Here is a 112,229-nt window from a genome sequence, read left to right on the forward strand (position 1 = left end):
TCCAGGACGGTCTCGGGATTGATCTCGCCGTCGTAAGATGCATCGACATCATACTGCACCAGCGAGAAATTGCCGTGGCGGAACAGATAGGTGCCGGTCGATGAAGCGTCGCCGACGCCGCGCCATTTGTTCATCGAGGTGATCGTCTTGGTCTTGTCGTCATATTCGGAATTGACCAGTTGGTCGTCGGTCTGGAAGCCGATGATGTCGATGCCCTCGACCTTGCCTTCGCTGTTGTTGTTCTCGTAACGGATGTCGAGTTCCGGCGCGGCGAACTGCAACTGCCGGACGCCGGACACATCGTCATAGATGTAATAGACCGCGCTTTCATTGTAGGCGGCCATCGAGCAGAAGAAGCGGAAGAGCCGCGTCTCGCGCTCCGGCTCGTCGGCTCCGGCGTCCTTGTCCTTGTAATGGATCGAGTAGGCGTCCGGCTCGCCGGCCGGCTTGCCTTCCGGGTTCTCCTTGTCGCACTGCTCGCCATAGGCGGCGAGGAACGACTTCCTGGCCTGTTCCAGCGCCTCGTCCTTCTTGGGCGGCGGCGGGCCGTCGCCGCAGCTTGTCGGCACGGCATCCTGGAAATCCGAAGTCGACGGCTTCAGGGCGCCCTTGTCGATAAAGATCGGCTGGAACGGCGGTTCCTGGATCTGCGCGTTGACCTGGCGAAGCGTGTAGCAGCCGGCAAAGATCTTGGCTTCGCCCTTCTTGTCGGTGGCCTGGATGGCGACAGGGACGCTGTAGTAGATGCTGCCGGCAGCACCTTCGTCCGATACCGCGCCGGTCTTGACCTCGACCGTGTCGGTGCTGTCGTAGCCTTTAATGAAGGCGTCGAAATCTTTTGCCGGCTTGGTGTCGCCGAAATAACCCCAGGCGCGGGCGAATTCATGCCGGTTGATCGCGCTGTAGAGCGAGCGGACAACGGCCTCGGCACTGGACCGGTCGTCGATATAAGGGGCTTCGGCTGCAAGCGCCGACCGGCCGATGCCCGCAAGGGAGAACAAGGCAGTCGCTGCGATAATGGCAGGTCTCATCGGGAATCTCCGCTCGATAACGAAAATACTACCACCGCGATTGCGGCGAGGCGGTGACGGGGGCGCAGGGCTGCTTGAAGAATCGAGCCGGGAAGCGCTAGCTCACGGCCCGCGGCGCTGACGCCGCCTGGGGAGATAACTCACGTGACCATATCCATGTACGATATTTCGGTGGCCGTCTTTTCGGCCCGGCTGAAGGCGCTGGCCAGCGTGCTGTCACTGGCCGAACAGAACGCCGCCGACCGCAAGATCGACCCGCAGGTGTTTCTGACCGCGAGGCTGGCGCCCGACATGTTCGCGCTGACCCGGCAGGTGCAGATCGCCACCGATCATGCCAAGGGCGCGCCCTCGCGGCTCGCCGGCCGCGAAGTGCCGAAATACGAGGACAACGAGTCCAGTTTCACAGAGCTGCACGCCCGAATCGCCAAGACGCTCGATCATCTGGCGACATTCTCGGCCGCCGATCTGGACGGGTCGGAGGAGCGGACGATCGAATTGAGGCTTGCCGGACGCGAGGTCTCGATGGCCGGACTGCAATATCTGCTCGACGCAGCCATGCCGAACTTCTACTTCCACATCACCACGGCATACGACATCCTGCGGCACAATGGCGTGCCGCTGGGCAAGTCGATTTTCCTGGGACGCTGAACACGGAGAGGTTTCCCGGCGCGGCCGAGAACCCTCTTTTCATCGTTGAATCAGCGTATCGACATCTCGCGGGCGATACGCGGAAAGTCGGCCGGCTTGATGCCGATATCGGCGCGGTCGGCGTTGCTCATCGCGTTCAGCAGCGCGAGCGCCGATCGGTAACGCTGTTGTTCCTGCGGCCGCGGCCGCGCGAACATTTCGGTGAAGAACCCCATATTCCAGCCCCTTGTTTGTCCTCCACACGCCGAGAGTATAGGTGATTTGTTACAATTGTGCATTGCAGCAAGTGCATGGCAGCCATGCCTGGTGAATTTTTTCCGCCAAAATCGCTTCTCTTCTGAAACTTTTGCGGAAACTCGACCGTACGCCACGGTCCTGGCCCCCAGGCGGGCTTTTCCTCGCCACTCTGGCGACCTGCCGGTCTGTATCAAATGCAGCGCCGCTTTGATCTTTCCGGCCGGCGTCTGCAGCTGCAACACCCGCAATCGTTCATGTTGTCGGCATTCATTTTTAACGACAGCGATCTATGGTCGACGGCAACAATGAATGCCGTTGCGACAGGAGGAGGCTGAGATCGGCACCGGGAACAAGCTGGATTTCGCTTCGTTGCTCGACGACCTCATCATCGCTTCCGAGAAGGGCGAAGACGGGGGCGCCCGGCCCTCTATTCCATTCGACTATCTGTCGGTGGCGGACGAGCTTCACTCCGGCCGCATCAAGGTCGCCGGCGAAAGCGTTGCCGCCGAGTACCGCGAAGCGGGCGCCGACCTTGCCGCCGAGTTCGCCGCGCTTCTCGACCAGGCCAAGCTGGCTCTCGCTGAGGAAGAGGATCGCCCTGAGGAAGAGCTGGCGCCGATCGACCCTGAATCGATTGCCGGCGAGCTCGGCCTCGATCGCCCTGCGAAGGATACCGATTTCGGCCGCATTCGACGCAACTTCGCCTTCGCCAACCATCCGGACCGTGTCGCCCCGCATCTGCGTCAGCGCGCCATGATCCGCATGCAAGTGGCCAACATGCTGATCGACGAGGCCAAGCGGCGCGCGCTGGCCCCGGCACGACGCTAACCGGTTTCCGAATTCACGCAAAAGTCGCCAGGACCGGCTTGGAGAAAATCCGGCCTATGCCTTATGCTTGAATTCCTCCCCGCGCAACCGCGCGCCACCTCCCGCCGGAGACATTTCATGCAAAAACGCCGCCTCGGTCGGACAGACCTCCTTGTTTCGCAAATCTGCCTCGGTTCGATGACCTGGGGCCAGCAGAACACAGAGGCCGAAGGCCATGCCCAGATGGATCTGGCCTTCTCGCGCGGCGTGAATTTCATCGACACCGCCGAGCTTTACCCGATCCCGCCCAAAGCCGAGACGCAAGGGTGGACCGAGAGGATCATCGGCAGTTGGATGAAGACCAGGGGCAACCGCGACAAGGTCATCATCGCCTCGAAAGTGGTCGGCCGCACGGCCAACGCCTGGTTTCGCGGCGGCCGGCCATCGAAGCTTGTGCGCGCCGACATTTTCGATGCGGTCGAGAAGTCGCTCGCCAAGCTCCGCACCGATTACATCGATCTCTACCAGATTCATTGGCCGGACCGGGACATTCCCTGGGGTTCGAACCCGACGCGGGTCGGGGCGGTAGCGCGGCGGGCCGATGCTGTCGGAGCGCCGGCGGACGAGACGCCGATCGCCGAGACGCTAGCTGTCTTCGAGGAACTGGTGAAGGCGGGAAAAATCCGCCATTTAGGCCTGTCGAACGAAAGCTCGTGGGGCGTCATGCGTTTCCTGGCCGAGTCCGACAAGGGCGTCGGCCCGCGCGTCGCCTCGCTGCAGAACGCCTACAATCTCGTCAACCGCACCTTCGAGGTGAACCTGGCCGAAGTCTGCCAACGCGAAGAGATCGCGTTTCTACCTTATTCTCCGCTGGCGCAGGGCTACCTCACCGGCAAATATGATCACGGCGCGCGGCCGCAAGGCTCTCGCACGCAGCTCTTCAATCGCGGCCAGCGCTACGAGACGCCGAATGCGGCGGAAGTGCTGCTCCAATACAGTGAGCTGGCGCGCTCTTTCGGCATGGAGCCGGCGCTCTTCGCCAACGCCTATGTGACGAGCCGGCCTTTTGTGACCGCGAATATCGTCGGCGCCACCAGCGTCGCGCAGCTCGACATGGCGCTGTCTTCGGTCGAGGTCCGCTGGACGGAGGAGATGCAGAAGGCGGTCGATGCCATCCACCAGCGCGTCGGCAACCCTTGCCCGTGACTGGAAATCATTGAGAAGGACGGAGCGATGGAGGCGATGGCAGATTTTCCGATCGAGCTCGTGCGCGGACGGTTTCCAGCACTTTCGCTGACCGACAAGGGCCGCCGTCGCATCTATCTCGACAATCCCGCCGGAACCCAGGTGCCGCAGGCGGTGGCGGATGCGGTCTCGCGCTGCCTGCTAACGACAAACGCCAACCTCGGCGGCTTCTTCGAAACGACGGTCGCGGCGCAGCAGGTGGTCGATGATGCGCATGCGGCGATGGCCGATTTTCTCGGTGCGGCAAGCGTCGAGGAAATCATCATCGGCGCCAATATGACGACGCTGACCTACCACATGTCGCGCACACTCGGCCGGACGATGAAGCCGGGCGACGAGATCATCCTCACCCGCATGGACCACGAGGGCAATGTCTCGCCCTGGCTGCAGCTTGCAGAGGATCTCGGCCTTGTCGTGCGTTTCCTGCCCTTCGACGACAAGAGCTGGCAGGTCGAGGAAGCGCGGCTGAAGGCGCTGCTTTCGGAAAGGACGCGGCTTGTGGCGCTGAACTATGCCTCGAACCTCACCGGCTCGATCAACCGCGTGAGCGAGCTGACGGCACTCGCCAAGCAGGCCGGGGCGCTGGTCTATGTCGACGCGGTGCAATTCGCGCCGCACGGGCTGATCGACGTTCAGGCGCTGGGCTGCGATTTCCTGGTCTGCTCGGCCTATAAATTCTTCGGGCCGCATATGGGTATATTGTGGGGCTGCCGCGACGTCATCGATGCGCTGAAACCCTACAAATGCCGCTGCTCGTCCAACCACCTGCCGGAAAGATTCGAGCTCGGCACGCCGCAGATCGAGCTGATGGCTGGGTTGACCGCAGCGGTCGACTACTTCGCCGATCTCGGCGCCGCAGCCGGCGAGGGCGGTTCGCGGCGGCAGCGGATAGCGAGAGCCTTCGAAGTGTCGATCGCTTACGAGAACGCGCTCGCCCGGCAGTTGATCGAGGGCTTGTCGGACATCGAGGGGCTGACTATCCGCGGCATTACCGACCCGGAACGCTTCGGCGATCGCGTGCCGACAATTTCCTTCACGGTAGAGGGCATCGCGCCGGAAACGATCGTGCGACAGATGAATGCCGAGAACATCTTCCTGTGGTCCGGCCACAACTATGCATGGGAGATCGTCCACCAACTCGGCATTCCGCCGGAGCAGGGCGTCGTGCGCATCGGCATCGCGCATTACAACACGGCCGCAGAGATCGACGAGACGCTGGAAAGCGTACATCGCGTCATTGCAATGCTGAGGCAGCAGCGCGCCTGAACTATCCTTTCTTCCCGCCAAAGCCGGTCAGGAAAGCGGTGAGGTTGTCGCCGAGCGCATCGCAGAGGTAGCCGCCCTCCTGGATGATGACCGTCGGCAGGCCAAGGCCGGCGATCGCCTCGCCGATGCGCGCGAAGCCGGGCGTCGTCACCGAAAGGCCTCCGAACGGATCGCCTTCGAATGCGTCGAGGCCGAGCGCGACAACCAGCGCTTCCGGCGCGAAGGCACGGATGCGCCGGAAGGCTGTTTTCAGCCCTTCCAGAAAGGCCGCGTCGCCGGATTTGCGCGGCAGCGGCAGGTTGAGGTTGTAGCCGAGGCCCGCCCCTTCGCCGCGCTCGTCGGCATGGCCCCAGAAGAAGGGGTAGAAGCGCACCGGATCGGCATGCAGCGAGACGGTCAGAACATCCGGCCGGGCGTAAAAGATTCCCTGCGTGCCGTTGCCGTGATGCAGGTCGACATCGAGTATGGCGACGCGTCCCGCGTCCTTTCTCAGCACCTGCGCGGCGACCGCCGAATTGTTGATGAAGCAGAAGCCGCCCGCCACGTCGGCAAAGGCGTGATGGCCAGGCGGGCGGCAGAGCGCGTAAGCCGCCGTCGCGCCGGTCATCACGGCTTCGGCGGCTTCCACTGCGCTCCAGGCGCTCCAGAGCGCACTGTTCCAGGTCTCTACCGAGATCGGGCAGGCGGTGTCGGCCATATGATAGCCGGCCTGGCCGACCGCCGAGGCCGGGTAGGAGCCGCCGCGGCCGATTGGATGGATGTTCGGGATGACCTCCGCCGAGGCGCCTTCGATGCGTTGCCAGCGCGCGAAGATGTGCTCGAGAAAGTCGAGATATTCGGGCGTATGCACGGCGGCGATCGGCCCAAGGCCATGGTCCTTCGGCCGCTCGATCGTCACACCGGCCGATCTTGCGCCGGCTAGCAATCTCTCGACCCGTTCCGGCTTTTCCGGATTGGGCTGCGGCGCGCCGCTGGAAAGGAAGGCCCTAGGGTCATGGTGCTTCTGTTCCTCGGCATAGAAGGCTTTCATCGTTCGTCCTCCGGCGCGTCGGCAAAGGCAAAAAAGGCCTCGCCGACAATCTTGTGCACCTGCTCGTAGCTCGACCGGCCGATACCGAGCTTTTCATAGAAGGTCTTGGCGGTTTCGTTATCGGTGTCGACGGAGAGCCTGAGATAGACGCCGCCTGCAGCGCGACACTCCTTGGCCACGCGCCGCAACAGCTTCTCACCGATGCGGCGGCCGCGAAAGCGGTCCTCGACATAGAGGTCCTGCACAAAGACCCCGGGCCGGCCCATCCAGGTCGAAAAGATCGGAAAGTGCAGGCAGAGCCCGGCAAACTCGCCGTCGACCTCGGCGATCAAGGTCGAAAAGGCGGGCTTTGCGCCGAAGCCGTAGCGGCGGAGGTCATCCGGTGTCGAGGTGATCTCTTGATGCGCGCCGATGTGGGTACCGAGGCGCAGCAAGGCGGCATGGATGGTTTCGGCATCCTGGATTTGGCCGGGGCGGAGGATAATTGTGCTCACGACAAGTATGGCGCCCGGGCACCCCCCTCTGTCCCGCCGGACATCTCCCCCGCAACGGGGGAGATCAGCAGGTGCACCGACGGCGCGGTTCCTGCAACGTCGGCGATTGGCGAAAGCGACAGGGACATCGGATCTCTCCCCTTGCGGGGGAGATGGCCGGCAGGCCAGAGGCGGGTGCGAAGGATCGCGAACATCTCAGGACGTCTCAAAGCGCCATTTCACCCTCAGCCTGCCACCGGCAGGTCGAGTTCTTCCGCCAGCGCCTCGAGCGAGTCGCCGATGATTGCGATCATCTCGCCGATCTGCTCGCGCGTGATGATCATCGGCGGCGCCACCATGAAATTGTCGCCGTCGACGCCCCCCTTGACCTTGCGGCCATAGATGATCAGGCCGCGCGCATAGGCGTGGTCGAGCAGGCGCTGCGTTGCCTTTTTCGCCGGCGCGATCGGCGTCAGCGCCTCCGGATCGGCGACCATCTCGGCGCCGAGCAGCAAGCCCTTGCCGCGCACGTCGGCGATGAAAGGGAAACGCTTCTGCAACGCCTTCAACTCTGCGATCAGCACATCGCCCATGGTCGCGGCGTTGGCGATGAGATCGAGCCGGTCCATTTCGCTCAGCACCGCAAGGCCGGCCGCACAGGCAAGCGGATTGCCGGCGTAGGTGTGGCCGTGCTGGAAGCCGCCCGAGGCGAGCAGCGGCTCGACGAGCCGCATGGGAGCCGCCAGCGCGCCGAGCGGCGCATAGCCGGAGCCCAGCCCTTTTGACAGCGCGACGATGTCCGGCTTGCAGTTCCAATGGTCGCCGCCCAAAAATTTACCGGTGCGGCCGGCACCGCTCATCACCTCGTCATGGATGAGCAGGATGCCGTAGCGGTCGCATATCTCGCGGATGCGCGCATAGTAGCTGTCGGGCGCGACAAGGGCTGCCGTTGCCGCGCCGCCGACGGGCTCCATGATGAAGGCGAGCACGCTTTCCGGGCCCTCGGCCTGTATCTTGTCTTCGAGCATGTCGGCATAACGGATGCCGCGCTGCTCCATCGAGAGGTTGTCGCGATCGCGCCAGGCAGCCGGCGCCGGCACCGTCGGCATCACCCGCATCAACGGCGTAAAAGTCTCGGCAAGCGCGTCGTCGCCGGTGATGGCGAGCGAACCCAGCGTGCCACCGTGATAGGACGGGAAGCGGGTGATCACCTTCCAGCGCTTCGGCTGCCCGGTGGCGACCGCCCATTGCCGGGCGAGTTTGATGCAGGATTCGGTCGCTTCCGAGCCGCCCGAGACGAAGAAGATGCGGTCCATGCCTTCGGGCAGCTTGTGAGCCAGTGCCCGCGCCAGTTCTTCCGCCGGTTCGTTCTCGAAATGAAGCCGATAGGCGAAGGTGGTCTTGTCCATCTGCCGCTTCATGGCGTCGAGCACGTTGCGGTTGGAATGGCCGATATTGGCGACCATCGGTCCGCTTGAACCGTCGATGAAGCGGCGGCCGTCCTTGGTCCAGAAATAGATGCCCTCGGCGCGGTCGACGAGTGGCCGGCGCAGGCTGGAGAGATAGAACAAATGCGACGGCGGCCGCGCTTCGGCTTCAGGCGAGGGCTGCACTTCCGGTGTCGGCATGTCAGGACTTTCCGAGATAGCGGTCGAGAACATTCTTGGTGACGCGTTCGACCATCGCGTCCTGCCTTAGCAGGCCGGCGACCCATTCGCAGCTTCCGGCGTGGAAGACTTCGCCCTTGCCGCGCGGGAAATTGACGATCATGCCGTTGCCGCGCTTGACCTTATCGAGATTGGCGTCGCTGGCCTCGCCGAACAAAGTCTCGGCGGTGAAGCGGCCGTCCTCGTCGGTGAGGAACTGGTCTTCGATCGGAATGTCGGCGCTTTCCTCGACCTGACTCGCTAGGCCGACGGCCAGCACCTGCAAGCCGTCCGGCGCGCCGCTCTCTTCAGTCGGGTACGGCAGGCCGCCGCGTATTTCGAAATCGAGCCCGTCGACCTCATAGCCATAGACATGGCTATCGGCGCCAAGCAGGTCGCCATAATAGATGCCGGTGCCGGCGAAGGCCCAGTGCTCGGGGCGGTAGACCGGGAAGCCGCGCACACCGCGCGGCACGCAGCCGCCCCAGCCGGCATAGACGCCACGCGTCGCGTTGAGGCCGAAGGTAGCGCTGCCCGGACGGCCGATCTCCGGCGCTTCCCAGGAATTGGTGGCGCGGGTGATGTCGCCGCCGCGATAGGCCGGGTCTTCGGCCCGCGCCCGGTATTTGTAGCAAACCTGGCGTCGGCCCTCGTCCTCCAGCCTGGTCTGCCACATGAAATTGCCGGCGAAGCGCGCCGCGTGGCCACCGCGCTCGACATAAGCGTCCACCGCGTCGCGCATCTCCCAGGTCCAGTATTCGTCGTGGCCGACGAAGACGACGCAATCATAGCCGTCGAGGATTTCCGGCGAGAAGTGCAGCTCGTACTGGCTGGCGAGGTCGACCTGATATCCGGCGCGTTCGGCAAAGCGGAAGAAATGGCTGTCGTAGCTTGCCCAGCCGGAAGACGCGTATTTCTTCGAATGTCCCGTGGCAAAGGCCCATTCCATATGCGGATAACGCGGCACGGTCTTCGGCGGCACAGCGACTTCCAGGGGCACGCGCGGTGCATCCTTGGGCAGCACGACGAAGCCGCGGCACCAAGGGCGCTGCGTGGAGACCATCGTGGCATATCGGTCGCGGTTCGGGCCGGTGATGCCCTGATAGTGGTTGGAGCCGCCCCAGGTGTTATAGGCGAGCCAGGTGCCGGTCGCGGCGATCTGCAGCAGGCGACCAGGCTTGCGGCCGGGCAGGGGCGCGACGATGAAGAGGTGGTGGCTCTCGATCGGCGTGCCGTCCGGCCCTTCAGCCGAAAGCCTGACACGGTAAGCTCCCGACGGCCAGTCATCGCCGATGCGGAATTCGAACGAGGCTTCCCAGCCGCAGCCGTCGACCGAACATTGCTCGGGCGTTTCCTGCCAGCGCGCCGACAGTCCCGACCCATCGAAGACCTTGGTTTCATCGCCGCCGTCGCGGACGATGACAATCCTGAATTGCGGGGCCGTCGAGCTGACGAAAATCGTCACCGTCTCGCCCGGACGATAGGAAAAGCGGTCGCTGTAGCACCAGATCTCGCCGCTCGAGCCATCCATGCCGGGCCACTCGTAATAATGCCCGCGCACCGCCTCCCGGCGCTGCTCGGGCGTCAGTCCGAAATCGGGAAAGTCGGCGGGCCGTTGCGTCATGGAAAAACCGAAACCAAGAGGTCGCCATTGAGACCGTAGGACGGCCAAGCGTCAAATGGAAACGATCGGGCCAGCAGGCGCTTGGCCTTATCCGGCAAACGGCTTATTTGATCTTCAGGCGATGTTTGAACGCCGGGAGCCAAGATGCTGCGCGTGCAAAGGGTCAAGGTCGACGACATCTATGTGCCGATGGCGAGGCGCAAGACGCTGCATCCGGAGACGGTGCGCCATCTTGCCGAGGATATCCTCGAGAACGGCATGAAGACCCCGATCCAGGTGCGCCACGACGGCAAGCGCCATGTCCTGATCGAGGGGCTGCACCGGCTGGAAGCCGCCAAATGGCTCGGCGAAACCGAGATCGACGCCTATCTCGTCCAGGCGCGCCGCCACTGACGCCATTCCCTATCGGTTGCCGTGTCGGCCCCTGCATCACCGTGAGCGATCGCGTCCTATCAATGCTTTTTAATTGACGCTGCGATGTTCGCCGCTACCGTGCCGGCCTTCCTGTCAATCGGGTACTTGGAAATGGCGAAATACCAGGGCGGATGCCTGTGCGGCGCAGTGCGCGATCGCGCCGAGGCCGAACCAATCAACGAGCGCGTCTGCCATTGCCGGCTGTGCCAGAAGGCGATCGGCGCCGCCTTCAATGCGCGGCTCCTGTTTCGCATCGATGATGTCACGATCGAGGGGCCGGTGGCGACGGTCAATTCCTCGCCGGACCTCAAGCGTGGCTTCTGCCCGGCTTGCGGCACGACGATCTTTTTCGCGACGTGACTCCAGGGGCATTCTCGGCGTCACATCCGGCTCGCTCGACGATCCGTCCGCGTTCAAGCCCGACATGCATTTCTGGACCGCTTCGAAGCAGCCTTGGGTGCGGCTGGATGACGGCCTGCCGCAATATGAGGGGGCACCGCCGGCATAGAGTTTTCCGTTCTCCCACAACAATGGGAGAAGGAAGAATGCCTGCACAAAAATTTCATCTTCGATTCACGAGATAGCCGGCAAAGCGTCATTGGCGGGCCATCATTGGCTGCCTATCTAAAGCGCCACGCGGGAAGGCATCGAGGAGGCGACGGATGAGCGAGAGCAGCAACCCCCTGGACGAGCTTTTGAACGACCCGATGATCCAACTCGTGATGGAGCGAGACCGCGTGCGCCCGGCCGAGCTTCGCCTGCTCTTGGAAAAGGCTCGCGACAGGGCTGCCGACGATTCCCGCTTCGACCAGCCGGTGCTGCCGCCGGCGCATATCGTGGCCAGAAGCTGCCTGAAGCAATGGCTGTACCGCTAAAGCGCGTCGCGCCGAACTGACGCGCTTTAGATCTTTCCGATCAGCTCGAATACGCCGGCAAATAGCTGTAATGACTGCGGAGATAGGCGATTTTGTAGCCGAGCCGGGCGTAGTTGCGGTAGGCCGGACCGTCGCGTTCGGGGCGCGGCGCCTCGATGTCGGCGACGAACAGTCTTGCGCCGGCGGCTATGCCGTCGCGGACCAGCCTTTCGCCAAGCATGGCGTCGAGGTCGAAGCTCGGCTCCATGATGCCAGGCACCGGGGCGTCGATCCCGCTCCAGGCGGCGCCATCCGAGATGAACATTGAACGCACGGCAGCCACGGCGCCATCGCGTTTCAGCATGTAGTGACGCCAACCCTCGCGGCCGACCAGCGCCATGAGCCAGGGCGAGGTGGGCAGCCTGTACTTCGCATCGATGAAGGAGGCCCATTCGGGAGCGGTCTTGGACGTAACCTCTTCGACCGACAGATCGTCTGCCGGGAACAGCGGCTCGGCAGGCAGCGGCGTTGCGTCGCGAAAAATTCGTTCCCAGCCGCTCTGATGCTGGAGCCCGCGCGCTTCCAGCCAGCAGCGCAGCCGGGAAGGCTCGGTGTGCGGGCTTGTGCAGAACCACGGCCGCAAGATGCCGGCAGCGCGGTAATGCGCCAGCAGCGAATCGAGCTGATCTTCCGTGGCCGGGCCGTCGACGCCGATGTTCTTCACGCAGTTGAAATGGATGAACGGGATCGTCGTGCAGGTGGTCCAGACGAGGTCGCCGTCGCGGGCGAGCGACAAGCCGTGCCGCGCGGCGAATTCCGTGGGCGCGGCATCGTAGAGATCGAGCCAGGCATTGACCTCTGCGCGCTCGATGGCGCGGCTCAAATCACGCGAGACCTCCTCGATCCCGATTTCCGGATGGTGCGACACCGGCGGGACGACCGGCTGCAGTTCCGAGAGGGCGGCAGTCGACATGCTAGTCCTCCTCCGATCTGCCTTACAGTGTAAGATTAGCGCATGATAATATGGAAGCGCCTGTTGTCAAGCAGGATAAGCGGCACCTTACAAATCCGTGAATTGGCTTCGCCGTACCATGAGGCTAAGCCTGCCCTTGAGGGGCTTTGCGCATAACAATTCATTTTTCGCCGGGGAAAGGACAGGGATGACGGACGTCTGCACGCAGGGATTGGACACCGGCTTTGTCAGCCTGGGCTACGCCAAGGTGGCGTTTCTCGGCATCGTGCAAGGCATCACCGAACTGCTGCCGATCTCTTCGACGGCGCATATGCGCGTCGTGCCCGCCGTGCTTGGCTGGCAGGACCCGGGCTCGGCCTTTTCTGCGGCTATGCAACTCGCGGCCCTTGCCGCGGTGATCAGCTATTTCTGGAGCGACGTCAGGGAAGTCGCGGTGGGGTCGCTGGCGGCGCTCACGCGCCGCGACTATGCCAACCGCTATTTCCGCCTGGCGATCGGCATCGTGCTTGCCACCGTTCCGATCGTCATCGCCGGCCTCGCGCTATCCAGCGTGCTCAATGCCTGCAACTCGCCGTTGCGCGGGCTGGCCGTGATCGGCTGGGCCTGCATCGCCATGGCCGTGCTGCTTGCGCTGTCGGAAATCTATGCCCGCCACAGGCTGACCCTGGACAAGGTGTCCGTGCTCGACGCCTTGCTCGTCGGCGTGGCCCAGGTCGGCGCGCTCATTCCCGGCGTGTCGCGCTCGGGATCGACGCTGACGGCGGCGCTGGGTCTTGGCTATGCCCGCCCGGAGGCGGCGCGGCTTTCCTTCCTGCTCGGCCTGCCGGCCATCGCGTTGGCAGGCCTGAAGGAGCTTTGGGAACTGCACAAGATTCACCTCGGCGCTTATGGCTGGTCGGTCCTGGCGGTCGGCCTCGTCGTCGCTTCGATTTCCGCCTTCTTCGCCATATGGGGACTGATGCGCGTGCTCGAGCGCTTTTCCGCCTGGCCCTTCGTCATCTATCGCGGCCTGCTCGGCGTCGTGCTGCTGATCGGCGTCGCCGTCGGCTGGCTGAGCTAGAGGCTTTCACCGAATCCGCTATACCGGCACCTGAACCTTGCTTCGGGTGCGCTATGGACATTGCAACGCTGCTGCAATCGCTGCCGTTGCTGGCAGCGCTGGTGAAATCGGCGGTGCCGGCAGTAGTCGGTGCGGGCCTGGGGCTCAGCCAATGGGTCGCAGCGCTGCCGCCGTGCCGCAATCACACCTTCGAGACCGCGACCTATCTCGTCTGCGAGACGGACCCGAAGCATTACTCGATCGAGCTGTTCTGGAAGGATCCCGACGGCAAGCTCTACCAGTCGCTGCACAATCTTCGAAGCGCGCAGCAGGCGGCCGGACGCACCATGCTCTTCGGCATCAATGCCGGCATGTACCATCCCAATCTCGCGCCTGTCGGTCTCTATGTCGAGCGCGGGCAGCAGATCGCGTCGGCGAAGACCGGGGCCGGCTCCGGCAATTTCTCGATGCAGCCCAACGGCGTCTTCTATCTTAGCGACGGCAAGGCCGGCGTTCGCGCGACGAAGGATTATCTGAAGCGTTCCCCGAAGGTGGACTATGCCACCCAGTCCGGGCCGATGCTGGTGATCGACGGAAAGCTGCATCCGAAATTCCAGGCCGACAGCCCTTCGCGAAAAATCCGCGATGGCGTCGGCGTGCGTGGCGACGGCGTCGTCGTCTTCGCCATCTCGAACGACGTGGTGACTTTCCACGAATTCGCGCGCCTGTTCCGCGACGAGCTCGACTGTCCCAACGCGCTCTTCCTCGACGGGTCGATCTCCAGCCTCTATGCGCCGGCTATTGGCCGCAACGACGATTTCTGGAATCTCGGGCCGATGATCGGCGTGTTCAGGCGCTGAGCAATTCGAGGAAAACCGAGAAGCGGTGTGCCGTTCGGAAATTGCGTGGAAACAAAGGCGGAGCTTTTATTGTCGGCTTGCCTGGCGAATCGCCCCGCCGAACCAAAGGTAAATTTTGATTCAAACTTTGTTGGTAATTTCTCATTAGGAATGGGGCTTCCGGCGGCGCTGTTTCGGCCCTCGGTCTGTTTTGTTTTGCGTACAGGTCAAGATGCGGATTTTTGGCGTCGTCAGTTTCGTGCTTGCAGGGCTTTGCCTTGCCGGCTGCTCGTCTACCTCGGGCGTTGATGCCTTGCAGATGCCGTCGAACGAGACGACCAGTTCGGTCGTGCGGCCGAGCGCGCCGGTAACGAAGGCAGTGAAGACCGCCGACGCTGCGATGACGGTGGAGACCGTTTCCATGGCGGGCGCCGCGCGCATCAGGCCGCCGGCGTCGCTGCCTGGCGACCAGAATGCTCGTGTTGACGAGGACAACGCGCGTCCAGGGGGCGAGAACTCGCGTCTTGACGTCGAGAATTCGCGTCCCTTTGGCTTGGCCGAGGAAGAGACGGTGGCATTCCCGGCGCCGGACCTGCCGGATACGGTCGAGCCTCCGGTCGAGGCCGCAGCACTCGTCTCGCCGCCGAAGCGGCTGTCCCGCGCAGCGCCCGCGATGCTGGCTGGCCCTGTTACCCGCTATGCCTTTCGCGATGCCAAGCCGATCAATTTCGGCCGCGCCTCGCCCAGGCACCTTGCCGTCCATGGCGTCGACGTGTCGCGCTGGCAGGGCAATATCAACTGGCAAAAGCTGCGCGCCCAGGGCGCCAACTTCGCCTACATCAAGGCGACCGACGGCGGCGACCATCTCGATCCGATGTTCATGAAAAACTGGCGCGGCGCCGATGCCGCCGGGCTGAAGCGCGGCGCCTATCATTTCTTCTACTGGTGCCGCACCGCCGGCGAGCAGGCCGACTGGTTCATCCGCAACGTGCCGCGAGTCCAGGGCGCGCTGCCGCCGGTCATCGATGTCGAGTGGAACGGCGAGTCCTCCTGCAAGCGCCGGCCTTCGCGCCAGAAGGTGCTGGAGAAGATGCAGGTGTTCATGGACAAGCTGGAGCGCCACTACGGCCAGCGGCCCATCATCTACACGTCGCCGGATTTTTATCGCGACAATCTGCGTGGTGCATTTCTCGACTATCCGTTCTGGCTGCGCGCGGTGGCCGCCCATCCGTCAAAGGTCTATCCGGGCCGCAACTGGCTGTTCTGGCAATATTCGGGCTCCGGCCTGTCGCATGGCGTGAGCGGCCGCATCGACCTCAATGTCTTCCACGGCGACGAGCGGCAGTGGCGCAGGTGGCTGGGCGGCGGCGAGGTGGTAGCCGACGCGAATTGAGGCCGTATGCTTCACCCGGCGCGGGGCGGCGATCGACGGTAATTTCAGGATTTCTCTAACCATCGACTCACCGTCTCCCTTAGCGGCGCGGCAACGGCCTTCCGGTAACGTGTTCGTGATCGCGTCTTGGAGGGGTCTATGCGCAAACTGATTGTCACTGCCGCTGTGGTGGCCGCCGTCGGCTACGGATTTTTCAATTCGCACCTGCGCAGCAATACGCCCAACGCCAATGTGGTCGCCTATTCAACCACCGACGAGGCGATGCAGGGCGCTAAGGCCAAGGGCCACTCGACGCTACCCCGCTTCCATGAGTTGATGGCCGCCCGCACGCCTGGCACCTATACGGTCAAGTTCCCGCTGACCCAGAACGGCGCCACCGAGCATATCTGGATGCAGCTTGTGGCTTTCAGCGACGGCCGCTTCGTCGGATTGCTGGCCGACAAGCCGGTCAACGGCAACCAATACAAGATGGGCGACCGCATGACGGTTGACGAGGCCGATGTCGAGGACTGGATGATCCGCAACGGCGGCGACGTCTATGGCGGCTACACGGTGCGCCAAGCGCTGGCCGACATGCCGAAGGAACAGGCGGCGAAATACGGGATCACGTTCAAGGATTGACGGGCGGCGCTCCCTTCTCCCCACAAGAGCGGAGGAGAGGCCGTCCATCGGGCTTTCGTCGTCCTCGGGCTTGACCCGAGGACCCATGCCGTGACCATTGCCGTAGGGCGCAGCGTGCAGAATTCTGAAACGCCGCAGCGCCTTGATGTAACGGCATGGATTCTAGGGTCTGCGCTGCGTCGCTTCGCTCCTTGCTCCGCCCTAGAATGACGAAGCCGAAGGGCATCGCCCGTCACGCCTCGTTGATCATCGCCTCGATGTTGTAACCGTCGGGATCAAGCACGAAGCAGGCGTAGTAGTTCGCCGCGTAGTCCGGACGCGGCCCGGGCGCGCCATTGTCCGCGGCACCTGCCTCCAACGCCGCCCTATAGAACGCATCGACCTCCGCCTTGCCCTTCACCCGGAAAGCGACATGAAGATGGGTGAGCGGCGGCTTCTCGCCGGTGCTCTGGATCTCGAACAGGCAGCCATTGCCGACATCGAAGGCCCAGAACACGCCTTCCTTGCCGAAAGCGAGGCTGTAGCCCAAGGGCGCAAAAGCCTTTTCGTAGAAGAGCTTGCTCTGTTCGAGGTCGCACATTTCGATGGTGATGTGGTCGATCATGGAAGGCCTTGGACAATCAGGCCAGTGCGGCCGGCCACGATGACGCGGCCGGCTTTGATCTATATTGGCGATGGCTGCATTTGGTTGCAACCAGATACCAGCCATCGGCCTCCAACTTGCGAATAACTTCGCTGACTGTCAGCCTTGGCGGCATCGGGCCTCAGCTGCACCCGCTCGTCGAACCACACGTGTCGCACTTCTCGCAGGTGCCGTTCCGCACCATGGTGAAGTTGTGGCACTCCGAACATTCGTTGCCGGTGTAACCCTGGATCAAGGACTGCTGGCGACGGGTGGCGGCTAGCTTCTTGGCCTCGGCGGCCTCGTTGGCGGCGGCGTCGGTGAAGAACGCCTCGGCGCCGCCGGCGGCCTCGGCTTCCTCTTCCACCATCTCCTCGGCCAGTTCCCTGGCGCGCTCCTCATAGTCGCGCTTGTAGGCAAGGGCCTCGTCGCTTGCAGGCTTCAACGCCAGCACGTTGGAGCCGGCGAAGGCGGTGGGCGCTGCGCGGGCAGGGGCCGTCGTCGGGGCTGAGCCGCCAAAACCCTTGGGGTCTGAACCGGCAGCCGACACCAGCTTCACCGGCGAGGCACCGCGATAGAGGCCCTTGGAGAACGGCGTCGCCTTGCCTTCGGTGATGCCGCGGCCGAGCGCCGTCTTGTCGAAGTCCGACTGATCGACATGCGCGAGGTCGTGGCGGCCGAGATAGGAGACGGCAAGCTCGCGGAACACGTAGTCGAGGATCGACGTCGCGTTCTTGATCGCGTCGTTGCCCTGCACCATGCCGGCCGGCTCGAACTTGGTGAAGGTGAAGGCCTCGACATATTCGTCGAGCGGCACGCCATATTGCAGGCCGAGCGAGATGGCGATGGCGAAGTTGTTCATCATGGCGCGGAAGGCAGCACCTTCCTTGTGCATGTCGATGAAGATCTCGCCGAGGCGGCCGTCGTCGAACTCGCCGGTCCTGAGATACACCTTGTGGCCGCCGACGACCGCCTTCTGCGTGTAGCCCTTGCGGCGGTTCGGCAGCTTCTCGCGGTCGCGGTAGAGACGCTCGATGACGCGCTCGACGATCTTTTCCGTCACCTGCACGGCGCGCTGCGCGGCGGGCGCCGCAATCAGCTGCTCGACCGCCTCCTCCTCGTCCTCCTCGCCGTCGGCGAGCAGCGAGGCATTGAGCGGCTGCGACAGCTTCGAGCCGTCGCGATAGAGCGCGTTGGCCTTCAGCGCCAGCTTCCAGGACAGCATGTAGGCGTTCTTGGCGTCCTCGACCGTCGCCTCGTTCGGCATGTTGATGGTCTTGGAGATGGCGCCCGAGATGAAGGGCTGCGCCGCGGCCATCATCAGGATGTGGCTCTGGATCGACAGCGAGCGCTTGCCGATCTTGCCGCAGGGGCTGGCGCAGTCGAACACCGGCAGGTGCTCGGCCTTGAGGAACGGCGCCCCTTCGAGCGTCATCGCACCGCAGACATGGATGTTGGCCGCGTCGATGTCCTTCTTGGAGAAGCCCAGCGCCGGCAGCATCTCGAAGGAAAAGTCGGAAAGCTGCTCGTCGGTGAAGCCGAGCGTCTCTTTCACCCAATCGGCGCCGAGCGTCCACTGGTTGAACACGAACTTGATGTCGAAGGCCGACTTCAGCGCCGCATTCAGCGCCGCGATCTTCTCATCGGTGAAGCCCTTGGCCTTCAGCGAAGACGGGTTGATGCCGGGCGCCTGGTTGAGGTTGCCATGGCCGACGGCATAGGCCTCGATCTCGGCGATCTGGCTTTCGGAGTAGCCGAGCGTGCGTAGCGCTTCCGGCACCGCGCGGTTGATGATCTTGAAGTAGCCGCCGCCGGCGAGCTTCTTGAACTTCACCAGCGCGAAGTCGGGCTCGATGCCGGTGGTGTCGCAGTCCATGACCAGGCCGATCGTGCCGGTCGGCGCGATGACGGTCGCCTGCGCGTTGCGATAGCCATGCTCCTCGCCGAGCTCGATGGCGCGGTCCCAGGCGGCGCGGGCATGCTCGGCCAGCGCCTGCTGCTTCAGGTCGGAGGCGACCAGCGGCACCGGATTGACGGCGAGCTTCTCGTAGCCGTCCTTGTCGCCATAGGCGGCGCGGCGGTGGTTGCGCATGACGCGCAGCATGTTCTGGGCGTTGCGGTCATAGTCCGGGAAGGCGCCGAGCTCGGAGGCCATTTCGGCCGAGGTCGCATAGGCGGTTCCGGTCATGATGGCGGTGAGCGCGGCGCAGATCGCGCGGCCCTCGTCGGAGTCGTAGGGAATGCCGGACGTCATCAACAGGCCGCCGATATTGGCGTAGCCGAGGCCGAGCGTGCGGTAGTCGTAGGAGAGCTTGGCGATCTCCTTGGACGGGAACTGCGCCATCATCACCGAGATCTCGAGCACGACGGTCCACAGCCGAACGGTGTGCTCGTAAGCGGCGATGTCGATCGTACCGTCTTCCTTGCGGTAGGGCAGGAGGTTGATCGAGGCGAGATTGCAGGCCGTGTCGTCGAGGAACATGTATTCCGAGCATGGGTTGGAGGCCCGGATCGCACCGGCGGAGGCGCAGGTGTGCCAGTCGTTCATCGTCGTGTTGAAATGCAGGCCGGGATCGGCGGACGCCCACGCGGCATAACCGATCTTTTCCCACAGATCCCGCGCCTTCAGCGTCTTCAGCACCTTGCCATCCTTGCGGGCGGTGAGCTGCCAGTCGCCGTCGGCCTCGACGGCGCGCAGGAAATTGTCCTTCAGCGACACCGAGTTGTTGGAGTTCTGGCCGGAAACGGTGAGATAGGCGTCAGAGTCCCAGTCGGTGTCGTAGGTCTTGAACGACATCGAGGTGTAGCCCTGGCGGGCGAACTGGATGACGCGATAGATGTAGTTCTCCGGCACGGCGTCCTTCTTGGCCGCCTTGATCTCGCGCTTCAGCGCGGTGTTGAGGGCCGGGTCGAAGCAGTCGTCGCCATTGCCTTCGCAATTGACGCAGGCCTTCATGATCGCTTCGAGGTGCTTCTTGACGATCTTCGAGCCGGTTACCAGCGAGGCGACCTTCTGCTCCTCATTGACCTTCCAGTCGATGAAGTCCTCGATGTCGGGATGGTCGGCGTCGACGATGACCATCTTGGCGGCGCGGCGCGTGGTGCCGCCCGACTTGATGGCGCCCGCCGCGCGATCGCCGATCTTGAGGAAGCTCATCAGGCCGGACGAGCGGCCGCCGCCGGACAGCTTCTCGCCTTCGCCGCGCAGCATCGAGAAGTTCGAGCCGGTGCCGGAGCCGTATTTGAACAGGCGCGCCTCACGCACCCACAGGTCCATGATGCCGCCCTCGTTGACGAGGTCGTCCTGAACGCTCTGGATGAAGCAGGCATGCGGCTGCGGATGCTCGTAAGCCGACTTCGACTTGGTCAGCTTGCCGGTGAAGGGGTCGACATAGAAGTGACCCTGGCTCGGCCCGTCGATGCCATAGGCCCAGTGCAGGCCGGTGTTGAACCATTGCGGCGAGTTCGGCGCCACGCGCTGAGTGGCCAGCATATAGGCAAGCTCGTCGCGGAAAGCGCGGGCATCTTCTTCGGACTTGAAGTAGCCGCCCTTCCAGCCCCAATAGGTCCAGGTGCCGGACAGCCGGTCGAAGACCTGGCGGGCATCGGTTTCCGAACCATAGCGCTCGGCCTCGGGGAACTTGGCGAGTTCGGCCTCGTCGGCAACCGAACGCCACAGGAAGGAGGGGACGTCGTTCTCCTCGACCTTCTTCAGGCGCGCCGGGACGCCGGCCTTGCGGAAATATTTTTGGGCCAGGATGTCGGCCGCGACCTGGCTGAACTGCGCCGGCACATCGATGTTGTCGAGGCGGAACACCACCGAGCCGTCGGGATTCTTGATCTCCGACAGGGCCTTGCGGAATTCGATCTCCGCGTAAGCTGCCCCTTCTTGACCTGCTTGGTCTGGCTTGGTGAAGCGACGCTCGATGCGCATTGGTCCGGTCCCTTTTGTCTACATATAGCGCTTTTCCCCAGGGATTGCTGCCCCGCCAGGCGAAAAGCACGGTCCGCCGTTTGCCGGCATCGCAGGCGACGCCGGCATTCTCCTCGTCGCGGGCAACACCGTGCAGACAAGCAAACGCCCTTCCAGGCGCTCACCCAGGCTGCAGGCCGACCCACGGGTCCCTCAAAACTGAAACTTTTGTCGATTCCCTCGGAAGAGGGAGGTTCACACTATCTAGGGTCGAGCCTGCCTGCAAACACTAAATATAGTGTTAACAGATCATTTTTTCCAGCCCGACAATTCTCCCTTTCGCCCCACCCAAGCCCCATCATTCCCAACGCTTCCGCCGGCCTCGTGAACGGGCGGAAATGTGGGCAAAACGCACAAAATCCGGGAAAAAAGACCGGCCTCTGAACTCTCCGGTCACGCCCGCAACAGGAGCGCATGGCCTATAAAAAGCGACTCGTTCTGACCCGTCAAGGATTCGTTTTTGTAGCTTTTGTGACCCCAACATGTTGTGTGTCACATATGTGGATAACGGGGACAGAAAGGCGCATCGAAAAGCCTTTATTTGGCGGGTCCTTGCGGACGGCTCGCCGGGTTGCCCGGGGCCGGGCCCGACGGGCGGCTTTTCATTTTAGCTGGCTTGGACTATCTGTTGCCCTGCGCGGGGGCGTGTCTTGTCAAGCCTGGAAGCATTCGCTACGCCCCGCTCATGACAGTTACCGTTCGTTTCGCCCCGTCGCCGACCGGCCGCATCCACATCGGCAATGCCCGCACCGCGCTGTTCAACTGGCTCTTCGCCATGAACAACAAGGGCCGCTACATCCAGCGCTTCGACGATACAGACGTTGCCCGTTCGACGCAGGAATTCGCCGATTCAATTCTCTATGACCTGCATTGGCTCGGCATTTTTCCCGACGTTACCGAATACCAGTCGCGTCGCTTTGAAGTCTATGACGCCGCGGTGGAGCGGCTGAAGGCGGCGCGCGTGCTTTATGCCTGCTACGAAACGCCGGAGGAGCTCGACCTGCGCCGCAAGGTGCGCCGCACGCGCGGCCTGCCGCCGGTCTATGGCCGCGAGGCGTTGACGCTGACGCCGGAGCAGGTGGCCGAATACGAATCCGACGGGCGCCGGCCGCACTGGCGCTTTCTTTTGCCGAACTTCACCGGCGACCCGCTGCAGCCGGAACGGACCGAGGTGCACTGGAACGACCTTGTGCGCGGCGAGGAGACCGTCGATCTCGCCTCACTGTCGGACCCGGTCCTGGTGCGTGAGGACGGCACTTATCTCTACACACTGCCTTCGGTGGTCGACGACATCGAGATGGGCGTCACCCATGTCATACGCGGCGACGACCACGTCACCAACACCGGCGTGCAGATCGCCTTGTTCCAGGCGCTGGGCGCTGAGCCGCCGGTGTTCGGGCACCACAATCTCTTGACCACCGTGTCGGGTGAGGGGCTGTCGAAGCGCACGGGCGCGCTGTCGATAGAAAGCCTGCGCGAGGAGGGCATCGAGCCGATGGCTGTCGCCTCGCTTGCCGTGCTCGTCGGCACATCGGAGAATGTCGCTGCAGCGCACGATCTCAACGAGCTCGCCAGCCATTTCGACCCGGCCGCGACATCCAAGTCTGCCGCCAAGTTCGATCCCGACGAGCTTTTTGTGCTCAATCGCACGCTGATGCACCAAATGCCGTTCGAGGAGGCGCGCGACCGGCTGATTGTGCTTGGCATTTCCGGCGACAGGGCCGAGCCCTTCTGGCTCGCCGTGCGCGGCAATATCGACCGTTTGTCCGACGCGGTCGCCTGGTGGCGCATCCTGAGCGACGGGCCGCAGGAGCCGGCGGAATTTTCCGGCGAGGACCGTGATTTCCTCCACCAGGCGTTCGACCTGTTGCCGGAAGAGCCTTGGAACGGCACGGTCTGGAAGGATTGGACCGGCAAGATCAAGGAAGCGACGGGCCGCAAGGGCAAGCCGCTGTTCATGCCGCTGCGGCTTGCCCTTACCGGGCGGTCTTCGGGGCCGGAGCTTGCAGATCTATTGCCGCTGATGGGTCGGGAAGGAACGCTGGCCCGACGACCCTGACCTTGCGCTGTTCCGGCGGCAGGGCCGAAACCGGTGACGCCGGCACCTTGGCGGTCAGCTGCTTGATAGCCGCGCGGTCGAGCCCGCCTGCAGCGTTGGCGAGCGTTTCGGGATCGGCGCCAGCATCGAGCTTGGCCGCCGGCACGAGGGTCGTCGCCCCGCTGTCTGGCTGCGGCTGCTCCGGATTGGGCGGATTGCCGCCTATGATCGAGAAGTTTTCGGCCTGGGCGTTGCAGCCGCATTGCGGCGGCCGCGAGTAGTTTGCCTGCTTGTAGAGATAGGCCGTCGGCAGCTCGCTGTAGGGACGGCCGGTCGCCGAGGACGTCATGTTGCCGGCGTCATCGTCCATGCCGCGCGTGTAGAAGACCTGCATCTCGGTGCCGGGGCAGCTCGATTCGCAATTCTTCTGATCGCGCTCGAAATCGCCAAGAGAGGCGGCGTTCGACATCGGGAAGAAATAGCCGTCGCAGGTGCGCACGCAGACGGTGCGGAACTCGCCGTTCATTCTCGGCAGGTCCATGCCGTCGGGTTGGTTGATCACCCGGCGGATGTTGCGCGCGCCGGGATCGTCTGGCGGAAGCGCTTCAGGCGTGTCGAGCGTATCGATCTCCTCGTCGCCACGGCCGAAGAGCTGCTCGAACAGATTGCCGCCACCATTGTTGCGGGCGGCGTCCTGGATCGGGGCGCGAGGCGGCTCGACTTCATCATCGCGGCAGCCATTGGCGTCGAGCGCCGCAAGAATGCGGCTGCGGTCGCGCCGCGTGCCGCCGCCGGCCAGCCGCTGGCGCTTGGCCTGCAAGATGTCGAGATTGGCGTTCATACGCTCTATCGAGGCATTGATCGCCGCGCATTGGCCGGCATTGCGCGAAAACAGCGCGAAGCCACAATTGGCATCACCGGCGCGGCCGCGCGCCTTGGCCAGCTGCTCGCGCTGGCGGGCGATCGCGTCGTCATATTTGCGGATCAGTCCCGGACCGCCGCCACCGCCGCGCGTGGCTGCAAGCTCCGCTTCGAGCTGGCGGCAGGTGCGAGAAGCGGCCTGCGGCTCCGTCACAGCGACAGCCGACGCCGCCAACACTGCAAGCAGCGCAGCAAGGTGCGTCAGCTTCAACCCCTTCATCCGCCTGGAATCCCGATTGCCTGTGGAAGGCTACCGCGTTCGTGGTTAACTGTTCCCTAGCTTACTAGCCAAACACAATTCCGCTGGCGCGAGCTCGCACAACCCAGAGCTCACCCTCAACTCAGATCGGGGCGAGCGCCTGCGCCTTGTGCGCCGCCTCGACCACCGCCAGTGCCGTCATGTTGACCACGCCGCGCGACGTCACAGAAGGGGTCAGGATGTGCGCGGGCTTGTCGGTGCCGAGCAGGATCGGCCCGACATGCAGCGCGTCCATCATGGCACGCAGCGCCGTCAGCGTGATGTTGGCCGAATCGAGGTTCGGGAACACCAGCAGATTGGCTTCCCCTTTCAGCCGCGAATGCGGGTAGACGCGCTGGCGCAGGTGCTCGGAAAGAGCCGAGTCGGCATGCATCTCGCCGTCGCACTGCAGCTCCGGCGCGATGCGGGCGAGGATGGCGGCGGCCTCGCGCATCTTGAGCGCGCCGGGCGAATCGCGCGAGCCGAAATCCGAATGCGACAGCAATGCTGCCTTCGGCTCGATGCCGAAGCGCTGGATTTCTTCCGCCGCCAGCACCGTCATCTCGGCTATCTCCTCCGCCGTCGGATCGACGGAGACATGGGTGTCGGTGAGGAAGATGATGCCGCGCTGCGAGATCAGCATCGACAGCGTCGAGAGATCGCGGTCCTTGATGCCGGGACGCGGCCCGATGATCAGCGTGACATTGCGCAGATGTCGCTCGAAGCGGCCTTCGAGCCCGCAAATCATCGCATCCGCATCGCCGCGCTTCAACGCAAGGGCGGCGATCACCGTGTTGTTGGTGCGCACCATGGTGCGGGCGGCTTCCGTCGTTATACCGCGGCGGCCGGCGAGTTCGATCAGCAGATCGACATAGTGCCGGTAGCGCGGATCGTCCTCCGGATTGATCAGGCCGAAATCGACGCCCGGCCGGATGCGCAGGCCGTAACGCTTCAGCCTGACTTCCACGACATGCGGACGGCCGATCAGTATCGGCTCGGCGATGCCTTCCTCCAGGACTACCTGTGCCGCCCGCAGCACGCGCTCGTCCTCGCCGTCGGCGTAGATGACGCGCTTGGCGCTGGCGGCCTTGGCCGAGGAGAACACCGGTTTCATCACCAGGCCGGAGCGGAAGACGAAGCGGTTGAGCTTGTCGACATAGGCCGCGAAATCGGAGATCGGCCGCGTCGCCACGCCGGTGTCGCAGGCGGCTCTCGCCACCGCCGGCGCGATGCGCAGGATGAGCCGCGGATCGAAGGGCGAGGGGATCAGGAAGTCCGGGCCGAAGACCGGCGTCTCGCCGGAATAGGCGCGGGCGGCGACGTCCGATGGCTCCTCGCGGGCCAGCGCCGCGATCGCTCTGACCGCGGCCATCTTCATCTCCTCGTTGATGGCGCTCGCCCCGCAATCCAGCGCGCCGCGGAAAATGTAAGGAAAGCAGAGCACGTTATTGACTTGATTGGGAAAATCGGAGCGCCCGGTGCAGATCATGGCGTCGGGCCGTGCCGCGCGCGCCACCTCAGGCATGATCTCCGGCGTCGGGTTGGCGAGCGCCAGGATCAGCGGCTTCGGCGCCATGTGCTGCAGGAGTTCTGGCTTCAGCACGCCTGCGGCGGAGAGGCCGAGAAAGACGTCGGCGCCGGGGATGACATCGGTCAGCGTGCGCGCCTGGGTGTCCTTCACATAAGGGTCTTTCCAGCGGTCCATCTCCTCGACCCGGCCTTTGTAGGCGACGCCGAAACGATCGGTGACCCAGATGTTTTCGACCTTGGCCCCGAGCGAGACCAAAAGGTTGAGGCAGGCGAGCGCTGCAGCGCCCGCGCCGGACGTGACGATCTTGATGTCGGAGATCGATTTGCCGGCGAATTCCAGCCCGTTGAGCACCGCGGCGGCGACGATGATTGCCGTGCCATGCTGGTCGTCATGGAAAACCGGAATGCCCATGCGGGCCTTCAGCCGTTCCTCGACCTCGAAGCATTCAGGCGCCTTGATGTCCTCGAGATTGATGCCGCCGAAGGTCGGCTCGAGCGCGGCCACCGTCTCGACCATGCGCTCGATCTCGGGAGCATCGATCTCGATGTCGAAGACGTCGATGCCGGCGAATTTCTTGAACAGCACCGCCTTGCCTTCCATCACCGGCTTGGAGGCGAGCGGGCCGATATTGCCCAGCCCAAGCACCGCCGAGCCGTTGGAGACAACGCCGACGAGGTTGGCGCGCGCCGTGTAGTCGGCGGCGGCCGCGGGATCGTCCCGGATCTCGAGACAAGGAGCGGCAACGCCCGGCGAATAGGCAAGCGCGAGATCCCGCTGGTTGCCCAGCGGCTTGGTCGCCTGGATCTCGAGCTTTCCCGGGGTGGGGTGCTTGTGAAAGAAGAGCGCGGCCTCATCGAGGTCCGATCGGGCCGTTTTCTTGCTCTCGCCGTCCATTCGCGGCCCTCCTGCGCTTCTTGCTTTCGAGCCTTTTAGCATGCAGCGGCGATTCTTCGCGACGCCAAATGTCGGCCCTGGCATTCACGATGCCGAGGCGAAGATAATCAATCCATTTCAGCCTGTTGGCTCGGAAACTTGCGGCGGATTGACGAAGCTCGTCAGAACGCACTGACGTAGAGGCCGCCGTCGACCGGGATGTTCTGTCCAGTGAGATAGCCGGCATGAACCGAGCACAGGAAGGTGCAGATCTGGCCGAACTCTTCCGGCGTGCCGAGGCGCTTTGCCGGTACGTCGGCGCTGATGCGGGCCTTGCGCGCGGCGGCCGCTGCCGGGTCTTCCGGCGTGCCGGCTTCATGCGGGCCACGCAACCGGTCGGTGTCGAGCTTGCCGGGCAACAGGCTGTTGATGGTGACGTTTCGGTCGATGACCGTGCGGGCCACGCCGGCAAGGAACGAGGTCAGGCCGGCGCGGGCGCCCGACGACAGGTCGAGGCCCGGGATCGGCACATAGACCGACAGCGATGTGATGTTGACGATGCGGCCGAAGCCGCGTTTGGCCATACCGTCGATGACCGCCTGGATCAGCTCGATCGGCGTCACCATGTTCTGCGTCACGCCTTCGAGGATTTTCGCGCGGTCGAGCTCGCGGAAATCGCGAAGCGGCGGGCCGCCATTGTTGTTGACCAGGATGTCGGGGGCGGGGCAGGCGGCAAGCAATGCCTTCTGCACTTCCGGCTTCGAGACGTCGCCGGCGATCTCGATCACCTCGACACCGAATTTTTCGCGGATTTCCTGCGCCGTCTTCGCCAACAGCTCGGCGTTGCGGCCGTTGATGACAAGGTCGACGCCGGCTTCGGCCAGCGCAATCGCGCAGCCGCGCCCCAGTCCCTTGCTCGAGGCGCAGACGATGGCCTTCTTGCCGCGAATGCCGAGATCCATGGTGATTTCTCCTTTTTCGAGGGCGGCAAGCTAGCGCCTAGGCTGGACCAACCGCAACCGTCATACGGTTGTTGCATGAATCGAGGCATAGCACGCCAAAGAAAGGTGGAAATCGCGATGTCCGGTCCAGAGCCCCGCACTTTTCGCACCATGTTCATTTCCGACGTGCATCTCGGCTCGAAGGCGGCCAAGGCCGATTTCCTGATCGATTTCCTGCGCCACCATGACGCCGATACCATCTACCTGGTCGGCGACATCGTTGACGGCTGGCGCCTGCGGCGCAGCTGGCATTGGCCGCAGAGCCATAACGACGTGGTGCAGAAGTTGCTGCGCAAGGCGCGCAAGGGCGCCTCGATCACCTACATCGCCGGCAACCACGACGAATTCGCCCGCCAGTTCCAGGGCGTGCATTTCGGCGGCATCGTCGTTGCCGACCGCGCCATTCATGAGACCGCCGACGGCAGGCGGCTTCTCGTCATCCATGGCGACCAGTTCGACACTGTGGTGCACAATCGGCGCTGGCTCGCTTACCTCGGCGACTACGCCTATGACACGGCAATGCTGGTCAATCGCCTCGTGACGAGACTGCGCCACCTGCTCGGCCTGCCTTACTGGTCGTTCTCTTCCTGGGCGAAGGTCAAGGTGAAGAAGGCGGTGAACTTCATCGGATCGTTCCAGACGGTGCTCTCCGAGGAAGCGCGGCGCTCGCATGTCGACGGCGTGATCTGCGGCCACATCCATCACGCCGCGATCGAAAGCTATGGCGACGTGCAATACATCAACACCGGGGACTGGGTGGAAAGCTGCACCGCGGTGGTCGAGCATTTCGACGGCCGCATGGAGATCCTGACCTGGGCGCATGTGCTGCCCGAAGTTGCGGCCGGCAAGGACGCGCCGGTGCTCGATCTCATAGATCTCAAGGGCAGGGCGGTCAAGGCTGCCTGAGCGCCTTTCCGGCTCCGAGGTTCCTTGTCTTTCAACAGCTTTGGCCAGATCGACTGGTCCAGGCGGTTCCGCCGCGCCTTGCCGCGTGATAGGGATCGAAACGCGTTGCGGGTCGTGGAATGCAGCGTAATTGGATCGATTCATGCCGCTGCCGCCGCTTTCGCCTGAGCAACTCGTCAAGCCAGCCCATTTCGAACTGCGCATGAGCCTGATCTTCGCGACATTGTTCGTGTCGCAGGGGACGCATCTGCCCTATTTTCCGCTCTGGCTGGAGGCGAAAGGCTTCCACGCCGAACAGATCGCAGTCATCCTGGCCGCGCCGATGTTCCTGCGCGTCGTGACGACGCCGATGCTCACCGCGTTTGCCGACCGGGCGAAGGACCGCGCCAATGTCTATATCGCGCTGGTCGCGGCGACGATGATCATTTCGGCCGGCTATTTCCTGCCGGCCACCTATGCGGGCATGCTGGCCATCTCGCTGTTGCTTTCGATCCCTTGGACGCCGCATTCGCCGATGGCCGATTCGCTGGCTCTGTCGGGCGTCCGCCGCTTCGGCTCCAACTACACCGCCATGCGCAAATGGGGTTCGATCTCCTATTTCTGCGCCAATATAGTCGGCGGCTTCATCCTGGCGGCCACCGGCCCGCAAGCAGTTCCGGCGATCATCTTTGTGGCCCTTGCCGCAGCGCTTGTCGCGGGTTTGTGGGCGCCGCGGATGGGCAAGCCTCGCAAGGCGTCGCCATTATCGGCGACCGACATTCAGCATTCGGCGCCAAGCCTCTTCAACGCCTATTTCCTCTATTTCACGCTGGGTGTCGGCATCATCACCGCCAGCCACGCCTTTCTTTACGGCTTCGTGTCGATCTACTGGAAGTCGATCGGCATCAGCGATTCCGTCGTCGGCCTGCTGTGGGCCTGGGGCGTGGTTGCCGAGGTCTGCATGTTCTTGTTCTTCAACCGCATTTTCGCCTCCGTTTCCGTCGTCAGGGTGATGGTGATCGCCGGCATCGGCTCGATCCTGCGATGGGTCGCCTTTCCGCTGGTCTGGCCGCTGGGCCTCGGCGTCGTCGGCTTCTTCGGCGTCCAGACGCTGCATGCGGTTTCGGTGGCGATGGTGCTGATCGGCCTGCAGAAGATGATCGGCGAAACGGTTTCCGAAGAGCGCACGGGCGCCGCGCAAGGCATCGCCTATTTCTTCAACGGCTTCTTCATGGCCGCGGTCACGCTGGTCTCCGGCCCGCTCTACGATCATCTTGGCGTCGACGGGTTCCTGGCGATGATCCCGATCGCGATCATCGGCCTCGCGCTGATCGGGCTTGCCGCGCGGTCAGCCCCACAGCGCCGGCTGAGGCGGTGAGACCAGCGAGCCCTGGTAGACGAGACCCGGTTCGCGGTCGTGCGCCAAGAGCAGCGGCCCGTCGAGGTCGACGAAATCGGCGCCTTGAGCCAAGAGCACTGCCGGCGCCATGGCGAGCGACGTGCCGACCATGCAGCCGACCATGATGCCGAAACCCAACTCGCGGGCACGGTCGCGAAGGATCAGCGCTTCGGTCATTCCACCAGTTTTGTCGAGCTTGATGTTGACGACGTCATAAAGGCCGACCAGCGCTTCGAGGTTCTTCGCCTCGTGCACGCTTTCGTCGGCGCAGATCGGCACGGGATGCGCGATTTCGCGCAAGATGCCATCACGGCCGGCCGGCAGCGGCTGCTCGATCAGCACTATGCCGTGCTCGGCTGCGAATGCGAGATTCTCGACGATGTTGTTATCGGTCCAGCCCTCGTTGGCATCGAGTATGATGCGGCTTTGCGGGGCGGCTTGCGTCACGGCGCGAATCCTTGCCGCGTCGTTGTCGCCGCCGATCTTGACCTTGAGCAGCGGCCGCGAGGCAGCGGCGCGGGCCTGCGCCGCCATCGCCTCAGGTTCGGCGAGCGACAGCGTGTAGGCGGTTTCGAGCGCCTTAGGCGAAACGACCCCGATCGCGTCCGCCACCGGCCTGGCGCCCAGCTTGGCTTCGAGATCCCACAAGGCGCAGTCGATGGCATTGCGGGCCGCTCCGGCCGGCATGGCCGCGAGCAAGGCGGTGCGGCCGATGCCGTCGATGATCTGGCCGCGCATCGCCTCGATTGCGGCGCGCACGCCTTCCATCGTCTCGCCGTAGCGCCTGTAGGGCACGCATTCGCCGCGCCCGACATGTCCGTTGTCGGCGATCGTCACGGTGATGACTTCGGCCTCGGTTTTCGATCCGCGCGATATGGTGAAGGTGCCCGCGATGGGGAATCGCTCCGCCTCGACCGAAATGACACGCGCCATATTTTTCTTCTCCGGCTGTGCGACCCGGTCTCCCGGCAAATCGACACGCCAGTCCCGTCACGTTAAACAGGACGCCATGTTGACCATCCGCAAACGCGACGCAAGCCGCACGCCCGCCGGTGATGCCAATCACCAGCCGCGCATTATCGTCGGCGAGGAAGGCGACGTAATCGGCTGCGCTTTCTCGGGTGTCTGGACGACGCGGACCGTGGCATCGGTCGATGCGGAGATGCGCAAGATCGAAAACCGCAACAGCGCCAAGAAGCTGATGCTCGACCTTTCCCAGATCGAGAAGATGGACACGGCCGGCGCCTGGCTGATCGATCGGCTGGCGAGCGCTTTCGAGAAGAAAGGCGTCGAAGTCCATGTGCAGGGGCAGAGCGAGATCGCCTCAATCCTGCTCGGCGCGGTGGGCGACGCGGTGCGTCGCGAACCCGAATCGGGGCCGGCCGGACCGCCCAACATCATCCTGCGCGCGCTGGAGCTGGTCGGCCGCCGCGTCTACGAGATGCGCGACGATTTTCTGGCCTCGATGAACATCCTCGGCGCCACCATCCGCGGCGCGCAGATGAAGCTCGGCCGCGGCCATGCCGTCAATCCGGCAGCAATCTTCAACCAGATCGACCGCATGGGCGTCGGCGCCATTCCCGTGGTGGTGCTGATGTCGGCCATCGTCGGCGCCATCGTCGCCCAGCAAGGCGCTTATCAGCTCAGCTATTTCGGTGCCGACATTTTCGTCGTCGACCTCGTCGGCGTGCTGATCCTGCGCGAACTTGGCGTGCTGATGACCGCGATCATGCTGGCCGGCCGCTCGGGCAGCGCCATCACCGCCGAGATCGGCTCGATGAAGATGCGCGAGGAGGTCGACGCGCTGAAGGTGATCGGGTTGAACCCGATCGGCGTGCTGGTGTTTCCGCGGCTCGTCGCCTTGGTGATTGCGCTGCCGTGCTTGACGATCATCGCGAATTTCGCCGCGCTCGGCGGCGGCATCATCGCCGCCTGGCTCTATTCCGACATTCCACCGGCGGCATTCATCGATCGGCTGCGGGTCGCCATCGACCTCAGCACCATTTTTGCCGGGCTGATCAAGGCGCCGTTCATGGCCATGATCATCGGCACCATCGCTTCGGTCGAGGGCATGAAGGTCGGCGGCAGCGCCGAATCGCTCGGCCAGCACGTGACCGCGTCGGTGGTGAAGTCGATCTTCGTCGTCATCATCCTCGACGGGCTTTTCGCCATGTTTTACGCATCGATCGGGTTTTGAGATGGCGGTTGCAAGCGGCAACGGGGTCAAGACGGCGCAGAACGCGGACCAGAGCGAGATCGTGCTTTCGGTCCGTGACGTCACCGTTGCCATCGAAGACAAGCTGATCCTCGATAAGCTTTCGCTCGATATCGAGCGCGGCGAGATCCTGGGCTTCGTCGGCGCCTCGGGCGCCGGCAAGTCGGTGTTGCTGCGCACCATCCTCGGGCTTATGCCGAAGCAATCGGGAACCATCAGGCTGTTCGGCGTCGACGTCGACAAGGCAAGCGAGATCGAGCGCCTGCGCATCGACATGCGGCTCGGCGTCCTGTTCCAGCACGGCGCGCTGTTTTCGGCGCTGACAGTGCTGGAAAACGTGCAGGTGCCGATGCGCGAGTATCTCGACCTGCCGAAGAAGCTGATGGACGAGCTCGCCATGCTCAAGGTCGAGCTGGTCGGGCTGCCGCCGGACGCAGCGCAGAAATTCCCTTCCGAGCTGTCGGGCGGCATGATCAAGCGCGCGGCGTTGGCTCGCGCGCTGGCGCTCGATCCGGACATCGTCTTCCTCGACGAGCCGACCTCGGGCCTCGATCCGATCAGCGCGGCCGAATTCGACGAATTGGTCGTCAAGCTGCGCGATACGATGGATTTGACTGTCTACATGGTCACGCACGACCTCGACACGCTGTTCACCGCCTGCGACCACGTGGCGGTGCTCGGTAAGAAGAGGGTGCTGGTCGAAGGCACGATCGACGACATGCTGAAAAGCGAGGAGCCGTGGGTAAAATCCTATTTCCGCGGAAAACGCGCCCGGCAACTTGATCTTGCGGCTCGCGCATAGCCATAAGTGAGGTAATGGAAACCAGAGCCAACTACGTCATTGTCGGCATTTTCACGCTGGCCGCGATCCTCGCGGCCTTCGCCTTCGTCTACTGGACGGCCGCGATCGGCGAGCGTGGCGAGACGACGCTGTTGCGCGTGCGCATCCCGGGCTCGGCTTCGGGCCTTGGCCGCGGCAGCTTCGTGCTGTTCAACGGCGTCAAGGTGGGCGACGTCAAACGGGTCTATATCGATGTCGACAACCCGACCGTCGCCATCGCCGACACCGAGATCGACCGCATGACGCCGATCACCAAGTCGACGCAGGCCGATATCGGGCTCGCCGGCCTCACCGGCCAGGCCAATATCGAGCTGAAAGGCGCCGATCCCAAGGAAGTGAAGCTGCTCGACCAGGCCGAGAAAGAAGGCAGGGTTCCGGAGATCGTCGCCAATCCGTCGGCCGTGACGAACCTGCTGCAGACGGCGCAGAACATCTTCACCCGTGCCGACAAGGTGCTTTCCGAGCTGGAAGGCTTCACCAAGGATGTTCGCGGACCGCTGACGCAGACAGTCAAGAACGTCGAGACCTTCTCCAACGCGCTGGCCAAGAATTCGGACGGCATCGATAAATTCCTGTCCGCCGTGAGCTCGCTTTCGGAGCAATTGCAAAATGTGTCGGGCCGACTCGACAGCACGCTGAAGGCGGCCGAGGGCCTGCTCAATTCGGTCGACAAGGACCGGATCAAGAGCATCGTCGCCAATGTCGACACGGTCACCGCGAACCTCAAGGAAACCAGCGGGCAGTTGGACGGCGTGCTGAAGAACGTCGATGCCGCGGTGGGGTCGGTCAACGACTTCGCCAAGCAGACGCAAGGGACGCTCGCCAAGGTCAACGGCGTTCTCGATGGGATAGATCCGGCGGATGTCCGTACGGCGCTCGCCAACATCCAGAAGGCAAGCGACAGCGCCAACAAGGCGGCCGCCGACATCGCCAAGGTCACCGACAAGATCGCCAACCGCTCCGACGACATCAACGATACGATCAAGAATGCCCGCCAGCTTGCGCAACGCCTCAACGACGCCTCCGTGCGCGTCGACGGAATTCTCGAGAAGGTCGACAAGCTTCTCGGGTCCGGTGAAGCCAATGGCGTAATGGCCGATGCTCGGGCGACGCTGAAGTCCTTCAAGCAGGTTGCCGATACGCTGAACTCTCGGCTGGGCACCATCGTCGACAATCTGTCGCGCTTCTCCGGCCAGGGGCTGCAGGATGTCGAGGCGCTGGTCCAGGCCAGCCGGCGCTCGATCAGCCGAATCGAGGAAGCGGTGACAGATCTCAGCCGCAACCCGCAGCGCATACTGACGGGCGGCGAGGGGGAGGTCCGTCAGTTTGACGGCAGGGCACGGCGTTGACTTCCGCTGCTGCGAACGCCAAGAACATGGATTGCAGCTGTAAGTTGATCGTCAGATCCGGGGACAGTGGGGATCGCGCGTGAAGTCAGTGAGAGGGTTGAAGTCCGTTGCTGCCGCGGCGCTCGTGTTCACGCTTGCAGGCTGCGCGGTACTGGGGGCAGGCCGGCGCCGCTCGACACGTTCGAGCTTTCCGCGCCTTCGCTCGACATGCGGGCCCACAGCCGCCGCCAGATCCTGATCGCCCAACCCTCGGCGTTGAAGGCGCTGGACAGCCAGAACATCGTGATCAGGCCGTCCGACCAGTCGATCCAGTTCCTCAAGGGCGCGCAATGGGCGGACCGCCTGCCGCTGATCGTGCAGGCAAGGCTCGCCGAGACTTTTCAGCGCTCCGGCAGCTTTGCCGGTGTCGGCAAGCCGGGCGAGGGTTTGGCGATCGACTACCAGATCATCGTCGAGGTGCGGTCCTTCGAAGTCCGGGTCAATGGCGGCGAACATGCCGATGTCGAGCTGTTCGTGCGCATCCTCAACGATCGCAATGGCGAGGTGCGCGCCTCGAAGGACTTCACGGCCAGCGCACCGGTCTCGGGCGGCGGAAATGCCGCTTATGTCGGTGCCCTGGACAACGCGTTCGGCCAAGCGGCGAAGGACATCGTCCGCTGGACCGATTCGGTGATCTGAACGAATGCGCGTGCCGGTGCGGTGCCACCCAGGCTACAAACACTCGAAGACGTCTGCCTGCAATTTTTCGGATTTCAACAGATGTTGCAGGGTGTAGGTCAGCGATAGCGCATCGTCGAGCGCGTCGTGTGCCCGCAACGGAGCGTGGTCGACGCCATAATAGTCCGCCAGCTTGTTGCTGGGTGTCCTCGCCAAATCTTCGATCGGCATCCCCGCCGCTAGCAGCAGCTTGACTGCATTGTCGAACCGGTTGGCTGGTATGGAAACGGGAATGCCGGCGACATAACAACTGATCGCGACCATGTTCAGCTCGTCCTTGCCCCAGGACCAAAAGCGCGCACCGTCGGAGAACCGGTCGATGTCGGCAAGAGCTTCTGCCAATCCGACTCCCTCGGTCTCCAGGGTTTCTTCAGTGATGCCGGTGAGCTGGGTGAAAAACGGATCAAGCGCGTATCCCCGGCCGAATCGGTCAATCGGTTGCACATAGGCGCGGTGCGTGCCTAATAGGGGAAACTCCCCCTCAAGTCCGAGCTTTACTGCGCCGACCTGGGCTATGACCGGATCGGGATCATGAGCCGCGCACCAAAATCTGCGTTGCGAGCCTTGGAGGCAAAGAAATTCGCAGTCGAAGATTATCGCTGTCTTCAAGGCCTTCCCGCCAATTCGAAGATGGGACCTGCGTCAAACTGGAAGTGGATTCTAAAATGAAGAAGCGGAGCAATAGCCCCGCTTCAGTGTCTGATATGTGCCCCGCTCAGTGCAGGCGGCCGCTGGCGTGGGCCAGCATCGTGTAGACCTTGCCGGTGTCCGACGTGAGATAGGTTTGCGCCATGATGTTGTCGCGGTCGTTGCGCGACACATCCTTGAGCAGCTTCTCGAAATCGTCGCAGTAGCGGTCGACGGCGGCGCGGAACTCGGCCTCGGCCTGATACTTGCGGCGGATCTCGTCGAAGGTCTGCTGGCCCTTCAGCGTGTAGAGCCGGCGCGTGAACACGTCGCGCTCGCCGCGGCGGTAGCGGTTCCACAGCTCGATCGAGGCGTCATGGTCGATGGCGCGGGCGATGTCGACGGACAGCGAATTGAGCGATTCCATGACATGCAGCGGCGAACGCTGGGCAGGGGTCGCGCGCGGTGCTTCCGCGGGCGTCGGCGGCTTCAGCTCTTCCTCGCGCGAGGCGTTGGTCAGGAGATCGCGCACCCAGCCGCCCTGCTGCGTGCGGCCGTTCGGATCGCGGCGCGGCGCTTCCGCCGGGCGCTCGAGATCGAGGGTGCCGCGCAGCGTCGTCTCGCCGAGCGGTGCCTGCGGCGCCGGCGGGCGGCGCAGCGGCTGCTCGGCGGGGCGGGCGGGTGACTGCGGCGCGGGGCGCAGGGCGCGCGGCTCACCGGTCTCGCTGCTGCCGCTGCGGCCGGATTTCGCAACGATATCCGACAGTTCCTTGAGCGCGTTAATCTGCTCGGCGACGGCGCGGCGGATGGCCGAGGTCGATTCCTTGGCCTCCTCCGGCATCTCGATGACGCCTTTCTTGAGCTCGGCGCGGGTGAGGTCCAGCTCGCTCTTGATGGAGCCCGCAGTGCGCCGCATCTCCTCGGTCGCGTCGGCGAAGCGGCGCGTCGCCGAATCGACGACCTCGGCGATGGCGGTGCGAATCTTCTCCGCCGATTCCATCGTCCGGCCCTCGGCATTCTGCATCGTCTGGCCCACAAGAGTCTCGAAGGAGCGCATGACTTTCTCGAGGTCTTCCGACTTCTTGACCAGACCGACGGCGAGGTCTTCCAGCGACGACTGCCGCTCCAGTGTGTGCTCGAGATTGCTCTGCGCGGAGCTCAGCAGGTCCGAGGCGCTCGACAGCAGGCGGCTGTGCTCGTCGAACTTGGTCGCGATCGAGGCGACCTCGCGCAACGTCGCCGACGACAGATCGGTGAGCCGCGTCGTGTTGGAATCAACGAGGCGCGCCGAGCTGGCAAAGGTCTGGGCCGCCTTCTCGGTGGTCGCCGCGAAGCTCTGCGTGCTGCCGCTCAGGCGCTCCTCGACCTGGCCGAGATTGACGGCCGCCTGGTCGATCAGCTGACTGAGCTGCGCGCTGGAGGTGGTCATGCGGCCGATAAGGTCGGCAACGCTGTCGGCCAGCGTCGAGCGGGCGCCCTCGACCGCCGAGAGCGTCTCCGCGGTACGGTTGGCGAGCGCATTGACGAGGGCCGCGTTTTCGCTGCGCAGCTTCTCGGTCGCCTGTTCGGTGACCTCTTCCATCCTCTTTTGCAGCTCGGAGCCGCCCTGGGCGAAGCGCTCGACCAGCGGACGCGCCGTCTCGTCGAGAATCTTCGACATTTCGGCGGAGCGCGCCGCAAGCATGGTGTTGAGCTCGCGGGTGTTGGCGCCGATGGTCTTTGCCGCCTCGTTGGTGCTCTGGCCGATATGCTGGCCGACCGCGGTGAAGGTTTCCGCAATGACGTTGGCGCGCGAGATGAGCTGCGCCTCGGCGCTGGAGACCTGCTCGTTGAGCTTCTGACCCATCGTTTCGGCGCCATAGGCGAGCCGGTTCTCGACGCTCGCAACCTGCTCCTCGACACGGGCCGCGGCCGCAGCGGCGCTCGAGGCCAGGCGTTCGTCGGCACCGGCGAGCGCCTGCTCGATCTCACGGGCGTGGACGGCGAGTTCCTGGCCGGTCTGGCGGGCACGGTCGGCGACGCGCTGCTCGGTGGCGGCGAATGCGCCGACAATGGTGTCGGCATGTTCGCCGATGGTCGAGGTGCTGCTGGCGATGCGCGACACCAAACGGTTGTCGGCGTCGTCGAAGATGTGGGCAATTTCAGACGCCCGCGACGACAGCGCCTCCGAACCTTCGGCAATGCGCGAGATCAGATGCTGGTCGGCGGCGTCGAAGATGCGGCCGAGATCCGAAGCGCGGGCGGCCAGCGCTTCGGCCGATTCGGTGATGCGCATGCTGAGGCGCTCGTCCGCGCCCTCGAAGTTGCGCAGGATGTCGCCGGCGCGGGCTGCTAGCGACTGCGCCGTTTCGACCGCGCGGGCGACCAGTTTCTGGTCGGCGGCGTCGAAGGTGCCGGCGATCTCGCCGGCGCGGGCGGCGAGCTTGTCGGCGGTTTCCTCGGCACGGGCCATGAGCGCGTTGGACGCGTCATCGGCGCGGGCCATCAGCATACTCGAGGTGTCCTGCGCGCGCTCGTGCAGGCGGCGGTCGGCCTGCTCGAGGGCGTTGGCAATCTCTTCGGCCCTGGCGAGCAGCGCAGCCGAAGTCTGTTCGGCGCGTTCGGCGATCTTGCGATCGGCGTCGCTGAAGGCAGCGCCCGCCTGCTCGTGCAGCGTGCTGGTGATTTCCATCACCTTGTCGCGCAGCGCGCCGGCAACGAAGACTGCGGTCTTTTCGAGGACGCCGCGGACATTGTCGACGCCGGCCGAAAGCGCACGCTCCATGGTGCCGGCGCGTTCTTCGATGACGCCGGTCTGGCGGCTGAAGGCCTGCTCGATCTTCTCGACATCGGCAGCGATCGCCGCCGAGATGTCGCTGCTCTTGGCCGCGATCTGGTCGATATGGCCGGACACCGAACGGTCGACGTCCTTGCGCGCTTCGGCGAGCTTGACGAGGTCATCTTCCAGCGCGCGGGCCAGCATGTCGCGGCCTTCGGACAGCTTGCCGATGTGACCGGCGATGACGCCGTCGATCTCCGAGCGGCTTTCCGCCAGCTTCTGCAGATCGGATTCAAGCGCTCGCTTGAGGATGTCGCGACCTTCGGCGAGCTTTTCCACCTGGCCGGAGACCAGCCCGTCGATGCCGGCGCGGCTCTCGGCGAGCTTGGCGAGGTCGGCCTCGAGGGCGCGCGTGAGGACATCGCGGCCTTCCGCGAGCTTGTCCACCTGGGCGGCAACGAGGCCGTCGATCGAGGCGCGGCTTTCGGCGAGCTTGGCGAGGTCCGCTTCGAGCGCACGCTTGAGGATATCGCGGCCTTCGGCCAGCTTCTCCACCTGGCCAGCGACCAGACCATCGATCGAGGACCGGCTTTCGGCCAGCTTGGCGAGATCGTCCTCCAAGGCCTTGGACAGGGTCGAGCGGTCCTGGACCAGCCTGTCGGCGTGGGTCTGCATGAGGCCGCTGGCATTGGCCATGTCGGCATCCAGGACGCGCGACAGCTCGGCGCGATGGTCGGCGATCTTCTGCGAATGATCGACGATGGCGCTCTGGATGGTGTTGAGGTCCGCTTCCAGCGCGCGTTTGAGGATATCGCGGCCCTCGGCAAGCTTCTCGACCTGGCCGGCCACCAAGCCATCGATGCTGGAACGGCTCTCGGCCAGCTTGGCCAGATCGTCCTCGAGCGACTTCGACAGCACGGCGCGGTCCTGGACGAGCCTGTTCTGGTGATCGGAGATTGCGCCGCCGACGGTCTGCAGGTCGGCCTCCAGGGCCTGCGACAGCTGAGCGCGTTCCTCCTGCACCTTCTCGGAGTGTCCCGCAATGGCACCCCTGATGGTGTTGATGTCGGCTTCCAGGGCGCGCTTCAAGATATCGCGGCCTTCGGCGAGCTTCTCGACCTGGCCGGCGACCAGGCCGTCGATCGAGGCGCGGCTCTCGGCCAACTTGGCGAGATCGGATTCGAGCGTCTGGGACAGCAGGCTGCGGTCCTCGACAAGCCTGCCGGCGTGGCTGTCGATCAGGCTTCGGATTCCGCTCAGGTCGCTCTCCAGCGCGCGGCTGAGTTCACCCCTGTCCTCCGCGAGCTTGGCCGAATGGGTCTCGATCAGGTCCCTTATCCCGGCGATGTCGGTCTCCAGCGCCTTGGCGAGCACGGCGCGGCCCTCGGCGATCTTCTCGACCTGGCCGGCGACCAGGCCGTCGATCGAGGCGCGGCTGTCCGCCAGTTTGCCGAGATCGGCCTCCAGCGCGCGCGCCAGAATGTTGCGGCCCTCGGCCAGCTTGCCGACATGTCCAGCGACCATTTCGTCAATTATGGTGCGGGCTTGCACGAGTTTGCCGGAGTCTTCGTTCAGCGCCTGGGAGAGGCGGTTGCGACTCTCTTGGAGTTGCTCAAGATGGGCGCCGAGCGAGGCGTCGATGGCCGCGTGGGACTCGTTGACCTTGCGCAGGTCCTCTTCCAGCGCGCGAGAGATAAGGCTGCGGCCCTCGGCCAGTTTTTGGACCTGACTGGCCACGGCCTCATCGATGCCGGCGCGACTCTCGGCGAATTTCGCGAGGTCCTCCTGCATAGCGGCGGCCATACGGTTGCTGCTGTCGGAGAGCTTCCGGCTGTGGTCTTCGATGGCTTCGTCAATGCCGGCGCGAGCATCGGCGAGGCGCTGGATGTCGGAGTCGAAGGCGCGCGACACGACATGGCGGGCCGCCTCCATGCGTCCGGCGAAATCCGTGGCGCGGGCTTCGAGCATGGAAGAGGTCGACGAGATGATGTCGGCCATGTCGGCACCGATCTGGGTCTTGCCCTGATCGATCATCGACGACAGCTGGTCCTTGCTCTCGGCGAAGGTGTTGGCGATCTCGCGCGCACGTTCGACCAGAGTTTCGTTGATCTGGCGGGCACGCGCTTCGAGCGCGGCATTGAGCTTCTGGGTGCCGGTGTCGAGTGCTTCGGCGCGGGTCTGGAACTCGCTGATCAGCGCCTGGCCGCGCTCGGCCAGCGTCCGCTCGATGCCGCTGAGGCTTGCTTCGAACTCGGAGTTCAGTGTGCGGGCGGCGGCGCCGAGCAGCGAAACCATGCCGTTGGTGCGATCGTCAAGAAGATCGGTCAGCGAACGGGTAAGGCCGTCCGTGGTGTCGGTCAGCTTGGCGATGCGGGTGTCGAGCAGGCTGGCGAAGGCCTCGCCCGAGGTCGACAGGCGGTCGGTGATCGTGTCGAGCCGGGTTTCCACCGAATCGAAGATCGACAGCGAGCTCTCATTGATGCGATCGATCAGCGTGTCACCCGAATTGTTGATCGTCATCGACAGCTTGGTCGAGGCATTGAGGATCGAATCGCGGATGATATCGCTGGCGGCACCGATCTCGTCGCGCAGCGTCTCGTGCGCGCCGTGGATCGAAGCGCGCACGCGCTCGGCATGGCTAACGACAGCTTCGCGCTCGCTGCCCAGCCCGTCGACCAGCGAGCGGATACGCGCTTCGTTCTCGGAATAGGAGCGCTCGATCTGGTTGACTTCGCTGTGGACGAGGGTTTCGAGCTCGACGGCGCGGGCCAAAGTGCGCTCGATGCCTTCGCCCATGGCGGCGACCTCGCGGCGAACGGCCTGACCGATCATCATGACGCGGTCTTGGGCAAGGTTTTCCGGCTCGGCGAGTCGAAAGGCCACTTCGGTCATGGATTGCGCGGCGATGCGCATTTCCTGCGCGCGCCGGATCATGGCGGCGAAGGCCCAGAACAGGATGACTGGGATGATCGCCGCGACCGCCAGGCCGATCAGCTCGGGGCGGGCGAAGAACTGGTCGAGAGTGCGGATCTGCCAGATGCTCGGCCCGAACAGCAGGTTGGCGAGGCCGCCGGCGCCCGCGATCCAGGCGAGTGAAATGAACGCGATCACCCAGTAAACGGTGCTCGAAGCGCGCCGGTTGAGGCCATGCAGAAGCGTCCGGTAATCCTTTTGGCGATCGTCATTGGCCGGCGTGAAACCGGCAGGAGCCGGCGTAAAACCGTTCGGTTGCGAGGCGCGCGATTCGAGCGGGCGCAGTTCCGCCGGCTTCGGCTGGGGCGCCGCCTTCGCGGCCTGAGGCTCATTTGCCGGCTCGATTCTATGGCTGCGGCCTTCGCGCGCCAGTTCATCCGCGGCCGCCGAAATCTGGGCCTCGAGATCTTCCATCGACGCCGCCATGTCGAGCCCGCCTTCGTCGCCGTTCAGGTCAAGGTCAAGCGCTTTTTCCAGTTCCGCGGCCACGTCGCTCTCGAGAGATTTGGTCGTCGTCGGTTTCTTAGCCATGCCTTCGCTACCCTGTACTAGCTGCCGCGGGACTTATGATTTTGGCCTGATTCTGGCTTGTCTGGTCCCAGACAGGAGGCTGAAAATGGACGTTCGTATCGTAATGACACACACGGGTAAAGAAAACATGCATTCCCGGAGATACGTAAAACTTTAAATATAAGGTTAACGAGAGCGTGATTTGGCTGCCTCCGTGACAACATTTTTCCCCGGCAATCGTTAACCCGTTGGCGACGGGAATCCGCCTATTTTCGGGCCGCCGGCCGCCCTTTCTTGGAGTAGCAGTGCGTATGCGTGGCGAGATTGGTATTGCGTTTTCCATGCCCGGCGGGGACGTGTCGGGGACGGCAGGTTCGCGACCTGTGGATATGGCCCACCTTGCGCGGCAGACGATGGATGATCGCGCGCTCGAACAGGAGGTGCTGGCGCTGTTCGTGCAGCAGGCGCTTTCGGTGCGCGACAAGATCGTCGATGCCGATGCCAAGGAACGGGTGCTCCTTGCACACGGCCTGAAAGGCTCGGCCCGCGGCATCGGCGCCTTTGCCGTCGCCGAATGCGCTGCAGCCATTGAAAAGCAGCCTGAGGATGGTCGCATCCTGAGGAAGCTGGGCGTGCTGATCGATGAAGTGCGGGACTTCCTCGCCGCCATCAGCCGGTAGTCCTCCAGGGAGCACATCCAGAAAAAACGTCATGCGGTGGCGCTTTCGCGCCGCAGTTGACTTGTCCGGCGGAGTGATTATCTCGGCTGCGACTCCTCAGGTGACAAATGGCCAAGCTGACTTACATCGCCAATGACGGTACTCAATTCGACGTGGAGGCCGAGAACGGCTCGACCGTCATGGAAAACGCGATCCGCAACGCGGTGCCCGGCATCGAGGCCGAATGCGGCGGCGCCTGCGCCTGCGCGACCTGTCATGTCTATGTCGACGAGGCCTGGACGGGTGAGGTCGGCGAGCCGGAAGCGATGGAGGAGGACATGCTGGACTTCGCCTACGACGTCCGGCCCAACTCGCGCCTGTCCTGCCAGATCAAGGTGCGCGACGCGCTCGACGGGCTGGTCGTGCGCGTTCCCGAACGGCAGGGCTGAACCAAGTCTCCATTTCCAATTTTGCCGTGGCTGCTTGGCAGCGGGCCAATGCTCATGCACTGTCGCCAGCATTCCCAAAATGGGGCGGAGCTGATGACGGACACGATCAAGACGGACGTACTCATTGTCGGGGCAGGGCCGGTCGGCCTATTCGCCGTGTTCGAACTCGGGCTCTTCGACATGAAGTGCCATCTCATCGACATCCTCGACCGTCCCGGCGGGCAATGCGCCGAACTCTATCCGGAAAAGCCGATCTACGACATTCCCGGCTGGCCGATGATCACTGCGCAGGGTCTGGTCGACAAGCTGCTCGAACAGATCCATCCCTTCAAGCCGGACTTCACTTTCAACCGGATGGTCTCAAGCCTCGAAAAGCTCGAGGACGGCAGCTTCCGCGTCACCACGGACGAGGCTGAGGTGTTCGAAGCCAAGGTGGTGGTGATCGCCGCCGGCGGCGGCTCATTCCAGCCCAAGCGACCGCCCATCCCGGGCATCGAGAGCTACGAAGGCAAGAGCGTGTTCTATTCGGTCCGGCGCATGGAAGATTTCCGCGGCCACGATCTCGTCATCGTCGGAGGCGGCGATTCGGCGCTCGACTGGACGCTCAACCTGCAGCCGATCGCCGAAAGCGTGACACTTGTCCACCGGCGTCCGGAATTCCGGGCTGCGCCCGACAGCGTCAACAAGATGTACGCCATGCAGGAGATGAAAGAGCTGGAATTCCTGGTCGGTCAGGTGAGCGGGCTCGCAGGCGCCGACGGCCAGCTCTCGTCCGCCACCATCAAGGGTGGCCCGGATGGCGACATCGAGGTGCCATGTACGCGCATGCTGCCGTTCTTCGGCCTCACCATGAAACTCGGGCCGATCGCCGAATGGGGGCTGAACCTGCATGAGAACCTCATCCCGGTCGACACCGAGAAATTCCAGACGTCGGTTCCCGGCATCTTCGCCATCGGCGACATCAACTGGTATCCGGGCAAGCTGAAGCTGATCCTCTCAGGTTTCCATGAGGTCGCCCTGATGGCGCAGGCCGCAAAACGCATCGTCAGCCCGGGCGAGCGCATCGTCTTCCAGTACACGACCTCGTCGACCAGCCTGCAAAAGAAGCTCGGCGTCCACGATTGACGTGATCATTCGGCGAGCACGGGCGCTGCGTGCTCGTCCTTGCCGCGCAGCGGCTTTTCCGGCATCAGCGCCAGCGCGATCAATGCAAGAACAAGAGTGATGCCGGCGGTGAGGAAGATCATCACGAACGGCATTGCCGATGTCAGCTCGATATGCGTCTGCGAGCCCTCGGCGGCGAGCGGCAGGCCGTAGCCGAGCGCGACGGCGCCGAGCAGGGCGACGCCAAGCGCGCCGCCCAGTGTGCGCAGGAAGGTCAGGACGCCAGTCGCGACACCGAGATGGGCGCGATCGACCGCATTCTGTACCGAGACGGTGCTGACCGGGAAGGTCGTGCCACTGCCGAGGCCAATGAGGGTCGTCAGGATTTCGACTTCGAGCAGCGACGCGTGTGTCGCAATGGCACTCAGCACCCCGATGCACGCGATCGCCAAACTGACGCCGACCATGGCAATGCGCTTGTAGTGGACGAAGCGCGGGATCATGCGGCCGCTGAAAGTGGCACCGGCAACGGTGCCGAGCAGGAGACCCAGCATGGCGATGCCGGATTCACTGACCGAGAGCCCGACGACCGATTGCAGATAGACCGGCAGGTAAACCGACGCCCCGATATTTGCCGCCTGCAGCAGGAACATCGACAACGTGCCGGCGAGCACGATCCGGTTGCCCAGCACCTCGAGCGAGATCAAAGGCTCACTGGCCCTCAGCAGCCGCAGCGCGAACAACGCCCAGAACGCGGCCGAGCAGGCCACCAGCCCAAGGATTTCCGGCGAGAACCACGGATAGGTGCTGCCACCCCAGTTGAGCGCCAGAAGCAGCAGCGCCGTGGCGATCACCAAGAGCACTGCGCCCAGCCCGTCGATGCGGTGATGTTTTGCCGCGATCGGCAACTTCTTCAGCGGATTGTTGATGATGGCCATCGCCAGGAAGCCGATCGGCAGGTTGATCCAGAAGATCAACGACCAGTGGAGATGCTCTGCGAAGACACCGCCAAGCAGCGGGCCGGCGACGCTGGCCACCGCCCAGGTGCCGGAGATCCATGCGGCGTAGCGGGCCCGCTCGCGTGGCGGCACCAGATCGCCGATGACGGTTTGCGTCAGCGCGAAAAGGCCGCCACCGCCGGCCCCCTGGATCGCCCGGCCGATGACCAGCACCAGCATGTTGGGGGCCAGGGCGCTGACCAGCGATCCCAAAAGAAAGATCAGGATGGCGGCGTAGATGACCGGCCGGCGGCCGTAGACGTCGGAAATCTTGCCGTAGAGCGGCGCCATCGCGGTGGCCGTCAGCAGATAGCCGGTCACGATCCAGGGCAGGTATTCGGCGTGGCCGAGCGCGCGCGCGATGGTCGGCAAGGCAGGCGACACAATGGTCTGGTCAAGCGCCGCCAGAAGCATCGACAAGAGCACGCCGCCGATGATGGCGTTTTTCTCGCTCTCGCTGATCGACGGCGAGGCCGTTGTCCTCATCGTCGTGCGATTGTCGACGGTCTGGTCCATGCGTCACTCTTTCAAGGTCGGTGCGCCGTCGGCAAGAAGCAGCCGGTGCGGGGCGTCCTGCGCCCGTCATTCGTATCTCGGTTTCCAAAGTCCGCCGGACGGCAAACCCGATATATGTCGGTCGATATAGGCCGTTTTCGACCGATGCTCGAAAGTTTTCTGGAATCTGGCACCATTGTTTCGGCGGTGTTGGCTTTCGCCGGCACCACCGGTCAAATGGTCAAGCCGGCGGCAACCGCCCGCTTTGGGTGCGCTGCATCCGGTAGCGCAGGAGCCGGATGATTCGGCTCTCGAAATTGACGCTTTCGACGCGGTCGAACTGCACCTGGGCGCGATCGTGCTTGGCGAGGATGGCGGCCGAGATCTGGGCGGCCTGGGCCTTCGCGGCTTCGCAGGTCCTTTGCGGATAAGTCGCCTTCAGCGCGTCCTCGAGTTCGCGCGCGTGGTTCTTGGCGATCTCGACATGGCGCTCTTCGTGGCGCTTGATGTCGGCCGACAGCGTATCCCAGAACAGCCTGACCTGCGGATCCGCCTTGCGCGGGCGCCGCCATTCCGGGAGGATCACCTTGACCTTCACGGTCACCTGCGCGTTAGCGATCCGGCAGGAATTCGCGGTCTGCGCGTAGCTGACGCGGGTGGTGAAGGCCATCTGCGTTGCGCCCGGATGCCGGGAGCCGGTGCTCTTCACTTCCGGTCCGTTTTTCGTCAGCTGTTTTTCGATGTCGTCCAGCGTGCGGCCGCCGACGCTGAAATAGCTGTAGGTCTTCACCAGATTCGCCGCGGCGGCCGGCGTGGCGGCCAGCGTGAGCATCAGGGCGCAGAGCAGGGAACGGTTCATCATGTTGCCTCTTCACGCACCTTGCTTTACGGCCGTTGCCGGCGCAACGAAATTGATTTCGCGCGGATCACGCATGGTTGATGGACAATGACGACAAGGCGGTGGCAGCTCGCGCATGGACGCCATCTCGACCTCGGCCCCAAGTCGGTCGTGGTCGGCATCCTCAATGTCACGCCGGATAGTTTTTCCGACGGGGGATTGTTCATCGCGCCGGAGAAGGCGATAGCCCAGGCGCGCCGCATGGCGGAAGAGGGCGCGGCCATCATCGACATCGGCGGGGAATCGACGCGGCCCGGTTTTGCCCCGATCAGCGCCGAAGAAGAGCAGACGCGGGTGCTGCCGGTCATCGAGGCGCTCGCGGCATCGGGCGAGGCGCTGATTTCGGTCGACACCTATCGCGAGGACACCGCGCGGCGGGCCGTCGCTGCGGGGGCGCATATCGTCAACGATGTCTGGGGACTGCAGCGCGAGCCCGGCATCGCGAGAGTCGCGGCCGAGACCGGCGCCGGCCTCATCATTATGCATACCGGCCGTGAACGCCAGAAGCTGCCGGACGTGATCGAGGACCAGCTTCTGTTCCTCAGCAAATCGCTGGAGATCGCGCGCGCCAGCAATGTTGCCGAGGACCAGATCGTGCTCGACGCCGGTTTCGGCTTTGCCAAGGAAACGACGGAGGAAAATCTCGATCTGATGGCGCGGTTCTCCGAGCTTCAGGCGCTCGGCTTTCCGCTGATGGCGGGAACGTCGCGAAAGCGTTTTATCGGCGGCGTCACCGGGCGCGAGCCCGCTGAGCGCGCTGTCGGCACGGCGGCCACGAGCATCATTCTGCGGCTCAAGGGAGCCGATCTTTTTCGCGTCCACGATGTCGCAATCAACGTGGATGCGCTGGCGATGGCCGATGCTATGCTGGCGCGAGAAAAACTTTCTCCCGGACGCTGACGATGTATGTCATCCGCATGAAGAACTGCGCCTTCTTTGCCCGGCACGGCGTGCTGGACGAGGAGGAGACGCTCGGTCAGCGTTTTTATGTCGACGCCGAACTCATCGTCGAGCCCAGCCGGCCGCTGGAGGACGATTCGATCGAGGATACCGTCAATTACGGCATCGCCTTCGCGGTCATCGAGAAGATCGTCACCGGGCACCGGCGCTTCCTGATCGAGGCGCTGGCGCTGGAAGTGGCGAAGGCGCTGGCGGCGCGCTTTCCGCAGATCAGGAAAGCGGAAATTACGGTGCGCAAGCCGAACGCCCCGGTTCCGGGCGTGCTCGATCATGTCGAGGTGACAGTTGTCTGGCCCCAATAGCGCCGTCTACCTTAGCCTCGGCGGGAATCTCGGCGATCCGGCGAAATCCATGGCCGCGGCGCTGCGCATGCTGGACGGCGACGACAAGACGCGCGTCACCGCAGTTTCCTCGCTGTACCGGACGCCGCCGTGGGGCAAGCTCGACCAGCCGGATTTTCTTAATGCCTCGGCCGGCATCGAAACCGCGCGCTCGCCACGCGACCTGCTCGATCTCTGCCTGGATGTCGAGAGGCGCCTGAAGCGGGTGCGCGAGGAACGTTGGGGGCCGCGCCTGATCGACATCGACATTCTGGTGTTCGGTGACCGGGTGATCCACGAGACGGGTCTTGAGGTTCCCCACCCGCGCATGCTGGAGCGGGCCTTCGTGCTGGCGCCGCTGGCCGAGATCGCGCCCGATCTTGTGGTCGGCAACAAAAGCGTGTCGGAGCGGCTCGGCGCCGTCGATATTTCGGGGATCGAGCGGCTGCCGTCCGGCCGCGAGTGGTGGCTCGGCTGAGCCGTTTGTTTTCAAGCAATTTTCTGGGCGGAAAACCGCTACACTTCTGGAATTGGTCCGGCTATCAGCCGGAGAAACCGCCGCCCTCGAGAAACGTCTTTTCCTCGGGCGTCGTCTCGCGGCCGAGCATTTTGTTTCGATGCGGGAAGCGCCCGAAGCGCTGGATGATCTCCAGGTGCTCCTTGGCGTATTTGAGATAATCCGGCGCCCTGGCCGCTGTGAGTTCGAGCGAGCGTTCCTGATCCGCGAGCGACTCCGAATGCTCGAAGGGGAGATAGAGGAAGACACGAAGCGCTTCTTCGAGCTCGAGATCCTGACCGGCGGCGATCGCCAGGTCGGCGAAATGCCTGGCCAGCGGATCGGTCGCGTACATATGTCCGGTGCCGCGGAAGCAGTTGCGCGGAAACTGGTCGAGCAGGATCATCAACGCCAGCGATCCTTCGGCATGCTCGCTCCAGGCGTCGCATTCGCGCCGGGCGGCGGCGTGGTGCAGCTCGAGGAAGCAGTCGCGGAAACCCGAGTCGAACGCGTCGTTCTTTTCGAACCAGGCGTCCTCGCCGGCATCGCGCCAGAATTTGGTGACGGCAAGCGCCCGAGGGTCGAGTTCTGCCATGCGTTGCTCCTCAGCTCTTCGTCTCTGCCTTGTTCAGCACGCCGGCCGTCTCTTCGTTCAGCGCCCGGCCGGCGCGGCGCGGCTGCGCGAGCGGGGTCGGGATCGGCGTGCCGATATTGCCTTTGAGAAAGCGCTGGCCGGCGCGGATACCTTCGGCGAGCTGTGTCTCGATGCGAGCTGTGTCGCGGCGGCGAACTTCCTCGATCACCTCGGCTACCTCCTCCGGATCGACGCCCAGCGCTTCCAGGGCCGAGCCGCCGAAGACCAGCGCCGATTCAAAGGTCTCGCGCAACTGATAGTCGACGCCGGCGCGGATGAGTTGCAGCGCGGTGCCGCGGTCGAAGGCACGCGCCAGGATAGTAACCAGCGGGAATTCCGCCTTGATCAATTGCGCGATGCGCACGGCCACGTCCGGTTTGTCGACGCAGATCAGCACGGCGCGCGCGCGGCCAGCGCCCGCCGCACGCAGGATGTCGAGCCGCGTGCCGTCGCCGTAATAGACCTTGAAGCCGAAATCGGCCGCCGCCTGGATCATCTCGACCTCATTGTCGATGATCGAGACGTCGAGGCCGCGCAAAAGCAGCGGCTGGCTGGCGATCTGGCCGAAGCGGCCGAAGCCGATGATCAGCACGCTGCCGGTTAGCCCGTCGGCGATGTCGACGCCTTCCAGCGATTGCTCGTCGCGCGGGGTGAGGTAGCGCAGTGCCAAGATAGCCACGGGCGTCAGCACCATGGAGATGATGACGATTGCGGTCAGCGTGGAATTGGCCTGGCCGTCGATGATGCCGACGACGGCGGCCGAGGAATAGAGCACAAAGGCGAATTCGCCGCCCTGCGCCATGACGACGGCGCGCTCGAGCGCCTCGCGATGGCCGCTCTTGAGCATACGCGCGACCAGATAGATGCCGAGCCCCTTCATGACCATATAGGCGACGACATAAATGGCGACTAGGCGCCAGTTCTGGGCGACGACGCCAAGGTCGAGCGACATGCCGACGGCAAGAAAGAACAGGCCGAGCAGGATGCCGCGAAACGGCTCGATATCGGCTTCGAGCTGGTGGCGGAAGGTCGATTCGGAGAGCAGCACGCCGGCGAGGAACGCACCCATCGCCATCGACAAACCGGAAAGCTGCATGGCTAGCGCCGACCCAAGCACCACCAGCAGGGCGGCGGCCGTCATCACTTCGCGGGCGCGGGCATCGGCCAGGATGCGGAAGAGCGGGTTGAGCAGATAGCGACCGGCCACGACGAGGCCGACGATCGCCGCGATCCCGATCCCCACTTCGGTCAAGCGCTCAGACATGCTGGTCTCCGCGCCCCCCGGCGCCAGGAACGCCACCAGCGCCAGAAGTGGCACGATCATCAGGTCTTCGAGCAGAAGGATCGAGACGATGCGCTGCCCTTTGGGCGCGGCGATCTCGCCGCGCTCCTCGAGCAGTTGCATGACGATCGCGGTCGAGGTCAGCACGAAGCCGGCGCCGGCGACGAAGGATTGCGCGATCGGAAAGCCTCCGGCCAGGCCGACAAGCGTCAACAGAACGGCGCAGACGCCAACCTGCAGCGCGCCGAGACCAAAGATTTCCCGGCGCAGGCCCCAGAGTCGCGACGGCTGCATTTCCAGGCCGATGATGAACAGGAACATGACGACGCCAAGCTCGGCGACGTGAAGGATGGCTTCCGATTCGGAAAAAATGCGGAGGCCGAACGGCCCGATGACCACACCGGCAGCGAGATAGCCGAGGATGGAGCCCAGCCCGATGCGCTTGAAGATCGGCACGGCGATCACGCCGGCAGCGAGCAGCGCCACTACCTGTACGAGATCGCTGCCCGATGCTTCAGCCGCCATGACTACCGTCCTTTCGTTTCAGCACTCCTTGCATGCAGCGGGAGTGCGAGGCAAGGGCAGGGGCCTGGCAGGAAGAGCAGGGGTGTCGGCCCGAAAACGAACGTGTGCCGTCAGGCAAACTCCCGCTGCAGCTTCGTACACAAGTTTACGGAGCCCGGTCGTTGCGCGCCGCCACAATCAAAGGTTAAGGCCGGTAGGCTTTGGCTATGGAGCTTCAGCCATTGGAGGGCAGCGGCGATGGGCCGCTGCCTTTTTTTGAGGAGATGACTGACATGAAGAAGTTTTTGCTCGTTGCCGTTGGCGTTGCGGCGCTGGCCGTTTCGGCCTGTTCGAAGGGACCGGAGTGCACACAGGAGATCGCCGCCAAGAAGGCGCAGGACATGGCTGCCGCGCTTCAGGAAGCAATCACCAAGGATCCGAGCAAGGCGGCTGATCTGACGGCCAAGGTGCAGGCCGTGACGACGAAATATCAGAATGCCACGACGCTGGACGAAGCCTGCAAGGCATATGACGAAGTGACTGCCGCCATCAAGGGTTGAGCCAAGTCAAAACGAAAGAAGGCGGTGGCCATTGGCTGCCGCCTTTTGTCTTCCTCGATCGCCTTTGCTCAGTTCTTCGCGATCGAGCCGACTTCGACCGTGTCGACCCGCTTTAGGCTCATGCCGATGACCGGCACCAGCTGCTTGTCGACGCGCACGGCGACCGTCACGGTCATCGAATTGTCGTCGGGAACGCGCGCCTGCATGACGCCGTTCAACTGATTGCGGTTAATGGTGAAGACGACCTTTTGGGGATCGACGACATTGCCGCCGACAATGTCCATGCCGTTGCCGGTCGAGCCGCCCATGAAAGTGCCTTTGTAGCCATCCCGGCCCCGGCGTTCGACCGTCGCCGACATCTTCTGGGTGAAGACGCCGACCCGGCAGTCGCCGTCCAGCGTCATGCCGACCTTGCCGTCTGGCGTGGAACCGTTGAAATTGCAGGTGAATTTCGTGCCCTTGTATTTGCCGGCGATGATTTCGCCGGGGCCGACCCATTTGCCTTCGACCGAGCGGAAAAACTGCTTGTCAGCCTCTGCTCCAAAGGCCCTTTCGACGAGGCCGAGCGGTACGGCGGCCGCAACCGTTGCGGTCATGACGCAGGACAAGATTACGCTTCTCATTGACAACACCCGGCACGAACGAGTCTGCTGTTGGAACCAGAGTGACCATGAAGAAGATTGGTTAATGCTTCGTCACTGGCGACCGTTTCTGCATTTACCTTACTGCTCGCTTCGGCCATCCTTTCGCGTCGCGAACGAGGTCAATGCCGAGAGGAAATCGCCTAGCCCCGGTCGCTTTACCGCAATGAACGGCAGCGGGCGCGTCGTTTCCATCGCCGCGATGCCAATGCGCGCCGTCATCATGCCGTTGACGACGCCTTCACCAAGCTTTGCCGAGAGCTTCGCGGCAAGGCCGTGGCCGACGATCTGCTGCACGAAACTGTCGCCGACGGCGATCGAGCCGGTCACCGCGAGATGGGCAAGCACACCGCGCGCCAGGCGGAAGAAGCCCAGCGTGCCGGGACGGCCGCCATAAAGTTCCGACAGGCGCCGGATCAACCTGCCGGCTTCGAACACGACATAGGCGACGTCGACCAACGCGCGCGGGCTGACCGCCGTCACTAGCGAGACGCGCTTCGCGGCCTCCAGGATCATCATCTTGGCGCGGGCATCGAGCGGCGACAGAATCTCGGTCTCGGCGAGCCGCACCAGATTGGCGCCATCGATGATCTCGCCTCGCAATTCGGCGAGCGAGCGGCGGCCGGCCGCGGTCTCCGGTTTTGCCGCGACGAAGGCGGAAAGCTCGTCGACCAGAGCGCGCGCGGCCTTGGGGTCGTCGCGCGCCACCGCATCCACGGCCCGTCGCTGTAGTTTCTCGACCTCAGCGAGGCGTGCGATGGCGAGGAACTCGCGGATCAGGACGATCAGCAGCGACAAAAGCGCGATGGCCGCCATGCCGGCCGCCAGCCAGCCCAGCCATTCGGCGCGCGCGAAAAGATCACGGATGAGCTGATCCGTCCACAGGCCCACCGCGAGCGAGACAAGCACGCCGAAAGCTCCGAAAAACAGGCGTGCCAGCAGCGAGCGCCTCCTTGGAGCGGTCGCCGGTGGCGGCGGGGCCTGCTCGATATCCGGCTGGTCGAAAACGTCGATCTCCGAGGGAATGACCACGGCGACATCGGCCCTGGCGGCGCGTGGCCTGCGCACGGGCTGTTCGGCGCCACGCTTCTGCGGCGCCTCGTGCCTTGGCGCGGGCTCGGGCTCGATGCGGAAGGCCGCCGGTTTGCGGGGCGGATTCATGCCAAACGATCTCCGATCAGGAACTGAAGCGCGCGGTCGAGGCGAATATGCGGCAAAGACAGCGTGACGCCTTCGGCCGTCCGCTCGAGCTTCGGCGGACGAAAGCGCACGAAACGGATCGCATTGTTTTCCGCCTGCTGCCCGGAAACGTCGAACACGGGATCGACCTTTTCCGGCAAGTCACCGGGAAATATGGCTGTTTCGGCTTTGCCGTCGAATGTCTCGCCGTTGATCTTCTCGCCTTTCAAGGGCGTGCCGATGATCACCGGCAATGTCTCGCGGCCTTGCTTCACGGTGCCCTCGCGGGTCGAGCGCACCGCCGCCATGGCGACCACATCGACATCGGCGCCGCTGAAATTGGCCCGCGCCACCGCCCGGTCGGCCAGGCGGCGCACGATCGCCTGCAGCCGGTCATGGCTTTCGTGGTGCAACTGGTCGGCTTTGGTCGCCGCCACCAGGATGCGGTCGATGCGCCTCGAAAACAGGTCGGTGACGAAATTGCCCCGCCCGGGTCGGAAGCAGGAGAGGATTTCGGTGACGGCCCGTTCGAGGTCGGCCATGGCGGCCGGGCCGGCGTTGAGCGCCTGCATGGCGTCTATCAGCACGATCTGGCGGTCGAGACGGGTGATATGCTCGCGAAAGAACGGTTTTACGACATGGGTCTTGTAGGCTTCGTAGCGGCGCTCCATCATCGCCTGCAGCGATCCGGGGCGGCGCCGTTCCGACAATTTCATCAGCGGCGCGAAGGTCAGCGCCGGCGAGCCTTCGAGATCGCCCGGCATCAGGAAACGACCCGGCGGCAGCGTCGACAGCGCACGTTCGTCGAGCTTGCAGGCCGTGAGATAGGCGGCGAAGCTTTCGGCGAGACGGCGCGCCGTCATCTCGTCCGCGTCGGCGTCCGGATCGACTGAGGAGGCCAGCTCCTGCCACGCCTGTGACAGGTCGGAGCGGACCGGCAGGGCGGCCAGCTCCACCGCCTCGCGCGAAAAATCGGCGAAAGATTTACCGAGCAGCGGCAGGTCAAGCAGCCATTCGCCGGGATAATCGACGATGTCGATCGACAGCTTTCCGGCCGAAAACAGCCGGTTCCAGCCGGAGGCCGACTCGTATTCGATGGTCAGCCTCAGCTCTGAAATCGCGCGCGTCGAATCCGGCCAGACACGGTCGTCGACCAGGGCCGCGACATGGTCCTCGTACTGGAAGCGCGGGACGGCGTCGTCCGGCTGCTCCTCGAGCAAGGCGCGGGCGATGCGGCCCGATTTTTGCGCTTCGAACAGCGGCAGCCGCCCGCCATGGATAAGGTTATGGACGAGAGCGGAAATGAACACCGTCTTGCCGGCGCGGGAGAGGCCGGTGACGCCCAGTCGCAGGGATGGGGAGAAGAGCCCGGCGGCCCGGCCCGACAACGTGTCGAGCGCAATCCTCGCCTCGTCGGTGAAAGTGGTCAGCGATGATGCCAAATCTGCCTCTGGGTCGCCCGTCAGGGCCCGATATAGGCCTTGGGCAAGGCGTTTGAAATGGTGTCAGAGATCGGCGGGACTGAGAAAGGCCTCGAGATAACCACGGCCTTGGCCTGCTTCACCGAGATTGCCGGGAAAACGCACGACGGCGAGTCCGGAAGTGGGAAAGCCGTGGTTGAGCATGCCTCGCGCGGTCTCATCGCCCGACACCGCCATGGCCAGGTCCTCGGTCATCGGATTGTGGCCGATCACCAGCAATGAGCCGGCCCCGCCGTTCTTACGAATGATTTCGAGGTAACCGGCGGCATCTTCGCTGTAGAGTGTGTCGAAGAACAGCACCCGGCCGGTGTCGGTGCGGCCCGCAAGGCCTTCCAGGGTCTGCCGTGCTCGCTTGGCGTTGGAGCAGAGCGTGACATCCGGCACGTAGTCCCGGGCCCGCATGGCGTCACCCATCGCCTCAGCGTCGGCCATGCCCGATTCGTCGAGCGGACGATCGAAGTCACGAACACCGGGCAGCGCCCATCCGGCTTTGGCATGCCTCAACAGATAAAGTCTGCTCAACCGGCTCCCCCTTTATGTTGAATACGCTGAGCGTTTTGGCGATTAGTCACCAGAACGGTGTCGTGCACAATGGCATAGGACGCGCAACCGCGCCGAATCGCTGATGATTTCGATCCCGACCGTTGAGAAATGGCCGCCGCGAATGCCTGCTGCTGCGAAGACTAACAAATGCGTGAAACTGTTATTGTTTCCGCTTGTGCAGCCCCTTGTCCGCGAATATATAGGCGCCAAATTTGGGGTTGTTGGGTGAGTCGAATGAACGACATCGTTACCGCCGATTACGTACCCTCCGAAGACGAGCCGTTCATGAACGAACGGCAGAAATCATACTTCCGCCAGAAGCTTATCACATGGAAGAATGACATCCTTCGCGAAGCGCGTGAAACACTCGAAATCCTCCAGCAAGAAAACGCCAACCATCCCGACCTAGCCGACCGCGCCTCTTCCGAAACCGACCGAGCCATCGAACTGCGCGCCCGCGATCGCCAGCGCAAGCTGATCTCGAAAATCGACTCCGCGCTGCAGCGGATCGACGAAGGCACCTATGGCTATTGCGAGGAAACCGGCGAGCCGATCGCGCTGAAGCGGCTCGACGCCCGCCCGATCGCGACGCTGTCGATCGAGGCGCAGGAGCGCCACGAACGCCGCGAGAAGGTCTACCGCGACGACTGACGCCGGTTGGGACAGACGCAGGTTTTGCGAAAATGGCCGGATCTTTCCGGCCATCAGACTGCTGACGAACCCCGTCGATTTTCGGCGGGGTTTTGTTTTGCAGATTGATTGCGCTTGGGAAATTGGTGGCGGGAGCGGATGTCAGGAGGCCGCCGACGCAGATTTGGCCTCAGGCGAGGACCGGTTTGGGCTTTGGCCAGAGGCTGATTGCGATCTTTTTCATGTTCTGGGCGGCGGCTGCGATCAGGCACTGGCAGGCGACGCGGGTTCGCCCTCGGAAGCGGGCGTAGCGATGGCCGAACAGCTGCTTGGCATCGGCGAAGGATCGCTCGACCGTCTCCTTGCGACGCCGGTAGATGGCCTTGCCCCAAGCCGTGAGCCGGTTGGCATCGACGCGCTCGCGTTGATCCTGCCAGACATGGCGTGTGATGGTGCGCTCGGCCTTGGCGTTTGAGGTGCAGGAGGCCAGCAGCGGACAGTCGCGGCAGATGGCCGGATCGCTTCTGTAATGACGATACCCGCCGCGATCGGTGCTGGCGTAGGTGAGCAACTGGCCCTGCGGACAACGATAGCCGTCCCGATCCGGTTCATGGACGAAGGCGCTCTTCCTCATCTTGCCGGGCCTTGGCGGGGTCGGGTTGCGATAGCCGATGACGCCCCGGATGTTCCTGTCCTCCAGCCCCTTGGCGATGCCTGGCGTGGCATAGCCGGCATCCAGCCCCGCCGCCGCCACAACGAAGCCGAAGCGCTCCACCTGGCGGTCGAGCCGGCCAAGATAGACGATCGAGTCATGCATGTTGGCCGGCGTGGCGAAGGTATCGGTGATGATGCCGCAACGACCGTCCACCGTGCGGTGATCGAGATAGAAGAAGCCCTTCGGCTTGCCCTCGCGCACCATGTAGCCGGCCTCCGGATCGGCGCGCGAGACCTTGGTCTGCTTGACCGGCGGCTTGCGCTCTTTCTGCTTCAGCGGCTTCTGACCGTGCAGCGCCCGTTCCGTCTCGATGGCGCGGTCGAGCTCGCCCCAGTAGTCGGCACGCGACTTGGCGACCATGGCAAGGTCGTATTTGCCCTTGTTGGCGTTGGCCTTCAGGTGCGTGCTGTCGGTATACAGCACCGTCCCGTCCACCAGCCCCGCAAGGATCGCCTGCTCCACGATGCGGTCGAAGATCGCCTGCGCGATCGTCTCGTCCTGGTAGCGCCGACGACGGTTCTGCGACAGCGTCGAGGCGTCGAACACCTTGTCGGTCAGCTTCAGCCGCAGGAACCAGCGGTAGGCGACATTGACCTCGATCTCGCGCACCAATTGCCGCTCCGAGCGCACTCCGAACAGGTAGCCGATGAACAGCGCCTTGAACATCAAGGTCGGGTCCAGCGGCGGGCGGCCATTGTCGGCGCAGTACAATGGCGCCGTCAGACCGTGGATGAACGAGAAGTCGATCGATCGATCGATCTTGCGCAACAGATGATCGGCCGGAACCAGCTGATCCAACGTCACCATCTCAAGCGCGGTCTGTTCAGGGGCGGGTCGCTTCAACATGACCCAGTGAATCAAAAACCCCGGCAAACGCCAGGGGTTTGTCAGCAGTCTGATGGCCGGATCTTTCCGGCCATTTTCTTTTTTGAGCGGCAATCCTTTGGGGGTCAGCGTTTGTGGCTGGCCAGCTCGCCGAGAAGCTTGGTCATCTCGTCATCGAGCGAGGGCTTCGCCGCCGGCTTGCTTGCCGGTTTGGAATGGGACTCCTCCAACGATGCCTCGAGCTCGTGCATCAGTGTGTCGTCGATCGAGTCGTTGGAGGGCTGCGGCGGGGCCTGCCGGCCAGTGCCATTCGTCCCATACGCAGGGAGCGGCATGACTTTCGCGGCCGGGGGAGGCGGTACCGGCGGCTTTGCCGGAGGGGGCGCCGCGCGCGGGCGCGACACGGGCTCGCTCACGGGAGCCGGCGCCGGTGCGGTCGGCTGCCTGGCCGGGGCGGGTGCGGGCTGAGGCGCCCGCGGGCGCGGCGCGGCGGCCTGCTGCTGGCCGCTGTCTCCGGTCAGCGCCGGACGGCGAGGTGCTGCCAGCCTTATGTCTCGTTCGACCACGACATCAGTCGGGCCGCCGATCAGGATGAGGTGTTCGATATCGTCGCGCCGCACCAGCACCAGCCGGCGGTGGCTGTCGACAGCGGTGGCGTCCATGACGGCGAGCCGTGTCTTGCGATTCCGGCCCCCGGCAACGAAGGTGCCGAAAGTCAGGTTGCGGACTACCTTGATGACGAGCAGGACCACGACCAGCAGAACAAGGGCCGCGAACGTCCATAGAATTGCAGCGACGTAACCCGGCCCCGCTACGCTATCCAGCCACTGCAGCATCGGTGCACCCAATCGCCTTTGAAGTGACGCGACACTAGACCTTAGGGACTAGCCTCCGCAAGGCGACATCACCCATCGTGAACAGTTTGAAACATGAATCGTTGATTTTATCGGACATTTGCCGTCCGGGCCTTTTCCGCTACAGGAGAATGTGATTCAACCGGCCGTTCGCGGGTGTCGGGGCATCGGAATCACGAGCAGGGGGCACATGGCCAAGGAAACGCGCGGCGATTTCTATCCGGTACCGATCGTCGACCAAAACACGCGTCCGGGCGCCATCGCCAGGCTCATCATCTTCATCGTCGTTTTGACCGGCGCGGCGGTCGTTTTTGGGTTGTTCCGCGAGCGCCTCGGCGATCCGTTCCTGCTCGGCATGCTTGGCGTGCTCGCCATGATCGGCGTCGGCTTTCTGTTCGCGACGGCGATCGGCTTCGTGCAGATCGCCCCGCGTTCAACCGGCGACGAGTTGTCCAAAGCGTTCGTCGATTCAATGTCGCAAGGCCTCCTGGTCACCGACACCAAGGGTCGCGTAATCTACGCCAACCGGGCCTATGCCGAGATGACGGGGGCCGCTTCGGCGGCGGACCTCAAGACGGTCGAGGGGCTGCTTTCGGACGTCCCCGAGGCTTCAATGACCATCTACCGGCTGGCGTCCGGCCTGCGCGACGGCCAGGCTGGCGACGGTGAATTTCGCCTGGCGCAGTCGATCAAGCCTGGGGCCGAGCCGGGCGCGCGCTGGTACCGCGTCCGTGCCCGCGCCTTCAATGTGCCGGGCCAGCGGCTGCCGATGCTTGCCTGGCAGATCGCAGACATCTCGCAGGAGCGGGCGGAACAGGAGCGTTTCTTCCTCGACCTGCAAAAGGCGATAGACCATCTCGACCACGCGCCCGCAGGCTTCTTCTCGGCCGACCAGGAAGGCCGCGTTACTTATATCAATGCGACGCTTGCCGAATGGCTAGGCATCGACCTTGCCAGCTTCACCCCGGGCGCGGTCACGCTGCCGGAGATCGTCGCCGGCGACGGCATGGCGCTCGTCCGCTCGGTCAAGGCTGATCCCGGCGCCACGCGCAACGCCGTCATCGACCTTGATCTGACGACAATGAGCGGCCAGGCACTGCCGGTCCGCTTCATGCACCGCGTTTCGGCAAGCCGCGAAGGAGTGAACGGGCCGACGCGCACCATCGTGCTCAACCGCACCCAGGGAGAGGACGCGTCCGCCGACCTGCGCGCCTCGGAGGTGCGCTTCACGCGTTTCTTCAACTCGACGCCGATGGCGATAGCCGGCGTCGATGCCGGCGGGCGCATCCTGCGCACCAATGCGCCGTTCCTGTCGCTGTTTTCGTCCGTCGTCGACCGAGACGCTGTCGACCGGCGCGTGCGTTTCGAAAGCGTGGTGCATGAACGCGACCGGCCGGCCTTCGCTGCCGCCTTCGAGAAGGCGCGGCAGCGGCAGGCCAATATCGAGCCGATCGACTCGTTGCTGCCCGGGCATGAGGAGCGCCACATCCGCTTCTACGTGAATGCCGTCGCCGACGGCGCCGGTAGCGAGGGTGCGGAGGAATCGGCCATCGTCTACGCCGTCGAGACTACCGAGCAGAAGGCGCTCGAGGGCCAGATGGCGCAGAGCCAGAAGATGCAGGCGGTCGGCCAGCTTGCCGGCGGCATCGCGCACGACTTCAACAACGTGCTCACCGCCATCATCATGGCGTCGGACCTCCTGCTCACCAACCACCGGCCGTCGGACCCGTCCTTCCCCGACATCATGAACATCAAGCAGAACGCCAACCGGGCGGCGTCGCTTGTTAGGCAGTTGCTGGCCTTCTCGCGCAAGCAGACCCTGCGGCCGGAAGTTCTCAACCTGACCGATGTGCTTGCCGATCTGCGCATGCTGCTTGCCCGCCTGGTGGGCAACGATATCAGGCTGAAGATCGACCACGGGCGCGATCTGTGGCCGGTCAAGGTCGACATCGGCCAATTCGAGCAGGTGGTGGTTAATCTCGCCGTCAACGCGCGAGATGCGATGCCCACCGGCGGCGATCTTACCGTGCGCACCCGCAACGTCATGGCCGAGGAGTGCAAATCGTTCCCGTATCGCGAGCTTATCCCGGCCGATTATGTGCTGGTCGAGGTCGAGGACACGGGCAGCGGCATCGCGCCGGAGGTGCTGAAGAAGATCTTCGAGCCGTTCTTCACCACAAAGGAGGTCGGCAAGGGAACGGGCCTTGGCCTCTCGATGGTGTATGGCATCATCAAGCAGACCGGCGGCTTCATCTACTGCGATTCCGAAGTCGGCAAGGGCACGGTGTTCCGGATCTTCCTGCCGCGTCACGTGACGGAGGTGAAGAAGGCGAGCGAATCTGCCGACACTGCGGCGGCGGCAGCTCCAGCCAAGCCGGCCGACACTGCGAAGGACCTCTCAGGTTCGGCGACCGTGCTTCTGGTCGAGGACGAGGACGCCGTTCGCATGGGCGGCGTGAGGGCGCTGACTTCGCGCGGCTACACCGTTCACGAGGCTTCCTCCGGCGTCGAGGCGCTGGAGGTCTTCGAGGCACTCGGCGGCAAGGTCGACATCGTCGTGTCCGATGTGGTGATGCCGGAAATGGACGGGCCGACGCTGCTCGGCGAATTGCGCAAGCGCCAGCCGGACATAAAATTCGTCTTCGTTTCCGGCTATGCCGAGGACGCCTTTGCCAAAAACCTGCCGGCCGACGCGCATTTCGGCTTCCTGCCCAAACCATTCTCGCTCAAGCAACTGGCGACGATCGTCAAAGACGTGCTGGAATCTTAAAGCGCATCGGTGAAGCAGATCAGGGGACGCGCTTCAGATCATTGCTTGATGCAGGTCGTTTCCCCAAAAGCGCTGCGCCCTTTTAGACGACATGTCTTAAACAGCTATCGCTTGCACATTGCAGCGAGCCTGCCATGATGGCGATCGGATGGGTCCTGTCATGGGGGTGATAGCGCGTGACGCCGCACATCGAGGCGGGCAGGGGAGATTATGCCGAAACGGTGCTGCTGCCGGGCGACCCCGAGCGCGCGCAGTGGATGGCGCAAACTTTTCTGGAGGCGCCGCGCTGCATCAATCTCCGTCGGGGCGCCCTCGGCTTCACTGGCCGTTTCCGCGGTAAGCCGGTCAGCATCCAGGCAACCGGCATCGGCGTCTCTTCTTTCCTGATCTATGCCCATGAGTTGCTGGACTATCATGGCGTGAAGACGCTGATCCGCACAGGAACATGCGGCGCATTGTCGGACGACGTTCCGCTGCGGGGCTTGGTCGTTTCAAGCGCCGTGCGCGCCGAGGGCCCGATCAGCGGGCAGGTGTTCGGACTTTACCAGCCGGCCGGCCCCGATGAGGCGCTCCATGCGCTGGCGCTGCAGCGGGCCGCCGATCTCGGCATTGCCTGCAGCGCCGGCCTGACCGTCTGCAGCGACATCTTCCATCATCCCGATGGCCGCGCCCGCTTCGACGAGCCCAGGGCGCTCGGCGCGCTGGCGGTCGACATGGAAACCAGCGCGCTCTACCGCATTTCGGCGCAGTTCGGCGCGCGCGCCCTATCGCTGCTGACCGTGGTCGACCACGTCGCCGCCGACGAGCAGACCGAGTATTCCGAACGCCAGGCGCTGTTCACCGACATGACCCGCCTGGCACTGGAAGTCGCGGTCACTGCTTAGGCGGTTTCCGCTTCAACTGCCCCTCGGCTGTCGACCGGCGACCCGCAGATAAAGCGGCAGGTTGTGCGCAGCATCGAAGCGAAGTTCCTTGTTCGATCAATGTTTCGTGCAGGTGGAGGCGGTAAAGGCGCCGTCCTGCTGCTTCATGATGATGTCGAAGGAGGGAGCGCCTGGATCGTCGAGCGTCGCCTGCGTCAGCGAGATCGAGTTGCCGCCGCTCGTATAGCCGCCGAGCGGGCCGAGCCAGCTGATCTCGCCATTGGCGTCCATCTGGTAGTTGTAGGTTCCCGACGTGCCGAAGGTCACTGGACCGCTATAGACATTGCCCTTGATGGTGATGTCGCCGAGATTGATGAAGAGGCCGAGCAGATAGACCTCGCAATGATAGACGCCGTCCGGAAGCTTGCCTTCGGCGAAGTCCGCGCGGGTCTTGCCCACGGCCGACGCAAGAAGCAGCAAGCTCAGAAGAATGCGAATCGGGAAGGCCATGCGGTCGCTCATTTCGGCGGCGACCTTGCCCCATTTTGCCGCTGCCCCGCAACTGGCCGGCGAGTGCCGGTACAGAGACGAGATTAAGCATTGGGCATTTTATGATTTGGGCAAAATCTAGGCAGAGCTGCGCAACGTTTTCTCAAACCCAGGGTGCTTGATCGGCGTCGTTTTATTCGATTGGCAGGCAGTAAGTCTTTGTATTTAACGACTATTTTTCCTGACCCGCGCATGCGTCCGCGTTTGGCACGTCGCTTGCAACCAAGTTTGATGAGATCGATCGTCGGCCATCACCGGTTGACGAGCGGAAGGGTTGCCTTCGAGGGGAAGGCGCTCGACCGGAGCGCGGCGTATGACCGCGCCCGGTCGGGCATCGCATCGTGCCGCAGGGCAGGGAGATTTCTCCGCTGCTCACGGTGCGCGAAAATCTGAAGGCCGGCTTCGCGCCGCTTCGGCGCGGCGACCGCAACATTCCTTCGCATGTCTTCGAGGTGTTTGCGGTGCTGAGGCAGATGCCTTCGCGGCACGGGCGGCGACTTGTGCGGTGACCAGCGGCAGCTCGCCACTCGGGCGGGCGCTGGTGATGCGGCCGAAGCTGCGCACGCCGTCGCCGGTCTCGCGATGCAGAATAGATTCCTCGTGCGGACGCCTAGATCATTGCGGATTATGCACCATTAATGACGCTTCCAAGTAACGGAATGGATCCTTGGGTCTTCGCTCCGGTTCGCGTCGTTACGCGGAAGGATGACGAAGTGTTCGACGGCTCTGGTGTGGCCAATAGCGCATGCTAGTCTTTGCATGGCCTTGGTGAGTCGGGCTCTTTCCGTATCAGTCGAGATGAAGGGGGATGGCGCGGGCTCCGCCCGCAAGGTCCGCGCAAGCAAGCTCGCCTAGCTTTCCCCGCAGTGATTGTCGGTCGATGCGTCCAACAAAAGCTTGCCAGGGGAAGGCGATGGAACGTTTTGTCGAGGACTATCAGAAGCGGCGGCTGACCGAGCGCGTCGATATCATGACGGCGATCAACATCCTGATGTCGCAGGGCTACGACGAGGATGATCTGCTCGGCGAAATAACCAAGGTTTTTTACGTCGACCTCGACGCCTATAACGAAGTAATCGGGCACCATTGACGGCTTGAGCCGCAAGACTTCAACCGTTCCGGAATTGCTCTGAGCTTCAAGCGCAGCGGTGGATGTCGAGCACGCGGCTGCGAGCGAAGACTCCGACATTCCGTAAGGTCAGAGGACGAACACCGACAACAGCAGTATGATGCCGACTGCCATCATCACCAGACCTGGCCAATTCTGAGACAGGCCGAGGAAACGGAGTCCGCGTCGCCGCGGCTCCAGTGTGGGGCCTGGTGTTGCCAGGTTCGGCGCCGGACGGTCCGGCGCTGTAGATGCCGGGTCACTCAGGCGTCCGCGCCTCAAAGTGGCGCCTGCCATGTAGACGACGCCTGCGATGGTAAGCAACGCACCGAGGATGACGGTCAATCTTCCCTCGCTCCTTTCCGACGCTGCGGGATGTGGCGAGCGTTTCGCGAGGTCGCCGTACCGATCTTTCGGCGAGATAACCCTCCGCCGACCTCGCGATCGGCTGGGACAGAACGGTCAACATGGCCGGCAGGTTCCGACAAGCCAACTGCCGACGGCGTGCCGCGCCGGGCAAACTTCCGGCGTTCCAACAAAGAGCCGCGCCAGTTTAGGCCGCCACCCGCTTCATCAGCGCCATTGCACCGAAGGGCGCACGCACCTTGCCCTCGCTTATGAAATAGGCGAACACGTCGCGCGGCTTGACCGGCGCGTCGGTCTTGGGATCGGCGCGCGGCAGGTCGGCCGGCTGCCCGCCTTCCGCCCAGGTCTTGACGCGGCCCGCCCATTCGTCGAGCCCTTTCGGAGTGTAGCAATCGGGATTGTCGTCGCTGCCGGTTTGCAGGCGGGCATAGACGAAATCGCCGGTGACGTCGGCGATCGCCGGATATTTGGCGTGGTCGGCATAGACGATGGCGGCATTGTATTTGCGCGCCAGAGCCGGAAATTCCGGCACGATGAAGGTGTCATGCCGCACTTCGAGCGCATGGCGCAGCGGCACGCCGTCCTGTTTCTCGGGCAGCAGCTTCAGGAAGGCCTCGAGATCGTCGGCATCGAATTTCTTCGTCGGCGCGAACTGCCACAGGATCGGTCCCAGCTTGTCGCCGAGCGCGACAATGCCCGAGCCGAGGAAGCGCATTATCGATTCCCCGGCCTCGCCAAGCACGCGGCGGTTGGTGACGAAGCGGTTGCCCTTGAGCGAAAAGACGAAGCCCTCCGGCGTGTCGTTCGCCCACTTGACGAAGGTCGGCTCCTTGAAGCTGGAATAATAGGTGCCGTTGACCTCGATGCTCGGCACCTGGCGGCTGGCAAAGTGCAACTGCTTGGCCTTGGCGAGCTTCTCCGGATAGAAGGAGGTGTCCCAGGGCTCGAAGGTCCAGCCGCCCATGCCGGAGCGGATCTTTCCTTGGATCATCGTCTTCCTCCTCCGAGTTTTGAATGCGGCTCAGGCTGCTTTGTCGACCGGCTTGGCCATGTCGACCAATATCCATCCTGGCCGGTATGGGTTGGCGCGGCGACCCGTCTCCCGATAGCCGTAAGCCGAATAGAGCGCGATGTTCCGCTCCATGCGCGAATTGGTGTAGAGGCGCACCTCCGGCACGCTCCATGACCGCGCCTGCTCGTCGGCGAAGTCGAGCAGCCTGATGCCGAGCTTCCTGCCCTGGAAGGCCGGCGAAACGGCAACGCTGAAGATCATGGCATGATGGTCGTGCCGCTCGAGGACAAGCAGCCCGGCCAGATCGGAACCATCCTCCAGCAGCCAGACCTCGCCGCGCGCAATACGGGGTGCATAGTCCTCGGTCACCGGGATCGGCGGCGCGCCGAACAGGGCGGTATAGGGGGCGTAGGCGTCCGTGGTTATCGCGACGACAGCTTGGAGATCACCTGCAAGCGCTTGCCTGATCTTCATTTGAGACTGTTCCAAACGCTTGCCGACCCACTCGCTCACTCGGCCGCTTCGCGCTTGCCCCCGGGGCGCCGCTCCAGAAGCTCCTTCAGGAACTGGCCGGTGTAGCTGCGCTTTTCGCGCACGATCGCTTCCGGGGTGCCGGAGGCTACCAGCTCGCCGCCACCGTCGCCGCCCTCGGGGCCGAGGTCGAGCACCCAGTCGGCGGTCTTGATGACTTCGAGATTGTGCTCGATCACCACCACCGTGTTGCCCTGGTCGACCAGCTCATGCAGCACTTCGAGCAGCTTGGCGACGTCGTGGAAATGCAGGCCGGTGGTCGGCTCGTCGAGGATGTAGAGCGTCTTGCCGGTCGCCTTGCGCGACAGTTCCTTGGCCAGCTTGATGCGCTGCGCCTCGCCGCCTGAGAGCGTCGTCGCCTGCTGGCCGATATGGATGTAGCCGAGCCCGACCTGCTTCAGCGTCTCGAGCTTGTCGCGCACGCCGGGCACCGCCGAGAAGAACTCGACGCCTTCCTCCACCGTCATGTCGAGCACGTCGGCGATCGACTTGCCCTTGAACAGCACGTCCAGCGTCTCGCGGTTGTAGCGCTTGCCATGGCAGACGTCGCAGGTGACGTAGACGTCGGGCAGGAAGTGCATCTCGATCTTGATGACGCCGTCGCCCTGGCACGCCTCGCAGCGGCCGCCCTTGACGTTGAAGGAGAAACGGCCCGGCTGATAGCCGCGCGCCTTAGCCTCCGGCAGACCGGCGAACCAATCGCGGATCGGCGTGAAGGCGCCGGTATAGGTGGCGGGGTTGGAGCGCGGCGTGCGGCCAATCGGCGACTGGTCGATATCGATGACCTTGTCGAGGAACTCCAGGCCCTCGATGCGATCATGCTCGGCCGGATGCTCGCGCGAGCCCATGATGCGGCGTGAGGCCGCCTTGAACAGCGTCTCGATCAGGAAGGTCGACTTGCCGCCGCCGGAGACGCCGGTGACGCAAGTGAAAGTGCCGAGCGGGATCTCCGCCGTGACGTTCTTCAAATTGTTGCCGCGCGCGCCGACGACCTTGATACGCCGGTTCTTTTTCGCCTCGCGGCGCACCGCCGGCGTCGCGACCTCGAGCTCGCCCGACAAATACTTGCCGGTGATCGAGGCGGGCGTCGCCATGATCTGCTGCGGCGTGCCTTGCGCGATGATCTCACCGCCATGGATGCCGGCGGTCGGGCCGATATCGACGACATAATCGGCATGCAGGATGGCGTCCTCGTCATGCTCGACGACGATCACCGTGTTGCCGATGTCGCGCAGGTGCTTCAACGTATCGAGCAGGCGCGCGTTGTCGCGCTGGTGCAGACCGATAGACGGCTCGTCCAGCACGTAGAGCACGCCCGTCAAGCCGGAGCCGATCTGCGAAGCCAAACGAATGCGCTGGCTCTCGCCGCCCGACAGCGTGCCGGAATTGCGCGACAACGTCAGATAGTCGAGGCCGACATCGTTCAAGAAACGCAGGCGCTCGCGGATTTCCTTCAGCACCCGGACGGCGATCTCATTCTGCTTTTCGTTGAGCTGCGCCGGCAGATCGGTGAACCACCGGTCGGCCTTGCGGATCGACAGCTCCGTGACCTCGCCGATGTGCCTGCCAGCGATCTTGACCGAGAGCGCTTCCGGCTTCAGCCGGTAGCCGTTGCAGGCGGGGCAGGGGGTGGCCGACATGAAGCGCTCGATCTCCTCGCGCATCCAGGCCGATTCCGTTTCCTTCCAGCGCCGGTCGAGGTTGGGGATGACGCCCTCGAAGGTCTTGGTCGTTTTGTAGGAGCGCAGGCCGTCGTCATACTGGAAGGTGATCTCGCGCTCGCCCGTGCCGTGCAGCACCGCCTGCTGCGCCTCGGCGCTCAGATCCTTGAACTTGTCGCCGAGCTTGAAGCCATAGGCCTTGCCCAAGGCCTCAAGCGTCTGCGCGTAATAGGGCGAGGTCGATTTCGCCCAGGGGCTGATGGCGCCGTCGCGCAGCGAGACATTCTCGTCCGGCACAACGAGGTTGGCGTCGATGGCGCGCCGGCTGCCGAGGCCGTCGCAGGTCGGGCAGGCGCCGAAAGGATTGTTGAAGGAGAACAGCCTGGGCTCGATCTCGGGAATGGTGAAGCCGGACACCGGGCAGGCGAATTTTTCCGAGAACATGATGCGCTCATGCGTCTCGTTCTTCGATTTGTTGACCGAGTCCTCGCCCGTCTGGCTGGCGTCGAGCGGCCGGTCGGCGAACTCGGCCACCGCCAGCCCGTCGGCGAGCTTCAGCGCGGTCTCCATCGAATCCGCAAGCCGCGTAGCCAGATCGCCGCGCACGACGATGCGGTCGACGACCACGTCGATGTCGTGCTTGTATTTCTTGTCCAGCGCCGGCACGTCGGCGATCTCGTAGAAGACGCCGTCGACCTTGACGCGCTGGAACCCCTTCTTCTGCAGCTCCAGAAGTTCCTTGCGGTATTCGCCCTTGCGGCCGCGCACGATCGGCGCCAGTAGGTAGAGACGCGTGCCCTCGTCCAGCGCCAGCACGCGGTCAACCATCTGGCTGACCGTCTGGCTTTCGATCGGCAGGCCGGTGGCCGGCGAATAGGGAATGCCGACGCGGGCGAAGAGCAGGCGCATATAGTCGTAGATTTCGGTGACGGTGCCGACTGTCGAGCGCGGGTTGCGCGACGTCGTCTTCTGTTCGATCGAGATGGCGGGAGACAAGCCGTCGATCTGGTCGACGTCCGGCTTCTGCATCATTTCCAGGAACTGGCGGGCATAAGCCGAAAGGCTTTCGACATAGCGACGCTGACCCTCGGCATAGATGGTGTCGAAGGCGAGCGACGACTTGCCGGATCCCGACAGGCCGGTCATGACGATCAGGCTGTCGCGCGGCAGGTCGAGATCGACGTTCTTGAGATTGTGTTCGCGCGCGCCGCGAATGGAAAGATATTTTGGTCGGCCATCGCCGGTCGCCGCCTCAGGTCTGGAATTTGCTGGATTGGCGGGTTTGTCCCGGCCATCCCCTATGTAGGTAATCTCGTCGCCGCGTCGAGAGACGCCACAATCTCGACCAAAGCGTTTAACCGCCTTTCGCGCGAGCGGGCAAGCGGAAAGAACAAAGGCCGAACACCCTCCTGACAAAGTGCTGTGGAAACAGCGGCTGCAAAAACCGTCGCGACCGATCAGTCGAAGGCATTCGACTTACCTGGACGTAACCTCCGATCACATTTTTCTGTAACCGGCTCTTCAACGGTTGACGTCTCGGACCCATGGGGGCAGTCTCAAAGGCGTCAACGAAGCCGGCCGTCTGTCGATGGCCTCGTCACCCAGAGGTGGCCTGCGAGACGCCGCAGGCTTCAGCGATTTGCGCTTCGGACGACATTGCCACAACGGACCAGGAGCGGAGCATGACGCCACCGGACAGTCCCTTGAGGCTCCACGAAGCGATGGAGCCGCGGCGGGCATAGTGCCAGGGTAGGCGTGAGCGCCACCCGAAAAACGTGACCTGCCGATTCCTACAATCAGAGACCATAGTCGGATCGTCGGCTGAAAGCCGCGTTGCATCCGAAACAGAACGCCGGCAGTCCACTCCCGGCTAAAATTGGGTTTCAGATCCATGAAAGCCCCGTCCACCTGCGGAAGCAGTGGCGGGGCTTGCATTTTGCGAGTCGAAGGTCCGTCGCCGGCGTCCGCAATGCGGGGTAAGCTTCAGTGGTTGGGAGGCCTGATGGCGCCCGTTGCCATGTCGATGGTTATGCTGCCCGAAATCCTGACATCGGTGTCGCCGATCTTGAACGTGCCGTTGCTGCCGGCTGGCAGTGAGTCGTCAGGCTCGGTCTGCGGCGCGGGCTTGGCGATACGGTAGTCGCTGCTCACGCCGGGCAGTTTTTGTGTCGAATTGTCGTCGGCAAAAGCGGCGGTGCCGACCGCAAGCACGCCGGCGACTGCACCAACGGCAAAACCCAGATTCGTCAAGGAACGCGCTCGGATCATGCGCGAACTATAGAGGCGCGCCGAAGGCGAGGCCAGATGCGCCGCAATCAATTTGCCGCGCGGTCAGGCCGCCTTCTTGCGCGTGTCGTAGACATGGTCGACGAGGCCCCAGGCCTTCGCTTCCTCGGCGGTCATGAAATAGTCGCGGTCGAGCGTGCGCTCGACCTCGTCATAGGTCCGGCCGCAATGCTTGGCGTACAGCTCCGTCATGTGGCGCTTGGTGCGCAGGATGTCCTCGGCGTGGCGCTGGATGTCGGAGGCCTGGCCCTGGAAGCCGCCCAGCGGCTGATGCAGCACGATCCTGGTGTTGGGCAGCGCGATGCGCCGACCGGGCGAGCCTGCCATCAACAGGAATGAGCCCATCGAGGCGGCAAAGCCCATGCACACCGTCGACACCGGGCAGGAGATGTACTGCATGGTGTCGTAGATGGCGAAGCCGCTGGTCACCACGCCGCCCGGCGAGTTGATGTAGATCGATATCTCCTTGTCGGGATGGTCCGATTCCAGCGACAGGAGCTGCGCGCAGACCAGCGCCGACACGCCGTCATTGATCTCGCCGTTGATGAAGACGATGCGTTCGCGCAGCAGCCGCGAGAAAATGTCGAAGGCGCGCTCGCCGCGGCTCGACTGCTCGATCACCATCGGCACGAGATTGGCAAAGGCGCTCATCGCAGATCTCCTCGGTTCTTTGGTCAAGCCGCGCGCAGCATCATGCTTGGCGCGTTGGCGGCAGCTGGGCTCTTGCGCGCGTGGAGCGAAATCCCGCAGCCGGCGCCGGAAACGGCGACGACAGGTTGCGCGACCGTCGCGAAACCATCATGGACGATTCTGAGATGCGTGCCGCCGGAAACCGTGCGCGCGAGCGTGAAGGTGACAATGCTTTCGAAGATGGGACCGTCGAATGCCGGTAGCCGGTCGGCAGTGTCCACGCCCGGTCGCTCGCGCCAGGAATAGCGCAGCAGCTTGCCGGGCTCGGCCTCGAGCACTTCGCACTCGATCGGCGCGTTTGGTCCGGCAAAGGCAAAGCGCTCACCGATCGCTGGCTTGATGTCGTTGGGCATCAGCCAAGCGGCGAGCAGTTCCGGCTCGGTGAGCGCCCGCCAGACTTTTTCCGGCGGATCGGCAAGCTCGCATTCGAAGCTGAGCGGCGCGTTGGCCGCTGCTGGGTGTTTGGTAATCGTCATTGGTCCATTTCCTTCAGAACCCTCTTCAAACGCTCGATGCGCTCCGGCCAGAAGGCGCGGTAGCGTTCGATCCAGCCGAGCAAGGGATCGAGCCCTTGAGGGTCGGCGCGGTAATAGGCGTTGCGGCCGGCGCGCCGCTCGATCACCAGTCCGGCGCCGCGCAGCACGGCAAGATGCTGCGAGACGGCCGGCTGCGACACGCTGACGCCGGCGCGCAGCTCGGACACCGTCAATTCGCCGGCCGCGAGCCGCTCGTAGACGGCGCGGCGTGTCGGATCGGCCAGGGCCCGGAAAATCTCTGCTTCGATCATGCGCAAAGCATAAGTCGATACTTATTGGTTTGGCAAGCGCCGTTTTAGGCCGTCCAGCGTCTCACCGGCTCCGCCGCTCCGTCGAAGCTTGCCTCGAAGATTGGCGATGCGAGCACGGCATGGATGTGAAGCGTGCCGGAAGCCACGTTTCGAAAGCCATGTTTGCGGTGCGCGGGAATGATCAGGGACTGCCCGGCGGCAAGCACGGCCCGTCGGTCGTCGACCCACATTTCGGCTTCGCCGGCAATCACCGTCAGTACTTCCTCGACCATATGCGCATGCGTTGGTGCGCCGCTACCCGGTCCGACCCACTGCTCGAATATGCAAAGGCCCGCTGCGCCATTGGCGGCGGCAACATGCATGCGGGTTTCGACCCCGGCGCGCCACGTTTCGCGCGGCTGATCCTCATGCGAAACAACGTTCATTCCGATATCCCCCTTGTTTCCTGCCCAGGAATACTACCTGTTGCTGACATTCCTTGACAGAAACAGCGGTCAAGACTAGAACGAACAGAGAACAAAAACATTGTGGGAAAAGCCAGCCTTCGCGGGCATGGGCGAACCGCAGGCTGTAAGGTGAGCGACTTAACATTTGTTTCGGATGAGCGCGGAGAAGTACGATGGCGGGTAGCGTCAACAAGGTCATTCTGGTCGGCAATCTCGGGGCGGACCCTGAAATCCGCCGCCTGAATTCGGGCGACCCGGTCGTCAACATCCGCATCGCCACGTCCGAAAGCTGGCGCGACAAGAATTCCGGGGAGCGCAAGGAAAAGACGGAGTGGCACAATGTCGTCATCTTCAACGACCAGCTCGCCAAGGTGGCGGAGCAGTATTTGAAGAAGGGCATGAAGGTCTATGTCGAGGGCCAGCTGCAGACGCGCAAATGGCAGGACCAGACCGGCAACGATCGCTACACGACCGAGGTCGTACTGCAGAAATTCCGTGGCGAGCTGCAGATGCTCGACGCGCGCGGCGAAGGCGGCGGCCAGGTCGGCAGTTATGCCGGCGGCAACAGCCGGGGTTCCGATTTCGGCCAGTCGGGTCCGAACGAAGGCTTCAGCCGTGGCGGCGGTGGCGGTTCCAGGGGCGGTGGCGGTGGTTCATCGCGCGAGCTGGATGACGAGATTCCGTTCTGAAGGTCTCGCAATCGTTGTTTGAGGGGAAGGCGCGATGTCGCTTGGATCGTTGCTGACAGCGCCTCCTCCCATTCCATGGCACGCGTTCGCCGCCTTCGCCGCGCTGGCGATAGGCGGGGCGCAACTGGCATTGCCGAAAGGCACGACACGCCACCGCGTCTTGGGCTATGCCTGGGCAGCGCTGATGCTGGTCGTCGCCGTCTCGAGCTTCTGGATCCAGCAGATACGCCTGATCGGGCCGTTCAGCCCGATCCACATCCTGTCGATCCTGGTGGTTGTCACCGCCCCGCTGGCGGTCTGGTATGCGCACACCCATAAAGTGGCCGCGCATCGCAGCGTCATGATCAAGCTCTACCTATTTGCGCTGATCGGCGCCGGCATCTTCACGTTGGTGCCCGGCCGCATCATGCACACGGTCGTATTCGGCCAATAAACAATTTCGAGCGAAAGTGCGCCGCGGTTTTCCGTCCGGAATTGCCTATAGTTGATAGTTGCGGCGATAGTCCGCTTGCAAAGCAGCGTCTAAGGAAGATCATCGTGAAAGCACGCGTCAAATGGGTTGAGGAACGCACCTTTGTCGGCGAGTCCGGCAGCGGTCACAAAGTCGTGCTGGGCACGGCGCGTGGGCCGGAAGGCCGGACGCCAGGGCCGAGCCCAATGGAGCTGGTGCTGATCGGCACCGGCGGCTGCTCGGCCTATGACGTGGTCCATATCCTCGAAAAAGGTCGCGAGGCGGTCGAGGACTGCGTGGTCGAGCTGGACGCGGATCGTGCCGAGACGGAACCGCGCGTCTTCACCCGCATCCACATGCATTTCATCGTCAAGGGTCGCGCGATGTCGCACGACAAGGTGAAAAGGGCGATCGACCTGTCGATCGAGAAATACTGCTCGGCCACCGCGATGATGGCCAAGACGGCGGCCGTCACGCATGATTTCGAGGTGGTCGATACAGCAGTGAAATAAGGCAGTAGGGATGCTGCTCAGGCAGCCATCAGCGCCCTGACGCCGTCGGCGACGAACTGCACCGCAAGCGCCGCCAGGATAACGCCGAGCAGCCTCGTCAGGATCGAGCGGCCGGTCTGGCCGAGGATGCGGTCGATGCGCTCTGCCAGCACGAACACCAGAAAGGTGAGCACAAGACAGATCGCGATGATGCCGACCAGCGCCGCTTGCGCGGCAAAGCCCTCGAAGTGTCCTGACAGCAGCACTGTCGCCGATATCGCGCCGGGACCGGCGATCAGCGGGATCGCCAGCGGAAAGGCGGCGATGTTGTGGATCATGTCCTTGGTGATGGCGACGTCGCCGATCTTCTCCTTGCGGTCCTGACGGCGCTCGAACACCATTTCGAAGGCGATGAAGAAAAGCAGGAAGCCGCCGGCGACGCGGAAGGCCGGCAGCGTGATGCCGAACACCGACAGGATCGACGCGCCGGCGACGGCGAACAACGCCATCACCAGAAAGCCGATCACCGAAGCTCGCACCGAGACTTGCTGGCGCTCGTCCCGGTTCATGCCACGCGTGACGGCGAGGAAGAGCGGTGCCAGCCCGGGCGGATCGATGGTCACCAGGATGGTGACGAAGGCGTTGAACAGGGTGTCGAAGCTCGGCATCGCTGGTCCCCTCCCGCCTGGCGAAGCCCAAGCCCTGCATTCGTAGAGCAAAGCGGGAGCGGTGGGAACAGGACGGGAGGATTTCAGCCGGCTATTCAGCTTTGTTGCAATAAGCCTCGAGCCGGTAGCCGTCAGGGTCGATTACGAAGGCGGCGTAGTAGTTGTCGCCATAGGCGGCGCGCAGGCCGGGCCGGCCATTGTCCTTGCCACCCGCAAGCAAGGCCGCCGCATGGAAAGCGTCGACGCCGGCGCGTGTCGGTGCGGCAAAGCAGAAATGCAGGCCGGAGTCCGCGTCGGCCGGGACCGGCCGGCCGGCCTCATTGACCCAGAGTTCTACGGTCCTGGCGCCGTAGCCGAGCGAGCCGGGTGACTGGCTGAGGCACGAGTAGCCGAGGGGCTCAAAAGCGGCGTCGTAGAAGCGTTTCGAGGCGTCGCAGTCGCGGACGCCGATCGAGATATGGTCAAGCATCCTTTTCTCCATGATTAAGGTGGTTGATCGGTCGGGCTGGAGTCGAGCGCCGCGCCAGGAACTCGACCTCCTTGCGCCAGGTTTTGCCGCCGTCATGCGAACGCTCGCCAAGCCAGCGGAAGGCGTTCTCGGTGATGTGCGAAAAGCTCCAGCGCACCGAGGAGCCGATGCCGTCGGCGCCGATCTGCACGATTGTGTCGCCTTCGGCGCGGCCGAGCTGGCGGCTGTAATACTGGTTGCGCGGATCGCTCCAGAAGATATGCCAGGCGTCCGCGCCGGGGTCGTAGACGCGCAACGTCGTGCCGTAGAAGGTCCATGGCCCGAGAGAGGCTTGCACCCCGGCATTCCGCGCCGGCAGAATCCAGACGTCCTGGACCGCCTTGCCCTCCAGAACCCAGCCGAAATGCACCTCGCCGCGCCCAGTGAGCCTGGTGCCGTCCTCCAGCGTGCGCGTGGCGTCGAAGGTCCAGGCGCCGATGAAGCGGCCGTAGAGTTTGAGCTTTTCGGCGAGATCCGGATTGGGAGCGTCGCTGTGCAGGGCTTCGGCAAAGGGATCGGTCATGGTTGCTGCCTCTTTGTCAGGAGAGGCGAGCAATAGGGGCATGGCGGGGTTCTGGGCTTGGGAAAAATTGCTATTTTTTCGCGATGGCGACGACTGAAAAAAACCTGGCCTCAGGGCATGGCTGGCAGGTATCCGACGTGATCTGCACGGCTCGCGCCGGCGACCGCCCGTTTGAAGAACAGCATCGCGGTTTCTGCGTCGCCGCCGTGACCAGGGGCACGTTCCGCTACCGGACGCGCCAGGGCACGGCAATGCTTGCTCCAGGCGCCATCCTGCTCGGCAATCCGGGCGCCTGCTACGAGTGCGGCCACGAGCACGGCGCGGGCGACCGCTGCCTCTCCTTCCATTTTTCGCCGGCCTATATGGAGCGCGTCGTCGCCGATGTGCCGGGCGCAAGCCGGCTCGGCTTTGCCGACCCACGCCTGCCGCCCTTGCCGGTGCTGGCGCCGTTGCTGGCGCAAGCGGAGGCGGCGCAGCAAACGGGCGACGGCGAGGCGTTCGAGGAACTCGGTCTGCGCATTGCCTGCGCGGTGGTCGGGGCTGCGGCCAATTCGTCCGAGGTTGCCCGGACACCCAGCGCCCGCGACCAGAAACGCGTAGCCGAGGCGGTGCGTTTGATCGAGCTCAACGCCGATCGCCGGCTATCGCTGACCGAACTCGCCGACGGCACGGCGACCAGCCCGTATCATTTCCTGCGCACGTTCCGTCATGTCGCCGGCATGACGCCCTATCAGTTCCTGCTGAGGACCAGGCTGCATCGGGCCGCGGTGCGGCTGTGCGCGTCGAACGAAGCGATCTCGACGATTGCGTTCGATGCCGGCTTCAACGACCTTTCGACCTTCAACCGGAGGTTCCGGCGCGAGATGGGAGAAGCGCCCGGCGCCTACCGCTGCAAACGGGCGGGCAGACGCGGGCATTAGCCAAGGCCGTTCGAGATCGACTTGGCCTGCGAGCTCAAAGTGTGGCTTTGGCCATATCGTCGCAATCAGCGGTATCCATTTGAAATTGCCGCCGAAATTGTCTTTGGAAAAGTGCCGTAGCCATTGGAGTTTCAGCCCGGCTTCCTATATAAGCGGCGAGTGATTCCCGACTGGATTGTGACCTGATTTGACCGACCAGAAGACACCGCGCGGGCCGGAGGGCGGCCCCACCGGCATCGAGCCGATTTCGATCATCGAGGAGATGCAGCGCTCCTATCTCGATTACGCCATGAGTGTGATCGTCAGTCGGGCGCTGCCCGACGTGCGCGACGGCCTGAAGCCGGTGCACCGCCGCATCCTCTATGCCTCGCATGAGAGCGGCTATCACTGGAACCGCAAATATGTGAAGTCGGCGCGCCCGGTCGCCGACGTGATGGGTAAATACCATCCGCATGGCGACGCCTCGATCTATGACGCGCTGGTGCGCATGGCCCAGGATTGGTCGCTGCGCGTGCCGCTGATCGACGGTCAGGGCAATTTCGGCTCGATCGACGGCGACCCGCCGGCGGCGATGCGCTACACCGAGTCCCGGCTGACCAAGGTTGCGCATGAGCTGCTGGAGGACATCGACAAGGAAACCGTCGATTTCCAGGACACCTACGACGCCTCCGCCACCGAGCCCAAGGTGCTGCCGGCCCGCTTCCCGAACCTGCTCGTCAACGGCTCGGGCGGCATCGCCGTCGGCATGGCCACCAACATCCCGCCGCACAATCTGGCCGAAGTCTGCAACGGCGCCATCGCCATCATCGACAATCCGGCGATCGACCTGCCTGCGCTGATGGAGATCGTGCCCGGTCCGGATTTCCCGACCGGCGGCATCGTGCTTGGCCGCTCCGGCATCTACAATGCCTATTCGACGGGCCGCGGCTCGATCGTCATGCGCGGCCGCGTCAACATCGAGGCGCGCGGCAACGACCGTGAATCGATCATCATCACCGAGATTCCCTATCAGGTGAACAAGGCGGCGATGATCGAGAAGATGGCCGAACTCGTGCGCGAGAAGCGCATCGAGGGCATCTCCGACATCCGCGACGAGAGCGACCGCCAGGGCTACCGTGTCGTCGTCGAGCTCAAGCGCGAGGCGGTCGCCGACGTCATTTTGAATCAGCTTTACCGCTTCACGCCGCTGCAGACCTCGTTCGGCGCCAATATGGTCGCGCTGAACGGCGGCAAGCCGGAAGTGCTGACGCTGATCGACATGCTGAAGGCCTTTGTCGGCTTCCGCGAGGAGGTTATCAGCCGGCGCACGAAATATCTTCTGCGCAAGGCGCGCGAGCGCGCCCATGTGCTGGTCGGTCTCGCTATCGCCGTCGCCAACATCGATGAGGTGATCAAGCTGATCCGCACCGCGCCAGATCCGCAGACCGCGCGCGAGCAGTTGATGGAACGGCGCTGGCCATCGCACGACGTCGCTCCGCTGATCCAGCTGATCGATGATCCGCGCCACCGCATCAACGAGGACGGCACCTACAATCTATCCGAAGAGCAGGCCCGCGCCATCCTCGACTTGCGCCTGCAGCGCCTGACCGCGCTCGGCCGCGACGAGATCGCCGACGAGTTGAACAAGATCGGCGCTGAAATCCTTGATTACCTTGACATCTTGTCTTCTCGCGCGCGCATCCAGCAGATCGTCAAGGACGAGCTGATCGCCGTCCGCGACGAGTTCGGCACGCCGCGCCGCACGGAACTCGCCGAGGGCGGGGCGGACATGGAAGACGAAGACCTGATCCAGCGCGAGGACATGGTCGTCACGGTCAGCCATTCCGGCTACATCAAGCGCGTGCCGCTGTCGCTCTACCGGGCGCAGCGTCGCGGCGGCAAGGGCCGCTCCGGCATGTCGACCAAGGAAGAAGATTTCGTCACCCGGCTATTCGTCGCCAACACGCATACGCCAGTGCTGTTCTTCTCCTCGCGCGGTATCGTCTACAAGGAAAAGGTCTGGCGCCTGCCGGTCGGCAACCCACAGTCGCGCGGCAAGGCGCTGATCAACATGCTGCCGCTCGAGCAGGGCGAGCGCATCACCACCATCATGCCGCTGCCGGAGGACGAGACGAGCTGGGGCGAGCTCGACGTGATGTTCGCAACCACGCGCGGCACCGTGCGACGCAACAAGCTGTCCGACTTCGTCCAGGTCAACCGCAACGGCAAGATCGCCATGAAGCTGGAGGAAGAAGGCGACGAAATCCTCGGCGTCGAGACCTGCACGGACAATGACGACGTGCTGCTGACGGCGAATTCCGGCCAGTGCATCCGCTTCTCGGTCTCCGATGTGCGCGTCTTCCAGAGCCGCAATTCCGTCGGCGTGCGCGGCATCGCCATGGCCGAAACCGACCGCGTGATCTCGATGTCGGTGATCGAACATGTAGATGCTTCACCGGCTGAGCGCGCGGCCTATCTGAAGCGTGCGGCATCCGAGCGTCGGCTTGCCGCCGGCGGTGCAGCCGAGGAGGAAGAGATCGCGCTGACCAATGAGGAGATCGGCGAGGAAGCCGAGCTTTCCGACGAGCGCTACGAATTCCTCAAGATGCACGAGCAGCTTGTGCTGACGGTGACCGAATACGGCTACGGCAAGCGTTCCTCGTCCTATGATTTCCGCCTGACGGGTCGCGGCGGCAAGGGCATCCGCGCCACGGATGTCTCGAAAGTGGCCGAGATCGGCCGGCTGGTCGCGACCTTCCCGGTCGGCAACGACGATCAGATCATGCTGGTATCGGATGGCGGGACCGTCATCCGCGTGCCCGTCGATGGCATCCGCTTCGCCAGCCGTGCCACCAAGGGGGTGACCATCTTCAACACCGCCGAAGGTGAGAAGGTGGTGTCGGTCGAGCGGATTTCGGAGCCGCAGTCGGACGAGGAAGCCGAGGAAGCGCCTTCGGGTGAAGCCGACACCGCAGAAGATTCGGGCGAGGGAAATCCCGAATAGCCTTACTGCGCGCCACCGGCCCTTGGCCGGTGCGATCATGGCTGGAAGTCAGCGGCGGTGGTACAGGTTGCGGCCTACGAAGCCATCGAGCCGCTTGGTGTTGGTCTTGATGCGCACCCGCGCCGCTTCCTGGTGCAATCCGAATGCGGTGGCGATCAGCATCACGATGGTCATTGCAGTGGCAAGCATGTAGATCAGCATTTGCGTGTTCTCCTGCGATCACAACGATAAAGATGGTGCTTTGGTTTCATCTCCTGAAGCGGCAAGCTGGTGAATGCTGCGTGAAGCGTTCGTGATTGTCGCATTCGTCTGTCGTTGACGTCCGTGAAAAGGTTCACGATCGGGCGCAGCAATGGGATTTGCCTTTGTCGGAGAGGCTCGCTAGAAGCCTGCCATGACCGAACGCACCGCCCTTTACGCCGGCTCCTTCGACCCGCTGACCAATGGTCACCTCGACGTGTTGAAGGCTTCGCTTGCCGTGGCCGACACCGTCTACGCTGCAATCGGCATTCATCCCGGCAAGACGCCGCTGTTTTCCTTCGAGGAACGCGTGAAGCTGATCGAGGCCGCGACCAAGGCGGAATTCGGCCGCGACAGCAACCGCATCAAGGTCGTCTCGTTCGATGGGCTGGTCATCGACGCCGCCAGGAAGCATGGCGCCTCGATCATCATCCGCGGCCTGCGCGACGGCACCGATCTCGACTATGAGATGCAGATGGCGGGCATGAACGAGACCATGGCGCCGGAGCTGCAGACGGTTTTCCTGCCGGCCAGCCCGTCTGTGCGCACCATTACCGCCACACTTGTCCGCCAGATTGCGTCGATGGGCGGCGACATCCGCCCGTTCGTGCCGGCGGCGGTCGCAGGCGCCCTCACTGCCAAATTCGCGAAATAGTGCATGTCGCCCAAAGGTGGATCCCGGTTTTGGGGCAACGACATGCACCCAAACAAAGACTTTCGGAGAACCTCATGCAGCTGAAAAAGCTTGCTTCGTTGCTTGTCGTGCTTGCCGGCGTTTTGGCGGCGTCCTTGCCGGCCTCGGCAGCCGACAAGGAAAACACCATGATCATCACGCTGAAGGACGGTGACGTGACCGTCGCGCTGCGTCCCGATCTGGCGCCGAAGCATGTGGCGCAGATCAAGAAGCTGGTGCGCGAGGGCGCCTATGACAATGTCGCCTTCCATCGCGTCATCGACGGCTTCATGGCCCAGACCGGCGACGTCAAGTTCGGCAACATGAAGAAGGGTTTTAATCCCGAGGCTGTCGGCACGGGCGGATCCGACCTTCCCGATCTGCCTGCCGAGTTCTCGCAGACCGAGCAATTCACCCGTGGCGTGGTCGGCATGGCCCGCTCACAGGACCCGAACTCGGCCAATTCCCAGTTCTTCATCATGTTCGCGCCCGCGCCGAACCTCGACGGGCAGTACACCATTGTCGGCAAGGTGGAGAGCGGCATGGATCTGGTGGACAAGATCAAGAAGGGCGATGAGGCGGACAACGGCACGGTCAAGGACCCGGACCGCATGATCAAAGTCCGCATCGCTGCCGACAGCAAGTAACTGCTCGATTTTCAAAAGGATTTTCTGACATGGCTGAGATCAAGGACCGCGAGAACGCGCTCATCATGGAAACGACCAAGGGCGAGGTCGTCATCGAAATGTATCCGGACCTTGCGCCCGGTCACGTCGCGCGCATCAAGGAATTGGCGCGCGAGGGCGCCTATGACGGCGTGGTGTTCCACCGTGTCATCGACGGCTTCATGGCGCAGACCGGTGACGTCAAATTCGGCAACTCCTCGAAGCCGACGTTCGCCCCGTCGCGCGCTGGCATGGGCGGCTCCGACAAGCCGGACCTCAAGGCCGAATTCTCCAACGCCAATCACGGCCGCGGCACCTGCTCGATGGCGCGGGCGCAGAACCCGAACTCGGCGAACTCGCAGTTCTTCATCTGCTTTGACGATGCCTCCTTCCTCAATCGCCAGTACACGGTCTGGGGCCAGGTCATCGAAGGCATGGAGAATGTCGACAAGATCAAGCGCGGCGAGCCGGTGCAGGATCCCGACAAGATCGTGTCGCTGAAGGTCGCGGCCGACGTCAAGTAAGGCATAGTACGATGATGGGCGCAGTCTGGTCCCTGCTCGGCATCCTGTCCGGCGCCTTCATCGCCATCCAGGCGCCGATCAACTCGCAATTGGCGCGCGGCCTCGGCCTTCCGGTCGCGGCCGCCGCTTTCTCGTTCCTGTCGGGCGCCGTCGTTCTCGGTATCATCGCGATCGCCGTGGTGAAGCTGCAGGGCCTCTCGCTCGACTGGAAGGCGCCGGCACCCTGGCTGTTCGTCGCCGGCGGCATGCTCGGCGGATTCTACGTCACGCTCTCCACCATTCTTACGCCGCGCATCGGCGCGGCGGCGCTGATGGCCTTCCTGGTCGCCGGCCAACTGATCGCCGGCATGCTGGTCGACCGGGCCGGCTTCCTTGGTGTTGCCGTGCGCGAGGTCTCGCTTGGCCGCGTGGCCGGCGCCGTGCTGCTGCTCGTAGGAGCGCTGCTCATCCGGCTCTACTAATGCGCGTCGATCTTTTCGACTTCGACCTGCCGGAGGAGTGCATTGCGCTGCGCCCGGCGGAGCCGCGCGACAGCGCCAAGCTATTGGTGGTCAAACCGGGCGAAACGCTGCGCGACCGCACCGTCAGCGATCTGCCGTCGCTGCTGAGAGAAGGCGACGTGCTGGTATTCAACGATACCAAGGTCATTCCGGCCCAGCTGAAAGGCATCCGCAAGCGCGGCGAAGCGATGGCGCAGGTCGAGGCCACGCTGCATATGCGGCTCGCGCCGGACCGCTGGCGGGCCTTCATGCGGCCCGGCAAGCGCATCGCCGTCGGCGACCGCATTCATTTCGGCCACGACCAGAATTCCTGCTTTCTCGGCCAGCTCGACGCGACGGTGATCGAGAAAGGCGAGGCGGGCGAGGTGTTGCTCGGCTTCGACCTCTCGGGCGTCTTTCTCGACGAGGCAATGCACGCCGTAGGCCACATCCCATTGCCGCCATACATCGCCTCGAGGCGAGATGACGACGAGCGCGACCGCAGCGACTACCAGACCATCTATGCCAGGGAAGAGGGCGCGGTCGCGGCCCCCACCGCCGGCCTGCATTTCACGCCGGAGCTGTTTGCAGCGCTGGAAGCCAAGGGCATCGAGCGGCGCTTCGTCACGCTGCATGTCGGCGCCGGCACTTTTTTGCCGGTTAAGGCCGACGACACCGCCGACCATAAGATGCACGCGGAAACGGGCTTGGTGAGCCAAGAAACGGCAGACGCGCTCAACGCTGCAAGAGCGCGGGGAGGGCGGCTTGTCGCCGTCGGCACGACCTCGCTGCGCCTTCTGGAAAGTGCTGCGCTTGAGGATGGCAGGATCGAGGCCTGGTCCGGGCCGACCGATATCTTCATCACCCCCGGCTACCGCTTCAAGACAGCTGACATGCTGATGACCAATTTCCATCTGCCGCGCTCGACGCTGTTCATGCTGGTCTCGGCCTTCAGCGGACTGGACGCGATGCGTTCGGCCTATGCGCATGCCATCGAGAGCCGCTACAGGTTCTACTCCTACGGGGACTCCAGCCTGCTTTACCGAGCGGAGACGAGCGATGGACGATGATCTAGAGAGAATGGACCGCGAGGCGCTCATCGCGGAAGTGACAAAGCTGCGCGCCGGTATCCGCGCGCATCGCGATGCGACCGGCCATGATCTCTGCTGGCATCATCCCGACCTCTGGGACCTGCTGCCGGAGAAGACCGAGCCGGCGATCGCCGTGCCGCCGTGGCCGAAATTCATGCGCGGCTGCATCCGCTACCGGCAGTCGCTCGACGAGCAGGCACCCGGCGCCCCGGTGCACGACAAGGAATTCGATGGCTGAGACTTTCTCTTTCAAGCTGCTCGCCACCGACGGCAAGGCGCGTCGAGGCCTCATCAGCATGCCGCGCGGCGAGATCCGCACGCCGGCCTTCATGCCGGTCGGCACCGGCGGCACCGTCAAGGCCATGTATATGGATCAGGTGCGCGGTGTCGGCGCCGACATCATCCTCGGCAATACCTATCATTTGATGCTCAGGCCAGGCGCCGAGCGCGTGGCGAAGCTCGGCGGCCTGCATGAATTCGCGCGCTGGCCGCACCCGATCCTGACCGATAGCGGCGGCTTCCAGGTAATGTCGCTGTCGAAGCTGAGGAAGCTTAGCGAAACGGGCGTCACCTTCCGCTCGCATATCGACGGTGCGCGCTACGAGATGTCGCCGGAGCGGTCGATCGAAATCCAGGGGCTGCTCGATTCCGATATCCAGATGCAGCTCGACGAGTGTACGGCGCTTCCCGCCAAGCCGAAGGAAATCGAGCGCGCCATGGAACTGTCGCTGCGCTGGGCCGAACGCTGCAAGACGGCGTTCGGCGATCAGCCGGGCAAGGCGATGTTCGGCATCGTGCAGGGCGGCGACAGTGCTGTGATGCGCGTGCGTTCGGCGCAGGCGTTGGCGGCGATGGACCTCAAAGGCTATGCCGTCGGTGGGCTGGCGGTCGGCGAGCCGCAGGCGGTGATGCTGGAGATGCTGGACATAACCTGCCCGGAACTGCCGGCCGACAGGCCGCGCTACCTGATGGGTGTCGGCACCCCGGACGACATCTTGAAATCCGTGGCACGCGGCATCGACATGTTCGACTGCGTGATGCCGACGCGTGCCGGCCGCCATGGTCTGGCCTACACGCGCCGCGGCAAGATCAACCTGCGCAACGCCCGCCATGCCGACGATCCGCGTCCGCTGGACGAGGAAAGCGACTGTCCCGCCGCGCGCGACTATTCGCGCGCCTATTTGCATCATCTCGCACGCTCGCAGGAGTCGCTCGGCGCAATGCTGCTCACCTGGAACAACCTGTCCTACTACCAGAAGCTGATGCAGGACATCCGCGCCGCGATCGAGGCAAAAGCCTTCGAGACGCGCGCTGCCGAGATTTCGGAAGGCTGGGCGAGGGGCGATCTGCCGGCGCTATGAGCGCTTTTATGTGCTCACCGAAGTCGCGGCGCGCAGGCTGCAGCCGGTGATCTTAAAGCTGCCGTCGGGCTGCTGTTCGAGCGTGTACACCGCCTCATAGTCCTTGCCGTCGGGCCCGACGATCAGCACCTGCTGGACGATCGAGGCCGGCCCGGTCTGCTCCACCTTGCCGAAGGAATAGTTGTGCGGCCTGCGCACCGGCGCATAGCCGTTGGTCACCATGTTCATGAAGGTGTCGACGGTCGGGAAGATCCGCTTCACATTTGGCGCGGCGAAGCTGTAGGCGGTGGCGCCGTCATCGGCGAGAAAGGCCTTGAGCTGGCTGTCGATGACTGTTTGCGCCGCTTTGATCTCGGCGTCACCGGCGAAGGCCATGGATGCAAGAACCATCGGAACGAGAGCGAGTGCGAACAATACGCGGCGCATGGCCTGCCTCCAGAATTCGCGTGGAACAACTATCATACGCTGGCCGGCGTGCCGTGGTTTCACCGTTTCGCAGATTTCTTGCCTGCATGGATGCCTCCGCTAGGACCTGACCTGAGGTGTTCCCGAACTGTCCTTGGTGGCGTCCCCGTGCCGGTGTGGCATGCCGATCGCGAAGTTGCGGCAAGCGGCCGCCAAGGCGCGTGCAGCCTGATGCTTGAAAGCCCGTCGCCAGTCTGCCACAAGGGCCGCTCATTCGCGAAGACTGGCAGGACCGGAAATGAAGGCATTTTTCGTGCAGATAAAGTGCGATCTGGGCAAAGCCTATGAGGTCGCCAGCGCGCTCGCCGATGCCGAGATCGCCTCCGAAATCTATTCGACCGCCGGCAATTACGACCTGCTCGCAAAATTCTATGTCGACGACGAGGAAGACATCGGGCACTTCATCAATGAACGGGTGCAGATCCTGCCTGGAATCAAGGACACCTTCACCATCGTCACTTTCCGGGCGTTCTGATTTTGCCGTTTGATGCCCGCTCACCGGGCAGGATCTGACCCGGCGTCGCTCCCGCTGCCCTAATCGTAGGCAATTTGCGTAGGACGGCCGCCAGCGCCGCCCAAATCATCGATTGCGCTTGATTTTCTCCAGCCGGGCCAGTGAAATGGCTTCAGAGGGGAGTACGCGATTGGCAGCGTTCGACGAAATGCTTCCGGAAGTCTCCGGATTGAGAAGACCATACCAGGCTTATGATCGCTGGCTGAAGGAACAGGACCCGGCCAGGCTCACCCAGAAAATGGAGGACGCCGAACGCGTCTTCCGCAAGACCGGCATCACCTTCGCCGTCTATGGCGAGCAGGAAGCTTCCGAACGGCTGATCCCCTTCGACATCGTCCCGCGCATCATTTCCGGCCAGGAATGGCGCCGGCTGACGCAGGGCATCGAGCAGCGCGTGCAGGCGCTCAACGCCTTTCTCGACGATATCTACCACCGCCAGGAAATCCTGCGCGCCGGGCGCGTTCCCAAAGAACTGGTGGCGAAGAATGAAGCGTTCCTGCCGGAGATGATCGGTGTGAGACCGCCGGCCGGCGTCTACACCCACATCATCGGCGTCGACATCGTGCGCATCAGCGAGAACGAATTCTACGTGCTTGAGGACAATGCCCGCACGCCGTCGGGCGTCTCCTACATGCTGGAGAACCGCGAGACGATGATGCAGCTCTTCCCGGAGCTGTTCCAGCAGATCAAGGTGCGGCCGGTAGAGAACTATCCGCAACTGCTGCGCCAGTCGCTGGCGGCAGTGCGGCCGCAGAGCGCAAAGGGCGCGCCGACCATCGCGGTGCTGACGCCGGGCAGCTACAACTCCGCCTATTTCGAGCACGCCTTCCTCGCCGACCAGATGGGCGTGCAACTGGTCGAAGGACAGGATCTGCGCGTGGTCGACGGCCATGTCACGATGCGCACCACCGAAGGCTACAAGCAGATCGACGTGCTTTACCGGCGCGTGGACGACGCCTTCCTCGATCCGCTGACCTTCCGGCCGGATTCCGCGCTCGGCGTGCCAGGCATCATGGATGTCTATCGGGCCGGCAACATCACCATCGCTAACGCGCCGGGCACCGGCATCGCCGACGACAAGGCGATCTATTCCTATATGCCCGAGATCGTCGAGTTCTACACAGGCCGCAAGGCGATCCTCGGCAACATCCCGACCTGGCGCTGCTCGGAGCCCGACAGCCTCAAATATGTGCTGGAGCACATCGGCGAGCTTGTCATCAAGGAAGTGCACGGCTCCGGCGGCTACGGCATGCTGGTCGGCCCCGCGGCGACCAAGAAGGAATGCGAGGCGTTCGCCAAGAAGCTGCAGGCCAAACCCGGCAATTACATCGCCCAGCCGACGCTCGCGCTGTCGACATGCCCGATCCTGACCGAGAAGGGGCTGTCGCCGCGCCATGTCGATCTCAGGCCTTATGTGCTGGTTTCGGATCGTATCCAGATCGTCCCGGGCGGCCTGACTCGCGTCGCGCTCAAGGAGGGGTCGCTTGTGGTCAACTCCTCGCAAGGCGGTGGGACGAAGGACACGTGGGTGTTGGATGATTAAAGAGCGAATAGAGAGTAGCGAATAGCGAATAGCGAATAGGGAAAGAGGGGGATCCGACGCAATCAATTCTTACAGAGACCTAATTGTTTGGAAGGTGACCAAACTGACGAAATCGGAAAATGCTGCGATCGATGATCAGGAGCCTTCAACAGAGATCATGAAATCTTTTTTTCGCTACTCGCTACTCACTATTCGCTATTCGCTCGACACCGGAGCAAGCTGACATGCTTCTCGGCCGCACCGCCAACGGTCTCTACTGGATGAACCGCTACATAGAGCGGGCCGAAAACATGGCGCGCCTGGTCGATGCCGGCCTGCGCATGGCGCTGACGCGCACGCAGAACGCGTCGGAGGAATGGAACTCCGTGCTGCTCAGCGCCGGTTCCGACCTGGCCTTCTCGCAGAAATACCAGGACTACACCGTCGCCAACGTCTCTGATTTCCTGCTGCGCGATACTTCGAATCCGTCGAGTACGATGGCCTCGATCGAGACGGCGCGCAACAATGCGCGCATGGTGCGCACAGCGCTGACGCGCGAGACCTGGGAGAGCATCAACGAGGCCTGGATGTCGCTGAAGCGGATGCTGGCACGGCCGATCGACGAGCGCGATCTGCCGACGGTGCTCGACGCGATCAAGCGCGAAACGGCGCTGATCCGCGGCTCGTTCTACGGCACGATGCTGCGCAACGAGATCTTCGACTTCTCGCAGCTCGGCACCTATGTGGAGCGCGCCGACAACACGGCCCGCATCCTCGACGTGAAATATTATGTGCTCTTGCCGTCGATCTCCTGGGTGGGCTCGACACTCGACAATTATCAATGGGAATCGATCTTGCGCTCGGTGTCGGCGCACCGCTCCTACCGGTGGGTGTATGACGCGGACTACAAGCCGACCAACATCGCCGACTATCTGATCCTCAATGTCCGTATGCCGCGCTCGCTGACCTTCTGCTATCGCTTCCTCGGCGAGCATTTGAGATTCCTCGCCGACGACTATGGCGAGCGCCATGCCTGCCACGCCACCGCCGAGAAAATTCAGACGATGCTGAAGAAGGGGTCGATCAAGGATATTTTCGACCACGGCCTGCATGAGTTCCTGGCGGAATTCATTCGTGACAACACTAGGCTGGGGGATGAGATCGCCCTGGACTACCGGTTCTACTGAGCGCTGGAGAGACAGGCGCCATGCGGCTCAAGATCACACACCGGACCGAGTACCGCTACGATGCACCGGTGCAGTACCTGTTGCAGCGACTGCGCCTGATGCCGGTCAGCGGATCGAATCAGACGGTTGCGTCCTGGGTGATCAAGATCGACGGCGCGCGAGAGGAGGTTCGCTTCACGGACCATTTCGGCAATGACACGCGGCTGGTGAGCGCCGAGGGCGGCCAGCACACCATCATAGTCGAGGCGGCGGGCGAGGTGACGACGCGCGACACCGCCGGTGTGTCCGGTGCGCATCATGGTTTCGCGCCGCTCTGGCTGTTCAGCCAGCAAACGCCGCTTACGACCGTCGGCGACGGCATTCGCGACCTGGCCGCGTCGGTCGGGGAGGGGACGGATATCGACAGGCTGCACAAGCTGATGGGCGCGATCCGGGAGCGCGTCGCCTATAAGCCCGGGACGACCAGCGCCGTGACGCCGGCGGAAGAAGCGCTGACGCTCAAGGCCGGTGTCTGCCAGGATCACAGCCACATCTTCACCGCCGTGGCGCGCGTGATGGGCTTCCCCGCGCGCTATATCAGCGGCTATCTGATGATGGATGCCTCGGTCGAGCAGGCGGCAAGCCATGCCTGGGCCGAGGCGCATGTGCCGGGCTTAGGGTGGGTTGCCTTTGATCCCGCCAACGGTATCTCTCCCGACGAACGCTATGTAAGAGTGGCGACGGGTCGGGACTATCGCGATGCCTCGCCTGTGTCGGGAATACTGCTGGGGCAAGCGGAAGAGAAGCTTGCCGTCACCGTCACGGTAGAGCAGTAGTCTCTGCCAAGATTCACCAGAAGAGCGACCATGACCTATTGCGTCGGCCTCAAGATCGATCGTGGACTCGTGTTCATGTCGGACACGCGCACCAATGCCGGCATGGATTCGATTTCGACCTTTAGGAAAATGCATGTCTGGGAAGAGCCTGGCGAGCGCGTCATCGTGCTGATGTCTGCAGGCAATCTTGCCACGACGCAAGCCGTGGTCAGCCTGCTGGACGAGCGCAACAAGGCGGCCGGCGACCGTCACGAGAAGCTGCTCGAGACCCCGTCAATGTACCAGACGGTGCGTCTGGTCGGCGAGACGGTGAAAGAGGTGATCGCACACTCTTCGCCCGCCGGCGATCAGGCGGATTCCTATTTCAACGCCTCCTTCATCCTCGGCGGCCAAATCAAGGGCAGCCAACCCCGGCTGTTCATGATCTATCCCGAGGGCAATTTCATCGAGTCGACCGACGACACGCCATTCTTCCAGATCGGCGAGACCAAATACGGCAAGCCGATCATCATCCGTGCCTATGACCGCACGATGAGCCTGGCCGAGACGGTGAAGCTGCTGTTGGTCTCCTTCGACTCGACGCTGAAGTCGAACCTGTCGGTCGGCCTGCCGCTCGACCTGCTCTTCCTGGAACTGGATGCTTTCAAGGTCGGCCTGAAGAAGCGGATCGGTCATGACGACCAATATTACCGAACCATATCGGATGGCTGGTCCAACGCGCTAAAGGCGGCCTTCGCCAGCCTGCCCGATTTTCCCGGCTAGGGCGTTCGCCTACGAAGCGGATGCCTCATTATATTTAACATGTTAATTAAAAGTCGAAGTGGCGGGCCGATCAAGGTCCGGCAGCTGCTGAGAGGATACATGGACAAGAAAGAATTCCGCGATTGGTCGAGGCGAGCCGCGGATTGGGGCGTGGACTACCGGTCCAGCCTGCGCGATCGTCCGGTGCGGCCGGCGATCGCGCCCGGCGACATATTCAGGAGCATCGAAGAGTCGCCGCCCGAGACGGCCGAGCCGATGGAAAAAATCTTCGCCGATTTCGAAACGAAGATCGTGCCCGGGATGACGCATTGGCAGCATCCGCGCTTCTTCGCCTATTTCCCGGCCAACGCGGCGCCGGTCTCGGTGGTGGCCGAGTATCTCGTCTCGGCGATGGCCGCGCAGTGCATGCTGTGGCAGACCTCGCCGGCGGCGACAGAACTCGAGACGCGCATCGTCGACTGGATGCGCCAAGCGCTGGGCCTGCCCGAAGGATTCTCCGGTGTCATTCAGGATTCGGCTTCGTCGGCGACGCTTGCCGCGGTGCTCACCATGCGCGAGCGGGCGCTTGACTGGCAGGGAAACAGACAAGGTCTCGCCGGCCAGGCGAAGCTGCGTGTCTATTGCTCCAACCAGGTTCACACCTCGATCGACCGAGCGATCTGGGTCGCCGGCATCGGCGAGGAGAATCTCATCCGTATCCCGGTAACCGGTCGTTTTCGCGCGATGGACACGCCGGCGCTCGAGGCGGCAATTGTCGCCGATCGCGAGGCCGGCCTGCTGCCGGCGGGCATTGTCGCCTGCGTCGGCGGCACCAGCACCGGCGGCACCGACGACATCGCTGCCGTAGCGGCCGTGGCGAAGCGGCACGGCCTTTACCTGCACGTCGATGCGGCCTGGGCCGGGTCGGCAATGATCTGCCCGGAGTACCGGCATTTCTGGGCCGGTGTCGAGAGCGCCGATTCCATCGTCTTCAATCCGCACAAATGGCTCGGCGCGCAATTCGACTGCTCGATCCAGTTCGTCAGCCAACCGGAAGACCTTGTGCGCACGCTGGCCATCAAGCCGGACTATCTCAAGACCAGAGGTCATGACGGCATCATCAATTATTCGGAATGGTCGGTGCCGCTTGGCCGCCGCTTCCGTGCGCTGAAACTCTGGTTCCTGCTGCGCGCCCACGGACTGGAAGGATTGCGCAAGATGATCCGAAACCATGTAGCCTGGAGCGAGGGGCTTGCCGCACGCCTGGCCGGGGAAGCGGATTTCGAGCTCGTCACCGAGCCGATGTTGTCGCTGTTCTCGTTCCGCCATCGCGCTCCTCAGGGTGCCGATCCAGACGAGCACAATTTGCGTCTCGTCGATGCCATCAACACGGACGGACGCATCTATTTGACGCAGACGCGCGTCGATGGTCGGGTGGCGATCCGCTTTCAGGCAGGACAGTTCGAGACCACGGCCGGCGATATTGATGCGGCCTTCGATGTCGTCACAGAGATTGCGCGCCGGCTTACCATTGAGGCAACGAACTGATTGCAGACCGGTTTGCCTTTGCGAGAAGGTGAATTTCCTTGGCCGGCTGTCCCTTTCCATCACTTTCGTTTTCCGATATAGACGGAAAAAACGAAAATGAAGGATAGCGGATGTTCCTTTCGCCCCGTCACGCCGAGATCATCCAGATGGCGAAGGACAACGGCCGGGTGCTGGTCGACGATCTGGCGACACATTTCAGCGTGACGCCGCAGACCATCCGCAAGGACCTCAACGATCTCTGTGACCAGCGGCTGCTGACGCGCATCCATGGCGGGGCGCTGTTCCCGTCCGGCATCGAGAACATGGAATACGAGGCGCGGCGCAAAATCGCTGCCGATGAGAAGGAGGCGATCGGCCGCGCGGCGGCCAGGCTCATTCCCGACAACGCCTCGCTGTTCATCAATATAGGCACCACGACGGAAGCTGTCTCAAAGGCGCTTCTCGACCATAACGGGCTTATGGTCATCACCAATAACATCAACGTTGCCAATAGGATGCGGATCTATCCTTCGATCGAGGTGGTGATCGCCGGCGGCGTTGTACGCGGCTCCGACGGCGGCGTCGTGGGTGAGGCCGCGGTGGATTTCATTCGCCAGTTCAAAGTCGACTACGCCGTCATCGGCGCCTCGGCCATCGACCATGACGGCGCGCTGCTCGACTTCGACTTTCGCGAAGTGAAAGTGGCGCAGGCCATCATCGCCAATGCGCGTCATGTGATTCTCGTCTCCGACCGGACAAAATTCGAGCGCACGGCGCCGGTTCGCATTGGTCACCTGTCGCAGGTGAACACCTTCATCACCGACCGTTGCGACATCCCTTCGGTGCGCCGGATTTGCGAGGAAACGGAGGTTCGTTTGATCGAGACAGCGCTCGGATAACGTCTCTTCACGGACATCTCACGCACCGGTGATATTTCGTTTGACATTCGGATCGAGTTCGAAATAATCCCGCCACGGTTTCGCGAAACACAAAAATGGTGCAATGCGAAATCGTGGAGGAACCCTGTGGACGCATCTCCGATCCATGACATTTTTGTCATAGGCGGCGGCATCAATGGCTGCGGCATCGCCCGCGACGCCGTTGGCCGCGGATTTTCCGTATACCTCGCCGAGATGAACGATCTCGCCAGCGGGACTTCCTCCGGCTCGACCAAACTGATCCATGGCGGGTTGCGCTATCTCGAGTTCTACGAATTCCGGCTGGTGCGCGAAGCGCTGATGGAGCGCGAGGTTCTGTGGAAGAACGCGCCGCATATCATCTGGCCGATGCGCTTCGTGCTGCCCTACGCCAAGGGCCTGCGTCCGGCCTGGCTGATCCGGCTCGGCCTTTTCCTTTACGACCATATCGGCGGGCGCAAGCTGCTGCCGGCGACCAAGACGCTGGACATGGCCACCGATCCGGCCGGCAAGCCGCTGAAGCCGCTGTTCCGCAAGGCGTTCGAATATTCGGACGGCTGGGTCAACGATGCCCGCCTCGTGGCGCTCAATGCCCGCGACGCGGCCGACCGCGGCGCCGTCATCCGCACTCGCACCAAGGTGGTCAGCGCGCGCCGCGAGAGCGGGCTGTGGACGATCAAGATCCAGAACGTGCTGACCGGCGAGATCGAGGAAGTCCGCGCGCGTCTTCTCGTCAACGCCGCCGGGCCGTGGGTCGATCAGGTATTGGCAAAAACCGTCGGCCAGAACGATGTGCACAATGTTCGGCTGGTGCAGGGCAGCCACATGGTCATCGGCAAGAAGTTCGACGATCCGCGCGCCTATTTCTTTCAGAACAAGGACGGACGCATCATCTTCGCCATTCCTTACGAAGAAGAGTTCACGCTGATCGGCACCACCGACCGCGACTTTCCCGGCGATCCGCATGAGGTGAAGATCAGCGATACCGAGATCGACTATCTTTGCGCCGCCGCGAGCGAATATTTCGCCCAGCCGGTCAAGCGTTCGGACATCGTCTGGACCTATTCGGCGGTGCGCCCGCTTTATGACGACGGCGCCTCGAAGGCGCAGGAGGCGACGCGCGACTATGTGCTGAAGGCCGATGGCGGGGAGGGTGCTGCCCCCTTGCTCAACGCCTTCGGCGGCAAGATCACCACGTTCCGCCGGCTGGCGGAATCGATGTTGGAGAAGATCGAAGGCTTTCTCGGCAAGCGCGGCAAGCCATGGACCGCCAACGCGCCGCTGCCCGGCGGCGATTTTCCGGCGACCGGGTTCGACGAGCAGGTATCGAGGCTCAAGAACGCCTATCCGTTCCTCGACCAACGGCTGGCACGCAGGTTGACCCGGCTTTACGGCACGCGCGCGGAGAAGCTGCTTGGCCTCGCCAAGTCGAATGCCGATCTCGGCCGCAATTTCGGTGCCGACCTCTACGAAGCCGAGGTGCGCTACCTGGTCGAGAACGAGTGGGCGATCACCGCCGAGGACGTGCTGTGGCGCAGGACCAAACGCGGCCTGCATTTCAGCCGCGAGCAGACGGCGGCATTGGAAGAATTCATGCGCGGGTTGAGCAGCCGCCATGTCGCCGCGGCGGAATGAGGATCGAGCGCTGATGCGCAAGGCCTGGGAGGAGGCGTGATGCTGGAATTGAGGAACGTGACGAAGACGGTCGGCGCGCAGGAGCATATCCGCGACGTGTCGCTGACGCTTCAGCACGGCTCGCTGAATGTCCTGCTCGGGCCGACGCTTTCCGGCAAGACCAGCCTGATGCGGCTGATGGCCGGGCTCGACGCGCCAACTTCCGGCTCGGTCTGGTTCGACGGCAAGGACGTCACCGGACAGCCGGTGCAGAAGCGCAACGTCGCCATGGTCTACCAGCAATTCATCAACTACCCGGCGATGACGGTGTACGAGAACATCGCCTCGCCGCTTCGGGTTGCCGGCATCGAACAGGCCAGGATCGACAAGGAGGTGCGCAACGCTGCGGCACTTCTCAAGCTCACGCCCTATCTCGACCGCACGCCGCTCAACCTCTCGGGCGGCCAGCAGCAGCGCACAGCGCTTGCCCGCGCCATCGTCAAGAACGCCAGCCTGGTGCTGCTCGACGAGCCGCTCGCCAATCTCGACTACAAGCTGCGTGAAGAGTTGCGCGCCGAATTGCCGAAGATTTTCGCCGCGGCGGGCACGATCTTCGTCTATGCCACGACCGAGCCGCACGAGGCGCTTTTGCTCGGCGGCAACACCGCGACGCTTTCGGAAGGTCGCGTCACGCAGTTCGGCCCAACCGTCGAGGTTTTCCGCAAGCCGGTCGACCTGGTGACGGCGCGGACCTTCGCCGACCCTCCGCTCAACACCATTGTGCTCGCCAAGAAGGGATCGGACTTCCTTCTCGAAGGAGGCGTGAAGCTGCCGGTGCCGCCCGAACTGCTCGGCATTCCGGATGCCAGCTACACGATCGGCTTCCAGCCGCACCATTTGTCGCTGGAGCGTCCCAACCCCGGCGCCGTGCCGGTGCGGGCCAAGGTCACCATCACCGAGATCACCGGCTCGGAAAGCTTCGTCCATCTCGACTTCGCCGACGCGCGCTGGGTGATGCTCGCGCACGGCATCCTCGATTTCGAGACCGACGACGAGGTCGAGGTGTTCATCGACCCGCGCCACATCATGGTCTTCGACCAGAACGGCCGCGCGGTGACTGCGTCGAAGCTGGCGGCTTGAGGAGGGAGCGATGGCACGCATCGACGTCAACCACATCCGCCACTCCTACCTGACCAATCCAAAGAAGGATTCGGATTTCGCGCTGAAGGAAGTGCATCACACCTTCGAGGACGGCGGCGCCTATGCGCTGCTCGGGCCGTCCGGCTGCGGCAAGACCACCTTGCTCAACATCATCTCGGGGCTGCTCCATCCCTCGCACGGCCAGCTCCTGTTCAACGGCCGGAACGTGACCAATCTGTCGACGCAGGAGCGCAATATCGCCCAGGTGTTCCAATTCCCGGTCATCTACGACACCATGACCGTCTACGACAATCTGGCCTTTCCGCTGCGCAACCGCCGCGTGCCGGAGGCCGATGTCGACCGCAAGGTGCGCGAGACGCTCGACATGATCGATCTCGCCTCGATGGCGAACCGGAAGGCGCGCCGGCTGACCGCCGACCAGAAGCAGAAGATCTCGCTCGGTCGAGGACTGGTGCGCTCGGACGTCAACGCCATCCTGTTCGACGAGCCGCTCACCGTCATCGATCCGCATATGAAATGGGTGCTGCGTTCGCAGCTGAAGCAGCTGCATCGCCGGTTTGGTTACACCATGGTCTATGTCACGCACGACCAGACCGAAGCGCTGACTTTCGCCGACCGCGTCGTGGTCATGTATGACGGCGAGATCGTGCAGATCGGCACGCCGGCCGAGCTGTTCGAGCGGCCGCGCCACACCTTCGTCGGCTATTTCATCGGTTCGCCGGGCATGAATGTGCTTCCGGTTGCGCTCGAAGGCAGGACGGCGTTGCTAGGCTCGCAGCGCATCGAACTGCCGGGCGCACCCAGGGCCGAAGCCGGTCCCGTCGAGCTCGGCATCCGTCCCGAATATGTCCGGCTCGGCCGCGAGGGCATGGCGGTTTCCGTCAGCAAGGTCGAGGATGTTGGCCGCCACAAGGTGGTTCGCGCCAATCTCGAGGGCAAAGAGATCGCCGCCGTCATCGGCGAGGACGATGAGGTGCCGACCGAACCCAGGGTCCGCTTCGATCCGGCCGGCATCAACATCTATGCCGATTCATGGCGCGTCGAGATGGGGGCGTAGATGGAAAAGACCTGGAACAACAAAGCCTGGTTCCTCGTCCTGCCGGTGTTGGTGCTGGTGGCCTTCTCGGCCGTCATTCCGCTGATGACCGTCGTCAACTATTCGGTGCAGGACACGTTCGGCAACAATGTCTTCTTCTGGGCCGGCACCGAGTGGTTCGAGGAGTTGCTGGCGTCCGACCGCTTCTGGGAAGCGATGGCGCGCAACCTGATCTTCTCCTTCATCATCCTGGCGATCGAGGTGCCGCTCGGCATCTTCATCGCGCTCAACATGCCGAAGAAGGGATGGGGCGTGCCGGTCTGCCTGGTGCTGATGGCGCTGCCGCTGCTCATCCCATGGAACGTCGTCGGCACGATCTGGCAGGTGTTCGGCCGCAACGACATCGGCCTGCTCGGCTACTACGTCAACGCATTCGGCATCGACTACAACTATGTCCAGGATCCGATCGACGCGTGGGTCACCGTCATCATCATGGACGTGTGGCACTGGACGAGCCTGGTCGTGCTGCTCTGCTATGCCGGCCTGGTTTCGATCCCGGACGCCTTCTACCAGGCGGCCAAGATCGACGGCGCCTCGCGCTGGGCGGTGTTCCGCTACATCCAGCTGCCGAAGATGCAGCGGGTGCTGCTGATCGCGGTGCTGCTGCGCTTCATGGACTCCTTCATGATCTATACCGAGCCCTTCGTTGTCACCGGCGGCGGTCCCGGCAATTCGACCACGTTCCTGTCGATCGACCTCGTCAAGATGGCGCTCGGTCAGTTCGATCTCGGTCCGGCGGCGGCCATGTCGCTGGTCTATTTCCTGATCATCCTGTTGTTGTCGTGGGTGTTCTACACCGTGATGACCAACTACGACGCGGAGCGCTGAGATGGCGAGCGCAAACGAGACGACACGCGTAAGCGAAGCGGCGGTCACCGAGGTAGGCAGCACGCTTTCGCAGGACGAGGTGGCGAAGCTGATGCGGCGCCGGGGCGAGGAATCGCGCTGGTGGTGGATTGTGCCGACGCTCTACATCGTCGTGCTGCTGCTGCCGATCTACTGGCTCATCAACATGAGCTTCAAGACCAATGCGGAGATCGTCTCGTCGCTGACGTTGTTCCCGCACAATCCGACGCTGGCAAACTACCGCACCATCTTCACCGATGCGTCCTGGTATTCGGGCTACATCAATTCGATCACCTATGTGGTGATGAACATGGTGATCTCGGTGGCCGTGGCGCTGCCCGCGGCGTACGCCTTCTCGCGCTACCGCTTCCTCGGCGACAAGCACCTGTTCTTCTGGCTGTTGACGAACCGCATGGCGCCGCCGGCGGTGTTCGCCCTGCCGTTCTTCCAGCTCTATTCGGCCTTCGGCCTGATCGACACGCATATCGCGGTGGCGCTGGCGCACTGTCTGTTCAACGTGCCGCTGGCGGTGTGGATCCTGGAAGGCTTCATGTCCGGGGTGCCGAAGGAGATCGACGAGACCGCCTATATCGACGGCTATTCCTTCCCGCGCTTCTTCGTAAAGATCTTCATGCCGCTGATCGCGAGCGGCATCGGTGTCGCCTGCTTCTTCTGCTTCATGTTCTCTTGGGTGGAGCTTTTGATCGCCCGAACGCTGACGACGACCGACGCCAAGCCGATCGCGGCCACCATGACCCGCACCGTCTCGGCCGCCGGCATGGACTGGGGGCTGCTCGCCGCAGCCGGCGTGCTGACGCTGATCCCCGGCGCGCTCGTGATCTGGTTTGTGCGCAACTATATCGCCAAGGGCTTCGCCCTGGGGAGGGTGTGATCGATGAACCTCGACTTCTCCTGGATGGCGTGGACGTTGCCGACGGCGGCTTTCTTCGGAACCGTATTGCTGCTGCTGGTCGGCATGGCGGCCTGGGAATATGCCTCGCCCGGCGGCAATCCGCGCGTCGGGATCCTGCGCTTCGAAACGACGCGCGGCGACCGCCTCTTCCTGTCGCTGCTCGGCAGCGCCTTTATCCATCTCGCTTGGCTGGGTCTCGTTGGACCCAACCTGTGGTGGGCTCTCGCTCTCTCCGTGGTCTACGCGATCGGCGTATTCCGATACGTATAGAGGGGGAAATAGTTGGAGCGGCCGCGTGCCGGCGGCCGCTCCAGATCGCACTTGCAACCTAAGACTGGAGGAAACACATGCGACGGCAAATTTTTACATCAACGACAGCCATTGCACTATTGCTGGGCGTAGGTAACGCCTATGCCGGTATGGACGAGGCAAAAGCCTTTCTCGACAAGGAGATAGGTGATCTGTCGACGCTTTCGCGCGCCGATCAGGAAAAGGAAATGCAGTGGTTCATCGACGCAGCCAAGCCGTTTGCCGGCATGGACATCAAGGTCGTGTCGGAAACCATCGCCACCCATTCCTATGAATCGCAGGTGCTGGCGCCGGCCTTCTCGGCCATCACTGGCATCAAGGTCACCCACGACACGATCCAGGAAGGTGACGTCGTCGAGAAGATCCAGACCCAGATGCAGACCGGTCAGAACCTCTATGACGGCTGGGTCAACGACTCCGACCTGATCGGCACGCACTGGCGCTACCAGCAGGTGCGCAACCTGACCGACTGGATGGAAGGCGACGGCAAGGACGTCACCAATCCGAATCTCGACCTGAAGGACTTCATCGGCACCTCGTTCACGACGGCGCCCGACAAGAAGCTCTATCAACTGCCGGACCAGCAGTTCGCGAACCTCTACTGGTTCCGCTACGACTGGTTCAACGACGAGAAGAACAAGGCCGACTTCAAGGCCAAGTACGGCTACGACCTCGGCGTTCCCGTCAACTGGTCGGCCTATGAGGACATCGCCGCGTTCTTCACCGGCCGCGAAATCGATGGCAAGAAGGTCTACGGCCACATGGACTACGGCAAGAAGGACCCGTCGCTCGGCTGGCGGTTCACCGACGCCTGGCTGTCCATGGCCGGCAACGGCGACAAGGGCATTCCGAACGGCCTGCCGGTCGACGAATGGGGCATCAAGGTCGACGAGAATTCGCGGCCCGTGGGCTCCTGCACCGCGCGCGGCGGCGACACGAATGGTCCGGCTGCCGTCTACTCGATCCAGAAATACCTCGACTGGCTGAAGGCCTACGCTCCGGCCGAAGCGCAGGGCATGACCTTCTCCGAATCCGGCCCGGTTCCGGCGCAGGGTGGGGTGGCCCAGCAGATCTTCTGGTACACCGCTTTCACCGCCTCGATGGTCGACGCCAGCGCCAAGGCGGTGCTGAACGACGACGGCACGCCGAAGTGGCGCATGGCGCCTTCGCCGCATGGTGTCTACTGGAAGGACGGCATGAAGCTCGGCTACCAGGACGTGGGTTCCTGGACGTTGATGAAGTCGACGCCGACCGACCGCGCCAAGGCCGCCTGGCTTTACGCCCAGTTCGTCACCTCGAAGACCGTCGACGTGAAGAAGAGCCATGTCGGCTTGACCTTCATCCGCGAGAGCACGATCCACGACAAGAGCTTCACCGAGCGCGCTCCGAAGCTCGGCGGCCTGATCGAGTTCTACCGCTCGCCGGCCCGCGTCCAGTGGTCGCCGACCGGCACCAACGTGCCTGACTATCCGAAGCTCGCTCAGCTCTGGTGGCAGGCGATCGGCGATGCGTCGTCGGGCGCCAAGACCGCGCAGGAAGCGATGGACTCGCTTTGCGCCGAGCAGGAAAAGGTCATGAGCCGCATCGAAAAGTCGGGCGTCCAGGGCGATATCGGCCCGAAGATGGCCGAAGAGCATGATCTCGAATACTGGAACAAGGACGCGGTCTCGAAGGGCAACCTTGCGCCGCAGTTGAAGATCGAGAACGAAAAGGAAAAGCCGATCACCATCAACTACGACGAGCTGGTGAAGAGCTGGCAGCAGCAGTAACTGCATGACGCAGGCCCGCGAGCCTGTGTAGGAAATGCAGGGGAGGCGGCTTGGCCGTCTCCCCTGTTGCATGAGAAGTGGAGGGACGAAATGAGCGGTTTTGTGCTGGCCATCGACCAGGGAACGACCTCGACCAGGGCGATCGTCTTCGACAGCGAAATGAAAGTCGCCGGCACGGGCCAGCAGGAATTCACGCAGCATTATCCGGCTTCCGGCTGGGTCGAGCATGATCCGGAAGACATTTGGGCAAGCGTGCTCGCGACAGTGAAGGCGGCGCTGAAGGCTGCCGGTTGCGCAGCATCGGATATGGCCGCGATCGGCATCACCAACCAGCGCGAGACGGTGGTCATCTGGGACAAGGCGACGGGAAAACCGATCCACAACGCGATTGTGTGGCAGGACAGACGAACCGCGCCGCTTTGCCAGAAGCTCAAGAAGCAAGGGCTGGAGAAGACGTTCACGAAAAAGACCGGGTTGCTGCTCGATCCCTATTTCTCCGGCACCAAGATCGCCTGGATGCTGGACAAGGTGAAGGGCGCGAGAAAGCGCGCCGAGAAAGGCGAATTGCTCGCCGGCACGATCGACAGTTTTCTCATCTGGCGCCTGACCGGCGGCAAGGTACACGCCACCGATGCCACCAACGCCTCGCGCACGCTGGTCTACAACATCGAGAAGAATGTCTGGGACGACGAGCTGCTGTCCATCCTGAACATACCGGCCGCGGTCCTGCCGCAGGTGAAGGACTGCGCCGATGATTTCGGTGTCACAGAAAAGAGCCTTTTCGGCGCCGAGATGAGGATTCTCGGGGTCGCCGGCGACCAGCACGCAGCGACCATCGGCCAGGCCTGTTTCGAGCCGGGCATGATGAAGTCCACCTACGGCACCGGCTGCTTCGCGCTGCTGAACACCGGCGCCGATCTGGTGCGCTCGAAGAACCGGCTCTTGACCACCATCGCCTATCGGTTGAACGGCAAGACCACCTATGCGCTGGAGGGCTCGATCTTCATTGCGGGTGCCGCCGTGCAATGGCTGCGCGACGGCATCAAGGTGATCGGCAAGGCCGAGCAGAGCGGCGCGCTGGCGGCGACCGCCGATCCGGCGCAACAAGTCTATCTGGTGCCGGCCTTTGTCGGCCTGGGCGCACCGCACTGGGACGCGGATGCCCGCGGCGCGATCTTCGGCCTGACGCGCAATTCAGGCCCGGCCGAGTTCGCGCGCGCGGCGCTCGAATCCGTCGCCTTCCAGACGCGCGACCTGCTCGACGCCATGCGCAAGGATTGGAAGGGCGCTTCCGCCAAGACCGTGCTGCGGGTCGACGGCGGCATGGTCGCATCGGATTGGACCATGCAGAGGTTGGCCGACATCCTCGACGCGCCGGTCGATCGGCCGACCATCCTGGAAACGACCGCGCTGGGTGCCGCCTGGCTTGCCGGATCCAAAGCCGGCGTGTGGCCGAAGGCGAAGGAGTTTGCCAAGACCTGGGCTCTCGATAAGCGCTTCAAGCCGGATATGGACGCCGCCACCCGTTCCGCCAAGCTGAGTGGCTGGCGCGACGCAGTGCGCAGGACGCTGAGTGTGCAATGAGGGGCGCGGGAGACACGGCAAGGCGAGGGGGCATGAAGCATCCGGACTGGTACCCCGCATGGCGTGACGAGGCTTTCGACCAACTGAACGCCAAGAACCATCGTTTGGAGGATGAATTCCGCCTCGGCAGCTGGCAGCGCTACGACTATGACTTAACCACCGGAAAACTGCTTTTTTCGGCAGATGGTGTCGTCAAGGTGGTCGCTCACATACAGATTGCCGGCTCTACAAGCGCCAAGGCGGACAACTGGCTATGGGCTTGGGCAAATTCAAATTTGCCGGGCGACCTTCTCAGCGACGCCAAACTGGTTCGGTCATTCGGCGAGGAGAAGGGCATAGACGAACTGGCGCAGGCTTATGTGCTCGACGTGGCCGATGACCTCGAAGCGCTTGGTTGGGGACTGACCGGTGCCATGGTTCGGATTTGCAACGCGCTCGGAGCCTATCGCTCACCCCGAGGGGAAGGCGGGGGCCTGTACCTGATATTGAAAAGCGTCAACTGGGCCAGCTGAACGAACAGAGAGCCCGTGCCTTGCGGCACGGGCTCGGTCAACGACCCTGGATACTGACTGGAGGCTGTCAGTAGGGCGAAACGCACTGCTGACGCGGGCCGTTGTAGGGCTGGAAAGTGTTGTCCGAGGCGCGATAAGACCGATAACGGTCATAGCACCACTGCACATGCGCATCGCCGCCACGATAGACGCGGTTCTGGCTGTTGATGATGGCGCCGGTAATCAGCGCGCCGGTGGCGAAGGCAGCGAGCGGGAACCAATAATCGCCATGCCGGCGATAGCCGCGGCGATATTCACGGTAGCCGCGATGGCCATTCCAGTAGACGACGCCGTCGCGACGCGAGAAATCGCGGTTGAAGCTGCGGTGTCGTCTCCAATCCCGATACTGCACGGTCTGGACATCCGACCAGAGGCCCTGGGATTGTGGCACATAAGCTGGCTGAGCGTTGACCGGCACCACCTCCGCCGCGATGAACGACGCCGAGAGGGCGGCTGCCATCAGGCCTGATGCGATCCTTTTCATCGATGTACTCCTCGAGGGTTGGTAATCGTCCCTGTGTTGCGAAACGGGTCTGGGTTGCAATGGTTCCCGCTTCCCCATCAACCTGTTGTTATCGTAGGGTTTCTGAAGCAGCCCGGGTCCGGGTGATTGGCGGAGGCACCGAAAGCTTCTCCCGGGCATCTTAACCGCTCCTTTGGAATCCGTTCAAAATCCGCCTTGGAAGCTGGTGTTTTTCCGGTTGACCGGTCGCGGCACTCTCCCTATGTTCCGCGCAATTTCGAGGGCGGCGTTTTGAGCCCGCGGGAGCGCGTAGCTCAGCCGGTAGAGCAACTGACTTTTAATCAGTAGGTCATGGGTTCGAATCCCATCGCGCTCACCAAATTTCCAACCCATTTCAACGAGATAAGCTCTGGCTGCGAAACGGGCAGACCGCTTTGATGCCCCGCGCGTTACCTATGGCTGCCCAATTCGTGATTGGGACCGAGAAAGCCCGGCAGCCGAAACGACCCGACCAGGTGGCATTTGGTCTTCCTGTCTCGTCTTGGGACGGGAATGCTTGGCATTGGCTTTGCACCGCAGACATGGCCGGCGTGATCCCCGGCAACTCGTCGGGCTTGAAGGCCGTTGTTGGGGGCCTCGCCCGGCGAGTTCTTCCCAAAGCGCTTCGATGCCAGCTCGCGTTAAGTTGACGGCATCCTTGGCGCAGCATCCCGCCTAGGCCGCTCAACAGCCTTCCGTGAATTCTGACTGCCAGGTTCCGCAAGATCGCTTGCGGCGAGTCACTCATGCTCGGCATGCGGCTTGCGCGGGCAGGACGGTTGCGCGATGCTGCCGTTGGGGAGTGGTGTCGCAATATCGATTCTGTGGAATCACCACTATGTTCGTTGACTACTATGAGCTGCTCGAGATCAGCCCGAACGCGAATTCGGAAACGATCGAGCGGATATTTCGTTACTTTGCCATGCGCTACCATCCCGACAATCGGGATACCGGCAATGAGTCACGCTTCAGCGAAATCGTAGAGGCCCATAATACGCTCAAGGATCCAGTCAAACGCGCCCAATACGATGTCCAGTATAGAGACCATTTGAGCGTTCGCCGCGAGCTCGCCGAAGAAGCCAGCGATGCCAAAGGGCTTGAACGGGACGTTGTCATCCAGGCCAAGCTGCTGTCGCTTCTCTATGTAAAACGTCGACAGGACGTCAACAATCCTGGCATCGGCGATGAAGAGCTCGAACGCTTGTCGGGCTGCCCGCGAGAACATCTGGAATTTCATCTTTGGTATCTGAAGGCAAAGAGCTGGATAGCAAGGATCGAAAACGGGATGTTCGCGATCACCGTAGACGGCATCGATCGCGCCAATTCAGAGCATCGCCGTGAAACCGTCGCAACCAGGCTGCTGGATCATGCAACTTGACGATGCCCTCTGCCGGCTGATCGGTTGCTTTTACATTCGCGATTGCTTGTGTTCGAATTCCGCCGGGGCCATGGTTGCCCGGCGAGTAGGATCGATCCGGTGTGGGCCGGCCGCGCCATGCCTGGTTCCGTGCAACCGGGCAGGTAGCGTCAGGATGGCGGCCCAAGGGGAGGATAAATTGCCCGAGAAGAAGGTGATTGCCGTCAAAGACTGGACTTGCGCCATGAGTGACGAACTCGGCCGCGTGGCCCTGACCGTCAATCCGACAGACGGTGAGCCGATCCTGGTCTTGCTGACGATCTTTCAGGCGGCAAAGATGGGGCGCGAGCTGCAGTCGCCGAAACGCGTTCAGTTTTCCATCTAACTGGGGATCGACACGTCGGCAAAGGCTGGAGCGGCACCCCAATCTTGTCGCCAGGCGGGGTGGCGGCTAAGCTCGATCCTTCCCGAAGGAGAGCTCGACCATGGCACTTGACCTTTCGGTGGATGCTTCAGCCGCTAAAGCGGCGACGCTGCCTGGCAAATATCTATTTGGCCCGGTCGCCGATTTCCTCATGCTCGGCGGCAGCGCGTTTCTGATCCTGCCCATCCTGTTCCTGGTGCCGCTCGAATATGAAGGCCTCGTCGCTGCAACCATGGTCGTCGTGGCATATCTGGTCAACTACCCCCACTTCGCCCACTCGTACCAGATTTTCTATCGCAATTTCGGGCGCAAGGTGAGGGGCAGCGGATACGAGAAGAGCCTGCAGCTTCGCTACATTTTCGCGGGCATCGTCGTCCCCCTGATCATGGCCGCGTTCTTTGCATATGGCGCGGCAAGGGCGGACACTCAGCTGCTGGGATACGCAGCCAACGCCATGTTCTTCTTCGTCGGTTGGCACTACGTCAAGCAAGGCTACGGCATGCTGATGGTCGACGCCGTCCTGAAGCGTAAATTCTTCGACAATCGTGACAAGAAGGTGCTGCTGGTCAACAGCTATGTCGTGTGGATCCTGGCATGGCTCCAGACGAACACGGCGGTGACCCAAGGGAAATATTACGGCCTGGAATATTACACATTCGCGGTCCCTTCCTGGATAACCAACATTGCCCTGCTAGCGGCCGTCGTCTCGACGGCGGCCACGGTTCTGATGCTGATCAACCGCTGGCACAGAAATGGTCATGCGCTGCCGTATAACGGCATCGTAGCCTATGTCGCGTCGCTCTATCTGTGGATCCTGATTGCGAGGATAAACCCGCTCTGGCTGCTAGTGGTGCCGGCGCTCCACTCGCTGCAGTATCTGGCCGTGGTCTGGCGCTACCAGACGAACGTCGAGCGCGACGTCGCGGATGCCGCACAAAATCCGCAACCGAAGGTACTGTCCTTTCTCGGACCTCTCTACAGGCTTAGAGTTCTGGGATTCATCGTCGGGGGTGGTGCGCTCGGATATCTCGGCTTCTGGCTTATGCCGATGGCGATGACCGCCTTGATCCCCTACGACAAGCAAGTCCTCGGGTCCTCGCTGTTCTTCTTCATCGTGCTGATCTTCATCAACGTGCACCACTATTTTCTGGACAACGTGATGTGGCGCCGCGGCAATCCTGAAGTGTCCAAATATTTGTTCCGCTAACGCTGAAGCCGCAGGTCGGAGCAGCAGCCGGGTTCACGCCACCAGCGACACGTTCCCGCCGGCATGGCGCTCGAGGCGTCCGGCGAGGTCGAGCTCCAACAGCACCATGGCGATCTGCGCGGCGCTCAAGCCTGTGTGGCGGATGATCTCGTCGACCGCGATCGGCGTCGGGCCGAGCGCTTCCAGCACGTCGGCGCGTTCGTCGTCGCCGGGCGGCGGCATTGCCGACAAGTCGGGCGCCTCGGCGAGCGGCATGGTCCTTGGCGGGCGGGTGCCAGCCAGCGGTGCCAGCGCGCCCAGAATGTCGGCCGCTTCGGTGACGAGCGTGGCGCCGTCCTTGAGCAGCGCATTACTGCCGGCGGCACGCGGGTCGAGCGGCGAGCCCGGAACCGCAAAGACCAGTCGGCCCATCTCGCCGGCCAGCCTGGCGCTGATCAGCGAGCCGGAGCGCTGTGCGGCTTCGACCACGACGAGCCCGAGCGCCATGCCGGCGACGAGGCGATTGCGGCGCGGGAAATCCTGCGCTCGCGGCTGCCAGCCGAAGGGCATTTCCGAAACGATGGCGCCGCCGCGCTCGGCGATGTCGTCGCACAGACCGGCATTTTCCGGCGGGTAGGGCACATCGAGGCCGCCGGCCAGCACTCCGACCGTGCCGGTCGAAAGGCTCCCCTGATGCGCCGCGGTGTCGATGCCGCGTGCGAGGCCGGAGACGATGGCGTAGCCGTCGCGACCGAGGTCGGCCGCCAGCAATCTCGCCATCTTGATGCCGGCGAGCGAGGCGTTGCGGGCGCCGACGATCGCCACCGCAGGGAGACGGAACACCGCGCCTTCGCCCTTCACCGCCAACAGTGGCGGCGGGTTGTCCAGGGTCTTCAGCAAAGCGGGATAGTCTGCTTCGCCGATGCCGACGAAGCGGGCGCCGGCGCGCCGGGCCGCTTCCAACTCCGCCTCGGCTTCGCCGGCGGAGGGAATGCGAGCGATGCGGTTGGCGCCGCCCGAGATCATCAGCTCGGGCAGCATTTCGAGCGCGGCTTCGGCCGAGCCGAAGCGGTTGATCAGCTCGCGAAAAGAGGCAGGGCCGACGTTCGGCGTGCGGATCAGGCGAAGCCAGGCAAGCCTCTGCCGCTCGCTAAGGCGCGGGCCGGCGACCGGAGCACTCACCCCTTCGCCCCGATCTTGCCCTCGGTGCCGGCGAGCAGCCGCGAGATGTTGGCGCGGTGCTTGACGAAGACGATCAGGCTCATCAGCGCGAACAGGCCGGCGATCTGAGGCGTGCTGATGAAGTAAAGCGCGATCGGCACGACCACCGTCGCCGCGAGCGCCGCGAGCGAGGAGTAGCGGAACAGGAAGGCCATGGCGAGCCAGACAACGGCGAAGACAACCATGCCCTGCCAGGCAAGCCCGAGCAGCACGCCGAGGTAGGTGGCGACGCCCTTGCCGCCCTTGAATCCTAGCCAGACCGGAAAGAGATGGCCGAGGAAAGCGCCGAAGCCGGCGAGCAGTCCGAAGTCCGGCGAGAAATGTCCGGCGATCAGCACTGCCGCGGTGCCCTTCAGCGCATCGAGCAGCAGCGTCGCAGCGGCGAGCCCCTTGTTGCCGGTGCGCAGCACATTGGTCGCGCCGATGTTGCCTGAACCGATCTGGCGGACATCGCCGAGACCGGCCGCGCGGGTAATCAAAAGCCCGAACGGGATCGAGCCGAGCAGGTATCCGAAGATCAGTGCGAGCCCGTAACCCATTGTCCCCCACCTATTTCAGCCGATCCAGCTGCTTCCGGCTTTGGTCGATTGATGTTCAGGCCGAAAACACTGTGCGGCCCGCTACCATGGTTTGCAAGACTTTGCCCTGAAGGCGCGCGCCTTCGAAACAGGTGTTCTTCGACCGCGAGTGCAGGCCGCTCTCGCTGACGATCCAGGGCTCGTCAAGATCGACCAGCGCAAGATCGGCCGCGGCACCCGGCTTCAGCGTGCCGCCGGGCAGGCCGAACAGTCTTGCCGGCGCGGTGGACAGGGTCTCAACCAGCCTGAGCAGCGGCACATCGCCATTGTGGTAGAGCCGAAGTGTTGCGCCAAGCAGCGTCTCCAGCCCGATCGCCCCGGCGGCGGCATCCGCGAAAGGCAGTCGCTTGGTATCGACATCCTGCGGGTCGTGCGAGGAGACGATGAGATCGATCGTGCCGTCCTTGATCGCCTCGACCATCGCCATCCGGTCGTCCTCGGCGCGCAAGGGCGGGGTGAGCCGGAAGAAGGTGCGGTATTCGCCGACATCGTTCTCATTGAGCGACAGATTGTGGATGGCGACGCCCGCCGTGACATTGGCGCCGTCGGCCTTTGCCCGGCTCACCGCGCCAACCGCCATCGCAGTCGAGATCTTGGCGGCGTGATAGGCGCCGCCGGTCAGCCGCGCCAGCGCCAGGTCCCGCTCCAGCGGGATGAGCTCGGCCTCGCGCGGGATGCCGGAAAGGCCGAGCCAGCTCGCATAAAGGCCCTCGTTCATCACGCCGGCCGAGGCAAGGTCGGCGTCCTGGGTTTCATGCGCGATCACGCCACCGAAATCGCGGGCATAAGTCAGCGCGCGGCGCATGACCATGGCGTTGGCGATCGTGTGTCGACCATCGGTGAAGGCCACGGCGCCGGCTTCGCGCAGCAGGCCGAGCTCGGTCATCTCGCGGCCGTCGAGACCCTTGGTGATTGCCGCCGCTGGGAAGATGTTGACGCTTGCGGTGTCCCTTGCCGTGCGCAGCACGAATTCGACCAGCGCCACATTGTCGATCACCGGATTGGTGTCAGGCATCATGACGATGGAGGTGACGCCGCCGGCTGCCGCAGCGACGCTTGCCGAGGCGATGGTCTCGCGGTGCTCACCGCCGGGTTCGCCGATGAAGACGCGGGCATCGATGAGACCCGGAATAATCGTCTTGCCGGCGCAGTCGATGACGACAGCGCCTTCGGGCGCGCCCTGGTTCAGCGCCGCCTTGCCGGCGGCGACGATCCGGCGGCCGTCGACGATTACCGCACCGATCTCGTCGACACCGCGCGAGGGGTCGACGATGCGGGCCTTGTTGAAGACCGTCACGCTCATGCGCCGCGTCCCTCCTGGTTGCGACGCGGGTCTAACAGCGCTTGCATAACCGCCATGCGCACGGCTACGCCCATCTCGACCTGTTCCTGGATGACGCTCTGCGGCCCGTCGGCGATCTCCGAGGCGATCTCGACGCCGCGGTTCATCGGCCCGGGATGCATGACCAGCGCATCCTCCTTGGCCGCTTTCAGCTTCTCGGCGTCGAGGCCGAAATAGCGGAAATATTCGCGGATCGACGGCACGAAGGCGCCTTCCATGCGCTCGCGCTGCAGGCGCAGCATCATCACGACGTCGGCGCCCTTCAGTCCTTCCGCCATCGAGCGCGACACGATCACGCCCATCCTGTCGATGCCCGCGGGCAGCAGCGTGGAGGGTGCGACCACCCGCACCTGCGCGCCGAGCGCGTTCAAGAGCATGATGTTGGAGCGGGCGACGCGCGAATGCAGAATGTCGCCGCAGATCGCCACGATCAGCTTCGACAGCGGTCCCTTGGCGCGGCGTATGGTCAGCGCGTCGAGCAGCGCCTGCGTCGGGTGCTCATGCGCGCCGTCGCCGGCGTTGACCACCGAGCAGCCGACCTTTTGCGCCAGAAGCGCTGCCGCGCCCGCCGACTGATGGCGGATGATCAGGATATCCGGACGCATGGCGTTGAGCGTCATGGCGGTGTCGATCAGGGTCTCGCCCTTCTTCACCGAAGAGCTCGCCACCGACATGTTCATGACGTCGGCCCCGAGCCGTTTTCCGGCGAGCTCGAAGGACGATTGCGTGCGGGTCGAGGCCTCGTAGAAGAGGTTGATTTGTGTCCGGCCGCGCAGCGTCGAGGTCTTCTTTTCAGATTGCCGCGAGATCGAGACGGCCCGGTCGGCGCGATCGAGCAACAGCTCGATATCAGCGGGGGAAAGATCGCGGATGCCTAGAAGATGGCGGTGAGGGAACAGCGGCAGGGACGAAGCGTCGGTCATCTCAAGGCGCTGCTATAGGGTGCGGTCCGGCCAGCCGCAAGCGCCAGCTTTGGATTGCGCGCGTTCTCCCCGGTATTTTCGTCGCGCGCCTTGCATTGCTTGGCTATAAGGCCCGATGGCTTCGGATTCGCGACCGCGGCCTTGAGATGGTAAGGACCTCTCTGCCAACTGAAGGATTGGGCGTGACCGACGAGGTGATCAACCAGCCGCCGCCACTGACGGGCGGCAACGCATGGCGGGGCGATCCGTTGCTCATCCAGCTTGCCGAGCGTTTTTCCGATTCCGTCCGCAAGGATCTGGACGGGCTCGGCAGGTTCGTCATGACGCAGGAAGCACAGGAACTTGCCCGGCTCGCCAACACCGACACACCGAAGCTCAGGACGCATGACCGCCAGGGCCGACGCGTCGATCTGGTCGAGTTTCATCCCGCTTATCACGCGCTCATGCGACGCTCGGTTGCCGGCGGCCTGCATTCCTCGGTTTGGGAAAACGGCGATGCCGAGATCGGCCGCCGGCATCAGGTGAGGGCGGCGCGCTTCTACCTGACCGCGGAGCTCGAGACCGGACATCTTTGCCCCATCACCATGACCAGCGCTTCGCTGGCGGCGCTGATGGCGAGCCCAAAGCTGTTCCGCGAATGGGCGCCGCGCGTGACAACGCGCAAATACGACCAGAGCCAGAAGCCGCCGGTGCAAAAGACCGGGCTTACCCTCGGCATGGGTATGACCGAGAAACAGGGCGGCACCGACGTGCGCGCCAATGTCACAAAGGCCGAGCGCGCGGGAAACGGCTTCTATCGGCTGACCGGGCATAAATGGTTCATGTCGGCGCCGATGTCCGACGCCTTTCTCGTGCTCGGCCAGGTGCCGGAAGGGCTTTCATGCTTCCTGGTTCCGCGCATTCTGGGCGACGGCTCGGGCAATGGCTTCCGTTTCCAGCGCCTGAAGGACAAGCTCGGCAACCGCTCCAACGCCTCGTCGGAGGTCGAGTTCGCCAATGCCATCGGCGAGATGGTCGGCGAGCCGGGCGCCGGGATCAAGACGATCATGGACATGGTCACGCTGACCAGGCTCGACTGCGCCGTCGCTTCGTCAGCGCTCATGCGCGCCGGGCTGGCCGAAGCCGTCCACCACGTGCGCCATCGCCAGGTGTTCGGCACCAGTCTGGTCGATCAACCGCTGATGCAGCGGGTCCTTGCCGACATGGCGCTCGACGTTGCCGCCGCGACGGCGCTGTCGTTCCGGCTGGCGCGTTCCTTCGACGAGGCGGCGAGCGATCGCGGCGAGGCGGCCTTTGCACGCGCCATGACGCCGGTGGTCAAATACTGGGTATGCAAGATCGCACCGGCCTTGCTTTACGAGGCGATGGAGTGCCTCGGCGGCAACGGCTATGTGGAGGAAGCGCCGCTTGCTCGCTATTACCGTGAGGCTCCGGTCAACGCGATCTGGGAAGGCTCCGGCAACGTCATGGCGCTCGACGTGCTGCGTGTGCTTGGCCGCGCGCCAGGCCTGTTCGAGGAGGTGCTGGCCGGCATCGACCGCGACCTCGGCGCCGGCGGGCGGGGCACCATCAGCGTGCTCAATGCGGCCATGCAGGTGGCTTCGACCGACCAGGGCTCTGCTCGCCTGCTGACCGAACAGCTGGCGCTTTCGGCGGCGGCGGCGGAGCTGCGCCGGCTGGGGGCAGGGCGGATCGCCGACGCCTTCGTCGAAACAAGACTCGGCGGCCAATGGCGCACCACCTACGGCATGCTCGATTCGCGCCATGACGCGCGCATGATCATCGACACGCTTTACCCGCCGCTGAATTGAGCGGCCTGAAAGGCGTTCGATCGCCGGCCTGTGGATTGCCGTTAACCTTAACGAATGGTTTCCGTTGCGGGGAGGCTTCGCGGAGCCCACTCTGTCCACCGGAGTAGGGAAATGTTAACCATGACGATCCCGTGCTCCCAGGCAGGAAGCGCATGCGGCACGTTTTGACATCATTTCTGGCCTTGCATTGGGCGGTTGTCTTCGCCCTGCTGGCCTACATCTGCATGGATGGCAATCGCGGCATCGCGTCGGCGCTCGGCGTGCTTGGCGTCTCGCTGCAAAGAAGCCGTTTCCCGGATCTCGATCATGCTCTCGTCGTGGCGCCGCTCGCGGTCGCTCTGCTGATCGTCGCGCTGCTGTTCTGCTGGGCCTTCGTCGAGACGCTGCTCAACATCGCGACAAGGCCGGATGCGGGCGATACGGTGGTGCGGATAGCCTTCATCTGCGCCTCCTTCCTGCTTTCGGTGATTCTCGTCGGCGGCGCCGCGCAAGGCATCAACGGGCTGTTCATGGTCGTCGCCATCCAGATGACGGCGCTGCTCGCCTCTTATGTCGCGGTGCTCGCCGAGCGACGCTCGGCTCTCGCCGCGATGACCTTGCATGAAGGCGAAGCCCCCCTGGTTTCCCATCGCATGGCAGCGGGCGTCGCGCACAGCTCGCTCCTGTCCCGCATCTCCAGCCGGCCGGAAACCAGACCCGGAGGTCGCCGCTGATGCGCGCCTTGTTCGCATTCTGGGCGGCTCCGCTGGTCCTGTTCTGGGGCTGGTTCTTCCTGTCTCTCAACGACATCAATTTCGGCTACGTGATGCTCAGCCGCCAATTGCACGACCTGGTCTTCCAGCTTTACGGCCAGATGCTCGGCGTCGATCCGGGGATCATCCCCGGTATGGTGGCGCGGGCCTGCGTGTTCGACAGTTTCCTGCTGCTCGGACTGGTGGCATTCCGCCGCCGGCGCCAAATCGCCGAATGGATCAGGCGGCGCCGGGAAGGCCCTGTCAGCCCCGATCAGCTCGGCCGAGCGACTGGAGTCGGTCCAACGCTCCCTGCAGAATAAAGGCCGCCGCCGCCGAATCGATCTTGCCGGCGCGCTTCTTGCGCGAGAAATCCATCTCGATCAGCGTCCGTTCCGCCGCGACCGTCGACAGCCGCTCGTCCCATAGCACGAAGGGCAGGTCGGACAAGGCGGCCATGTTGCGCGCGAAGGCGCGGGACTTCTGGGCGCGCGGACCTTCCGATCCGTCCATGTTGACGGGAAGGCCGAGCACGATCGCGCCGACATTGTCCTTCTCGAGCTGAGCCAGCAACTGGGCGGCATCGAGCGAAAACTTCTTGCGCAGGATGACCGGGCGCGGATGGGCAAAGGACAGGCTTCGGTCCGATACCGCCACGCCGATCGTCTTGTCGCCCAGATCAAGCCCGGCGAGCGTGCGGCCGCCCGCGAGAAGTGCCGGCAATTCCTCAATGCTTATGATGCCCAACGGCTCGTCCTGGTTAGTCGCCGCGCGCCTTTTTGATCGGCCGCGGGACTTTCAATTTGCTTTCGGCGTTCTATCCTTTGGCAACGAGAAAATCGAGGAATCCCTTCATGAAACTGACCTGGTATGGACATTCGGCATTCCGCATCGAGACCAAGGACGCCAACATCCTCATAGACCCGTATCTGGTCGGCAATCCGTCATGGACGGGCGGCTGGGAAAATCCAGCCGAAGGGGTGACGCATGTTCTTCTGACCCATGGCCACAGCGATCATATCAGCGGAGCCGCCGAGGTACTGAACAAGAGCGGCGCCATGCTGGTCGCCAATTTCGAGATCTGCATGTATCTCGTCGGCCAGGGCGTCAGCGATAAGAAGATTAATCCCGGCAATATCGGCGGTACGGTCGATTGCGGTCCCTTCACCGCCACTTTCGTCCAGGCTTTGCACTCCTCTTCGTTCGGCGGACAAGACGGTACCAACACCTATCTCGGCAATCCGGGCGGGCTCGTGCTGCATTTCCCGGAGGACAAGACGCTCTACCACATGGGCGACACCGACATCTTTTCCGATATGGGGCTGATCAACGAATTGCATGAACCGAAGATCGGCATCGTGCCGGTCGGCGATCGCTTCACCATGGCGGCGCGGTGGCTGCCCTAGCCTGCCGCCGCTTTTTCCGCTTCGATACGGTCGTTCCCTGCCAT

Annotated in this window: 107 protein-coding genes, 1 tRNA gene and 4 pseudogenes (2 of these 112 running past the window's edge); 66 read left to right on the forward strand and 46 right to left on the reverse strand. The window is 63.4% G+C overall.

Translation table 11 applies throughout. The features are described from left to right. A protein-coding gene (locus EJ078_RS28440) for a DUF1176 domain-containing protein (protein WP_127216060.1) crosses the window boundary here: on the reverse strand, positions 1 to 1,031 show its 5' portion. It extends 19 nt beyond the left edge of the window; only the first 1,031 of its 1,050 coding nucleotides appear in the window; its start codon is at positions 1,029 to 1,031; its stop codon lies off the left edge, out of view. A gap of 144 nt (positions 1,032 to 1,175) precedes the next feature. Here EJ078_RS28440 and EJ078_RS28445 point away from each other — a divergent pair, with 144 nt between their 5' ends. Then, the gene (locus EJ078_RS28445; protein ID WP_095825283.1) at positions 1,176 to 1,679 is read left to right on the forward strand and encodes a DUF1993 family protein; all 504 of its coding nucleotides are present in this window, start codon (positions 1,176 to 1,178) and stop codon (positions 1,677 to 1,679) included. Between the two features lie 50 nt (positions 1,680 to 1,729). On the opposite strand, the gene EJ078_RS28450 is transcribed toward EJ078_RS28445, so the two are convergent. Then, positions 1,730 to 1,894: a DUF1127 domain-containing protein gene (locus EJ078_RS28450; protein ID WP_082954041.1), complete on the reverse strand. Its 165-nt coding sequence runs from the start codon at positions 1,892 to 1,894 to the stop codon at positions 1,730 to 1,732. A gap of 331 nt (positions 1,895 to 2,225) precedes the next feature. On the opposite strand from EJ078_RS28450, the gene EJ078_RS28455 reads away from it, so the two are divergent. The 3 genes from EJ078_RS28455 to EJ078_RS28465 all read left to right on the forward strand — a co-directional run bounded on the left by EJ078_RS28455 (position 2,226) and on the right by EJ078_RS28465 (position 5,234). Further along, on the forward strand, positions 2,226 to 2,744 hold the full coding sequence (locus EJ078_RS28455) for a hypothetical protein (RefSeq protein WP_164757420.1): 519 nt from the start codon (positions 2,226 to 2,228) through the stop codon (positions 2,742 to 2,744). Between the two features lie 117 nt (positions 2,745 to 2,861). Continuing rightward, complete coding sequence (locus tag EJ078_RS28460; RefSeq protein ID WP_067328473.1) at positions 2,862 to 3,929, forward strand: aldo/keto reductase; 1,068 nt, start codon at positions 2,862 to 2,864, stop codon at positions 3,927 to 3,929. A 36-nt stretch (positions 3,930 to 3,965) separates the two neighbouring features. Beyond that, entirely contained in the window at positions 3,966 to 5,234 is a 1,269-nt protein-coding gene (locus EJ078_RS28465; protein ID WP_127217200.1) for a cysteine desulfurase-like protein, read from the forward strand. Position 5,235: 1 nt separating this feature from the next. Here the strand turns inward: EJ078_RS28465 and EJ078_RS28470 are convergent, their stop codons facing one another. From EJ078_RS28470 to EJ078_RS28485, 4 genes are all read right to left on the reverse strand, one after another. Beyond that, a complete protein-coding gene (locus EJ078_RS28470) occupies positions 5,236 to 6,264 on the reverse strand; it encodes a histone deacetylase family protein (RefSeq protein WP_127403624.1) in 1,029 nt (342 codons plus the stop codon). Next, positions 6,261 to 6,758: a GNAT family N-acetyltransferase gene (locus EJ078_RS28475; RefSeq protein WP_208720968.1), complete on the reverse strand. Its 498-nt coding sequence runs from the start codon at positions 6,756 to 6,758 to the stop codon at positions 6,261 to 6,263. Before EJ078_RS28475 ends, EJ078_RS28470 begins: the two co-directional genes overlap by 4 nt. Positions 6,759 to 6,982: 224 nt before the next feature. Next, the gene (locus tag EJ078_RS28480) at positions 6,983 to 8,365 is read right to left on the reverse strand and encodes an aspartate aminotransferase family protein (protein WP_127248021.1); all 1,383 of its coding nucleotides are present in this window, start codon (positions 8,363 to 8,365) and stop codon (positions 6,983 to 6,985) included. 1 nt (position 8,366) lies between these two features. After that, positions 8,367 to 10,007: a N,N-dimethylformamidase beta subunit family domain-containing protein gene (locus EJ078_RS28485; RefSeq protein WP_127217316.1), complete on the reverse strand. Its 1,641-nt coding sequence runs from the start codon at positions 10,005 to 10,007 to the stop codon at positions 8,367 to 8,369. Positions 10,008 to 10,151: 144 nt separating this feature from the next. Between EJ078_RS28485 and EJ078_RS28490 the strand changes: the two genes are divergently transcribed. From EJ078_RS28490 to EJ078_RS28500, 3 genes and pseudogenes are all read left to right on the forward strand, one after another. Further along, positions 10,152 to 10,400, forward strand: coding sequence for a ParB N-terminal domain-containing protein (locus EJ078_RS28490; RefSeq protein ID WP_095800826.1), 249 nt, complete (start codon positions 10,152 to 10,154; stop codon positions 10,398 to 10,400). Between the two features lie 132 nt (positions 10,401 to 10,532). Continuing rightward, positions 10,533 to 10,929: pseudogene (locus EJ078_RS28495) on the forward strand (GFA family protein). Positions 10,930 to 11,083: 154 nt separating this feature from the next. Then, positions 11,084 to 11,296 carry a hypothetical protein gene (locus EJ078_RS28500; RefSeq protein WP_067328366.1) on the forward strand — a complete coding sequence of 71 codons (213 nt, stop codon included), beginning with the start codon at positions 11,084 to 11,086 and terminating at the stop codon, positions 11,294 to 11,296. A 40-nt stretch (positions 11,297 to 11,336) separates the two neighbouring features. Here the strand turns inward: EJ078_RS28500 and EJ078_RS28505 are convergent, their stop codons facing one another. Continuing rightward, complete coding sequence (locus EJ078_RS28505) at positions 11,337 to 12,248, reverse strand: hypothetical protein (RefSeq protein WP_127217050.1); 912 nt, start codon at positions 12,246 to 12,248, stop codon at positions 11,337 to 11,339. Between the two features lie 187 nt (positions 12,249 to 12,435). Here EJ078_RS28505 and EJ078_RS28510 point away from each other — a divergent pair, with 187 nt between their 5' ends. The 4 genes from EJ078_RS28510 to EJ078_RS28525 all read left to right on the forward strand — a co-directional run bounded on the left by EJ078_RS28510 (position 12,436) and on the right by EJ078_RS28525 (position 16,140). Next, positions 12,436 to 13,308 carry an undecaprenyl-diphosphate phosphatase gene (locus EJ078_RS28510; protein WP_066995237.1) on the forward strand — a complete coding sequence of 291 codons (873 nt, stop codon included), beginning with the start codon at positions 12,436 to 12,438 and terminating at the stop codon, positions 13,306 to 13,308. A gap of 53 nt (positions 13,309 to 13,361) precedes the next feature. Next, on the forward strand, positions 13,362 to 14,147 hold the full coding sequence (locus EJ078_RS28515; RefSeq protein ID WP_095800824.1) for a phosphodiester glycosidase family protein: 786 nt from the start codon (positions 13,362 to 13,364) through the stop codon (positions 14,145 to 14,147). A 211-nt stretch (positions 14,148 to 14,358) separates the two neighbouring features. Continuing rightward, positions 14,359 to 15,519: a GH25 family lysozyme gene (locus tag EJ078_RS28520; RefSeq protein WP_127217051.1), complete on the forward strand. Its 1,161-nt coding sequence runs from the start codon at positions 14,359 to 14,361 to the stop codon at positions 15,517 to 15,519. Between the two features lie 138 nt (positions 15,520 to 15,657). Next, positions 15,658 to 16,140: a DUF2314 domain-containing protein gene (locus EJ078_RS28525; RefSeq protein WP_127217052.1), complete on the forward strand. Its 483-nt coding sequence runs from the start codon at positions 15,658 to 15,660 to the stop codon at positions 16,138 to 16,140. A gap of 232 nt (positions 16,141 to 16,372) precedes the next feature. On the opposite strand, the gene EJ078_RS28530 is transcribed toward EJ078_RS28525, so the two are convergent. Continuing rightward, positions 16,373 to 16,744, reverse strand: a complete 372-nt coding sequence (locus EJ078_RS28530; RefSeq protein ID WP_127403625.1) for a VOC family protein — start codon at positions 16,742 to 16,744, stop codon at positions 16,373 to 16,375. Between the two features lie 160 nt (positions 16,745 to 16,904). After that, a complete protein-coding gene (locus tag EJ078_RS28535; RefSeq protein ID WP_208720969.1) occupies positions 16,905 to 20,696 on the reverse strand; it encodes a vitamin B12-dependent ribonucleotide reductase in 3,792 nt (1,263 codons plus the stop codon). 724 nt (positions 20,697 to 21,420) lie between these two features. On the opposite strand from EJ078_RS28535, the gene gltX reads away from it, so the two are divergent. Continuing rightward, positions 21,421 to 22,794 (forward strand): glutamate--tRNA ligase, encoded by a 1,374-nt coding sequence (gene gltX / locus EJ078_RS28540; protein WP_127217184.1) that lies wholly within the window; start codon positions 21,421 to 21,423, stop codon positions 22,792 to 22,794. Here gltX and EJ078_RS28545 read toward each other — a convergent pair. From EJ078_RS28545 to EJ078_RS28555, 3 genes are all read right to left on the reverse strand, one after another. Beyond that, positions 22,712 to 23,914, reverse strand: a complete 1,203-nt coding sequence (locus tag EJ078_RS28545; RefSeq protein WP_067328384.1) for a DUF2865 domain-containing protein — start codon at positions 23,912 to 23,914, stop codon at positions 22,712 to 22,714. The two genes, gltX and EJ078_RS28545, sit on opposite strands and share 83 nt — an antisense overlap. Before the next feature lie 121 nt (positions 23,915 to 24,035). Next, on the reverse strand, positions 24,036 to 26,357 hold the full coding sequence (locus tag EJ078_RS28550; RefSeq protein WP_067328387.1) for an NADP-dependent malic enzyme: 2,322 nt from the start codon (positions 26,355 to 26,357) through the stop codon (positions 24,036 to 24,038). A gap of 161 nt (positions 26,358 to 26,518) precedes the next feature. After that, positions 26,519 to 27,298, reverse strand: a complete 780-nt coding sequence (locus EJ078_RS28555; protein ID WP_127403627.1) for an SDR family oxidoreductase — start codon at positions 27,296 to 27,298, stop codon at positions 26,519 to 26,521. 117 nt (positions 27,299 to 27,415) lie between these two features. On the opposite strand from EJ078_RS28555, the gene EJ078_RS28560 reads away from it, so the two are divergent. Together EJ078_RS28560 and EJ078_RS28565 are read left to right on the forward strand one after the other, a co-directional pair. Continuing rightward, positions 27,416 to 28,243 (forward strand): UDP-2,3-diacylglucosamine diphosphatase, encoded by an 828-nt coding sequence (locus EJ078_RS28560; protein WP_127217192.1) that lies wholly within the window; start codon positions 27,416 to 27,418, stop codon positions 28,241 to 28,243. Between the two features lie 142 nt (positions 28,244 to 28,385). Further along, entirely contained in the window at positions 28,386 to 29,600 is a 1,215-nt protein-coding gene (locus EJ078_RS28565; RefSeq protein ID WP_127403628.1) for an MFS transporter, read from the forward strand. On the opposite strand, the gene dgcA is transcribed toward EJ078_RS28565, so the two are convergent. Continuing rightward, a complete protein-coding gene (dgcA, locus tag EJ078_RS28570; RefSeq protein WP_127217190.1) occupies positions 29,571 to 30,554 on the reverse strand; it encodes an N-acetyl-D-Glu racemase DgcA in 984 nt (327 codons plus the stop codon). The two genes, EJ078_RS28565 and dgcA, sit on opposite strands and share 30 nt — an antisense overlap. Before the next feature lie 76 nt (positions 30,555 to 30,630). Between dgcA and EJ078_RS28575 the strand changes: the two genes are divergently transcribed. The 4 genes and pseudogenes from EJ078_RS28575 (at position 30,631) to EJ078_RS28590 (ending at position 34,704) form a co-directional block, all read left to right on the forward strand. Further along, complete coding sequence (locus tag EJ078_RS28575; protein WP_067328401.1) at positions 30,631 to 31,818, forward strand: ABC transporter permease; 1,188 nt, start codon at positions 30,631 to 30,633, stop codon at positions 31,816 to 31,818. Between the two features lies 1 nt (position 31,819). Beyond that, on the forward strand, positions 31,820 to 32,638 hold the full coding sequence (locus EJ078_RS28580) for an ABC transporter ATP-binding protein (protein WP_127217087.1): 819 nt from the start codon (positions 31,820 to 31,822) through the stop codon (positions 32,636 to 32,638). Positions 32,639 to 32,652: 14 nt separating this feature from the next. Then, positions 32,653 to 34,026 (forward strand): MlaD family protein, encoded by a 1,374-nt coding sequence (locus tag EJ078_RS28585; RefSeq protein WP_095800813.1) that lies wholly within the window; start codon positions 32,653 to 32,655, stop codon positions 34,024 to 34,026. An 88-nt stretch (positions 34,027 to 34,114) separates the two neighbouring features. Then, positions 34,115 to 34,704 (forward strand): annotated as a pseudogene (locus tag EJ078_RS28590) (ABC-type transport auxiliary lipoprotein family protein). A gap of 33 nt (positions 34,705 to 34,737) precedes the next feature. On the opposite strand, the gene EJ078_RS28595 reads toward EJ078_RS28590, so the two are convergent. Next, a complete protein-coding gene (locus tag EJ078_RS28595; protein WP_067328411.1) occupies positions 34,738 to 35,352 on the reverse strand; it encodes a 3'-5' exonuclease in 615 nt (204 codons plus the stop codon). 106 nt (positions 35,353 to 35,458) lie between these two features. Continuing rightward, positions 35,459 to 41,632, reverse strand: coding sequence for a kinesin (locus EJ078_RS28600; RefSeq protein WP_127847348.1), 6,174 nt, complete (start codon positions 41,630 to 41,632; stop codon positions 35,459 to 35,461). Positions 41,633 to 41,922: 290 nt separating this feature from the next. On the opposite strand from EJ078_RS28600, the gene EJ078_RS28605 reads away from it, so the two are divergent. The 3 genes from EJ078_RS28605 to EJ078_RS28615 all read left to right on the forward strand — a co-directional run bounded on the left by EJ078_RS28605 (position 41,923) and on the right by EJ078_RS28615 (position 43,844). After that, on the forward strand, positions 41,923 to 42,291 hold the full coding sequence (locus EJ078_RS28605) for an Hpt domain-containing protein (protein ID WP_208720970.1): 369 nt from the start codon (positions 41,923 to 41,925) through the stop codon (positions 42,289 to 42,291). A 107-nt stretch (positions 42,292 to 42,398) separates the two neighbouring features. Further along, on the forward strand, positions 42,399 to 42,719 hold the full coding sequence (locus EJ078_RS28610; protein ID WP_066992377.1) for a 2Fe-2S iron-sulfur cluster-binding protein: 321 nt from the start codon (positions 42,399 to 42,401) through the stop codon (positions 42,717 to 42,719). A gap of 93 nt (positions 42,720 to 42,812) precedes the next feature. Continuing rightward, entirely contained in the window at positions 42,813 to 43,844 is a 1,032-nt protein-coding gene (locus EJ078_RS28615) for an NAD(P)/FAD-dependent oxidoreductase (RefSeq protein WP_208720971.1), read from the forward strand. Between the two features lie 5 nt (positions 43,845 to 43,849). Here the strand turns inward: EJ078_RS28615 and EJ078_RS28620 are convergent, their stop codons facing one another. Beyond that, the gene (locus tag EJ078_RS28620; protein ID WP_067319716.1) at positions 43,850 to 45,337 is read right to left on the reverse strand and encodes an MDR family MFS transporter; all 1,488 of its coding nucleotides are present in this window, start codon (positions 45,335 to 45,337) and stop codon (positions 43,850 to 43,852) included. Positions 45,338 to 45,557: 220 nt separating this feature from the next. Continuing rightward, positions 45,558 to 46,178: a DUF922 domain-containing protein gene (locus EJ078_RS28625; RefSeq protein WP_067319718.1), complete on the reverse strand. Its 621-nt coding sequence runs from the start codon at positions 46,176 to 46,178 to the stop codon at positions 45,558 to 45,560. Between the two features lie 84 nt (positions 46,179 to 46,262). Between EJ078_RS28625 and folP the strand changes: the two genes are divergently transcribed. From folP to folK, 3 genes are read left to right on the forward strand one after another with little or no spacing between them, the layout of a single operon-like run. Further along, positions 46,263 to 47,114: a dihydropteroate synthase gene (gene folP / locus EJ078_RS28630; RefSeq protein ID WP_127324935.1), complete on the forward strand. Its 852-nt coding sequence runs from the start codon at positions 46,263 to 46,265 to the stop codon at positions 47,112 to 47,114. 2 nt (positions 47,115 to 47,116) lie between these two features. Further along, entirely contained in the window at positions 47,117 to 47,476 is a 360-nt protein-coding gene (folB, locus tag EJ078_RS28635) for a dihydroneopterin aldolase (protein WP_127216234.1), read from the forward strand. Beyond that, entirely contained in the window at positions 47,460 to 47,972 is a 513-nt protein-coding gene (gene folK, locus EJ078_RS28640; protein WP_127216235.1) for a 2-amino-4-hydroxy-6-hydroxymethyldihydropteridine diphosphokinase, read from the forward strand. The genes folB and folK overlap by 17 nt, the downstream gene beginning before the upstream one ends. A 64-nt stretch (positions 47,973 to 48,036) precedes the next feature. Here the strand turns inward: folK and EJ078_RS28645 are convergent, their stop codons facing one another. Then, positions 48,037 to 48,585 carry a DUF924 family protein gene (locus tag EJ078_RS28645; protein ID WP_127216236.1) on the reverse strand — a complete coding sequence of 183 codons (549 nt, stop codon included), beginning with the start codon at positions 48,583 to 48,585 and terminating at the stop codon, positions 48,037 to 48,039. A 10-nt stretch (positions 48,586 to 48,595) separates the two neighbouring features. Further along, positions 48,596 to 50,431, reverse strand: coding sequence for a monovalent cation:proton antiporter-2 (CPA2) family protein (locus tag EJ078_RS28650; RefSeq protein WP_127216849.1), 1,836 nt, complete (start codon positions 50,429 to 50,431; stop codon positions 48,596 to 48,598). 221 nt (positions 50,432 to 50,652) lie between these two features. Here EJ078_RS28650 and EJ078_RS28655 point away from each other — a divergent pair, with 221 nt between their 5' ends. Beyond that, entirely contained in the window at positions 50,653 to 50,970 is a 318-nt protein-coding gene (locus EJ078_RS28655; RefSeq protein ID WP_245433041.1) for a hypothetical protein, read from the forward strand. Between the two features lie 68 nt (positions 50,971 to 51,038). On the opposite strand, the gene EJ078_RS28660 is transcribed toward EJ078_RS28655, so the two are convergent. The 4 genes from EJ078_RS28660 to EJ078_RS28675 form a co-directional block, all read right to left on the reverse strand. Beyond that, positions 51,039 to 51,566 carry a hypothetical protein gene (locus EJ078_RS28660; RefSeq protein WP_245299552.1) on the reverse strand — a complete coding sequence of 176 codons (528 nt, stop codon included), beginning with the start codon at positions 51,564 to 51,566 and terminating at the stop codon, positions 51,039 to 51,041. Between the two features lie 126 nt (positions 51,567 to 51,692). Beyond that, positions 51,693 to 52,772, reverse strand: a complete 1,080-nt coding sequence (locus EJ078_RS28665) for a TIGR01620 family protein (RefSeq protein ID WP_095825310.1) — start codon at positions 52,770 to 52,772, stop codon at positions 51,693 to 51,695. Further along, positions 52,769 to 54,232 (reverse strand): YcjX family protein, encoded by a 1,464-nt coding sequence (locus EJ078_RS28670; protein WP_095825311.1) that lies wholly within the window; start codon positions 54,230 to 54,232, stop codon positions 52,769 to 52,771. The genes EJ078_RS28665 and EJ078_RS28670 overlap by 4 nt, the downstream gene beginning before the upstream one ends. Positions 54,233 to 54,295: 63 nt before the next feature. Next, a complete protein-coding gene (locus EJ078_RS28675) occupies positions 54,296 to 54,793 on the reverse strand; it encodes a histidine phosphatase family protein (protein ID WP_208720972.1) in 498 nt (165 codons plus the stop codon). A gap of 255 nt (positions 54,794 to 55,048) precedes the next feature. Here EJ078_RS28675 and dksA point away from each other — a divergent pair, with 255 nt between their 5' ends. Next, positions 55,049 to 55,465, forward strand: coding sequence for an RNA polymerase-binding protein DksA (gene dksA, locus EJ078_RS28680; RefSeq protein WP_040972254.1), 417 nt, complete (start codon positions 55,049 to 55,051; stop codon positions 55,463 to 55,465). 169 nt (positions 55,466 to 55,634) lie between these two features. On the opposite strand, the gene EJ078_RS28685 is transcribed toward dksA, so the two are convergent. Continuing rightward, on the reverse strand, positions 55,635 to 57,005 hold the full coding sequence (locus tag EJ078_RS28685) for an IS1182 family transposase (RefSeq protein ID WP_127217539.1): 1,371 nt from the start codon (positions 57,003 to 57,005) through the stop codon (positions 55,635 to 55,637). Between the two features lie 104 nt (positions 57,006 to 57,109). Further along, entirely contained in the window at positions 57,110 to 57,820 is a 711-nt protein-coding gene (locus EJ078_RS28690) for a flagellar biosynthetic protein FliO (RefSeq protein WP_067319739.1), read from the reverse strand. Between the two features lie 208 nt (positions 57,821 to 58,028). Between EJ078_RS28690 and EJ078_RS28695 the strand changes: the two genes are divergently transcribed. Beyond that, complete coding sequence (locus tag EJ078_RS28695; RefSeq protein WP_127217076.1) at positions 58,029 to 60,608, forward strand: PAS domain-containing sensor histidine kinase; 2,580 nt, start codon at positions 58,029 to 58,031, stop codon at positions 60,606 to 60,608. Between the two features lie 176 nt (positions 60,609 to 60,784). Then, the gene (locus EJ078_RS28700; RefSeq protein ID WP_066992426.1) at positions 60,785 to 61,492 is read left to right on the forward strand and encodes a purine-nucleoside phosphorylase; all 708 of its coding nucleotides are present in this window, start codon (positions 60,785 to 60,787) and stop codon (positions 61,490 to 61,492) included. A 96-nt stretch (positions 61,493 to 61,588) separates the two neighbouring features. On the opposite strand, the gene EJ078_RS28705 is transcribed toward EJ078_RS28700, so the two are convergent. After that, the gene (locus EJ078_RS28705) at positions 61,589 to 61,981 is read right to left on the reverse strand and encodes a hypothetical protein (RefSeq protein WP_095800800.1); all 393 of its coding nucleotides are present in this window, start codon (positions 61,979 to 61,981) and stop codon (positions 61,589 to 61,591) included. Between the two features lie 264 nt (positions 61,982 to 62,245). Between EJ078_RS28705 and EJ078_RS30920 the strand changes: the two are divergent. Together EJ078_RS30920 and EJ078_RS28715 are read left to right on the forward strand one after the other, a co-directional pair. Then, positions 62,246 to 62,579, forward strand: a pseudogene (locus EJ078_RS30920) (ATP-binding cassette domain-containing protein); the annotation flags it as partial. A 354-nt stretch (positions 62,580 to 62,933) separates the two neighbouring features. Next, positions 62,934 to 63,110, forward strand: coding sequence for a hypothetical protein (locus EJ078_RS28715; RefSeq protein ID WP_082953673.1), 177 nt, complete (start codon positions 62,934 to 62,936; stop codon positions 63,108 to 63,110). A 108-nt stretch (positions 63,111 to 63,218) separates the two neighbouring features. Here the strand turns inward: EJ078_RS28715 and EJ078_RS30610 are convergent, their stop codons facing one another. The 9 genes from EJ078_RS30610 to EJ078_RS28755 form a co-directional block, all read right to left on the reverse strand. Further along, entirely contained in the window at positions 63,219 to 63,425 is a 207-nt protein-coding gene (locus tag EJ078_RS30610; protein WP_127217534.1) for a hypothetical protein, read from the reverse strand. Positions 63,426 to 63,681: 256 nt separating this feature from the next. Further along, positions 63,682 to 64,485: a DUF72 domain-containing protein gene (locus EJ078_RS28720; protein ID WP_245459001.1), complete on the reverse strand. Its 804-nt coding sequence runs from the start codon at positions 64,483 to 64,485 to the stop codon at positions 63,682 to 63,684. A gap of 30 nt (positions 64,486 to 64,515) precedes the next feature. Continuing rightward, positions 64,516 to 64,980, reverse strand: a complete 465-nt coding sequence (locus tag EJ078_RS28725; RefSeq protein WP_095825316.1) for a GNAT family N-acetyltransferase — start codon at positions 64,978 to 64,980, stop codon at positions 64,516 to 64,518. Between the two features lie 35 nt (positions 64,981 to 65,015). Next, entirely contained in the window at positions 65,016 to 67,913 is a 2,898-nt protein-coding gene (gene uvrA / locus EJ078_RS28730; protein WP_208721685.1) for an excinuclease ABC subunit UvrA, read from the reverse strand. Positions 67,914 to 68,681: 768 nt separating this feature from the next. After that, positions 68,682 to 68,948 carry a hypothetical protein gene (locus EJ078_RS28735; protein WP_245457298.1) on the reverse strand — a complete coding sequence of 89 codons (267 nt, stop codon included), beginning with the start codon at positions 68,946 to 68,948 and terminating at the stop codon, positions 68,682 to 68,684. Between the two features lie 81 nt (positions 68,949 to 69,029). Continuing rightward, entirely contained in the window at positions 69,030 to 69,635 is a 606-nt protein-coding gene (locus EJ078_RS28740) for an ATP-dependent Clp protease proteolytic subunit (RefSeq protein WP_066992448.1), read from the reverse strand. 23 nt (positions 69,636 to 69,658) lie between these two features. Beyond that, on the reverse strand, positions 69,659 to 70,150 hold the full coding sequence (locus EJ078_RS28745; protein WP_127217318.1) for an SRPBCC domain-containing protein: 492 nt from the start codon (positions 70,148 to 70,150) through the stop codon (positions 69,659 to 69,661). Next, the gene (locus EJ078_RS28750) at positions 70,147 to 70,461 is read right to left on the reverse strand and encodes a metalloregulator ArsR/SmtB family transcription factor (protein ID WP_067319753.1); all 315 of its coding nucleotides are present in this window, start codon (positions 70,459 to 70,461) and stop codon (positions 70,147 to 70,149) included. Before EJ078_RS28750 ends, EJ078_RS28745 begins: the two co-directional genes overlap by 4 nt. A gap of 44 nt (positions 70,462 to 70,505) precedes the next feature. Continuing rightward, entirely contained in the window at positions 70,506 to 70,886 is a 381-nt protein-coding gene (locus EJ078_RS28755; RefSeq protein ID WP_245457297.1) for a cupin domain-containing protein, read from the reverse strand. A 194-nt stretch (positions 70,887 to 71,080) separates the two neighbouring features. Here EJ078_RS28755 and EJ078_RS28760 point away from each other — a divergent pair, with 194 nt between their 5' ends. The 3 genes from EJ078_RS28760 (at position 71,081) to EJ078_RS28770 (ending at position 72,559) form a co-directional block, all read left to right on the forward strand. Further along, positions 71,081 to 71,596 (forward strand): single-stranded DNA-binding protein, encoded by a 516-nt coding sequence (locus EJ078_RS28760; RefSeq protein WP_127324940.1) that lies wholly within the window; start codon positions 71,081 to 71,083, stop codon positions 71,594 to 71,596. A gap of 34 nt (positions 71,597 to 71,630) precedes the next feature. Beyond that, positions 71,631 to 72,029: a DUF2306 domain-containing protein gene (locus EJ078_RS28765; RefSeq protein WP_127403924.1), complete on the forward strand. Its 399-nt coding sequence runs from the start codon at positions 71,631 to 71,633 to the stop codon at positions 72,027 to 72,029. Positions 72,030 to 72,133: 104 nt separating this feature from the next. Continuing rightward, positions 72,134 to 72,559 carry an OsmC family protein gene (locus EJ078_RS28770; RefSeq protein ID WP_067319759.1) on the forward strand — a complete coding sequence of 142 codons (426 nt, stop codon included), beginning with the start codon at positions 72,134 to 72,136 and terminating at the stop codon, positions 72,557 to 72,559. 17 nt (positions 72,560 to 72,576) lie between these two features. On the opposite strand, the gene EJ078_RS28775 is transcribed toward EJ078_RS28770, so the two are convergent. The 3 genes from EJ078_RS28775 to EJ078_RS28785 all read right to left on the reverse strand — a co-directional run bounded on the left by EJ078_RS28775 (position 72,577) and on the right by EJ078_RS28785 (position 74,237). Continuing rightward, complete coding sequence (locus tag EJ078_RS28775) at positions 72,577 to 73,206, reverse strand: MarC family protein (RefSeq protein ID WP_066992466.1); 630 nt, start codon at positions 73,204 to 73,206, stop codon at positions 72,577 to 72,579. Positions 73,207 to 73,297: 91 nt separating this feature from the next. Beyond that, on the reverse strand, positions 73,298 to 73,675 hold the full coding sequence (locus EJ078_RS28780; RefSeq protein ID WP_127324938.1) for a VOC family protein: 378 nt from the start codon (positions 73,673 to 73,675) through the stop codon (positions 73,298 to 73,300). Next, complete coding sequence (locus EJ078_RS28785) at positions 73,668 to 74,237, reverse strand: hypothetical protein (protein ID WP_127216436.1); 570 nt, start codon at positions 74,235 to 74,237, stop codon at positions 73,668 to 73,670. The genes EJ078_RS28780 and EJ078_RS28785 overlap by 8 nt, the downstream gene beginning before the upstream one ends. An 83-nt stretch (positions 74,238 to 74,320) precedes the next feature. On the opposite strand from EJ078_RS28785, the gene EJ078_RS28790 reads away from it, so the two are divergent. Both EJ078_RS28790 and gyrA read left to right on the forward strand, forming a co-directional pair. Next, positions 74,321 to 75,157, forward strand: a complete 837-nt coding sequence (locus EJ078_RS28790; RefSeq protein ID WP_127216435.1) for an AraC family transcriptional regulator — start codon at positions 74,321 to 74,323, stop codon at positions 75,155 to 75,157. 187 nt (positions 75,158 to 75,344) lie between these two features. Beyond that, positions 75,345 to 78,140 (forward strand): DNA gyrase subunit A, encoded by a 2,796-nt coding sequence (gyrA, locus tag EJ078_RS28795; protein ID WP_067319763.1) that lies wholly within the window; start codon positions 75,345 to 75,347, stop codon positions 78,138 to 78,140. A gap of 48 nt (positions 78,141 to 78,188) precedes the next feature. On the opposite strand, the gene EJ078_RS28800 is transcribed toward gyrA, so the two are convergent. After that, the gene (locus EJ078_RS28800; RefSeq protein WP_082953674.1) at positions 78,189 to 78,341 is read right to left on the reverse strand and encodes a hypothetical protein; all 153 of its coding nucleotides are present in this window, start codon (positions 78,339 to 78,341) and stop codon (positions 78,189 to 78,191) included. A 193-nt stretch (positions 78,342 to 78,534) separates the two neighbouring features. Here EJ078_RS28800 and coaD point away from each other — a divergent pair, with 193 nt between their 5' ends. From coaD to tgt, 7 genes are all read left to right on the forward strand, one after another. After that, positions 78,535 to 79,035, forward strand: a complete 501-nt coding sequence (gene coaD / locus EJ078_RS28805; RefSeq protein WP_127403923.1) for a pantetheine-phosphate adenylyltransferase — start codon at positions 78,535 to 78,537, stop codon at positions 79,033 to 79,035. A 167-nt stretch (positions 79,036 to 79,202) separates the two neighbouring features. Beyond that, positions 79,203 to 79,700: a peptidylprolyl isomerase gene (locus EJ078_RS28810; RefSeq protein ID WP_245307383.1), complete on the forward strand. Its 498-nt coding sequence runs from the start codon at positions 79,203 to 79,205 to the stop codon at positions 79,698 to 79,700. 29 nt (positions 79,701 to 79,729) lie between these two features. Then, a complete protein-coding gene (locus EJ078_RS28815; protein WP_066992487.1) occupies positions 79,730 to 80,242 on the forward strand; it encodes a peptidylprolyl isomerase in 513 nt (170 codons plus the stop codon). 11 nt (positions 80,243 to 80,253) lie between these two features. Beyond that, positions 80,254 to 80,703: a DMT family transporter gene (locus EJ078_RS28820; RefSeq protein ID WP_066992491.1), complete on the forward strand. Its 450-nt coding sequence runs from the start codon at positions 80,254 to 80,256 to the stop codon at positions 80,701 to 80,703. Continuing rightward, a complete protein-coding gene (gene queA, locus EJ078_RS28825) occupies positions 80,703 to 81,791 on the forward strand; it encodes a tRNA preQ1(34) S-adenosylmethionine ribosyltransferase-isomerase QueA (protein ID WP_127403922.1) in 1,089 nt (362 codons plus the stop codon). Before EJ078_RS28820 ends, queA begins: the two co-directional genes overlap by 1 nt. Next, positions 81,781 to 82,050 carry a hypothetical protein gene (locus EJ078_RS28830; protein ID WP_095780556.1) on the forward strand — a complete coding sequence of 90 codons (270 nt, stop codon included), beginning with the start codon at positions 81,781 to 81,783 and terminating at the stop codon, positions 82,048 to 82,050. The genes queA and EJ078_RS28830 overlap by 11 nt, the downstream gene beginning before the upstream one ends. Beyond that, complete coding sequence (gene tgt / locus EJ078_RS28835) at positions 82,043 to 83,173, forward strand: tRNA guanosine(34) transglycosylase Tgt (protein ID WP_127324529.1); 1,131 nt, start codon at positions 82,043 to 82,045, stop codon at positions 83,171 to 83,173. Before EJ078_RS28830 ends, tgt begins: the two co-directional genes overlap by 8 nt. A 6-nt stretch (positions 83,174 to 83,179) precedes the next feature. On the opposite strand, the gene EJ078_RS28840 is transcribed toward tgt, so the two are convergent. Beyond that, a complete protein-coding gene (locus tag EJ078_RS28840) occupies positions 83,180 to 83,599 on the reverse strand; it encodes a DUF4864 domain-containing protein (RefSeq protein WP_127216942.1) in 420 nt (139 codons plus the stop codon). Between the two features lie 277 nt (positions 83,600 to 83,876). Here EJ078_RS28840 and EJ078_RS28845 point away from each other — a divergent pair, with 277 nt between their 5' ends. The 16 genes from EJ078_RS28845 (at position 83,877) to EJ078_RS28920 (ending at position 100,665) form a co-directional block, all read left to right on the forward strand. Further along, complete coding sequence (locus EJ078_RS28845; protein WP_066992504.1) at positions 83,877 to 84,113, forward strand: Lrp/AsnC ligand binding domain-containing protein; 237 nt, start codon at positions 83,877 to 83,879, stop codon at positions 84,111 to 84,113. A gap of 169 nt (positions 84,114 to 84,282) precedes the next feature. Next, entirely contained in the window at positions 84,283 to 85,695 is a 1,413-nt protein-coding gene (locus EJ078_RS28850; protein WP_066992507.1) for a circularly permuted type 2 ATP-grasp protein, read from the forward strand. 224 nt (positions 85,696 to 85,919) lie between these two features. Continuing rightward, positions 85,920 to 86,861 (forward strand): alpha-E domain-containing protein, encoded by a 942-nt coding sequence (locus tag EJ078_RS28855; protein WP_066992511.1) that lies wholly within the window; start codon positions 85,920 to 85,922, stop codon positions 86,859 to 86,861. Between the two features lie 20 nt (positions 86,862 to 86,881). Next, entirely contained in the window at positions 86,882 to 87,676 is a 795-nt protein-coding gene (locus tag EJ078_RS28860; RefSeq protein WP_127216941.1) for a transglutaminase family protein, read from the forward strand. A 30-nt stretch (positions 87,677 to 87,706) separates the two neighbouring features. Further along, complete coding sequence (locus tag EJ078_RS28865; RefSeq protein WP_066992517.1) at positions 87,707 to 88,438, forward strand: peptidase; 732 nt, start codon at positions 87,707 to 87,709, stop codon at positions 88,436 to 88,438. Between the two features lie 99 nt (positions 88,439 to 88,537). Beyond that, positions 88,538 to 89,965 carry a pyridoxal-dependent decarboxylase gene (locus EJ078_RS28870; protein ID WP_127847351.1) on the forward strand — a complete coding sequence of 476 codons (1,428 nt, stop codon included), beginning with the start codon at positions 88,538 to 88,540 and terminating at the stop codon, positions 89,963 to 89,965. Positions 89,966 to 90,075: 110 nt separating this feature from the next. Next, entirely contained in the window at positions 90,076 to 90,843 is a 768-nt protein-coding gene (locus tag EJ078_RS28875) for a DeoR/GlpR family DNA-binding transcription regulator (RefSeq protein WP_066992523.1), read from the forward strand. Between the two features lie 126 nt (positions 90,844 to 90,969). Further along, positions 90,970 to 92,496, forward strand: coding sequence for a glycerol-3-phosphate dehydrogenase (glpD, locus tag EJ078_RS28880; RefSeq protein ID WP_127403854.1), 1,527 nt, complete (start codon positions 90,970 to 90,972; stop codon positions 92,494 to 92,496). A 39-nt stretch (positions 92,497 to 92,535) separates the two neighbouring features. Further along, the gene (locus EJ078_RS28885) at positions 92,536 to 93,615 is read left to right on the forward strand and encodes an ABC transporter ATP-binding protein (RefSeq protein ID WP_095825324.1); all 1,080 of its coding nucleotides are present in this window, start codon (positions 92,536 to 92,538) and stop codon (positions 93,613 to 93,615) included. 10 nt (positions 93,616 to 93,625) lie between these two features. Then, positions 93,626 to 94,693 carry an ABC transporter ATP-binding protein gene (locus EJ078_RS28890; RefSeq protein ID WP_095827792.1) on the forward strand — a complete coding sequence of 356 codons (1,068 nt, stop codon included), beginning with the start codon at positions 93,626 to 93,628 and terminating at the stop codon, positions 94,691 to 94,693. Further along, complete coding sequence (locus tag EJ078_RS28895; RefSeq protein ID WP_066992534.1) at positions 94,694 to 95,560, forward strand: sugar ABC transporter permease; 867 nt, start codon at positions 94,694 to 94,696, stop codon at positions 95,558 to 95,560. A 1-nt stretch (position 95,561) separates the two neighbouring features. Continuing rightward, entirely contained in the window at positions 95,562 to 96,470 is a 909-nt protein-coding gene (locus EJ078_RS28900) for a carbohydrate ABC transporter permease (RefSeq protein ID WP_066992537.1), read from the forward strand. Between the two features lie 3 nt (positions 96,471 to 96,473). After that, positions 96,474 to 96,761 (forward strand): DUF2160 domain-containing protein, encoded by a 288-nt coding sequence (locus tag EJ078_RS28905; protein ID WP_067319787.1) that lies wholly within the window; start codon positions 96,474 to 96,476, stop codon positions 96,759 to 96,761. A gap of 77 nt (positions 96,762 to 96,838) precedes the next feature. Continuing rightward, positions 96,839 to 98,569, forward strand: a complete 1,731-nt coding sequence (locus EJ078_RS28910) for an ABC transporter substrate-binding protein (protein WP_066992542.1) — start codon at positions 96,839 to 96,841, stop codon at positions 98,567 to 98,569. A gap of 90 nt (positions 98,570 to 98,659) precedes the next feature. Beyond that, a complete protein-coding gene (gene glpK, locus EJ078_RS28915) occupies positions 98,660 to 100,153 on the forward strand; it encodes a glycerol kinase GlpK (RefSeq protein ID WP_067319790.1) in 1,494 nt (497 codons plus the stop codon). Positions 100,154 to 100,185: 32 nt separating this feature from the next. Then, entirely contained in the window at positions 100,186 to 100,665 is a 480-nt protein-coding gene (locus tag EJ078_RS28920) for a DUF6882 domain-containing protein (RefSeq protein WP_067319793.1), read from the forward strand. Between the two features lie 67 nt (positions 100,666 to 100,732). Here EJ078_RS28920 and EJ078_RS28925 read toward each other — a convergent pair whose 3' ends face one another. Then, positions 100,733 to 101,188, reverse strand: coding sequence for a BA14K family protein (locus EJ078_RS28925; RefSeq protein WP_095777749.1), 456 nt, complete (start codon positions 101,186 to 101,188; stop codon positions 100,733 to 100,735). A gap of 282 nt (positions 101,189 to 101,470) precedes the next feature. Between EJ078_RS28925 and EJ078_RS28930 the strand changes: the two genes are divergently transcribed. The 4 genes from EJ078_RS28930 (at position 101,471) to EJ078_RS28945 (ending at position 104,194) form a co-directional block, all read left to right on the forward strand. Continuing rightward, positions 101,471 to 101,546, forward strand: a tRNA-Lys gene (locus EJ078_RS28930). Positions 101,547 to 102,044: 498 nt separating this feature from the next. After that, positions 102,045 to 102,584, forward strand: coding sequence for a J domain-containing protein (locus EJ078_RS28935; protein WP_067319800.1), 540 nt, complete (start codon positions 102,045 to 102,047; stop codon positions 102,582 to 102,584). Between the two features lie 178 nt (positions 102,585 to 102,762). After that, positions 102,763 to 102,948 carry a hypothetical protein gene (locus EJ078_RS28940; protein ID WP_066992556.1) on the forward strand — a complete coding sequence of 62 codons (186 nt, stop codon included), beginning with the start codon at positions 102,763 to 102,765 and terminating at the stop codon, positions 102,946 to 102,948. 100 nt (positions 102,949 to 103,048) lie between these two features. Then, the gene (locus tag EJ078_RS28945) at positions 103,049 to 104,194 is read left to right on the forward strand and encodes a hypothetical protein (protein WP_127216302.1); all 1,146 of its coding nucleotides are present in this window, start codon (positions 103,049 to 103,051) and stop codon (positions 104,192 to 104,194) included. Positions 104,195 to 104,227: 33 nt separating this feature from the next. Here the strand turns inward: EJ078_RS28945 and dprA are convergent, their stop codons facing one another. The 4 genes from dprA to EJ078_RS28965 are packed head-to-tail and all read right to left on the reverse strand — an operon-like array spanning position 104,228 to position 108,237. Continuing rightward, on the reverse strand, positions 104,228 to 105,355 hold the full coding sequence (gene dprA, locus EJ078_RS28950) for a DNA-processing protein DprA (RefSeq protein WP_127216301.1): 1,128 nt from the start codon (positions 105,353 to 105,355) through the stop codon (positions 104,228 to 104,230). Continuing rightward, positions 105,352 to 105,933, reverse strand: coding sequence for a glycerol-3-phosphate 1-O-acyltransferase PlsY (gene plsY / locus EJ078_RS28955; RefSeq protein WP_067319814.1), 582 nt, complete (start codon positions 105,931 to 105,933; stop codon positions 105,352 to 105,354). Before plsY ends, dprA begins: the two co-directional genes overlap by 4 nt. A gap of 55 nt (positions 105,934 to 105,988) precedes the next feature. Continuing rightward, on the reverse strand, positions 105,989 to 107,275 hold the full coding sequence (locus tag EJ078_RS28960; RefSeq protein WP_127404103.1) for a dihydroorotase: 1,287 nt from the start codon (positions 107,273 to 107,275) through the stop codon (positions 105,989 to 105,991). Then, a complete protein-coding gene (locus EJ078_RS28965; protein ID WP_127404104.1) occupies positions 107,272 to 108,237 on the reverse strand; it encodes an aspartate carbamoyltransferase catalytic subunit in 966 nt (321 codons plus the stop codon). Before EJ078_RS28965 ends, EJ078_RS28960 begins: the two co-directional genes overlap by 4 nt. Before the next feature lie 182 nt (positions 108,238 to 108,419). Here EJ078_RS28965 and EJ078_RS28970 point away from each other — a divergent pair, with 182 nt between their 5' ends. The 3 genes from EJ078_RS28970 (at position 108,420) to EJ078_RS28980 (ending at position 111,102) form a co-directional block, all read left to right on the forward strand. Beyond that, positions 108,420 to 110,048, forward strand: coding sequence for a DNA alkylation response protein (locus EJ078_RS28970; RefSeq protein ID WP_127240658.1), 1,629 nt, complete (start codon positions 108,420 to 108,422; stop codon positions 110,046 to 110,048). Between the two features lie 152 nt (positions 110,049 to 110,200). Next, a complete protein-coding gene (locus EJ078_RS28975; protein ID WP_127404105.1) occupies positions 110,201 to 110,761 on the forward strand; it encodes a hypothetical protein in 561 nt (186 codons plus the stop codon). Continuing rightward, on the forward strand, positions 110,761 to 111,102 hold the full coding sequence (locus EJ078_RS28980) for a DUF6105 family protein (RefSeq protein ID WP_066992578.1): 342 nt from the start codon (positions 110,761 to 110,763) through the stop codon (positions 111,100 to 111,102). Before EJ078_RS28975 ends, EJ078_RS28980 begins: the two co-directional genes overlap by 1 nt. Here the strand turns inward: EJ078_RS28980 and ruvX are convergent. Further along, positions 111,044 to 111,526 (reverse strand): Holliday junction resolvase RuvX, encoded by a 483-nt coding sequence (gene ruvX / locus EJ078_RS28985; protein ID WP_095780546.1) that lies wholly within the window; start codon positions 111,524 to 111,526, stop codon positions 111,044 to 111,046. The genes EJ078_RS28980 and ruvX overlap by 59 nt on opposite strands. 107 nt (positions 111,527 to 111,633) lie before the next feature. On the opposite strand from ruvX, the pseudogene EJ078_RS28990 reads away from it, so the two are divergent. Then, positions 111,634 to 112,229: pseudogene (locus EJ078_RS28990) on the forward strand (metal-dependent hydrolase) (it continues 111 nt past the right edge of the window).

This window comes from Mesorhizobium sp. M1A.F.Ca.IN.022.06.1.1 (genome assembly GCF_003952605.1).
Lineage (GTDB): Bacteria > Pseudomonadota > Alphaproteobacteria > Rhizobiales > Rhizobiaceae > Mesorhizobium.

Bases quoted from the DNA above. Each gene is read 5' to 3' on its own strand.
- EJ078_RS28450 (WP_082954041.1), bottom strand. From the start codon at position 1,894: ATGGGGTTCTTCACCGAAATGTTCGCGCGGCCGCGGCCGCAGGAACAA.
- EJ078_RS28455 (WP_164757420.1), top strand. From the start codon at position 2,226: ATGCCGTTGCGACAGGAGGAGGCTGAGATCGGCACCGGGAACAAGCTG.
- EJ078_RS28460 (WP_067328473.1), top strand. From the start codon at position 2,862: ATGCAAAAACGCCGCCTCGGTCGGACAGACCTCCTTGTTTCGCAAATC.
- EJ078_RS28465 (WP_127217200.1), top strand. From the start codon at position 3,966: ATGGCAGATTTTCCGATCGAGCTCGTGCGCGGACGGTTTCCAGCACTT.
- EJ078_RS28470 (WP_127403624.1), bottom strand. From the start codon at position 6,264: ATGAAAGCCTTCTATGCCGAGGAACAGAAGCACCATGACCCTAGGGCC.
- EJ078_RS28480 (WP_127248021.1), bottom strand. From the start codon at position 8,365: ATGCCGACACCGGAAGTGCAGCCCTCGCCTGAAGCCGAAGCGCGGCCG.
- EJ078_RS28485 (WP_127217316.1), bottom strand. From the start codon at position 10,007: ATGACGCAACGGCCCGCCGACTTTCCCGATTTCGGACTGACGCCCGAG.
- EJ078_RS28490 (WP_095800826.1), top strand. From the start codon at position 10,152: ATGCTGCGCGTGCAAAGGGTCAAGGTCGACGACATCTATGTGCCGATG.
- EJ078_RS28500 (WP_067328366.1), top strand. From the start codon at position 11,084: ATGAGCGAGAGCAGCAACCCCCTGGACGAGCTTTTGAACGACCCGATG.
- EJ078_RS28505 (WP_127217050.1), bottom strand. From the start codon at position 12,248: ATGTCGACTGCCGCCCTCTCGGAACTGCAGCCGGTCGTCCCGCCGGTG.
- EJ078_RS28510 (WP_066995237.1), top strand. From the start codon at position 12,436: ATGACGGACGTCTGCACGCAGGGATTGGACACCGGCTTTGTCAGCCTG.
- EJ078_RS28515 (WP_095800824.1), top strand. From the start codon at position 13,362: ATGGACATTGCAACGCTGCTGCAATCGCTGCCGTTGCTGGCAGCGCTG.
- EJ078_RS28520 (WP_127217051.1), top strand. From the start codon at position 14,359: ATGCGGATTTTTGGCGTCGTCAGTTTCGTGCTTGCAGGGCTTTGCCTT.
- EJ078_RS28525 (WP_127217052.1), top strand. From the start codon at position 15,658: ATGCGCAAACTGATTGTCACTGCCGCTGTGGTGGCCGCCGTCGGCTAC.
- EJ078_RS28530 (WP_127403625.1), bottom strand. From the start codon at position 16,744: ATGATCGACCACATCACCATCGAAATGTGCGACCTCGAACAGAGCAAG.
- EJ078_RS28535 (WP_208720969.1), bottom strand. From the start codon at position 20,696: ATGCGCATCGAGCGTCGCTTCACCAAGCCAGACCAAGCAGGTCAAGAA.
- gltX (WP_127217184.1), top strand. From the start codon at position 21,421: ATGACAGTTACCGTTCGTTTCGCCCCGTCGCCGACCGGCCGCATCCAC.
- EJ078_RS28545 (WP_067328384.1), bottom strand. From the start codon at position 23,914: ATGAAGGGGTTGAAGCTGACGCACCTTGCTGCGCTGCTTGCAGTGTTG.
- EJ078_RS28550 (WP_067328387.1), bottom strand. From the start codon at position 26,357: ATGGACGGCGAGAGCAAGAAAACGGCCCGATCGGACCTCGATGAGGCC.
- EJ078_RS28555 (WP_127403627.1), bottom strand. From the start codon at position 27,298: ATGGATCTCGGCATTCGCGGCAAGAAGGCCATCGTCTGCGCCTCGAGC.
- EJ078_RS28560 (WP_127217192.1), top strand. From the start codon at position 27,416: ATGTCCGGTCCAGAGCCCCGCACTTTTCGCACCATGTTCATTTCCGAC.
- EJ078_RS28565 (WP_127403628.1), top strand. From the start codon at position 28,386: ATGCCGCTGCCGCCGCTTTCGCCTGAGCAACTCGTCAAGCCAGCCCAT.
- dgcA (WP_127217190.1), bottom strand. From the start codon at position 30,554: ATGGCGCGTGTCATTTCGGTCGAGGCGGAGCGATTCCCCATCGCGGGC.
- EJ078_RS28575 (WP_067328401.1), top strand. From the start codon at position 30,631: ATGTTGACCATCCGCAAACGCGACGCAAGCCGCACGCCCGCCGGTGAT.
- EJ078_RS28580 (WP_127217087.1), top strand. From the start codon at position 31,820: ATGGCGGTTGCAAGCGGCAACGGGGTCAAGACGGCGCAGAACGCGGAC.
- EJ078_RS28585 (WP_095800813.1), top strand. From the start codon at position 32,653: ATGGAAACCAGAGCCAACTACGTCATTGTCGGCATTTTCACGCTGGCC.
- EJ078_RS28600 (WP_127847348.1), bottom strand. From the start codon at position 41,632: ATGGCTAAGAAACCGACGACGACCAAATCTCTCGAGAGCGACGTGGCC.
- EJ078_RS28605 (WP_208720970.1), top strand. From the start codon at position 41,923: ATGCGTGGCGAGATTGGTATTGCGTTTTCCATGCCCGGCGGGGACGTG.
- EJ078_RS28610 (WP_066992377.1), top strand. From the start codon at position 42,399: ATGGCCAAGCTGACTTACATCGCCAATGACGGTACTCAATTCGACGTG.
- EJ078_RS28615 (WP_208720971.1), top strand. From the start codon at position 42,813: ATGACGGACACGATCAAGACGGACGTACTCATTGTCGGGGCAGGGCCG.
- EJ078_RS28620 (WP_067319716.1), bottom strand. From the start codon at position 45,337: ATGGACCAGACCGTCGACAATCGCACGACGATGAGGACAACGGCCTCG.
- EJ078_RS28625 (WP_067319718.1), bottom strand. From the start codon at position 46,178: ATGATGAACCGTTCCCTGCTCTGCGCCCTGATGCTCACGCTGGCCGCC.
- folP (WP_127324935.1), top strand. From the start codon at position 46,263: ATGACGACAAGGCGGTGGCAGCTCGCGCATGGACGCCATCTCGACCTC.
- folB (WP_127216234.1), top strand. From the start codon at position 47,117: ATGTATGTCATCCGCATGAAGAACTGCGCCTTCTTTGCCCGGCACGGC.
- EJ078_RS28645 (WP_127216236.1), bottom strand. From the start codon at position 48,585: ATGGCAGAACTCGACCCTCGGGCGCTTGCCGTCACCAAATTCTGGCGC.
- EJ078_RS28650 (WP_127216849.1), bottom strand. From the start codon at position 50,431: ATGGCGGCTGAAGCATCGGGCAGCGATCTCGTACAGGTAGTGGCGCTG.
- EJ078_RS28660 (WP_245299552.1), bottom strand. From the start codon at position 51,566: ATGACCGCAACGGTTGCGGCCGCCGTACCGCTCGGCCTCGTCGAAAGG.
- EJ078_RS28665 (WP_095825310.1), bottom strand. From the start codon at position 52,772: ATGAATCCGCCCCGCAAACCGGCGGCCTTCCGCATCGAGCCCGAGCCC.
- dksA (WP_040972254.1), top strand. From the start codon at position 55,049: ATGAACGACATCGTTACCGCCGATTACGTACCCTCCGAAGACGAGCCG.
- EJ078_RS28685 (WP_127217539.1), bottom strand. From the start codon at position 57,005: ATGTTGAAGCGACCCGCCCCTGAACAGACCGCGCTTGAGATGGTGACG.
- EJ078_RS28690 (WP_067319739.1), bottom strand. From the start codon at position 57,820: ATGCTGCAGTGGCTGGATAGCGTAGCGGGGCCGGGTTACGTCGCTGCA.
- EJ078_RS28695 (WP_127217076.1), top strand. From the start codon at position 58,029: ATGGCCAAGGAAACGCGCGGCGATTTCTATCCGGTACCGATCGTCGAC.
- EJ078_RS28705 (WP_095800800.1), bottom strand. From the start codon at position 61,981: ATGGCCTTCCCGATTCGCATTCTTCTGAGCTTGCTGCTTCTTGCGTCG.
- EJ078_RS28715 (WP_082953673.1), top strand. From the start codon at position 62,934: ATGGAACGTTTTGTCGAGGACTATCAGAAGCGGCGGCTGACCGAGCGC.
- EJ078_RS30610 (WP_127217534.1), bottom strand. From the start codon at position 63,425: ATGGCAGGCGCCACTTTGAGGCGCGGACGCCTGAGTGACCCGGCATCT.
- EJ078_RS28720 (WP_245459001.1), bottom strand. From the start codon at position 64,485: ATGATCCAAGGAAAGATCCGCTCCGGCATGGGCGGCTGGACCTTCGAG.
- EJ078_RS28725 (WP_095825316.1), bottom strand. From the start codon at position 64,980: ATGAAGATCAGGCAAGCGCTTGCAGGTGATCTCCAAGCTGTCGTCGCG.
- EJ078_RS28740 (WP_066992448.1), bottom strand. From the start codon at position 69,635: ATGAGCGCCTTTGCCAATCTCGTGCCGATGGTGATCGAGCAGTCGAGC.
- EJ078_RS28745 (WP_127217318.1), bottom strand. From the start codon at position 70,150: ATGACGATTACCAAACACCCAGCAGCGGCCAACGCGCCGCTCAGCTTC.
- EJ078_RS28750 (WP_067319753.1), bottom strand. From the start codon at position 70,461: ATGATCGAAGCAGAGATTTTCCGGGCCCTGGCCGATCCGACACGCCGC.
- EJ078_RS28755 (WP_245457297.1), bottom strand. From the start codon at position 70,886: ATGAACGTTGTTTCGCATGAGGATCAGCCGCGCGAAACGTGGCGCGCC.
- EJ078_RS28760 (WP_127324940.1), top strand. From the start codon at position 71,081: ATGGCGGGTAGCGTCAACAAGGTCATTCTGGTCGGCAATCTCGGGGCG.
- EJ078_RS28765 (WP_127403924.1), top strand. From the start codon at position 71,631: ATGTCGCTTGGATCGTTGCTGACAGCGCCTCCTCCCATTCCATGGCAC.
- EJ078_RS28775 (WP_066992466.1), bottom strand. From the start codon at position 73,206: ATGCCGAGCTTCGACACCCTGTTCAACGCCTTCGTCACCATCCTGGTG.
- EJ078_RS28780 (WP_127324938.1), bottom strand. From the start codon at position 73,675: ATGCTTGACCATATCTCGATCGGCGTCCGCGACTGCGACGCCTCGAAA.
- EJ078_RS28785 (WP_127216436.1), bottom strand. From the start codon at position 74,237: ATGACCGATCCCTTTGCCGAAGCCCTGCACAGCGACGCTCCCAATCCG.
- EJ078_RS28790 (WP_127216435.1), top strand. From the start codon at position 74,321: ATGGCGACGACTGAAAAAAACCTGGCCTCAGGGCATGGCTGGCAGGTA.
- EJ078_RS28800 (WP_082953674.1), bottom strand. From the start codon at position 78,341: ATGCTGATCTACATGCTTGCCACTGCAATGACCATCGTGATGCTGATC.
- coaD (WP_127403923.1), top strand. From the start codon at position 78,535: ATGACCGAACGCACCGCCCTTTACGCCGGCTCCTTCGACCCGCTGACC.
- EJ078_RS28810 (WP_245307383.1), top strand. From the start codon at position 79,203: ATGATCATCACGCTGAAGGACGGTGACGTGACCGTCGCGCTGCGTCCC.
- EJ078_RS28815 (WP_066992487.1), top strand. From the start codon at position 79,730: ATGGCTGAGATCAAGGACCGCGAGAACGCGCTCATCATGGAAACGACC.
- EJ078_RS28820 (WP_066992491.1), top strand. From the start codon at position 80,254: ATGATGGGCGCAGTCTGGTCCCTGCTCGGCATCCTGTCCGGCGCCTTC.
- queA (WP_127403922.1), top strand. From the start codon at position 80,703: ATGCGCGTCGATCTTTTCGACTTCGACCTGCCGGAGGAGTGCATTGCG.
- EJ078_RS28830 (WP_095780556.1), top strand. From the start codon at position 81,781: ATGGACGATGATCTAGAGAGAATGGACCGCGAGGCGCTCATCGCGGAA.
- tgt (WP_127324529.1), top strand. From the start codon at position 82,043: ATGGCTGAGACTTTCTCTTTCAAGCTGCTCGCCACCGACGGCAAGGCG.
- EJ078_RS28840 (WP_127216942.1), bottom strand. From the start codon at position 83,599: ATGCGCCGCGTATTGTTCGCACTCGCTCTCGTTCCGATGGTTCTTGCA.
- EJ078_RS28845 (WP_066992504.1), top strand. From the start codon at position 83,877: ATGAAGGCATTTTTCGTGCAGATAAAGTGCGATCTGGGCAAAGCCTAT.
- EJ078_RS28855 (WP_066992511.1), top strand. From the start codon at position 85,920: ATGCTTCTCGGCCGCACCGCCAACGGTCTCTACTGGATGAACCGCTAC.
- EJ078_RS28860 (WP_127216941.1), top strand. From the start codon at position 86,882: ATGCGGCTCAAGATCACACACCGGACCGAGTACCGCTACGATGCACCG.
- EJ078_RS28865 (WP_066992517.1), top strand. From the start codon at position 87,707: ATGACCTATTGCGTCGGCCTCAAGATCGATCGTGGACTCGTGTTCATG.
- EJ078_RS28870 (WP_127847351.1), top strand. From the start codon at position 88,538: ATGGACAAGAAAGAATTCCGCGATTGGTCGAGGCGAGCCGCGGATTGG.
- EJ078_RS28875 (WP_066992523.1), top strand. From the start codon at position 90,076: ATGTTCCTTTCGCCCCGTCACGCCGAGATCATCCAGATGGCGAAGGAC.
- EJ078_RS28885 (WP_095825324.1), top strand. From the start codon at position 92,536: ATGCTGGAATTGAGGAACGTGACGAAGACGGTCGGCGCGCAGGAGCAT.
- EJ078_RS28890 (WP_095827792.1), top strand. From the start codon at position 93,626: ATGGCACGCATCGACGTCAACCACATCCGCCACTCCTACCTGACCAAT.
- EJ078_RS28895 (WP_066992534.1), top strand. From the start codon at position 94,694: ATGGAAAAGACCTGGAACAACAAAGCCTGGTTCCTCGTCCTGCCGGTG.
- EJ078_RS28900 (WP_066992537.1), top strand. From the start codon at position 95,562: ATGGCGAGCGCAAACGAGACGACACGCGTAAGCGAAGCGGCGGTCACC.
- EJ078_RS28905 (WP_067319787.1), top strand. From the start codon at position 96,474: ATGAACCTCGACTTCTCCTGGATGGCGTGGACGTTGCCGACGGCGGCT.
- EJ078_RS28910 (WP_066992542.1), top strand. From the start codon at position 96,839: ATGCGACGGCAAATTTTTACATCAACGACAGCCATTGCACTATTGCTG.
- glpK (WP_067319790.1), top strand. From the start codon at position 98,660: ATGAGCGGTTTTGTGCTGGCCATCGACCAGGGAACGACCTCGACCAGG.
- EJ078_RS28920 (WP_067319793.1), top strand. From the start codon at position 100,186: ATGAAGCATCCGGACTGGTACCCCGCATGGCGTGACGAGGCTTTCGAC.
- EJ078_RS28925 (WP_095777749.1), bottom strand. From the start codon at position 101,188: ATGAAAAGGATCGCATCAGGCCTGATGGCAGCCGCCCTCTCGGCGTCG.
- EJ078_RS28935 (WP_067319800.1), top strand. From the start codon at position 102,045: ATGTTCGTTGACTACTATGAGCTGCTCGAGATCAGCCCGAACGCGAAT.
- EJ078_RS28945 (WP_127216302.1), top strand. From the start codon at position 103,049: ATGGCACTTGACCTTTCGGTGGATGCTTCAGCCGCTAAAGCGGCGACG.
- plsY (WP_067319814.1), bottom strand. From the start codon at position 105,933: ATGGGTTACGGGCTCGCACTGATCTTCGGATACCTGCTCGGCTCGATC.
- EJ078_RS28960 (WP_127404103.1), bottom strand. From the start codon at position 107,275: ATGAGCGTGACGGTCTTCAACAAGGCCCGCATCGTCGACCCCTCGCGC.
- EJ078_RS28965 (WP_127404104.1), bottom strand. From the start codon at position 108,237: ATGACCGACGCTTCGTCCCTGCCGCTGTTCCCTCACCGCCATCTTCTA.
- EJ078_RS28975 (WP_127404105.1), top strand. From the start codon at position 110,201: ATGCGGCACGTTTTGACATCATTTCTGGCCTTGCATTGGGCGGTTGTC.
- EJ078_RS28980 (WP_066992578.1), top strand. From the start codon at position 110,761: ATGCGCGCCTTGTTCGCATTCTGGGCGGCTCCGCTGGTCCTGTTCTGG.